General features: G+C 33.7%; 103 protein-coding genes, 7 pseudogenes, 1 riboswitch and 2 other annotated features (1 of these 113 cut by a window edge). Of the genes and pseudogenes, 34 read left to right on the top strand and 76 right to left on the bottom strand.

Going from position 1 to position 115,343, the window contains the following annotated elements:
• Positions 1-126 precede the first annotated feature (126 nt).
• Entirely contained in the window at positions 127-561 is a 435-nt protein-coding gene (locus LCF45_RS11950) for a hypothetical protein (RefSeq protein WP_002127385.1), read from the bottom strand.
• Between the two features lie 261 nt (positions 562-822).
• Positions 823-1,023, bottom strand: coding sequence for a hypothetical protein (locus LCF45_RS11945; RefSeq protein ID WP_033708115.1), 201 nt, complete (start codon positions 1,021-1,023; stop codon positions 823-825).
• Positions 1,024-1,236: 213 nt separating this feature from the next.
• Here LCF45_RS11945 and LCF45_RS11940 point away from each other — a divergent pair, with 213 nt between their 5' ends.
• A complete protein-coding gene (locus tag LCF45_RS11940; protein WP_002127384.1) occupies positions 1,237-2,637 on the top strand; it encodes a zinc dependent phospholipase C family protein in 1,401 nt (466 codons plus the stop codon).
• 151 nt (positions 2,638-2,788) lie between these two features.
• Here LCF45_RS11940 and LCF45_RS11935 read toward each other — a convergent pair.
• From LCF45_RS11935 to LCF45_RS11925, 3 genes and pseudogenes are all read right to left on the bottom strand, one after another.
• Positions 2,789-3,028, bottom strand: a pseudogene (locus LCF45_RS11935) (DDE-type integrase/transposase/recombinase); the annotation flags it as partial.
• 23 nt (positions 3,029-3,051) lie between these two features.
• Positions 3,052-3,546 carry a hypothetical protein gene (locus tag LCF45_RS11930; protein ID WP_002127382.1) on the bottom strand — a complete coding sequence of 165 codons (495 nt, stop codon included), beginning with the start codon at positions 3,544-3,546 and terminating at the stop codon, positions 3,052-3,054.
• Between the two features lie 53 nt (positions 3,547-3,599).
• Positions 3,600-4,009 (bottom strand): annotated as a pseudogene (locus LCF45_RS11925) (collagen-like protein).
• A 238-nt stretch (positions 4,010-4,247) separates the two neighbouring features.
• On the opposite strand from LCF45_RS11925, the gene LCF45_RS11920 reads away from it, so the two are divergent.
• Together LCF45_RS11920 and LCF45_RS11915 are read left to right on the top strand one after the other, a co-directional pair.
• A complete protein-coding gene (locus tag LCF45_RS11920) occupies positions 4,248-4,955 on the top strand; it encodes an IS6 family transposase (protein ID WP_078207031.1) in 708 nt (235 codons plus the stop codon).
• A 63-nt stretch (positions 4,956-5,018) separates the two neighbouring features.
• Positions 5,019-5,174, top strand: a pseudogene (locus LCF45_RS11915) (glycoside hydrolase family 10 protein); the annotation flags it as partial.
• Positions 5,175-5,242: 68 nt separating this feature from the next.
• Here the strand turns inward: LCF45_RS11915 and LCF45_RS11910 are convergent.
• The 3 genes from LCF45_RS11910 to LCF45_RS11900 form a co-directional block, all read right to left on the bottom strand.
• Positions 5,243-6,076 carry a DUF3974 domain-containing protein gene (locus LCF45_RS11910; RefSeq protein WP_002085563.1) on the bottom strand — a complete coding sequence of 278 codons (834 nt, stop codon included), beginning with the start codon at positions 6,074-6,076 and terminating at the stop codon, positions 5,243-5,245.
• Positions 6,077-6,100: 24 nt separating this feature from the next.
• Positions 6,101-7,213 (bottom strand): toxic anion resistance protein, encoded by a 1,113-nt coding sequence (locus tag LCF45_RS11905; protein ID WP_002085564.1) that lies wholly within the window; start codon positions 7,211-7,213, stop codon positions 6,101-6,103.
• Positions 7,214-7,561: 348 nt separating this feature from the next.
• Positions 7,562-8,155: an O-methyltransferase gene (locus LCF45_RS11900; protein ID WP_002085565.1), complete on the bottom strand. Its 594-nt coding sequence runs from the start codon at positions 8,153-8,155 to the stop codon at positions 7,562-7,564.
• 305 nt (positions 8,156-8,460) lie between these two features.
• Between LCF45_RS11900 and LCF45_RS11895 the strand changes: the two genes are divergently transcribed.
• Positions 8,461-8,619, top strand: a complete 159-nt coding sequence (locus LCF45_RS11895; protein WP_002085567.1) for a hypothetical protein — start codon at positions 8,461-8,463, stop codon at positions 8,617-8,619.
• Positions 8,620-8,654: 35 nt separating this feature from the next.
• Here the strand turns inward: LCF45_RS11895 and LCF45_RS11890 are convergent.
• The 3 genes and pseudogenes from LCF45_RS11890 to LCF45_RS11880 all read right to left on the bottom strand — a co-directional run bounded on the left by LCF45_RS11890 (position 8,655) and on the right by LCF45_RS11880 (position 12,475).
• A pseudogene (locus tag LCF45_RS11890) lies at positions 8,655-9,430 on the bottom strand (sigma-70 family RNA polymerase sigma factor).
• Positions 9,408-10,718, bottom strand: coding sequence for a phytoene desaturase family protein (locus tag LCF45_RS11885; protein WP_050001356.1), 1,311 nt, complete (start codon positions 10,716-10,718; stop codon positions 9,408-9,410). The pseudogene LCF45_RS11890 and the gene LCF45_RS11885 overlap by 23 nt, the downstream one beginning before the upstream one ends.
• 224 nt (positions 10,719-10,942) lie before the next feature.
• Positions 10,943-12,475, bottom strand: coding sequence for an SMI1/KNR4 family protein (locus LCF45_RS11880; RefSeq protein WP_016120195.1), 1,533 nt, complete (start codon positions 12,473-12,475; stop codon positions 10,943-10,945).
• A 246-nt stretch (positions 12,476-12,721) separates the two neighbouring features.
• Between LCF45_RS11880 and LCF45_RS11875 the strand changes: the two genes are divergently transcribed.
• Entirely contained in the window at positions 12,722-13,354 is a 633-nt protein-coding gene (locus LCF45_RS11875) for a cupin domain-containing protein (protein WP_002127373.1), read from the top strand.
• Between the two features lie 619 nt (positions 13,355-13,973).
• On the opposite strand, the gene LCF45_RS11870 is transcribed toward LCF45_RS11875, so the two are convergent.
• Entirely contained in the window at positions 13,974-15,221 is a 1,248-nt protein-coding gene (locus tag LCF45_RS11870; protein WP_002127371.1) for an exosporium glycoprotein BclB-related protein, read from the bottom strand.
• Between the two features lie 477 nt (positions 15,222-15,698).
• On the opposite strand from LCF45_RS11870, the gene LCF45_RS11865 reads away from it, so the two are divergent.
• Positions 15,699-15,989: a DUF4183 domain-containing protein gene (locus tag LCF45_RS11865; protein ID WP_002031992.1), complete on the top strand. Its 291-nt coding sequence runs from the start codon at positions 15,699-15,701 to the stop codon at positions 15,987-15,989.
• A 65-nt stretch (positions 15,990-16,054) separates the two neighbouring features.
• Here LCF45_RS11865 and LCF45_RS11860 read toward each other — a convergent pair whose 3' ends face one another.
• On the bottom strand, positions 16,055-17,218 hold the full coding sequence (locus LCF45_RS11860) for a DUF4183 domain-containing protein (RefSeq protein ID WP_263894847.1): 1,164 nt from the start codon (positions 17,216-17,218) through the stop codon (positions 16,055-16,057).
• A gap of 323 nt (positions 17,219-17,541) precedes the next feature.
• Between LCF45_RS11860 and LCF45_RS11855 the strand changes: the two are divergent.
• Positions 17,542-17,992 (top strand): annotated as a pseudogene (locus LCF45_RS11855) (BclA C-terminal domain-containing protein).
• A gap of 323 nt (positions 17,993-18,315) precedes the next feature.
• Here the strand turns inward: LCF45_RS11855 and LCF45_RS11850 are convergent.
• Complete coding sequence (locus LCF45_RS11850) at positions 18,316-18,873, bottom strand: helix-turn-helix domain-containing protein (RefSeq protein WP_016120192.1); 558 nt, start codon at positions 18,871-18,873, stop codon at positions 18,316-18,318.
• Between the two features lie 117 nt (positions 18,874-18,990).
• Here LCF45_RS11850 and LCF45_RS11845 point away from each other — a divergent pair, with 117 nt between their 5' ends.
• The 3 genes from LCF45_RS11845 to LCF45_RS11835 all read left to right on the top strand — a co-directional run bounded on the left by LCF45_RS11845 (position 18,991) and on the right by LCF45_RS11835 (position 21,879).
• Entirely contained in the window at positions 18,991-19,575 is a 585-nt protein-coding gene (locus tag LCF45_RS11845; protein WP_001128091.1) for a LysE family translocator, read from the top strand.
• Positions 19,576-19,749: 174 nt separating this feature from the next.
• A complete protein-coding gene (locus LCF45_RS11840) occupies positions 19,750-20,610 on the top strand; it encodes a hypothetical protein (protein WP_002127362.1) in 861 nt (286 codons plus the stop codon).
• 723 nt (positions 20,611-21,333) lie between these two features.
• Positions 21,334-21,879, top strand: coding sequence for a GNAT family N-acetyltransferase (locus tag LCF45_RS11835; protein ID WP_078214698.1), 546 nt, complete (start codon positions 21,334-21,336; stop codon positions 21,877-21,879).
• A gap of 110 nt (positions 21,880-21,989) precedes the next feature.
• Here the strand turns inward: LCF45_RS11835 and LCF45_RS11830 are convergent, their stop codons facing one another.
• The 5 genes from LCF45_RS11830 to LCF45_RS11810 form a co-directional block, all read right to left on the bottom strand.
• Entirely contained in the window at positions 21,990-22,385 is a 396-nt protein-coding gene (locus tag LCF45_RS11830; protein ID WP_078214697.1) for a DUF6262 family protein, read from the bottom strand.
• Complete coding sequence (locus LCF45_RS11825; protein ID WP_263894846.1) at positions 22,378-24,513, bottom strand: tyrosine-type recombinase/integrase; 2,136 nt, start codon at positions 24,511-24,513, stop codon at positions 22,378-22,380. Before LCF45_RS11825 ends, LCF45_RS11830 begins: the two co-directional genes overlap by 8 nt.
• Positions 24,514-24,543: 30 nt before the next feature.
• A complete protein-coding gene (locus LCF45_RS11820) occupies positions 24,544-25,722 on the bottom strand; it encodes a tyrosine-type recombinase/integrase (RefSeq protein ID WP_078214695.1) in 1,179 nt (392 codons plus the stop codon).
• Positions 25,723-26,701: 979 nt separating this feature from the next.
• Positions 26,702-27,232 (bottom strand): hypothetical protein, encoded by a 531-nt coding sequence (locus LCF45_RS11815; protein WP_078203269.1) that lies wholly within the window; start codon positions 27,230-27,232, stop codon positions 26,702-26,704.
• 271 nt (positions 27,233-27,503) lie between these two features.
• Positions 27,504-28,601: a YheC/YheD family endospore coat-associated protein gene (locus tag LCF45_RS11810; RefSeq protein WP_263894845.1), complete on the bottom strand. Its 1,098-nt coding sequence runs from the start codon at positions 28,599-28,601 to the stop codon at positions 27,504-27,506.
• A gap of 123 nt (positions 28,602-28,724) precedes the next feature.
• On the opposite strand from LCF45_RS11810, the gene LCF45_RS11805 reads away from it, so the two are divergent.
• Positions 28,725-29,945 (top strand): ATP-grasp domain-containing protein, encoded by a 1,221-nt coding sequence (locus LCF45_RS11805; RefSeq protein ID WP_016120191.1) that lies wholly within the window; start codon positions 28,725-28,727, stop codon positions 29,943-29,945.
• Positions 29,946-30,207: 262 nt separating this feature from the next.
• The gene (locus LCF45_RS11800; protein WP_370458391.1) at positions 30,208-30,495 is read left to right on the top strand and encodes a tyrosine-type recombinase/integrase; all 288 of its coding nucleotides are present in this window, start codon (positions 30,208-30,210) and stop codon (positions 30,493-30,495) included.
• A gap of 65 nt (positions 30,496-30,560) precedes the next feature.
• Here the strand turns inward: LCF45_RS11800 and LCF45_RS11795 are convergent, their stop codons facing one another.
• The 6 genes from LCF45_RS11795 to gabT all read right to left on the bottom strand — a co-directional run bounded on the left by LCF45_RS11795 (position 30,561) and on the right by gabT (position 38,173).
• Complete coding sequence (locus LCF45_RS11795; RefSeq protein ID WP_002165835.1) at positions 30,561-32,357, bottom strand: ABC transporter ATP-binding protein; 1,797 nt, start codon at positions 32,355-32,357, stop codon at positions 30,561-30,563.
• Complete coding sequence (locus tag LCF45_RS11790; protein ID WP_263894844.1) at positions 32,350-34,104, bottom strand: ABC transporter ATP-binding protein; 1,755 nt, start codon at positions 34,102-34,104, stop codon at positions 32,350-32,352. The genes LCF45_RS11795 and LCF45_RS11790 overlap by 8 nt, the downstream gene beginning before the upstream one ends.
• A 262-nt stretch (positions 34,105-34,366) precedes the next feature.
• Positions 34,367-34,963, bottom strand: a complete 597-nt coding sequence (locus LCF45_RS11785; protein ID WP_002127357.1) for a DUF1349 domain-containing protein — start codon at positions 34,961-34,963, stop codon at positions 34,367-34,369.
• 33 nt (positions 34,964-34,996) lie between these two features.
• Positions 34,997-35,881: a GNAT family N-acetyltransferase gene (locus LCF45_RS11780; protein WP_263894843.1), complete on the bottom strand. Its 885-nt coding sequence runs from the start codon at positions 35,879-35,881 to the stop codon at positions 34,997-34,999.
• A gap of 262 nt (positions 35,882-36,143) precedes the next feature.
• Complete coding sequence (locus LCF45_RS11775) at positions 36,144-36,833, bottom strand: MOSC domain-containing protein (protein WP_002127356.1); 690 nt, start codon at positions 36,831-36,833, stop codon at positions 36,144-36,146.
• 14 nt (positions 36,834-36,847) lie between these two features.
• The gene (gene gabT, locus LCF45_RS11770; RefSeq protein ID WP_002031963.1) at positions 36,848-38,173 is read right to left on the bottom strand and encodes a 4-aminobutyrate--2-oxoglutarate transaminase; all 1,326 of its coding nucleotides are present in this window, start codon (positions 38,171-38,173) and stop codon (positions 36,848-36,850) included.
• A gap of 129 nt (positions 38,174-38,302) precedes the next feature.
• On the opposite strand from gabT, the gene LCF45_RS11765 reads away from it, so the two are divergent.
• Positions 38,303-39,205, top strand: a complete 903-nt coding sequence (locus tag LCF45_RS11765; protein ID WP_085963395.1) for a LysR family transcriptional regulator — start codon at positions 38,303-38,305, stop codon at positions 39,203-39,205.
• A 308-nt stretch (positions 39,206-39,513) separates the two neighbouring features.
• Here LCF45_RS11765 and LCF45_RS11760 read toward each other — a convergent pair whose 3' ends face one another.
• On the bottom strand, positions 39,514-39,825 hold the full coding sequence (locus tag LCF45_RS11760) for a heterocycloanthracin/sonorensin family bacteriocin (protein ID WP_063226656.1): 312 nt from the start codon (positions 39,823-39,825) through the stop codon (positions 39,514-39,516).
• Between the two features lie 943 nt (positions 39,826-40,768).
• On the opposite strand from LCF45_RS11760, the gene LCF45_RS11755 reads away from it, so the two are divergent.
• Positions 40,769-41,062 (top strand): hypothetical protein, encoded by a 294-nt coding sequence (locus LCF45_RS11755; RefSeq protein WP_002127353.1) that lies wholly within the window; start codon positions 40,769-40,771, stop codon positions 41,060-41,062.
• A 246-nt stretch (positions 41,063-41,308) separates the two neighbouring features.
• Here the strand turns inward: LCF45_RS11755 and LCF45_RS11750 are convergent, their stop codons facing one another.
• Positions 41,309-42,352 carry an aspartate-semialdehyde dehydrogenase gene (locus LCF45_RS11750; RefSeq protein ID WP_002127352.1) on the bottom strand — a complete coding sequence of 348 codons (1,044 nt, stop codon included), beginning with the start codon at positions 42,350-42,352 and terminating at the stop codon, positions 41,309-41,311.
• A 129-nt stretch (positions 42,353-42,481) separates the two neighbouring features.
• On the opposite strand from LCF45_RS11750, the gene LCF45_RS11745 reads away from it, so the two are divergent.
• On the top strand, positions 42,482-43,354 hold the full coding sequence (locus tag LCF45_RS11745) for a LysR family transcriptional regulator (protein WP_002127351.1): 873 nt from the start codon (positions 42,482-42,484) through the stop codon (positions 43,352-43,354).
• 105 nt (positions 43,355-43,459) lie between these two features.
• On the opposite strand, the gene LCF45_RS11740 is transcribed toward LCF45_RS11745, so the two are convergent.
• From LCF45_RS11740 to LCF45_RS11730, 3 genes are all read right to left on the bottom strand, one after another.
• Positions 43,460-44,065: a PRK06770 family protein gene (locus LCF45_RS11740; RefSeq protein ID WP_002127350.1), complete on the bottom strand. Its 606-nt coding sequence runs from the start codon at positions 44,063-44,065 to the stop codon at positions 43,460-43,462.
• A gap of 256 nt (positions 44,066-44,321) precedes the next feature.
• Positions 44,322-44,981 (bottom strand): nucleoside/nucleotide kinase family protein, encoded by a 660-nt coding sequence (locus LCF45_RS11735; protein ID WP_003189178.1) that lies wholly within the window; start codon positions 44,979-44,981, stop codon positions 44,322-44,324.
• Positions 44,981-45,877 (bottom strand): CPBP family intramembrane glutamic endopeptidase, encoded by an 897-nt coding sequence (locus LCF45_RS11730; RefSeq protein ID WP_002127344.1) that lies wholly within the window; start codon positions 45,875-45,877, stop codon positions 44,981-44,983. Before LCF45_RS11730 ends, LCF45_RS11735 begins: the two co-directional genes overlap by 1 nt.
• Positions 45,878-46,259: 382 nt before the next feature.
• Between LCF45_RS11730 and cspD the strand changes: the two genes are divergently transcribed.
• Together cspD and LCF45_RS11720 are read left to right on the top strand one after the other, a co-directional pair.
• Positions 46,260-46,463 (top strand): cold-shock protein CspD, encoded by a 204-nt coding sequence (gene cspD, locus LCF45_RS11725; RefSeq protein ID WP_002012849.1) that lies wholly within the window; start codon positions 46,260-46,262, stop codon positions 46,461-46,463.
• A gap of 86 nt (positions 46,464-46,549) precedes the next feature.
• Positions 46,550-46,735: a cold-shock protein gene (locus LCF45_RS11720; RefSeq protein WP_000286202.1), complete on the top strand. Its 186-nt coding sequence runs from the start codon at positions 46,550-46,552 to the stop codon at positions 46,733-46,735.
• A 43-nt stretch (positions 46,736-46,778) separates the two neighbouring features.
• On the opposite strand, the gene LCF45_RS11715 is transcribed toward LCF45_RS11720, so the two are convergent.
• The gene (locus tag LCF45_RS11715) at positions 46,779-47,330 is read right to left on the bottom strand and encodes a GNAT family N-acetyltransferase (RefSeq protein WP_002031946.1); all 552 of its coding nucleotides are present in this window, start codon (positions 47,328-47,330) and stop codon (positions 46,779-46,781) included.
• A 230-nt stretch (positions 47,331-47,560) separates the two neighbouring features.
• Here LCF45_RS11715 and LCF45_RS11710 point away from each other — a divergent pair, with 230 nt between their 5' ends.
• A complete protein-coding gene (locus LCF45_RS11710) occupies positions 47,561-48,109 on the top strand; it encodes a hypothetical protein (RefSeq protein ID WP_078207013.1) in 549 nt (182 codons plus the stop codon).
• A 65-nt stretch (positions 48,110-48,174) separates the two neighbouring features.
• On the opposite strand, the gene LCF45_RS11705 is transcribed toward LCF45_RS11710, so the two are convergent.
• The 4 genes from LCF45_RS11705 to LCF45_RS11690 form a co-directional block, all read right to left on the bottom strand.
• Positions 48,175-49,575, bottom strand: coding sequence for a protoporphyrinogen oxidase (locus LCF45_RS11705; protein ID WP_002127342.1), 1,401 nt, complete (start codon positions 49,573-49,575; stop codon positions 48,175-48,177).
• Between the two features lie 158 nt (positions 49,576-49,733).
• Positions 49,734-49,883: an aspartyl-phosphate phosphatase Spo0E family protein gene (locus tag LCF45_RS11700; protein WP_002012842.1), complete on the bottom strand. Its 150-nt coding sequence runs from the start codon at positions 49,881-49,883 to the stop codon at positions 49,734-49,736.
• 241 nt (positions 49,884-50,124) lie between these two features.
• Positions 50,125-51,075 (bottom strand): hypothetical protein, encoded by a 951-nt coding sequence (locus tag LCF45_RS11695; RefSeq protein ID WP_016126910.1) that lies wholly within the window; start codon positions 51,073-51,075, stop codon positions 50,125-50,127.
• A gap of 486 nt (positions 51,076-51,561) precedes the next feature.
• Entirely contained in the window at positions 51,562-52,179 is a 618-nt protein-coding gene (locus tag LCF45_RS11690) for a helix-turn-helix domain-containing protein (protein WP_002031957.1), read from the bottom strand.
• Between the two features lie 114 nt (positions 52,180-52,293).
• On the opposite strand from LCF45_RS11690, the gene LCF45_RS11685 reads away from it, so the two are divergent.
• On the top strand, positions 52,294-53,184 hold the full coding sequence (locus LCF45_RS11685; protein WP_078207025.1) for a DMT family transporter: 891 nt from the start codon (positions 52,294-52,296) through the stop codon (positions 53,182-53,184).
• A 201-nt stretch (positions 53,185-53,385) separates the two neighbouring features.
• On the opposite strand, the pseudogene LCF45_RS11680 reads toward LCF45_RS11685, so the two are convergent.
• The 5 genes and pseudogenes from LCF45_RS11680 to catA form a co-directional block, all read right to left on the bottom strand.
• Positions 53,386-54,237 (bottom strand): annotated as a pseudogene (locus tag LCF45_RS11680) (DUF2935 domain-containing protein).
• Between the two features lie 360 nt (positions 54,238-54,597).
• Positions 54,598-55,110, bottom strand: coding sequence for a GNAT family N-acetyltransferase (locus LCF45_RS11675; protein ID WP_002168410.1), 513 nt, complete (start codon positions 55,108-55,110; stop codon positions 54,598-54,600).
• A 186-nt stretch (positions 55,111-55,296) separates the two neighbouring features.
• A complete protein-coding gene (locus LCF45_RS11670; RefSeq protein WP_176112605.1) occupies positions 55,297-56,241 on the bottom strand; it encodes a GNAT family N-acetyltransferase in 945 nt (314 codons plus the stop codon).
• A gap of 37 nt (positions 56,242-56,278) precedes the next feature.
• Complete coding sequence (locus LCF45_RS11665; RefSeq protein WP_002127332.1) at positions 56,279-56,803, bottom strand: GNAT family N-acetyltransferase; 525 nt, start codon at positions 56,801-56,803, stop codon at positions 56,279-56,281.
• A gap of 224 nt (positions 56,804-57,027) precedes the next feature.
• Positions 57,028-57,679, bottom strand: a pseudogene (gene catA, locus LCF45_RS11660) (type A chloramphenicol O-acetyltransferase).
• Between the two features lie 201 nt (positions 57,680-57,880).
• Here catA and LCF45_RS11655 point away from each other — a divergent pair.
• The gene (locus LCF45_RS11655; RefSeq protein ID WP_002012828.1) at positions 57,881-58,063 is read left to right on the top strand and encodes a DUF4021 domain-containing protein; all 183 of its coding nucleotides are present in this window, start codon (positions 57,881-57,883) and stop codon (positions 58,061-58,063) included.
• Between the two features lie 48 nt (positions 58,064-58,111).
• Here the strand turns inward: LCF45_RS11655 and LCF45_RS11650 are convergent, their stop codons facing one another.
• Positions 58,112-60,349, bottom strand: coding sequence for an MMPL family transporter (locus LCF45_RS11650; RefSeq protein ID WP_078207024.1), 2,238 nt, complete (start codon positions 60,347-60,349; stop codon positions 58,112-58,114).
• Positions 60,350-60,471: 122 nt separating this feature from the next.
• On the opposite strand from LCF45_RS11650, the gene LCF45_RS11645 reads away from it, so the two are divergent.
• Entirely contained in the window at positions 60,472-61,095 is a 624-nt protein-coding gene (locus LCF45_RS11645; RefSeq protein ID WP_002127328.1) for a TetR/AcrR family transcriptional regulator, read from the top strand.
• A 126-nt stretch (positions 61,096-61,221) separates the two neighbouring features.
• On the opposite strand, the gene LCF45_RS11640 is transcribed toward LCF45_RS11645, so the two are convergent.
• Positions 61,222-61,875 carry an MBL fold metallo-hydrolase gene (locus tag LCF45_RS11640; protein ID WP_002012823.1) on the bottom strand — a complete coding sequence of 218 codons (654 nt, stop codon included), beginning with the start codon at positions 61,873-61,875 and terminating at the stop codon, positions 61,222-61,224.
• 82 nt (positions 61,876-61,957) lie between these two features.
• Positions 61,958-62,365: a GNAT family N-acetyltransferase gene (locus LCF45_RS11635; protein ID WP_002127326.1), complete on the bottom strand. Its 408-nt coding sequence runs from the start codon at positions 62,363-62,365 to the stop codon at positions 61,958-61,960.
• A gap of 670 nt (positions 62,366-63,035) precedes the next feature.
• Here LCF45_RS11635 and LCF45_RS11630 point away from each other — a divergent pair.
• Entirely contained in the window at positions 63,036-63,476 is a 441-nt protein-coding gene (locus LCF45_RS11630) for a MarR family winged helix-turn-helix transcriptional regulator (RefSeq protein WP_002189564.1), read from the top strand.
• A 46-nt stretch (positions 63,477-63,522) separates the two neighbouring features.
• Positions 63,523-64,344 (top strand): class I SAM-dependent methyltransferase, encoded by an 822-nt coding sequence (locus LCF45_RS11625; protein WP_002189563.1) that lies wholly within the window; start codon positions 63,523-63,525, stop codon positions 64,342-64,344.
• A 376-nt stretch (positions 64,345-64,720) separates the two neighbouring features.
• Here LCF45_RS11625 and LCF45_RS11620 read toward each other — a convergent pair whose 3' ends face one another.
• From LCF45_RS11620 to LCF45_RS11600, 5 genes are all read right to left on the bottom strand, one after another.
• Positions 64,721-65,224: a GNAT family N-acetyltransferase gene (locus tag LCF45_RS11620; RefSeq protein ID WP_002012819.1), complete on the bottom strand. Its 504-nt coding sequence runs from the start codon at positions 65,222-65,224 to the stop codon at positions 64,721-64,723.
• Positions 65,225-65,378: 154 nt separating this feature from the next.
• A complete protein-coding gene (locus tag LCF45_RS11615) occupies positions 65,379-65,849 on the bottom strand; it encodes a DMT family transporter (protein WP_002127321.1) in 471 nt (156 codons plus the stop codon).
• 19 nt (positions 65,850-65,868) lie between these two features.
• Positions 65,869-66,561 carry a Crp/Fnr family transcriptional regulator gene (locus tag LCF45_RS11610; protein WP_002127320.1) on the bottom strand — a complete coding sequence of 231 codons (693 nt, stop codon included), beginning with the start codon at positions 66,559-66,561 and terminating at the stop codon, positions 65,869-65,871.
• An 18-nt stretch (positions 66,562-66,579) separates the two neighbouring features.
• Positions 66,580-67,005 (bottom strand): DMT family transporter, encoded by a 426-nt coding sequence (locus LCF45_RS11605; protein ID WP_078203260.1) that lies wholly within the window; start codon positions 67,003-67,005, stop codon positions 66,580-66,582.
• Between the two features lie 181 nt (positions 67,006-67,186).
• A complete protein-coding gene (locus LCF45_RS11600) occupies positions 67,187-67,672 on the bottom strand; it encodes a DUF2798 domain-containing protein (protein WP_002185892.1) in 486 nt (161 codons plus the stop codon).
• A gap of 229 nt (positions 67,673-67,901) precedes the next feature.
• Between LCF45_RS11600 and LCF45_RS11595 the strand changes: the two genes are divergently transcribed.
• The 3 genes from LCF45_RS11595 (at position 67,902) to LCF45_RS11585 (ending at position 70,266) form a co-directional block, all read left to right on the top strand.
• Positions 67,902-68,504, top strand: a complete 603-nt coding sequence (locus LCF45_RS11595) for a DUF2441 domain-containing protein (protein ID WP_078203259.1) — start codon at positions 67,902-67,904, stop codon at positions 68,502-68,504.
• Between the two features lie 33 nt (positions 68,505-68,537).
• The gene (locus tag LCF45_RS11590; protein WP_050000733.1) at positions 68,538-69,479 is read left to right on the top strand and encodes a nucleoside hydrolase; all 942 of its coding nucleotides are present in this window, start codon (positions 68,538-68,540) and stop codon (positions 69,477-69,479) included.
• Positions 69,480-69,615: 136 nt separating this feature from the next.
• Positions 69,616-70,266, top strand: coding sequence for an SMI1/KNR4 family protein (locus LCF45_RS11585; RefSeq protein WP_263894842.1), 651 nt, complete (start codon positions 69,616-69,618; stop codon positions 70,264-70,266).
• Between the two features lie 97 nt (positions 70,267-70,363).
• On the opposite strand, the gene LCF45_RS11580 is transcribed toward LCF45_RS11585, so the two are convergent.
• The 3 genes from LCF45_RS11580 to LCF45_RS11570 form a co-directional block, all read right to left on the bottom strand.
• Positions 70,364-71,230, bottom strand: a complete 867-nt coding sequence (locus LCF45_RS11580) for an MBL fold metallo-hydrolase (protein ID WP_078203257.1) — start codon at positions 71,228-71,230, stop codon at positions 70,364-70,366.
• A 660-nt stretch (positions 71,231-71,890) separates the two neighbouring features.
• Positions 71,891-73,246: an RNA-guided endonuclease TnpB family protein gene (locus LCF45_RS11575; protein ID WP_263894841.1), complete on the bottom strand. Its 1,356-nt coding sequence runs from the start codon at positions 73,244-73,246 to the stop codon at positions 71,891-71,893.
• 353 nt (positions 73,247-73,599) lie between these two features.
• Positions 73,600-74,913, bottom strand: a complete 1,314-nt coding sequence (locus tag LCF45_RS11570) for a hemolysin family protein (protein WP_002189551.1) — start codon at positions 74,911-74,913, stop codon at positions 73,600-73,602.
• A 525-nt stretch (positions 74,914-75,438) separates the two neighbouring features.
• On the opposite strand from LCF45_RS11570, the gene LCF45_RS11565 reads away from it, so the two are divergent.
• Both LCF45_RS11565 and LCF45_RS11560 read left to right on the top strand, forming a co-directional pair.
• Positions 75,439-75,786 (top strand): ArsR/SmtB family transcription factor, encoded by a 348-nt coding sequence (locus tag LCF45_RS11565; protein WP_002109853.1) that lies wholly within the window; start codon positions 75,439-75,441, stop codon positions 75,784-75,786.
• 1 nt (position 75,787) lies between these two features.
• Positions 75,788-78,289: a heavy metal translocating P-type ATPase gene (locus LCF45_RS11560; RefSeq protein WP_215560394.1), complete on the top strand. Its 2,502-nt coding sequence runs from the start codon at positions 75,788-75,790 to the stop codon at positions 78,287-78,289.
• A gap of 166 nt (positions 78,290-78,455) precedes the next feature.
• Here LCF45_RS11560 and LCF45_RS11555 read toward each other — a convergent pair whose 3' ends face one another.
• Positions 78,456-79,139, bottom strand: a complete 684-nt coding sequence (locus LCF45_RS11555) for a DUF7003 family protein (RefSeq protein ID WP_412838327.1) — start codon at positions 79,137-79,139, stop codon at positions 78,456-78,458.
• 450 nt (positions 79,140-79,589) lie between these two features.
• Positions 79,590-80,294, bottom strand: a complete 705-nt coding sequence (locus LCF45_RS11550; RefSeq protein WP_050000728.1) for a class I SAM-dependent methyltransferase — start codon at positions 80,292-80,294, stop codon at positions 79,590-79,592.
• Between the two features lie 370 nt (positions 80,295-80,664).
• On the opposite strand from LCF45_RS11550, the gene LCF45_RS11545 reads away from it, so the two are divergent.
• Positions 80,665-81,402: a ZIP family metal transporter gene (locus LCF45_RS11545; protein WP_016120176.1), complete on the top strand. Its 738-nt coding sequence runs from the start codon at positions 80,665-80,667 to the stop codon at positions 81,400-81,402.
• A gap of 82 nt (positions 81,403-81,484) precedes the next feature.
• Complete coding sequence (locus LCF45_RS11540; RefSeq protein ID WP_016120175.1) at positions 81,485-83,185, top strand: pyruvate oxidase; 1,701 nt, start codon at positions 81,485-81,487, stop codon at positions 83,183-83,185.
• Between the two features lie 45 nt (positions 83,186-83,230).
• Here the strand turns inward: LCF45_RS11540 and LCF45_RS11535 are convergent, their stop codons facing one another.
• The 5 genes from LCF45_RS11535 to LCF45_RS11515 form a co-directional block, all read right to left on the bottom strand.
• A complete protein-coding gene (locus tag LCF45_RS11535; RefSeq protein WP_002127307.1) occupies positions 83,231-84,232 on the bottom strand; it encodes an ABC transporter permease in 1,002 nt (333 codons plus the stop codon).
• A 1-nt stretch (position 84,233) separates the two neighbouring features.
• Positions 84,234-85,100, bottom strand: coding sequence for an ABC transporter permease subunit (locus LCF45_RS11530; protein WP_088265783.1), 867 nt, complete (start codon positions 85,098-85,100; stop codon positions 84,234-84,236).
• A gap of 224 nt (positions 85,101-85,324) precedes the next feature.
• Entirely contained in the window at positions 85,325-86,356 is a 1,032-nt protein-coding gene (locus tag LCF45_RS11525; protein ID WP_263894839.1) for an alpha/beta hydrolase, read from the bottom strand.
• A gap of 233 nt (positions 86,357-86,589) precedes the next feature.
• Positions 86,590-88,473 carry an ABC transporter permease gene (locus LCF45_RS11520; protein WP_002012794.1) on the bottom strand — a complete coding sequence of 628 codons (1,884 nt, stop codon included), beginning with the start codon at positions 88,471-88,473 and terminating at the stop codon, positions 86,590-86,592.
• Positions 88,474-88,486: 13 nt separating this feature from the next.
• A complete protein-coding gene (locus tag LCF45_RS11515; RefSeq protein ID WP_002127303.1) occupies positions 88,487-89,254 on the bottom strand; it encodes an ABC transporter ATP-binding protein in 768 nt (255 codons plus the stop codon).
• A gap of 389 nt (positions 89,255-89,643) precedes the next feature.
• On the opposite strand from LCF45_RS11515, the gene LCF45_RS11510 reads away from it, so the two are divergent.
• Both LCF45_RS11510 and LCF45_RS11505 read left to right on the top strand, forming a co-directional pair.
• On the top strand, positions 89,644-90,126 hold the full coding sequence (locus LCF45_RS11510) for a DUF2975 domain-containing protein (protein WP_002127302.1): 483 nt from the start codon (positions 89,644-89,646) through the stop codon (positions 90,124-90,126).
• 10 nt (positions 90,127-90,136) lie between these two features.
• Entirely contained in the window at positions 90,137-90,355 is a 219-nt protein-coding gene (locus tag LCF45_RS11505; RefSeq protein ID WP_002127301.1) for a helix-turn-helix domain-containing protein, read from the top strand.
• A gap of 165 nt (positions 90,356-90,520) precedes the next feature.
• On the opposite strand, the gene thrS is transcribed toward LCF45_RS11505, so the two are convergent.
• The 7 genes from thrS to LCF45_RS11470 form a co-directional block, all read right to left on the bottom strand.
• Positions 90,521-92,440, bottom strand: coding sequence for a threonine--tRNA ligase (thrS, locus tag LCF45_RS11500; protein WP_078203250.1), 1,920 nt, complete (start codon positions 92,438-92,440; stop codon positions 90,521-90,523).
• 44 nt (positions 92,441-92,484) lie between these two features.
• Positions 92,485-92,707 (bottom strand) — a binding site (T-box leader).
• Between the two features lie 37 nt (positions 92,708-92,744).
• Positions 92,745-92,968: a binding site (T-box leader), on the bottom strand.
• 121 nt (positions 92,969-93,089) lie between these two features.
• Entirely contained in the window at positions 93,090-93,797 is a 708-nt protein-coding gene (locus tag LCF45_RS11495) for a pseudouridine synthase (protein ID WP_263894838.1), read from the bottom strand.
• 215 nt (positions 93,798-94,012) lie between these two features.
• Positions 94,013-94,273 carry a hypothetical protein gene (locus LCF45_RS11490; protein ID WP_002127298.1) on the bottom strand — a complete coding sequence of 87 codons (261 nt, stop codon included), beginning with the start codon at positions 94,271-94,273 and terminating at the stop codon, positions 94,013-94,015.
• Complete coding sequence (locus LCF45_RS11485) at positions 94,242-94,607, bottom strand: VOC family protein (protein ID WP_002031902.1); 366 nt, start codon at positions 94,605-94,607, stop codon at positions 94,242-94,244. The genes LCF45_RS11490 and LCF45_RS11485 overlap by 32 nt, the downstream gene beginning before the upstream one ends.
• A gap of 99 nt (positions 94,608-94,706) precedes the next feature.
• Positions 94,707-95,336, bottom strand: a complete 630-nt coding sequence (locus tag LCF45_RS11480; protein ID WP_002085712.1) for a YdbC family protein — start codon at positions 95,334-95,336, stop codon at positions 94,707-94,709.
• A gap of 24 nt (positions 95,337-95,360) precedes the next feature.
• Positions 95,361-95,618, bottom strand: coding sequence for a PhzF family phenazine biosynthesis protein (locus tag LCF45_RS11475; RefSeq protein WP_078214289.1), 258 nt, complete (start codon positions 95,616-95,618; stop codon positions 95,361-95,363).
• Positions 95,619-95,774: 156 nt separating this feature from the next.
• Complete coding sequence (locus LCF45_RS11470; protein ID WP_033709062.1) at positions 95,775-96,593, bottom strand: hypothetical protein; 819 nt, start codon at positions 96,591-96,593, stop codon at positions 95,775-95,777.
• Positions 96,594-97,028: 435 nt separating this feature from the next.
• Positions 97,029-97,148: riboswitch (glycine riboswitch) on the top strand.
• A gap of 107 nt (positions 97,149-97,255) precedes the next feature.
• Here LCF45_RS11470 and LCF45_RS11465 point away from each other — a divergent pair.
• On the top strand, positions 97,256-98,623 hold the full coding sequence (locus tag LCF45_RS11465) for an alanine/glycine:cation symporter family protein (protein ID WP_002012784.1): 1,368 nt from the start codon (positions 97,256-97,258) through the stop codon (positions 98,621-98,623).
• A gap of 49 nt (positions 98,624-98,672) precedes the next feature.
• Here LCF45_RS11465 and LCF45_RS11460 read toward each other — a convergent pair whose 3' ends face one another.
• Together LCF45_RS11460 and LCF45_RS11455 are read right to left on the bottom strand one after the other, a co-directional pair.
• The gene (locus LCF45_RS11460) at positions 98,673-99,203 is read right to left on the bottom strand and encodes a DinB family protein (protein ID WP_263894837.1); all 531 of its coding nucleotides are present in this window, start codon (positions 99,201-99,203) and stop codon (positions 98,673-98,675) included.
• Between the two features lie 14 nt (positions 99,204-99,217).
• A complete protein-coding gene (locus LCF45_RS11455) occupies positions 99,218-99,985 on the bottom strand; it encodes a DUF3891 family protein (protein ID WP_002127294.1) in 768 nt (255 codons plus the stop codon).
• 204 nt (positions 99,986-100,189) lie between these two features.
• On the opposite strand from LCF45_RS11455, the gene LCF45_RS11450 reads away from it, so the two are divergent.
• A complete protein-coding gene (locus tag LCF45_RS11450; protein WP_002012780.1) occupies positions 100,190-100,462 on the top strand; it encodes an HU family DNA-binding protein in 273 nt (90 codons plus the stop codon).
• A gap of 85 nt (positions 100,463-100,547) precedes the next feature.
• Here the strand turns inward: LCF45_RS11450 and LCF45_RS11445 are convergent, their stop codons facing one another.
• From LCF45_RS11445 to dhbA, 9 genes are all read right to left on the bottom strand, one after another.
• Positions 100,548-101,090: a cold-shock protein gene (locus tag LCF45_RS11445; RefSeq protein ID WP_078203248.1), complete on the bottom strand. Its 543-nt coding sequence runs from the start codon at positions 101,088-101,090 to the stop codon at positions 100,548-100,550.
• A gap of 36 nt (positions 101,091-101,126) precedes the next feature.
• Entirely contained in the window at positions 101,127-101,876 is a 750-nt protein-coding gene (gene sfp / locus LCF45_RS11440; protein WP_263894836.1) for a 4'-phosphopantetheinyl transferase Sfp, read from the bottom strand.
• Positions 101,877-101,940: 64 nt separating this feature from the next.
• Entirely contained in the window at positions 101,941-103,383 is a 1,443-nt protein-coding gene (locus LCF45_RS11435) for an MDR family MFS transporter (RefSeq protein WP_002127292.1), read from the bottom strand.
• Positions 103,383-103,607, bottom strand: coding sequence for an MbtH family protein (locus LCF45_RS11430; RefSeq protein WP_263894835.1), 225 nt, complete (start codon positions 103,605-103,607; stop codon positions 103,383-103,385). Before LCF45_RS11430 ends, LCF45_RS11435 begins: the two co-directional genes overlap by 1 nt.
• Complete coding sequence (locus LCF45_RS11425) at positions 103,604-110,764, bottom strand: amino acid adenylation domain-containing protein (RefSeq protein WP_263894834.1); 7,161 nt, start codon at positions 110,762-110,764, stop codon at positions 103,604-103,606. The genes LCF45_RS11430 and LCF45_RS11425 overlap by 4 nt, the downstream gene beginning before the upstream one ends.
• A gap of 33 nt (positions 110,765-110,797) precedes the next feature.
• On the bottom strand, positions 110,798-111,691 hold the full coding sequence (locus LCF45_RS11420) for an isochorismatase family protein (protein WP_002012770.1): 894 nt from the start codon (positions 111,689-111,691) through the stop codon (positions 110,798-110,800).
• 24 nt (positions 111,692-111,715) lie between these two features.
• On the bottom strand, positions 111,716-113,332 hold the full coding sequence (locus tag LCF45_RS11415; RefSeq protein ID WP_002168442.1) for a (2,3-dihydroxybenzoyl)adenylate synthase: 1,617 nt from the start codon (positions 113,330-113,332) through the stop codon (positions 111,716-111,718).
• A gap of 12 nt (positions 113,333-113,344) precedes the next feature.
• The gene (gene dhbC, locus LCF45_RS11410) at positions 113,345-114,544 is read right to left on the bottom strand and encodes an isochorismate synthase DhbC (RefSeq protein ID WP_002127289.1); all 1,200 of its coding nucleotides are present in this window, start codon (positions 114,542-114,544) and stop codon (positions 113,345-113,347) included.
• 26 nt (positions 114,545-114,570) lie between these two features.
• Positions 114,571-115,343 carry the 3' portion of a 2,3-dihydro-2,3-dihydroxybenzoate dehydrogenase gene (dhbA, locus tag LCF45_RS11405; protein ID WP_002127287.1) on the bottom strand. 13 nt of this gene lie beyond the right edge of the window, so the window shows 773 of its 786 coding nt (coding positions 14-786); the start codon falls outside the window, past its right edge; its stop codon occupies positions 114,571-114,573.

The raw sequence follows: 115,343 nt of genomic DNA, 5'->3' as shown, positions 1-115,343 counted from the left end.
TATCATAATAAAATTTGTGTTGTTTCAAGCATCTGACATATGTTATTCAAAAATATTTTAATACATTAAAAATTGATAAGCATCTGTTCGTAAGAAACCTTCAATTTTATTCAAAGGTGATTCCAATTACGTCCACATTAGATCTCCTGTAGAAATCTTTTTAACAATTAAGCCCCTTCTTCCCTTATTTATAATTTTCAAATTAAACTGCCCTCTATGGTACAATAAAGATGTGTTGTTTTCTACTGGGGTATGTCGTAAAATCAAAAGGGATTTTATCTCTTTTACCTTTTTTTCAGAGTAACTTTCACCACTAGGAGACTCTATTATTCCTAATGTAATCTTTAATTCGCTTTCATCAAAAATCCAATCTTTATTAAGTTCCCTTATCTTTTGTATAAAGCTTCTTTTGGTTTTTCCTATATAGATCAATGTTTCATTCTTAGCATATACTCTAGAGATTGCAAATATTCCCTTCTTAAAAGCTTCTTCTCTATTATAAAAATCATTTAAACTATACATTCCATACCATTTAATATGTACTGTTTCTATTAACCTCACCTCATTTTTATGATAATATTATAATTTCTGAATGTTCAAATTATTATGGATACATAGCCTTGATTACTTGAATTATAAATAGTGCTTTTCAATAATACATTTTATTATTACTAATTTCAATAATGAATATGTACATATTCATTATTGAATGGCTGCAAAAAAACATGGGAATTTAATTCAAGCCCTATATCAAAATGAAAATAAAAAACACCTGTGATATACACAAAGTGATTTTCTCTTGTCAATTTATCTATTTTCTTTTTATAACTCAAACTCCTTCGAATCGTACTTTTCTAGAGTTTGCTGCAATTCATTTTTTTCATATGGAATATGTTTATCTGTCTGTACATCTTCAACATTTTCTCCACCTGCTAATAATCTCCTGTACTTAAAAGAGTGCCCTGTTAATAATAGTGTAATTATGTTTGTATGGCCCTCCTTTTGTTTGATTACTTGTATCATAAAACAAGTATCTGAAGTTGATATGTAGTCTAATTTACTGATAAAAATAACAAATAAAAAAGGAAACCTGCATGTTCGTTATAGTGATTTTCATGTTATATATATATTCATATAGATTTATTAATATGCAATATTACATATTAGGTTCCTCTATCTTCATGATATTGATGTATTTATAATACTTATATCTTCATATTTAGAAAGGAATAAAAAATGAAAAAAATCACATCAACACTATGTATAGCTGGAATGACTTTAACTATTTTAGGAGTAGCTCCTCAAAGTAGTTATGCTCATCTCGATCAAATTGATTTAACTGACAATGATCCTATTACCGCTCGATGGTCTGCAGAAGCTCCGTATCATTCTGATAAAAGTACACATTTATGGATTGCAAAACAAGCTATTGAAATTATGAAAACAGAATCTAATGTTGAAGCGAATAAGCAGGCTGTGGACTTTTTAAATTATCCGCAATATAAAGATCTGTTTTCTAAAGGATTATATGATGCAGATTATAATGCAGAGTTTAACGATGGCGGAACAGGAATAGGCGGTGTTTTTAAAGGCGGATGGAAATCTCATTTTTATGATCCTGATACTAAAGAAAATTATAGAGGAGAAACAAATCCAACGGCTCTTACACAAGGCAAGAAATACTTTTATGAATCTGGAGAACATTTACGAAATAAAGACTATGAAAAAGCTTTCTATTACTTAGGAGTAGCCACGCACTACTTTACAGATGCTACCCAACCTATGCATGCAGCAAATTTTACCGCAATTGATACGAGAGCTATAAAATATCATAGCTACTTTGAAAATTATGTTACAACCATTCAAAATCAATTTGCAGTCAATACTGGAGGGAATTATAACGACTCTCTATCCACACCTGAAGAATGGATTGATTATGCAGCCCGAGTAGCTAAACCTGAAATCCAAAATATTACTAATGATAAAACATTTAAGTATTATAATAGTGGTAAGGCGCAATTGTGGCAAGAAATGGTTACCCCAGCTGTGCAGCGAAGCTTAGGAGAAGCTCAGCGCAATACAGCAGGTTTCTTAAATCTTTGGTTTAAAACTTTTACTGAAAATGTGAAAGCTCCAAGTATAGAGACCGCATTAATCTATGATATAGAAGGAAATGTCATAGAAGCAGGGAAAAACTATTATATCGTACCAAGTGAATCTCCTTATCAAGGTCTAACATTTGAATGGTATGTAGCAAATCGTTACGATTATGTTTTACTTGCAAATAATAAGGACAATGCTTTATCTGGTACACCTATAGAATTTGAATTCTACAAAGAAAATGATGCAAAGCTACACCACGGGGAAAGTATATATCTTCGCATGAAGCACTCAAATTACGATCAATTTCAATATTTAAATTGGTCTAATTATTCTAGTTGGATTCACCTTGCTCAAAAGTCTGATAGTTTAGCTGACTTTAAAATTCAAATTAACCCGGATAAACCTACAGAATATAATATTTTTACAGATGACTATCCATTAAATTATAAGAATATAAATGCAGAGAAAAGTTGGATTGTACTAGGGGGAAAAACACAAAAACCTAGCTCATGGAAGTTTGTACCTTTCAGATAACCTAAACACACTCGTTCCTAATCAGAACGAGTGTGTTTTTTGTTTTGAGGTATTTGCTTTTCTTAAGTTCATGGATGTAGGATCACCATACATGTCCATCAACTTAGGGGAAACAATCTTGTTCAATCCGATGGTAAATAAGGATCAAGGTTTAAGAATTAGCTAATAATTGTTGAAGTCTATTGTACGTTGAAAAGGCGGAGTCTCTTTGAAGACTTCGCCGTTGTTTATATAGGGCATGAATGGTCTCGATACCTTTTATCGTACGTGAAGCATGACGAAGATTTTGAAATCCTACCGATTTAGCAAAACGTCTCTTGACATGCCTATGATCCTGGTCAATAAGATGGCTAAAATTTTTGATTCTACAATGGAGTGTAGTTTGATAAACCGAGAGACCCTTTAGAATAGAAATCACTTTTGACACAAAACAATGATTTTATATGGTGTAGTTTGAGCTGGTATACTCATTGTTGTAAAACTATAAATAGCTATTAAATTTCGATTTACAAGATTACCTGTAAAGAATTGACCATTTGTTAATAAAATTTGAGTAGAAGGAGAAATATTTAATTTTAATTTCCCATCACTACTCTCCAACTGTTCATTAAAATAGTCTACTTTTACATTTTGATGCGGTGTATATTTTGCCATAACAGTCGCTTGAAATTGTGGTGGGAAAATAAGAGGAGCAGGAGCGTTGGCATCGTAAAACCCAGTTACTTTATCTCCTACTACTACCGTTGCATAGTCGATAAAATACGTATTTGGTTTCACTACAAAATTTATTAGATTCCCATAACCATTATCTACGGACATTAATTTATTACATCCTATATCTTCGTTTGACCCTGTTACAAAATCGTTAATCATAGTTATTGTACCATCAAATGATTGAAATTTTTTCATTCAAATACCTCTTTTGTTTATATAATTAAACCTCTATCGTTACTCTATAATTTTTAAAAACATGTAAATGAAATAATCCTTCTCGTATCAATTCCAAAAATAACCCAAAACCTACCGTTCCATCTGAAACCAGCAACAGACCTTGGTCCTACAAAAATTGGGAAATACCAAAATTGTTCACCATTACTAAGCCATATATAAGTATTTCGAAATAAACATAATGAAATTGCTCCTGGATCAACAGCAAATGGTGAAGCTGTTGATTGTTGAGGAATAAATGATGGGGGGGAGATGTTGGAGCTTGTGAGCTTTGCTGTCCTGGAAAACTTGGTACACCCGGAAAGCCTGGTACACCCGGAAAACCTGGCATTCCAGGTATACCTGGAATCTGAGGACCAGAGAATTGACGATCGAAGTATTGATCATAATTTATATAAGGATAATATATTGACTCATTATACATTTAAAAACCACCTCTTTATTTTTAAACCCCTCTAAATTATTAATATGTAATGTGGTTCGTATAGGAAGCTTATTCACTTCCTATACGAACCATATTTTAAACAGGAAAGTATACCAATACCCTTTGTTTTTCGGTATGGGGTAAAGGATTCTGGTGCAAAAACTTAAGGACAATTGCAATGAATCTATAAATCTTGGACATACTGTTACTATTACTTTAGAAAGGGTGTGTGATTGGTATGGAAAAGGAAAATGTATTCAAATGGAAGCATTATCAGCCTGATATTATTTTGTTAACGGTAAGATGGTACCTACGGTACAACCTTAGTTTTCATGATTTGGTGGAAATGCTAGAAGAACGGGGTTTATCCATTTCTCATACAACGATTATGCGTTGGGTTCATCAGTATGGTCCGGAATTGGACAAACGAATCCGTCGTCACCTTAAACAAACAAATGACTCTTGGAGAGTCGATGAAACATATATCAAAGTAAAAGGTCAATGGATGTATTTGTACCGTGCTGTTGATTCGGAAGGAAACACAATTGATTTTTCCCTAAACAAAACAAGAGACCAGAAGGCTGCAAAGCGCTTTTTCAAGAAAGCTTTGCGGTCTTTTCATGTTTCAAAACCACGTGTTATAACAGTCGATAAGAACCCGGCTTATCCTATAGCAATTGAACAGTTGAAAAAAGAAAAAAGCATACCTGATGGTATGCAACTTAGACAACAAAAGTACTTGAATAACATAGTAGAACAAGATCATCGCTTTATAAAGAAGCGAGTTCGTTCTATGCTAGGGTTAAAATATTTTGAAACAGCTACATCTATTCTTTCGGGAGTAGAAGCCATGCATATGATAAAAAAAGAACAGGTTGATTTACGGGACCAGTCTATTCAAAATCAGAAAGAATTCATCCATCAATTGTTTGGACTTGCAGCATAAAATACGATTCCGTTAGGAATTTATGCACTTTATTATCTTTTATTCTATTTTTGCACCAGAACCAATTTACTTACTACTGTAAGGAAGACACAATGGGCAGAAATTTTTGTGGATAAAACAGCTTTATCTGAGGAGACTTATACGTATGTGGTGACAGCTTTAGATCGACTTCATAATGAGAGTATTTCTTCTAGTAAAGCAACTATTAAAGCAAAATAATAATAGAATCCCTTATATTAAAAAAACCGCCTTAAAGCCGAAACATTCAACTTTTAAGGCGGTTTTTTCTATTTGTTCTTAAACTTCTCTGTCGCTGCTCTCATCTTCACATTCAAATCATGATCAATGGAGTCACGAATATCACGCTCTACTACTTCCATTTCCTTTTGGAAATTTTGCAAGTATATTTTTAGTTCTTCTTCTTTTTCAGGACGTTGTGATGGTGGTAATTGTACCACTAATGATAACATCGCTGTTAAATCTTTCATTAAGAACGTTTCAAGTTTATGTTGTTGTTCAAACATGCGTTGTTCTTGATAGTACGGAAGTGCATTTAATACTGAAATTGTAATGTCATCAACCGTTCTTTGTAGTGAAGGATTAATCGAGCGTTTATATGCTTGAATTGTATTTAATGCATCTGGATATCGATCATAGAAATACAATTTATAAAACGATAAGTCTGTCGGTTTAACAGTTTGCTGTGATTCTTGTCTCAAGAAATCTTTCACTTTCATTGTTGCAATATCAATATCTTCATTCGTAAGCTTTTTCGTTGTTTTTGCCATCACATGCACTTTTTTCTGCTTTTCTTTCGGTAACATTGAGAAAACTTGCTCTCTCGTACGTTGGCCCGATGAACAGAAAAGTGTATTTAATGTATTTTGTTCTTTTTTCCCTTCTGTACGAATCCAGCGATAAAAGAGTGGGTGCTGCGTAAATTCTTGTAAAAACGGTGTTGATTTGTTCGATAATTTTTCAATAGAATCTTGCGCTCTCTTATATGGTTTCGTCCATGAAAAATAAAGTTTACGTCCGAAGTATACAACTAAAACAACGACAGTAAATGCGATTAAAAGTAATGACCCTAATAGTAATAATACTCCTTGAATGAAACTCATTTTTTCACCTCCTCAAATAATCTGTTATTTCCTTGGACGCTGAATGAGTTTCTGCTTCATCTCATCATTAAATGTGTCAAGTTCAATTACAAATTTCTTACTAGACTCAATAATACGTTCTGACGATTTCTCAGATGCTTCAATAGCGGCAAATACATTTTGGAATGATTCACGTAATTTATCCATGCTAATTGCAGGATTTTCAAGGAGTTTTGTTGTTTCTTCTGTATTTTGTTTTAATGCTTGTGAATTGCTTAATACCATTGATTCAATCGCTTCATTTGTCGCATTAACAGCATCAATTGTTTTACGTTGATTTGTTAATGCGAGCTGAATTGCAGCTGAAACCGTTATAACGTTTTGCGTCATCGTAATTGCATTACGAATTGCCTCTGATAGCTTTTCATTATTTTTCTTAATGATGTCTACAGATGCGATAGATTGTAATAATACACTTTTCGCTTGTTGCATATTACGAGTACGCACAAGTATCTTTTCTAATGCATCATTTATTAACGGAATATCCCTTTGACGTTCTGGATTTTGTTTCTCAGCTTCAAGCATACCAGCAAGTTTTCTTCCTAAGTATACTTGTTTATCAAGAGCGTGAATTTTATCGTGTGATTGCTCTTTTAACATTTCAAGACCAACCGTATCCTCTTGCAAGTTATCACGGCCAATGAGAAGTGATCTTATAATCTCCTCGATTTGCTTATCTATAGATTGATATTTATGCACGTAATTTTCAAGCGGATTTTTCTTAAACACTTTAAACATAAGTTTCTTCATACCAGTTGCTTTTAATGAGTTTGGATCAAGTTCTGATACCACTTTTCGTAATTCTAACAATGTATTTGGAATTTCTTCATTCTTTCCATTCATCATCGCTGTCACAGGACGTTTTAAAGCTGATAGCGTTTGTCCTGCCGCTTGCTGCTCTTTATCCCCTAAGTCTCCTAGCTGCGACAATACTTTTGATAAATCTGTATTTTGCTCGCTATTTAACTTTTGTACATAAAGATCTGCTTCTTTATTTAGTTCTTCAAGCTCTGCATCTTTTATTACTGTATCCACTACTACTTCTACATTATTATCTTTCACAATCGATACAGGTTCTTTTTTCTCGAGTTCAGTCAACAAAATCGCTCCTTTATTTATATGTGCGAATTTATGTGCACTATATTTCATCTAATATATCGTATTTCATATACATTTTTGCTTGCTTGAAATCGATTTTTCAAGAAATACCTGCTTATGCAGTCATTCCCTGTTTCATAGTATAAGTATACCTGTTCTCGTCATTATTTTCCTCAGACTTAAGACCTAGAGAACAACATGCTGAAGACGGATTCTTCACAGCTTACCTTACTTATCACCACTGACTATTAATTTGAAATTCCATTTAGTTACCTTCTTAAATTCATACAATGCTCTATCTTTTGACATATACTATCTTTCAATGTGATAATTATATTAGGTCCACTTCTAATTATTCTTCCGCGCAACAAATGCTCCCTTTTGAAAAGCTAATAACACGGTTTCAAACGTAACGTCTTCTTCAATCATCTTTATAAATCCAGCTAATTCCCCCGCATGAGAAGTTGCATTATCAATTACAAGAAAACCTTTTGGCTCTAAAATACGTTTTATATGTTCCCACCACCACATGTATTGCGTACGCTCTGAATCTAGGAAAATAAAATCAAATGAACGATCTACTTGCGAATCTAAAAATGCCCCAGCCTCTTGATTATGAATATCGATTCTCTGTGTAAGATTTGCCCTTTCAAAATTTCCAAGTGCCTCTCCAACCCGTTCTGAAGAAAGTTCTACAGTTATAACATTTCCATTTGTTTCTTCTACCGCATTTGCTAGCCACAATGTAGAATAGCCATTTGAAGTTCCAATTTCTAAAATTTTTTTTGCATTGCACCCCTTTACTAATACTGATAAAAACTGCCCCATTTCACGAGAAATATTTCTTAATTTTTCTTCTCTTTTTTCTTTATGTCGATCATGCTCTTCTCCATATTGTTCAAGTTGCAATAATAATGAATCTAGAGTATTCATTTTCTCCATCGCCTTTCCAAGCAATATGATGAAAAAGTACATGATGCCCGTCTACTTTTCATTATATGCGAAATGCACACCTTTTTCCTGTTATACGACAAAGAATTAAAATTTTTTATAGCATATTGTTTCGTTTTTTGGTAAAGTTAATTTCTACGTGCAATTATTTAATTCACATTATTTTACAATCAGTTTTCAATTATAAGATAATCTAAACCCCATTTAAATGAATCGGTATTTCTAATTCAACTAAGCGCCCTTTTCGGACGCATTTTCTTTTGTTTATATATTTCTGTAAGAAAGGATGCTTACACATGAACGTGATTAACTTAGATGCTGCTAGAAGACGTAAACAGCATAAAAAACTAATGATAACTATACCGATTATTAAACGCATTTATGAAGAAGACGGGGAAATTAAATTCGAGGTAGCCGGCGAAAAAGATGTACCTCTTGAAATGTTAGAAAAATAAAAAAAAGACGCACTTCTAAAGAAATGCGTCTTTTTTTATACTGTTACATTTAAGTGCATAAGTTTTTCAGGATTAACCATCATATAAATGTTTGAAATTTTCTCATCCTCAAATATGAATGAAAGTACATACGTCACTTTATTATTTATTGTAACTATAACGCCTGGTGCACCATTTACTATTTTGAAATCAACACTATACTTTTCTGGCAATCGTTTTGCAATTCCAAAGAACAAACGTATAATTTTATCTGCAGAATAAATCGGATTAATTGCAGTTGTAACTTTACCACCACCATCTGCTTTAAATATCGCATCTGTTTTTAATACCTCTAACATGCCTTGCGTATCCCCACGCTGTAATGATGATACAAACTTTTCCACATAGGCAGCCATTTTCTTCGTACTTAATGTTGATTGCTTCGGCTTATCTAAAATACTTTTTCGTGCGCGTTGAAAGATCTTCCGGCAATTCACACTACTTTTATCAACAATTGAAGCTATTTCCTCGTAGTCATAACTGAAAACCTCTCTTAATATGAAAACAACCCTTTCTACCTCAGACAATTGTTGTAAAAGTAATAAATATGCCGTAGAAATTGATTCTTTCATTACAAATGACTCTGCTGGCTCATCAGACTCTTCCACAAATATGCTTTCATATTTTCTATAGATTGAACATCCTCTATATTATTTACCGCGATAAATACGTCATGAACGATATCTTCAGCGTCCATAACACTCCCAAGGATTCTATATGCTAATGAAAATAATAATGGTTGATACGCTTCATATAATTGCTCCGTTTCCATGATGAACTGCCTCACTTTCTAATTGCTTTAAAATGTGTAACGCTGCACGTTTCCCGCTTGCTACCGCAGCATCAGCTAATATTTCATCATGCCCAGCCCAATCTCCTGCAACGTAAACACCTGGCATTTCAGGTATATTAGGGCCCGGTTTTTCAACACGGTCAATATGAGGAAAATCATGTACTACCGTTATTTTCGGTAAATATTGCTTTGCAACAACTTCTCTTTTCCAATTAGGATGTAGCAATTCCATCGTATTTTCTAACTGTTCTTGATCATCATGAAAATGATTTATCTCAAGCATAGGATTATGGTACTTAATTAAACTCACTACAAGTGCTCCATCTTCACTTAATTTAGCTGCTCTTGATTGATTCGTAAAAAATATGGGTTGGTCTAACCCCAATGCAAAATGATGCAATGGATTCGGTAATCGTTTCAAACCAATATCTAACGCTGCCACAGTCACTTGTATTGATTGTTCACTCCATTTTTGCAAACTTGTTCCTTCTGCACCTTTTATTATTTTACAAGCTTCTTTAGGTGGAATCGTTACGACGACTGCATCAACTTCAAATACTTCATCATCCGAACAACGAATTTTTTGTACACCTTCACAATTTTCTACTTCTAATACATGCTTACTAGCCTGAAATTGCACCCCAACATTATTCGCTATATCTCTTAATTTTGTTATTATCGTCTCCCAGCCACCATCTACATAAAATACTCCTTCTTTCATAGAAAGCTGAATTTGCTTTAGTACTGATGATGCTAATTGCATTGTAGGAGCATATGTGTATGTCGTTGTTCGGCATAACGCATAAAACATATTTCGTACCATAGGATCCTGTATTTCTTTTTCTGCCCATACAGAAAGACTCATTTTTGGAATCATATTTATATCCAATTTCCCTAAATGAATCATAAGGCGAGAAAATTGTATTTTAGCTGACCATGAAAGTAACGGCGTTGATAAAATGGAGCGAAAATCCGTTGGGATAGTATATACGTCATCTTTCCATATTCCGTGTGCTTTCGTGGACGGCATTCCTCCCGTAAGATTCATACCAAGCTCGTTAAATGTTAAGAACGCTTCTCCTCCGCGGTATAAAGCGTGTGCTCCAAGGTTCATATATATGCCATTTTTATTTATTGTCATCGCTCTGCCACCAAAACGGCTTGATTTTTCTAATACAACAACTTTCCTTCCTTCTTTCGCTAAATATATAGATGCTGTTAACCCTGCAAGCCCCCCGCCAACAATTGCTACATCAAACTTTTTCATAATAAAATCCCTCCTTATCGTTCTACATACAAGACGAACGAATTAGGAGGGATGTGACATTCAGTTACACATAATTTATTTCTCCTAACCACTCCATTGCAGAATCAACTGTCAAACAGTGGCTTAAAACTAATTTATATTCCAGAAAGTGTTGGTGAACATTTTCAAAATAGTAACAGTGACAACTTCTACAAACAATCTTGTTTACATAATAATATTATTTTCTAATCACTTAAATGCTGGTACCAAACTTCACTTTCTTCTTCACTCATTTCTCCTATTATTTTTGAAAAATCTATTTTTCTATCAAATGAGTCTTTTAACATATGAAATTGTTCAAACGAGCCTGTAAATGTTTCTAATGACTTAGAACAACAAACCATTTCAATATTTTCAATTGTTGCTCCATCTAATTCTAATTCCTTTAGTCCTCTCATTCTACCTAATGCCGATCCATCCTTTACCTTTGTATCTTTCAACTTTATATTTTGAATTGACGTATTATGTTGAAAGCAATTTAAATTATCAATGGTACTATTTTCAAATTCAATTGTTATTAAGTCATTTAAATTTTGTAAAACAAGTAAATCCAATCCACTAACATTCTCTAAACCTAAAATATACAAATGCTTTAAAGTATCTACTTTTGAAATTGCATAGAGCTGCTCGCGATTTGAAATATGTACAGTAAGCGATTCTAACTTTTGAAACTGCGATAGTAACGAAAAATCTTGAATATTAGTCTGTGAAAAATCTAATTTTTTTAATGATGATATTTCTACAAGTGCCGATAGATTATTTATCCTCGTATTCTTTATATTCATTTCTTGTAAGTGCTGTAAATGTATGATTGGCGTTAAATCTTGCACCGGATTATTAACTAAATATAACTTCTTTAAAGAATTCATTCGTTCTAATCCTGTTAAATCTTTAATTTCATTCCCAGATAAAATTAGTTCCCTTACTTCCGTACATATATGTAATGGACTAATATCTACTAATCCCTTTCCACCTAAATATAGTCTCTTCTCTCTAATAAATTTATCCGCACGTTCAGAAGAACCCACAATGTTTTTCCATTCTCCATCTAAACTATCGTACCAATCTTTAACATTATTTTCAGACTGAAATATAAATTGAGGATGTAAAACAGGTAATTCAATATTAAATAATGCGTCTAAAAAATGTATATTGTTGTTAGCACCATAACTCCAATATAAATAGTCTTCCTCTTGGTGAATGGTGAAATTTTTATCTTTTAGCGTTTGTAAAATAAATAGTAAAAAATCTGAAATTCTATTTGCCATTACATATTTTACTTCTTCATCTCGTCCAAAATTAATAACTTGTCCCATTTCCCCCTTTTCATCCGGATCAACATCTATTCCTATATTGTTACCGCCATAATCCTTACTAATAGGTATCCATTTGTAATTCACATATGTTTCCTTAATACATTTTGCTGGTATTGAAAATGCATCAAAATTTAAAAACTCCTCTTCTTCAATTCTTTTCCATACTCTCCACTCATTCAAAACTTCATCTAAAGAGAGAAATGGCAAACCAAAAAACAATCCTGGTCCCGATTTAACTTCACCGTTATGCGTGAGATAAAGCATACGTAATTCATCTGGAAACGAAATTCCCATTTCGCTTTCGACATATTGAATTTCTTCTATTGTTGCAGGTGCATTCAAAAATGGTTTAAAGTGATTTTTCAATTCAACTTCTAACTCTTTTATAATTAGATTATTCATTTCCCACACTCCCTTTTTATTAACTAATAAAAAAGCTCCTTTAATTACATTAATTGTAATTAAAGGAGCTTTTTCTCGCAACCAAACTTATTTTATACTATTTCATCGAAATTCAATCATACTGCATATGTACTTGCAACTTTATTATTTAACGAACTAAAACCATCCTCACTTTCACATTTCAATAACTAGACTCATACCCTAATTTCAGATTGCATTAAAACATAGGAAAGGCGGGTAATACAATTGACTTCTAATATCGACTACACTTCCCCCTCAACCAATTTCACCCATGATTTAAATAAAAGTAATTTTTTTAAGAAAGATGCCAAAAATTATATAAACGTACTTGGCATTAAACAATTAAACACATTAGAAAACACTTCTTTATTAGATATATATTTAAGTACAGGTAATGTTGTAGAACCACATATCCATCAAAATGCAGCTGAACTCGTTTACTGTATTTCAGGATCTGCTGTTGTTTCTTTACTTAATCCATTTACGAATCAAATATTAAACTTACCGATAAAGCCAGGGCAAGTTGCCAACATTCCACAAGCGTGGTGGCATTATGAAATTGCTTCAGCAGATAATACTCATTTATTAGCTATATTCGATGCCCCAACCCCAGAAGTTATTTTTGGTTCTGATATTTTAAGATTAACTCCCGCTAATATGATGGCTCATACTTATTGCCTCAATGAACAACAATGGAAACAAGCAGTATCCCCAATTCAATCAACTACGGTAATTGGTCCCCCGGCGAACTGTAATCAAAACCGCGACATGATGAATCAGTCAACTCAGCCCCCTACTCAACAACAAAATCTATATTACCAAGATTCTTATTACTTCCCTCTTTACTGGGGGTATTAATTAGTATCATTTTAATAGAACCACCATTTATCTCCTCGGAAAATATCGAGGAGATTTTTTATCGTAACAATTAATAGAGTACATACATATAATATTTATATATTTAATTGGAGGTGATAGTACTATGAGTAATTATAACTATCGAAAAAACTACTCTAATAATAAAAATAGTAGCTCTTCAGCATCCTCTCAATCTTCGAACTCTCAATCTTCCGATTCCCAGTCACAAAGAGATTTAGCCGAGCAAGGCTATGTAAAGAAAAAAGGATGTAACTGTAATAAAAATAAATAGTTTATTACTAATTTGAGCAATGACATTTCACCGCTCATGATTAACAATTTAACCCACTAGAATATAGTTTATTTAATGGATGAATTCTGTTTTTAATAGAATTCATCTTTTTTGTTTATATGTAATTTTTCAAACCATATAACTTATTCCATAAACAATAAAGTGTAAATCATAAATTTTGATTTTTCTTATATACCAACTTAACAAAGAGTAACTTTTCAATTGATTTATTTCTAATTTCCCACAAAAAATATAGCCCCACCTAATAAAATTAGGTGGGGCTATATACAAATGCCTGTTTAAATTTCAAACAAACATTGTAACATGTTAGACGATATTAATACCTGCACTTACAAACCCAGCAACTGCAGCTATTGGACTTGCTGCTGTTAATGAAACATATAATAATACTTTATCCCCAGCCGCTACTGGAATAGCTTCAGCTATGATTCCTGATGCTGTAGAACCAATCGCTATTGCGGCAAATGCTGGTGTTAATAAAAGAGGTGCGCCTTGTACTGTAAACGTATTACTTGCTGCTGGTGCAGTTAATATTTGTATCTGCACTTGAACAGGTGTTAATGGAGCTAATGCAGCTGTTGCACTAAAGAAACCTGCTAATGACGTAATAACCCCTGCGCGTGGTGCTACAAATGCATAATCACCTATCCCTAACGCTAATGTGATACTTGTTCCACCCGTTAAAGCAACTCCAGGCTGACTAAATCCAAATCCAAGAAGAGTTCCTGTATTAGCTATTATCGCGTTAACTAACGCAGATGGTGTTGTACCTGAAGCAAACGGAATAATAGCTCCGCCACCAGTTGCTCCTGTTGCTCCTGTCGCTCCTGTTGCTCCTGTTGCTCCTGTCGCTCCTGTTGCTCCTGTTGCTCCTGTTGCTCCTGTCGCTCCTGTCGCTCCTGTTGCTCCTGTCGCTCCTGTTGCTCCTGTTGCTCCTGTTGCTCCTGTCGCTCCGCCTCCTGTTGCTCCTGTCGCTCCTGTCGCTCCTGTTGCTCCTGTCGCTCCTGTTGCTCCTGTTGCTCCTGTCGCTCCGCCTCCTGTTGGACCTGTTGGACCTGTTGGACCTGTTGGACCTGTCGCCCCTGGAGTAGCATTGATTAATTGAATTAATAAATTAAAAAGAAGTTGTAAAGTTGCAGAATCAACATTTGAGTTGCAGGATATAGGGATAAGATCTAAAGCGAAGAAGAATTGTGCAAGGGCGCTATAAAATTGTTGCAATAATGTTGACAATTGTCCTAAATTAGGTGCTGGAGATTGTAATAAAACTATAATACTTTGAGTTAATTGTTTCAAAAAATTAACTTCTGGAGAAGGTAATAAGGAATTTAAGAAAATTAAAAATTGATTAAATAAATCGAGTAACGCTAATCTGTTTGCATTACTTGGATTTGCAAAAAATGCTGAAATAGCTGATACTAATGAGTTTAGTAAAGTAATTAATTGACTTAATTGTTCCCTAGTAATAGGAACTGACTGTGGATTTTTACAACAATCTGCTGAAAAAACAATTGGATTGCAGTTATTATGACCAAAACAATTATTATTTGACATTTATTTCCTCCTTACTTTTCTTATAGTTGAGTGTTTTCCTATTCTAAGAACTATAAAAGATGCGATTGTAAAAAGTAGTTGAGTTATATGTTTCTCTTAAAATAGGAAACATGAATTATAATCAAACTTGAAAACGTAATTTAATTATGCTCATGACTCACATATTAATTATATGTTTTTAATAATTGACTGCTTAGATTAAACACCTAAACTTAAGAGTTTATTTTATTTTTCCACGTTTATCTATTAGGTCCAAAAGCACATTTTCATTTAAAAATTAAAACATAAATAAATCATTAGCATATATTCTACAAGTAACAACATCATTCTTTCAACTAATTAAAAATGATACCTTTACTAATATTGTGTTCCTTCTATAATCATGAAGCCGTTTCTATTATAAAAAACTTTCATACAATATAGTGGACAAGTTATTCTATACTTCGTTCAAAAAATAATTAAAGGAGTGAAATTTAATTGCCAATTATTCAACCATTTATCGCTTCTAGAAGATTTACATCTACACTAGGAGCTGGAACAGGAACAGGTGCAGCTTTTGCAATTGCTGCAACAGCTTGTTTAAACGATGCCGGTACTACTGCAACTGCCTTTCCGACTTTTACGTATTACAACCTCTATGTAAACGGGATAATTCAACCTAGCGTGAACTCCAGTGTCACCACAGGTCCTACTGGTGCTATTACAATTCCTGGCGGAGATGTATTAGACGGTGGAATCCCAATAACAATTGAATTTATCGTCACTTAATTTTAACTAATGTAATTTAGAACAAAAAAAGACAGATTCCTTTTTCCATTAAGAATCTGTCTTTTTTAATTAATAATAATAAATTGTAGGATAATTGAAGATCCTTGTGAGGGTGGTTCATCATCTAATAAAGTTAACTGACCAGCTGTAACTTCATAAAAAGGTTGTGGTTGAAGAATTCCATTTATAAATAGATTAATATAAGAAACTTCATTTGGTGATAAGATTTGTGTTGTACCGTATTGTGCTATACCATCTGCATTAGTATATATAAGTTTTTCCCCATCTGAAAAAGTAAAATATAATAGGTTTGTTGTTGGGATTGTTCCCGGTATTCCCGTTGGGCCGGTTATTCCTGTTGCTCCTGCTACTCCCGTTATTCCTGTTGCTCCCGTTATTCCTGTTTCTCCTGCTGCCCCTGTTTCTCCGGTTGCTCCTGTTACTCCCGTTATTCCTGTTGCTCCTGCTGCCCCTGTTACTCCCGTTATTCCTGTTGCTCCGGTTGCTCCTATTGCTCCTGTTTCTCCGGTTGGGCCTGTTTCTCCTGCTGCCCCTGTTTCTCCGGTTGCTCCTGCTACTCCCGTTATTCCTGTTGCTCCTGTTATTCCTGTTATTCCTGTTTCTCCTGTTTCTCCGGTTGCCCCTGTTTCTCCGGTTGGGCCTGTTTCTCCTGCTGCCCCTGTTTCTCCGGTTGCTCCTGCTACTCCCGTTATTCCTGTTGCTCCTGTTATTCCTGTTATTCCTGTTTCTCCTGTTTCTCCGGTTGCCCCTGTTTCTCCTGTTGGGCCGGTTACTCCTGTTATTCCTGTTGCTCCGGTTGCCCCTGTTTCTCCGGTTGCCCCTGTTTCTCCGGTTGGGCCGGTTACTCCTGTTATTCCTGTTTCTCCTGCTGCCCCTGTTTCTCCGGTTGCTCCTGTTTCTCCGGTTGCTCCTGTTTCTCCGGTTGCTCCTGTTTCTCCGGTTGCTCCGGTTGCTCCTGTTTCTCCGGTTGCTCCTGTTTCTCCGGTTGCTCCTGTTTCTCCGGTTGCTCCTGTTTCTCCGGTTGCTCCTGTTTCTCCGGTTGCTCCTGTCGCTCCTGTTGCTCCTGTTTCTCCGGTTGCTCCGGTTGCTCCTGTTTCTCCTGTCGCTCCGGTTGGAAAATTAATAGACGGAAGAGGTGGAAATGTAGGACCAATATTTTTAGAATCCATAACTTCCTTAGACATTGGTAATTTGTCATATCGATTCAAATTTGCATCTCCCTTCTATAGTATTTATTAAATGTTAGATGTTCCGAAATGTTAAAAGAATTATCTAAAAAAAAACTATTAATCTCTCGATTAAAATCTTTGTACAAAATCAAATTTAATGTAACTTACTAAAAATGAATGTATTTTAAACAGCATGCCGTTACTATAAAAAATATTATTAATAGAATATATGAAAAGTATCTCCTTTATCATAAAAATGAGGTGATTTTAATTAAAAATAAAGATAGAGAAAATCCCCAAAATAATGACGTACAATTATCCTTCCTTATAGACTAACTAGTCCTACTGGTAGTACTGGACCCATGGGTAATACCGGACCCACGGGTAGTACCGGCATAAACGTTACAACAAATTCTATGTTTGCAAATAATACAGTGGATGGAACAGTTTCAGTTGTACTAGGGTGGTACTAACATACTACTTTCAAACAATCAAAGCCTTGATAGCTTTGCAGTCAATAGTGCGAATGATTTATTTACAGTCCCTGTAACGGGACGTTATTATCTTTCTTATCAAATTAATACTACAACTGTACTTCTTGCGGGTTCAAGACTAATTTTAAACGGATCTACATCACTTCTGGGCTCAATTCTATCTCCTGCCTTATCTACTTCAAGTTATAATAATAATTTAATTACAATATTAAATGCAGGTAATACTATTTCTCTTCAATTATTCGGTCTCTTATCAATTGTCAATTTAGTCGGTGGTGGATCAACTGGCGCCTCTCTAACAATTATACGAGTTGATTAATAAATGATTCATTTTTTCTTCTTAGCTTTAAATGCCATTCCCCTATATAGATAGTAGAAACTATCTATACTAAATATTCCGGATAAACATTATCAATTTACTCTATACGCTATCAATGTTAAGTTATTTATGAAGACAGTTTCTCCTTTACTAATCATCTCAATATGTATTTGAGAAACATTCTCCAATCCTATACGCGAGAGAAATACTGTGTTGACACTCAAATGAGTGTCTTTTTTTTGTATTTTTCACATAATAAAAACCACCTTGTATAGATGGTTTTATAATTACGCTTCCCTCATATTTTTTATGTACATAAAAACTTATGAAGCTGGATAATAAATTGTCATACTCAACCGAGTTAACGTACTTCCTGAATTATAATAAGCGTGAGGTCTATCCGCCTTAAACCTGATTGAGTCTCCACTATTTAATCTATATTGACAATTATTTACCTCAATTGTCAGTTCACCATCAAACACAGTTATAAATTCCTCTGTTCCTTCTTTATGCGCTTCAGCATATAACTTTCCTTCTGTTTCAATTTCAACAGTATAGATTTCAAAATGTCTATCATCTTGAAAAGGAAAAGAAGGATACACTTTATATCTCCCATTGTCTTCTGATAATACTTGAACATCGTTTCGTAAAACCACTTTCGTATCAGGCTGTGGATTATTAATTAAAGACGTAAAAGACACTTTTAAACCATTCGCTATCTTCCATATTGTTGTTAGTGTCGGGCTTGAATCTCCTCTTTCAATTTGTCCAATCATCGTTTTACTCACACCTGTTAATTGGGAAACCTTTTCTAAACTTAATTTTTCTTTCTCACGTATTGCCTTTATATTTTTCGCCAAAATAAGTTGAATTTCTTCCATAAAAAAACACTCCTACACTATGTACAATATAACGACCGTTATGTATAATAAAAAGCGCACGTTATATTGTTCTTTTCGATCATTATAACATACAAAAAATACTTAGGGGGTTTTGAAATGCCTTTATTTTCTTTTTTATTATTTGTTTTTATTAGTAGCTTCACACCCGGTCCTAACAATTTTTTAGCTATGACATACGCAAATCAACTTGGTTTGAAAAGGAGCATGCAATTTTGCTTTGGAGTAGCTTTCGGTTTTTTCCTCCTCACTTCTTTATGTAGTTTCTTTAATATAGTACTAATTAATATTTTACCTAAAATCGAATTACCTTTAAAAATTTTAGGAGTAGCATACATGTTATATTTAGCTTTTAAAATACTCACTAGTAAAGGCAGTACGGATCCCGATGAAAAAGATAATAAAAACTTATTTACAGTGGGGATTTTTCTTCAGTTTGTTAACCCTAAAGGGATATTATTCGGACTGACTGTAGTTTCTACTTTTATTCTCCCTTACTACAATTCATATTCAAGTTTTCTACTTTTTTCATTATTTCTAGGTGTAGTCGGTTTAATGAGTACATTTAGTTGGAGCCTGTTTGGTTCAATGTTCCAAAAACTATTATTAAAACATACTCAATTATTTAACATCATTATGGCTGTTTTATTGGTTTTCAGTGCTATATCAATCGTTATAAACTAGCTCTATACTCATTCTAATTCTTATATTTTGTTTAACTGAACCAAACGCTACAGTACGTATATCTTAAGCTTTTTCTCTTATTCTCCTAAATAAAACTTTTTTCTATCTTGTACAAACAGTTTTTATCCTCATTAAATACAATATATAGACAAATAAAAGATAGGAGATTAAAGAATGGCTGATTTTTTTTATAAACATGGTAAAAAGTACTATAAAAACTATTCATATTCTCACAATAAAAAAGAGAACTGTTTCACTAAAACGCATACGATTGCTGGCTCAAATATACCGTTAGATATTATTGTACCAGCTAACACTTCAAGAATAGTTTTTGAAGATGCTACTAATAATCACAATAAAACATTACTGCAGTTTCATGTTCCTGGTACTTCTGCACCAATTGTTGTAACAATTCGTACAAGAAATTCTCGTAGACCGATTACCGCTACAATAGCTTCAGGTGAAACAAGAATTCTTCAAGTAGAAAATTTTGAAAGCCTCACTCTCACAAATAATAATAATACAAGTAGCGACATTGGTGTTTATATCCAAAAAACGTTTTGCATCTGCTGCAATGAACAAAATGATTATTATAAAGAGCATTCATATTCTATTAACGAAGATAGTAACTGTTTTGTCGAAACTCACACGATTGCTGGTTCGGGAACTACCTTAGCTGGAAATGTACCTCTCGATATTATCGTACCCCCTAATACCTCAAGAACAGTATTTGAAGATTTTACTATTAATCACAACAAAACTTTACTTCAACTATCTGTTCCTAACGATTCCGGTCCCATTGAAGTAACAGTTCAAACAAGAAGTTCTAACATACCAATTAATGCAACTTTAGTTCCTAATGAAACAAGGATCTTTCAAGTAGAAGATTTACAAAGCCTTACTCTCACAAATAATTCCGATACATTTGATTTTATTGATATATTTATCAATAAAACATTTTGTATTTGCTGTGATGACCAGAACAACCCTTGCGATGAATGTAACCATGAATACGACAATGATTATGATTGTTAATTTTAATGAAAAAGAAACCTTTCTTTGTTATATTTAGGTTGAGTAAGTGAAACAGTTGATATTAAAAAGACCACACATATTAGACATATCTAATATGTGTGGTCTTTTTATTTTTTCTTTGACTAAAGAAATATTTAGTTTAACAAGAATGTATAAGGTATAAAATCAGCTTTTACCATACTGATAACCGTTTCCTTTTATCATTTTCGTCCGTAATGTATTGAAGACTAACAACCCTTTAACTTTGCTTTATTTTTATAAGTAGTTCAGTTTTTGTGAGAAACAATCAAAATAGCATACGAATTATAAGGCTAAATCACATATCGATTTAGCCTTTAATTTTTATTAATATATCAACATTTTGAGCTTACATATCTATGAAATAGCACCCGAAATTGCATACAACATAACAGAGTGACAATATCTGTTGGTAGCCTGAAAAAAAGGGGTACTAAAATAGGAGCTAATTATTATGTTAATAAGACTATCAATTAGGAGGGGCGAAACGTCTTGCAATTCATCAAACCTAAGGATAATAATGCAGATAAAGTGTTTGATTTAAAAGTTATAATATATCTAAGATAGTTCGCTTGATAACAGGCGGGCTTATTTTTTTGAAAGGAAAATATTAATTTTATGTTAAAATAAAATTAATATTGAGAATAGTTACACTTATACATCTCTTTAATAACAAATAACTTACTAAAAAGGAGAGAGAAAGATATGTTAATACATAAAATTAATGAAGAAGTTACATTGCGAATGTTTAATGAAGGTGACGCTGAAGAATTCTACAACTTAATTATTAGTTCAAAATCATATTTAAAAGAATGGCTTGGTTGGCTCGACTATATTGAAAGCGTAGAAGATGCTGCTCAAAATATTAAAGCGAGACTAAAAGAATTTACAGAAAACGGTGGATACCCAAAATCTTTCGCCATTATTTATAAAGGGAAAATTGCAGGAACAATAGGTTTTAATGACATCCATAAGACTAATAAAATTGGTATTGTCGGTTATTGGCTAGGAGAAAACTTTCAAGGTAAAGGTATTATGACAAAGGCTTTGAAGGCTTTAATTGATTATGGATTTAAGGAACTTGAACTTAATAAAATTGAGATTAGTGTTGCTGCTGAAAATAAAAAAAGTAGAGCACTTCCTGAACGATTTGGATTTGTAGAAGAAGGTAAAATAAGACAAGCAGAGTGGCTATATGACCATTATGTAGACCACGTTATTTATGGTCTTTTGGCTACGGAATGGAAATGAATATGTAAGTAACTGAGACTTGGAACACCTTATATTTAGGTTAGATAAGTGAAACAGTTGAAATTATAAGGACCACACATATTAGATATATCTAATATGTGTGGTCTATTTTATAACTTCGAAAAGTAATTGGTAAGCTTTTCATTTTCTTTATCACGTAATCGCTTATTTTCTTCTTCAAGTTCTTTATTCTTTTTTTCCAACTTTTCAATCCTTCTTTTGAGTGAAGCGATTACGGCGTTTTGATTATTTTCATCCCGTTTAATTCGAGAGTCTACAAATGCCTTTTCTTGTTGATTTCGTAAGAAATTGATACGCTCTTTGAGCTCATTATGGTTATAAAGCGTTGCTTTGCTCACCCCAGCTTCTTCTGCCACACTATTAAAGTTAATTGCTTTAGAACTCTTGGTTAGACGTTTAATAGCTTCCTCAACCTTGGCTATAGTTGTCTGTTTCCTTTTTTCGTGTAGCTGCTTTAGTTGCTCCTCACGGTTGAAATTAGCCACGCTTAACACCATCCTTTTTCTTACGTTCTAATTGTCTCTTCATCCGGTCAAATCGTCCAAAAATGACATTTCCACCCTTGATTGTTTCGTAAATGTTTTGGTATCTTTCCAAGTTCTTTTCGTTTGCTATAACCATATCTTCGCGACCGTATTCTTTTGAGGCTTCAATCCACTTTGTCGTAGTCTCTATAAGAAGTTCATACTTTTTAACGTCAAAACTCGTCATACCTACAGCTAAATCAAAACAAGGCTTTCCATCGTTTGCTGTAAGACAAGGGGGTTCTGCTGCCAATGGACAATTCCCATTGACTCTTGCGCGACAAGTCCCGTAAGGGTTGTCCAATGCGTTTAACTTCTCATCTTTCCACATCATATCCATAATGTCTTCAGGAATATCTTCTACTTCTGAAACTTGATGGATTTCTCCGTTTAGGTCAAAGGTAAATACGCCTTGTTTAACGACCTTTTCGAATGCTTTTCTCTTTGTATCATCTAATAAACGGGCGTATCGCATCGTCATTTCAGGAGAGGCATGAGCCAATAACTCCTGTACCGTTAAAATATCGGCTCCACCATTTATCATTTTTACAGCATAAGTGTGTCTAAATTGATGTGCCTTAAAGTGAAAGATATTACCCATTTCATCTGTAATATTCTTCTTAAATGCAAGCTCGTTAAGTTTAGCTTGCACCCAAGCCTGAGAAAAGGATTTTCCCTTTCGGGCACCTCTATAACGTACAAAGATATATTTATCAGGGTTGTTATCATCATTGCTGCGTTCCTTGGAATTGTGTATCAAAACGGCTATCATATTTGCTAGTTGTTCATCAATAGGGATTTTATGACCTTTTACATATGTTTTTTCAACATCTGTTTGAATAGAATATTTACCGTTCAAGCGAATTAAACAGTCCTGTGTTACTTCCAATACATCGTTTATACGCAATCCAGTTTTATAAGCAACCCACACGATAGGTTGTACATCTGGATGAAGGTCATTAATATTTTCGAATAGTTGCTCCAATACATGGTCAGGAATGTAATCAATATCGTCATCCGATGGCTTATCAAGACCTGGATAATCTTCAGAATAAATAAGTGTATAGACTGCTTTTTCTGGTGCAATGCTGTATTCAAAACGTTGAATATCCTGTAAAAAGGTAGAAACCCGTCTTAGATTAAGAATGACAAATGCTTTTGGATTAGAGTCTTTCCTAGTTAGATTATGCTTTGCATAATTATGAAGGTACTCTAAATATTTCTCGATATGCTTTCTTGTTAGGTTGTTTAGGTCATTCCAGAATGGTTCAAGTTCACTAATAAAATTTAGAAACATTGGAAGTGCACTGCAATAGTGCCTTGCTGAACTCCAAGAAAAATTTTTTCCGCCTAACAATCTTGTTTTGATATATTTCTTAAAACACTGTTCAAAAACGACATTTTCAATATTAGAGAAATCTATAAAGTAATTCGTTATTGAAGTATTGTATTTTAATCCATAATTGGCATTTAATAATCTAATATCCCATCTGTCTTTTTCCCATTCTTCACGAGTGTCCGTTAAGGTGAATAACTTTTCATAAATAGAACGGAAAAAGTTTGCTATTGCTGTTTTATTTTCAAGCTCTCCATATAAGGGATTTTTTGATTTTGCTGTTGTTGTTACACCTTTGTAGTTCAACCACCAAATCCACTGTTTCTCAGTCTTTTCAATATCTAACTCAAAGAGAGAATGGAGGTGGGAATACTTTTCGTTAAGAAATACAACTAATCTTTTTACGTATGTTTTGTAGTTATTAAAAAGGCTGCTAAGACTCAGGTCATCGTTAAACAACTTATGATAAAAAACAAATTTTAGTTCTAAGTCAATGTTATGATTTTCGATACAGAACTTTATATATCTACCTGTTCTGTTAAATTTATTGAATTGCTCTTCAAAATTTGGAATTCGACCAATATCATTAACGTCCCAAACATCGCTGACTAAAAAGTAATCATCTTTCACAAGTCTTCTTTTTACAGTCCCATCATTGGAGATATCTTTAACCTCGTAAGAGGAGAGAGTAGAAGTGATTAATTCCCAATATTCACTTTTAGGGATTGAATTATTTGCTATGATTTTATCCAATGGTTTTCCTCCTAAAATGCTAATCTAGTTCTAAAAAGGAACTGCTTCGTCAGGGATGTCTGATTGAAAGTCCTCCTCTTTTTGTTCTTTACTTTGCCCAATTTCAAAAGCGTGAGAAGCTTTCTCCCAATCCTTACGGATATCATCTTCAGAAGGATGAACGTATAGGTTTATCGTTGTCTGTATTTGTGCATGACCTAGGCGCTCTTGCACCATCTTAATGTTTTTCGTTTGAAGATAATAAATCGTTCCGTGAGTGTGTCGGAACATATGTGGAGTAATATGTATGCCTGTTTTCTTCTCAACCTCTTTGAAGGTCGCATAGACATCAGAATAGGTAAGGGGCTCCCCGGCATTCTTCCCCCAAATCTTCACAAACACAAAGTTGTGGTCTGGATTATATTCATCAATCACTTCGTATAAATAATCATCATACAAATCCATGAGTCCTTGAGAGATGTCTAATCTTCGTTCTCCAGTCTTCAATTTGCCCCCATTTGGTAATTCGCCTCTATCTGTCAGTTGGATTGTGTGCTTCCTTTGTTTGGCATCAAATTGAAGGTCCTCAAGAAACAGGGACAGGACCTCCCCTATACGCAAGCCACTTTCGAAAAGCAACCGTACCAGAAACTTATCCCTAATGTTCGTAGTAGATTGATAGATTTCATCAACTTGTTCCTTTGTAAATACCTTTACCCTTTCTTTTGGTACGTCTAATTTAAGGATATTTTTAGAAAGTGGTTTACCCTCATTTACATGATGTAAGAAACCTTTGTATCCATTTCCACCAGCCCCAACAAACATCTTCTTCATCAGCTTTTCAACAATATCTGAGTCAACTAAATCATTTCTGTATAGATAATCATAAAATGATGTAACTACCGTAAGGTAATTGTTTACTGTTCTTTCACTGCGTTTAGCTTTTGCTTTTTTATGAGGTATTACTTTATTACTTTCGTATGGATTTCTGAGCCAAGCAACGAAATTAGATAACTTGTCAAAACTTACCTGTTGATAATTAATTCCTGTTTGTTCTAAATATGTAAAGTAAAATTTTAAAGCTGTACAGTAAGTCTTTAAAGTGTTGCTGCTACTCTCTTTGTTATGGAGGTATTTCATATACTTTGCAACAGGTTCAACAGGCAACCCGTTTGTACCCAACAGAAGATAGGCTTTTCTATTGTCAACGGATATCTCTTCCACTCTCATGAGAACACTCTCCTGTTAATTATTATTTTTAATAGTACCTCTACTCATAGTGACTACCGTTATTGTTGTTTTGTTAAGGTCCTCGAACCTAACGGTTCTGCGGAGTGCTATCCTCGCACCGAGGTTCTGCCCTCCAATTGGAATTGAACTAATATTCTGTCATTTAATCACATTTTATACATTATAAACTATATTTTCAACCTTTATTTTTCAAATGAATTATGTAAATAAAAAAGGATAATCAGCCCTCATAATGGACTAACTATCCTGTGAATTATTACCTAAATTTAATTTATAAAGGTTTCTTTTTCATTAAAACAACTAACATCCGATAATATACGTACTTACTTATCTACCGTTTCTCGTTTCTTAATAAAATAGCATTTTTGTTTATAAATTTTACACATTTAAAGTAGACAAGCATATGTTATTATATGGAGATTTCCTCCACTCATAAGTTTCTTATCTTTCTAAGAGTACGTTTATAGGCGTGCTCTTTTGATTTTTTATCCAATAACGATTTTTATATCCACACGCTTCTTACTAAGCTTCATTGCTAAATAAGGTTGGATATATTTTTTCTATTTTTGAATGTATAATCCAAAACTTATTACTAGAAACTGTACAAATACTAATAGCTCTTCAAAAAAAGAAGCACATGCTTCTGTGGCAAAAGACAATTCGAGTTGACGAATTTGATTTTTCGCATCATCAAAATCAGAAGCTACAACTTTTTATTAAATACAACTTCAGCCTTATGACCTTGCAGTATATATTGACAATACTTTAGCTAGTCATAGAAAACCTTATGGATCAATCGCAGTATATAAAAATCCAAATACTTCTCAACGGATAGGATTATGGACAGTATATGATCCATCAAGATATTTAATCTATTCCTAATTTGGTTGGGTAAGTAATAGACCAATTAATCCATAATAAGAAAAAGAGGCTGCGAAATAATTACAGCCTCTTTTCTTTAATCGCATTTTTCTATTTGGTCGCCTTCTTCACCTGCATTTTCTGCCGAACTATCCGTTCCGCCTCCTACTGCATGTTGCTGTTTAGTATTAGAACTTTCGATGGCAGCGTTGGTTCCCGCTGCACTGTCTTCTCCACCACCACTTGCCACTTGAGTAGCACTAGCCTGTTCCTTACGGGTTTTATTAATTTGATTATTGATGATAAGTACAAATTCTGCCTCTTCATCCGAAGTTTCTTCTTTCATTTTATGCGGCTCAATCTGGTCCCCACTAATTCCTTTATTTATGGCTTCGCCTCCAGCGCCCACCGTTTCTTGCTGTCGGGTATTCGATGAATCGATTGCTGCATTACTTCCTGCTGCACTATTTTGTCCGGCTCCACTGGCAATTTGTGTTGTATTCGGTGCAAATGTAATCTGATTATTAATGACAATGACAATTTTTCGTTTATCAGCAAGATTTCCCAAATTAATTTCTTCTCCATCTTTTTTTACAAATCGAAACGTGATTTTTTCATTGTTTTCCATATTCTCCCCCCTTTGTAGTATTAAATGACTGGAGAATGATAATGGATTGGACAAGCGTATTTTTTTATAAATATGTGACCCCGCCCACAATGAAGGATGTATTACCAGGTTCCGGTATTTACCTCATATTAGGTACGTTGGCTTGGCGACAGTCCAGCATCCGCCGAATTTCGGAATGCATGGAGAAAAACCTTATAGGAGATATAGAAAGAGAGATTAGTAGAAACATTGGTATATAAAGGTTTCTAGGTTTCATTATATTTTCCTTTTCTTATTTATATTTATCAGCCAAATATCTAGCATAGTGAACTAAATTTCTAGCTACATCTAATTCAAGATTAAATATATTAGGTACCCCTGGTCTCCAATTCACCTCAAATAACCACAATTTTTGATCCTTATCAATCCCTACATCAATTCCTAACTCATCAAATAGTATATCCTTATATAAAGAATTAAAATGGTTAGAAAAAGTTACTGCAAATCGTTCTAAATACCTTTTAATATTATACCAATCGTTATCAAACTCCGCTTTTAAAAAAACATCTAAATACGTACTATAACCACCCTTAGCCATATTTGATACAATACTTCCTAATGGACCTATTCTCGGGAATATAGAAGTAACAACCCACCTGCCTTCCCCATTTCTTTGAACATGCAATCGAAAATCATAAACATGACCAGATTTCATTTGACATGAAATAAACTGTTGAATTATGTAACCTTGCTCTTGAATCTTATCAGATATAAAGCTCCGTAATTGTTTTTTATTAATAGATGAAATTTGTTCTGACTCATTCATACTGTAATTCATCCCATTTTTTCCAATGAAAATAATACCACTACCTTGATGTCCAGAAATTGGTTTAATAATAAGTTTTTCATAACGATTAATCATGTCAAAAAACTTATTAACATCATTTAATTCATAAAAAGGAATAAGATATTGCTTAAATTTTTTCGCTCTATTTATTCTGTTATATACACTTAATTTATTTCCAATTGAATGACTTGTAAAAGGAACTTTTTCATGTAGATAATCATAGATTTGCTGATTTTTATCACTAACATGAACACTTGCATTGTAAATAACATCTGGAAAAGAAAATTCTTGTTCAATCCACTTACCATTTTCATAAGTTTTACCTAAAATCTTCTTCGTTTCTATATTTACTTTTCCTAAAGTAAAATAAAAAAATTCCACACCTTCAGCTTTAGCTACAGCAGCATAAGTATATGCTTTCTTTACGTCATTCGGATCTTTCCGATGATGAAGCATACCAATTATAGTCATGTTAGTTCTTCTTCCCTTCTTTCTAAAGATTTTTTTCAAAACAAATATCAAATTCATTATATATATATTCATGTTCTTCCTCATTCAACCATTTTTCGAAAAATCCAGAACAAGCTTAACCTCATTTTAATATTCTACCTATAGAAATAATAAACCTGAGATTTTATAAAATGATAAAGGTTAAGGTGACATAAAATGGATACTATCGTTTTCATTGAAACAAATAAATCTGGATCAAGTAGGGAAGCAATCAAAGCAGCTGAAAAACTTAATTTCTTTACTGTTTTATTAACTAAAAAAACAAAATTTATTAATGAACGCACTATATTCCCTGATGTACATCAGATGATTTTCACTGATATAAATGATTATGATAATATAATTACAACAATTGAAAAATTAAATACATCAGGAAAAAACATAAAAGGGATCTTTAGTTTTATTGACCCTTTTGTTTATGTGGCTGCACGTTTATCAGAAAGATTTTGCTCAAATATTGTATCTACTAAAGCTATCCATCATATGGAAAACAAAATATTAACTCGTAATGTACTTAAAGAATTACCAATCTCACTCAACTATTTAATTTACAAACCAACAGAATCATTATCATCTTTTCTTGAAAAAACTAAAGAGATAAATTTCCCTCTTATTGTAAAATCCCCTAAATCAACAGGATCCAAAGATGTATTATTAGTAAAAAATAAAGATCAATTAATCTTATCTATACAAAGTCTTTTAAAAAAACTACCTAATGAAGAAATTCTACTTGAAGAATATATAGATGGACCTCAGTACTTAGTTGAAATTTTAGTTCAAGATGGAAAAGTCCATATTATAGCAGTAATTGAACAAGAAATTACACTTTTTGAACGTTTTATTGTTACTGGTTATTCTTTACTAGGACAGGTAGACAAAAGACTATATAATAGTCTTTTCAATGCAGTTAATTCTGTTATTCAGGCCTTTAATATGAAAAATGGAGCGTGTCATCTAGAACTCCGGAGAATAAAAGATGTTTGGAAATTAATTGAGATAAATCCCAGAATATCAGGTGGAGCAATGAATGACATAATTGAAATTGGACATGGAATCAACTTAGTGCAAGAGACTATTCAGTTAATGTTAGGAAATAAACCTTCACTAAATAAAAAACATTATAAATATGTGTACGCTCATTACCTAACAGTTAAATTTAAAGGAAAACTAATTCGAGTTACAGGGAAAAACCGTAGTTCTAAATATCCTGGTGTAGAGAAAGTTTATATAAAACCTAAAAAAGGAACTATCTTAAAACCACCTACATCAATGGGACATCGATGTGGATACGTTTTAGCTGCAGCCTATTTTAAAACAGAAGCTAAAAAAATAGCTTTAGAAGCAGCTAAAGAAATTTCATTTGAAATCCAAAAATAATAAATACGACATATATACACCAACTGATGAAAATATACTAAAAATCATATTTCTTATAATTTTAATTTCTTTACTAAATAGACGACTCCAAAATGTTTTAATTTATATATGATAAAATATATCCATCGCCGATATGTCCAAACATGTAATTTTCATAGCAGCAAAATTACAAATATACTTTTACAACATGATTCAAAAATCAATGAAGGAATGTTTTAAGTGAAAGGACATATTCGAAAAAGAGGAACAAAGTGGTGTATTATTGTCGATATCGGAGCTGATTCAGAGACAGGAAAAAGAAGACAAAAGTGGTTTTCGTGATACATTTAAAGCCTATTTGAAAAAATCCGAATTAAAAAACATTAGATTTCATGATTTACGCCATACTCATGCAACGCTTCTTTTAAAACAAGGAGTACATCCAAAGATTGTAAGCGAACGATTGGATCATAAGGACGCTTTCATAACCTTAAATCGCTATTCACATTTTTCACCTAGTCTGCAAAAGGACGCTGTTAAAACATTTAGTGAAAGACTATTCGGATGGTAATGTTTGCAAATATAAAAAATGAGGTTTCTCTTTTCTAGAGAAACCTCACCACATCAATGTTTTTGTTAAATTTTAAACTGACTCGTATACAAATCAAAGTAAAACCCACCATCTTCCATGAGAGTTTCATGATTTCCTCTCTCTAAAATACTTCCATCTTTTATTACAAGTATTTGATCTGCTTTTTCAATCGTTTTCAGCCGATGAGCGATTACAAAACTTGTTCGCCCTCTCATTAAATTATTTAATCCAGATTGAATTTGTAATTCTGTTCTCGTATCAATATTAGATGTCGCTTCGTCGAGAATTAATATATCTGCATCTGCTAAAATCGCTCGTGCAATCGCAAGGAGTTGTTTTTGTCCTTGACTTAAATTCGAACCTTCTGAAGCAATTTCCGTTTCATATTGATTCGGTAGATGTTTTATAAAAGAATGTGCTGATGCTGCTTTTGCTGCTGCAACTACTTCTTCATCACTTGCATCTAAACGTCCATATCGAATATTTTCCATAATCGTTCCTGCAAATAAATACGTATCCTGTAAAACAACCCCTATTTTACTCCGCAAAGAATTAATATCATAATCCTTTATATCTTTTTCATCAATGCTAATTTGCCCTTTTTGAATGTCATAAAAGCGAGTTAACAAATTAATAATTGTTGTTTTTCCTGATCCAGTTGGACCGACTAAAGCGATTGTCTCCCCAGGATTCGCCTCGAGACTCACATCTTTTAAAATCATGTTGTCCTGTGCGTATCCAAATGAAACTTTCTCAAGCCTAACATGTCCTTGTAAATTTTGTACAAGTACTGCATCTTTTTTATTTTGAATTTCTGGTACTTCATCCATAATTTCAAAGACACGTTCTCCTCCAGCAACTGCCGCTTGAATCGTATTCATTAAAGTTGCAAATTGACTAAGTGGTCTTGAAAATTGTCGAGAATAATTAATAAAAGCTGCAATGACACCTACTGTTGTCATTCCGTTTAATACCATTACCGATCCAGTTCCAATTACAAGCCCCATTCCTAAGTTATTAATAAAGTTCATACTTGGAAAAATAAATGCTGAAAACGTTTCAGCCTTCGTTGCTGAAATTCTTAGCTGTTCGTTAATTTCATTAAAGTTATGTACGGTTTCTTTTTCTTTTCCATATAACGTAGTTACGTCTGCGCCTGTAATAGCTTCCTCAATAAATCCATTTAATTCTCCTAAATCCTTTTGACGCTTCGCAAAGTTTTTCCCACTATAAGCAACTAGTTTTTTCGTAACGAAAAACATAATAGGTACTGTAATTAAAGTTACAATCGCTAAAATCCAATCTAATGAAAACATCGCAATTGTTACACCTATAAACGTTAACGCTGATGAAATGATTTGCACAACACTTTGTGTCAAAGCTTGATTTAAGTTATCAATATCATTTGTCACACGGCTCATTAAATCACCTTGAGAACGTACATCAAAGAATCGTAGAGAAAGTGTTTGGATTTTTTCAAAAATATCTTGTCGTATTTTTTGTATAGTCTTTAATGCAACATTAATCATTACAAATGTTTGTAACCATGTTAATAATACGGTTATCCCATATATTGCAATGAGTAGCATGCACATTCTGGCTGTCCCGCTTAAATCCTTCGGTACAATGTATTCATCAATGATGACCCCCATATAATATGGCCCAAGTAAACCTAGTAATGTCGTGATAAATACAAGAATAATAACGAACATAAGAGATGCTTTTTGATACCCCATATAGTTCCATACTCGCATTATAGTTCCTTTAGTATTCTTAGTTTTTCCCGTTTTCGGATTGTTACGTCCACCTTTATTTCCAAATTGTCCTTGAAAATTACGCACGCTCTTCCCCTCCTTCTTGCTGCAGGCTACCACCTTGGGAAAGATAAATTTCCTGATACACTTCACAAGTTGCCAATAAATCCTCATGCGTACCATTTCCAACTAATTCACCGTTATTCAAAACGAGGGTTTTATCAGCATCTATAATAGAAGATATTTTTAATGCAATTAAAAATGTCGTTGTGCCACTATATCTTGTCCTTAATGCTTCCTGTATTACAGCTTCTGACTTCGCATCAACTGCCGATGTAGAATCGTCTAATACAAGAATAGATGGCTTTCTCACTAGGGCTCTTGCAATAGATATACGTTGTTTTTGACCACCAGATAGATTGGTTGCACCTTGTGTTAAGTTATATTCATAAGAGTCTTCCAGCTTATTGATAAACTCAGTCGCACAAGCAGATGAAGATGCTAATTCCAATTCATCATAAGTTGCATCTTCTTTGCCATAACGTAAATTCTCTTCTATACTGCCTGAAAAAAGAAGTGCCTTTTGTGGAACGAAGCCAATGGAAGCACGAAGTTTTTGCAAATCGTATGCTTTCACATTAACATCATCTATACATATTTCACCTTGATCAACATCGTAAAGTCGTGGCAATAGTTTCGCCAATGTAGATTTACCACTTCCGGTCGATCCAATAATCCCTATTTTTTCACCTTTACGTACAGTAAAGGAAATATCTTTTAAAACATATTCATTATTTTTCGTATAACTATAGCTAACATTTTTAAACTCTACATTACCACCCACTTGCTTTGGTTCATATACGTCGCCTTCAGTTGTAATATCAACTTCAGTATGTAAGACTTGTTGTACACGATCAGCTGATGGAAAAGCACGGGCAATTTGAATAAATACCATACTAATAGACATAAGTGACATTAAAATGATATTTAAATAGTTAATAAAAGCTAAAATGGCCCCTACTTGGAGTGTACCGTTAAAAACTTTCTCGCCACCAATCCATAAAGTTGCTACAATTCCGCTATTTACAACTAGCATAATAATTGGCATCATCAATGAAATAATTTGTATTGCACGAATATTTATTTCAGTTAAACTTGTATTAACTTTCTCAAACTGTGCGATTTCATATTTTTGTCTTACATATGCTTTTATAACACGTACACCGGATAAATTTTCTTGTAGCTTTGTGTTTACTTTATCTAATGCTTCTTGTACTCGCTTAAATGAACCGCTCGATTGACCTGCAATCAATACAATTGCAACTAATAATACGGGTACCACAACAAGTAAAATTGGAAATAGGTCTCTCGCTGTTACAAAGACTATAATGATACTTCCAATAAATAATAACGGTCCACGGACAAGTACACGTAACGTCATCGTCATTGCCGATTGAATAGATGTAATATCATTTGTCACGATTGTTAATAATTTACCTGTTCCAAATGAATCACGATTTTTGCTAGAAAATGTTTCTATTTTCGCAAACACATCTTTTCGTATGTCTGTAGCGAAATTAACAGCAGCTTTTGTAGAATACATCATACAACCAAGTCCTCCAATTAAACCGATTGCTGCTGCTCCTATCATAAGAAGCCCCATTTTTATTACATAATTCAAATCCCGGTTTGCAATTCCAACATCAATAATATGTTGCATTATTGTCGGTTGAATTAAGTCCATCGCAACCTCAAGTACCATAAATAGCGGTCCAATAATAGCGAAGAACATGTATGGTTTTAAATACTGTAACAACTTGCGAAATGATTTCATACACAATCTCCTTTTTTCATGAAATTACCATCGAATAATTTATAGTCCTCCTTATTTGAGCAATATAGTCTGTAATTTCTCCATTAGTCCTATTATATTAGGCAAATTAATATTTAACATTATTAAATGATAAGTTTTAAATCATTTTTAGTCAATAAAATGGAACTTTAATCTACCAGGCATTTTCACTGCCAGTTGATGTGAATACTCTTTAACTTAATAAAAACCGCATTCTCATTTAGTAAGAATGCGGTTTTCCCATCTATATTTGTTCAATTTTAAAATCGAAAACCTCGGTCTCGAATCCATTATTTTCAGAAGGACTACACGTATAAAAACCAATTTTAACAGGCTCATTACCTATGTCCTCCATCAAATGAGCGATTCTTATTTGTTCCCATCGCTGACTCGTTTTCACATATATTGTATAATCGCCAAGTTTTCGAATAATTCGAAAACGTAATTGTTGCTTAGCAAACTCATTTGGATAGTCTTGCGTTGACCAATCAGAATAGCCATTATTCGTTACGACAGCACCTAAATGTGATGGGCCCTCAGGAATATATTCTAAAGATGTTTTTAACCAACACTTCTCAGAAATCATAACAAATAAACCCGCTTGATCGTATGTCGCATTTGGATTCATGCGCAATTGAACCTCAGCCTGAAAATCTGTCATTATCTCATCATAAAATACATGGCCATTCATTACTTCAAAACCATAATGGGTTTTCAGCCAAAAATCTGTTTCTTCTTTCGAATGGACAATGAATGTATCATTGTCTTCAAGTTTGTAAAATTTAGGTGCGTTCATTACAGTAAGTTGCTCAATATGATTTGGTATATATGATGTTTTCATAATTCCTCCATAAAAAAGCATTTAAATTAATATTTAAAACTCAGTTAATACCGGGAATTTATAACCTTTAAAATCTAATTCTTTATTACTTCGAACCATTAAATACTTACTAGTCTGTAATTCTGTATATTGTACATCATCAATTCCTAATTGATCTGGATAGAAATAAAATTCAATCTCCGTAAATTCCCCAGAGATTTCCTCACATAATTCATCTAAAATCGGAATTACCGGCGCAAATACTCCAAATAATTTTAGTTTTTGATTTTCTACTGTAAAAACAATCAGCGCATCTAATTTCTCTGAATAATAAAGGTTTTCATTCCATGTTGAATCATACATATTTAAATAAAACGAAGAGCGGTAATTTAACGTTGAAAATTTATTAGAAAGCCTTTGGCCATTTTCAATAATCTCATGTATTAATTGTCTATCCTCTTCATTATAAAAATCTAACTTTTTAAGTTGAGAATCTTTGTAGCCTTTATTTTCGTATGATACTGTCATCAAATATTCTTGCACAATTTGAAAACCAAATGGTTTATATAGTTCCGGATTTTCAGTAAACAAGACCGCACACTCGCATTGCTCATCAATTTCCTCTATCATCTTACTAAACAATTGATTCATTAATCCTCGTCTACGATAATTCGGATGTGTCATTACTGATTGAATACCCGTTGCATTTATTTTTTCACCATTAATTAAAAGCGGAAGTGAAAATGCCGCAACATTTGCAATCGCATTATCATCTTGTAAAAATGATAATGCTTTATATGTATAATCCCAATACCCTTTCTCTGAAAAATCCTGCAATGTTTGGCTCGTAATCCCAAACACTTCTTCAAATAAAGGAAATAACTGTTCTCTTCTCGGTTCTTCTAATAGAAAGTTTGCCATTTTTTCAACATTGCCCATGTTGTCCCTCCATACGTCGATTCCATTAATTTAGATATACTTATATGACCTACTCTCAAAAAATAGGCCTTTCAAATCAATATAGTATCATAAAACTTTTAAAAATGGTTTAATTTATTTTATGTTTTGATTATTAAAAAACAAGTCGAATAAACTAGTATTAAGATTTTTGAATAATATCATGTTTATTATATAACAAATGGTGCTTCCTACTTATCTTTCCGATAATAGAAATACACCATTTTATGCAAATATAATTCACCTATTCTTTGATTCCCTCAAGTCGCTCCTTCGTACTAATTTCTTCTCCCTTCACTCGCTTTTCAAACGTCTTTCTCCAACTAGTAGACAGTGCATTTACTTCTAAAATCCTTTTTAATCCTTCAGAGTTTTGTTTTTCTTTATGCATTATGCGATTCGCAAACAAAATTGACACACCTTTTGGATCAAGCTTCAACAATTTTAAAGTATCTACCGGTAATATCCACCCTTCTTTTAATACTCGAAAATAAAAACCTGTGTATCCTGTATCTTGAAAATATAATGGCAACTTTGGAATATTATATTTATTGGCTAATTTAAAACAAGGTTGTCTTGGCTGCGTTACTTGTACAATCGCTTCTCCGAGTTGAAACGTGTCACCAATACAAACATCTTCTTCACGCATTCCGCTTACTGTTATATTTTCACCGAAAGCCCCATATACAAGTTCCTGATTCAACTCTTTTTCCCAGTAAGGATAGTGGTCACCAGTATAAACACAAACCGCTTTATCTACCCCTCCATGATGAACTAAATCCGCCTGTCCATCTCCATTAAACTTTAAAAATGATAAAAAAACAGGTTCCTTTACTTGCTTTTTATTTATCCCTGTTTGAATTAACTTCCCACCATACATAACCTCTTTTGGCAATCCTAGATTTAAAGATAGGATTTCATATACTTTAGTCATTCAAATCCCTCCTCTTACTTGCGGCACAACTTTTCAAAAGACTCATTTATTATTTCAAATCCTCTATCTATTTCTTCGTTTGAGATAACTAGAGGTGGTAAAAAGCGTAGTACATTATCAAATATCCCCGCTCCAATACTTATAAGCCCATTCTTCCAAAAATCTTCAATTAGCTTTACTGTTAGTTCTTTTGCAGGTTCTTTCGTTATGCGATTCGTTACAAGTTCCATTGCAACCATCGCACCGATTCCACGAACATCACCAATCATTTCGTACTTTAATTGCATTTGATGTAGATGTGACATTATTCTATTTCCAATTTGCTGAGCCCTTTCAACTAGATTTTCTTCTTCCATTATTTCAAATACAGCAAGACCGGCTGCACATGATAACGGACTCCCGGCAAAAGTTCCACCAATTTGTCCTCTCCCAGGAATGTCCATCAACTCCGCACGACCGACAATAGCACTTAATGGTAAACCGCCAGCAATTGATTTTGACAAAGTCATTATGTCAGGTTCTATATGAAAATGTTCCGTTGCAAACCATTTCCCTGTTCGGCCAAATCCAGTTTGCACTTCATCCATTATCATTAAAATACCGTATTGATTACAAATTTCTCGTAATCGTTTTACAAATGAAATGGAAGGAACAATAAACCCACCCTCTCCTTGTACTGGTTCCATTACGATCGCTGCTACTTTTTCAGGTGATACTTCTTCTAAAAACTTTTCAAACTGATAGATGACTTGAGAATCCACTTCTTCAGGAGAAACTCCTTCTTCAGCTCTGTAATAGTACGGATACGGCAATATATGCATGTCTGAAACGAACGGACCAAATCCTGCTTTATATGGAGTTTCTTTGGTCGATAGAGACATTGTCATTAATGTTCTCCCATGAAATCCTCGTTCAAACGAAATTACTTTACTCCTCCCTGTTACTTTACGTGCGATCTTTACAGCATTTTCAATCGCTTCCGCACCACTATTGGCAAACATCGTTTTTTTCTTACTTGTACCTGGCACTTTCTCATTAATTTTCTCCGCTAAAGTAATATAATTTTCATATGGAGTTACATGAAAACAAGGATGTATAAATGATTCTGCTTGTTTTTGTACCGCTCTTACAACTTTCGGATGACAATGTCCAACATTTTGCATACCAATTCCACCAGCAAAATCAATAAACTGATTTCCATCTACATCTGTTATTATCGCTCCCCTTGCTTCTTTTACATATAAAGGCGTTAAATGATATATTCCTGTCGGTACGGCCTCCTCATACCTTTTTTGAAGTACTTGTGAATAACTGCCCGGTAATACACTAGATTTCAACAATTCTTCTTCACCTCATCTAATTTTTTAATCAATCCATTTCTGATAAAGTGATTATATATCCCACAAAACCATTGTTCAATTCAATTATTTATATAATAATGATAGGTATATCCTATGATTAAATTTGAGGTGATTTCAATCGAATTACGACAATTAGAATACTTTTTAGCTGTTTCAAAAGAATTACATTTCACAAAAGCAGCCGAGAAATTAAATATTTCACAACCTTCACTAAGCCAACAAATACGTGCATTAGAACATGAAGTAGGCATGCCACTTTTCGATCGAATTGGTAAAAAAATATCTTTAACTGAAGCAGGAAGAGTTTTATTATCGCACAGTAAAACAATCTTTCACGAAGTCGAACAAGCTCGTTCTGCCATTCAAGATTTAAATGGATTACATCATGGTTCCTTAACAATAGGATCTTTGTTAACCGTAGTAAATTATTTACTACCACCAGCTATATTAGATTTCAATAAGCAATATCCAAATATCGAACTCTCTGTGTTGGGGCTTCGTACAGGAGAAATTCGTGAAAAATTATTACAAAATGAATTAGATATTGGTATTACATTTCTCCCGGTGCAAGATAAAGAGATTGTTTCTATCCCACTATATAAAAGTGAACTTACATTAGTTGTGCCAACCAGCCATTCTTTAACTGAACGTAAGTATGTATCTATTGAAGAATTACAGGACTATCCTTTAATTCTTCTACCTAAAAATTTCTATTTAACAGAACTAATTACATCTCATTGCCAAAACTTTAACTTTAAACCAAAGCCAATTTTAGAAATTAGTACAATGGAATCTTTAATTCAAATGGTCGCACAAGGTATGGGGATTACCGTGTTACCAAAACCGTATATAGACTTTTTGCAAAATGAGCACATACAAGCTATTAAAATTGAAAACCCCACTCCAACAATAGATATAGGACTTATTTATAGAAGAGATAAATATATGTGCGCTGCTACCCGGAAATTTATTGAGCAACTCAAAATAACAGTACATTCTTTACAAAAATAAGCATAAAAAGAGATTATCCTATGCAGCCGTTACACAACGACCTATTAGAATAATCTCTTTTTATAATGATATAAAACATTACATTTTATGGTTTCTTTTCTAATAACCTATTATTCATTATAAGTGCTAAATTATTATCGTATTATTAAGCTACACATCAGCGATATTTTATGTCTATTTCGTATAGGTGTTAGCAAGTCCGTTTGCAAACTTGTTAGCACATTTTTATAAAAATTATATAATGCTTCACAAAGTAGGAATCCGTTTCGATCAATCTTTTTTCAAAATGGATTCCTTTTTGTCTCTTATCAATATTCAAATGTTACAGTAGTACCATTAAAACCATCAAAACAATTAGAGCAATTAGAGCAATTAGAGCAACCACCACAACCAAAACAACTAAAGCAACCGAAGCAACCAAAACAACGGAATCCACCACAACGACCACCGCCACAACGACCACAACCACCACAACGACCACCGCCACAGCCGCCACAGCGACGAGCATCATCTGTAATATAGTAATATGGATATTGGTTTTGCTGGTCCCAATACACAATATTTCCAGGCTGATAATCATTAAGGCTTAACGCTTGTAGTTCTTGTTGAAAATTATTCATCTTCATGACCTCCGTTTATAAACTAAAACCCCATCGATACTTTCCTATATTTCTGTTCGTTAAATCTAAGTAGAAATAGCGCTATAAAGTGAAACTTTAATCAGTAGGGGTTTTGTTCATCCCCCACTGATTGTTAGCCCGCACCAATCGGGCGTTTACGGGCAGCAGGGCTCCCACCTAACTTCTTTGCTCCAGTTGAATTTTGAGGTGGGAGTTTTACTGCCCACAAATAGCGGGATAAACTAAGTTCAATACGTACACCAACAAAATATGACCTATCACTAGATGATGCACCTTGTTCATATGCCTATTTTTAGGTTATTTTTACTATGGGCTCATTTTTATAAAGTGAAACTTTAATCAGAGGGGGTTTACGGGCAGTTAATGCGGGCTAAATGGACATTATAAAATATGAATTTAAACAATAATATTTAGATTTATGTCATCATTTTCTAGTTCTATAGTCGTATATTCCATAATTTTGTTTGGTCATCTTCGTATTTCCAATATGCACTCCCATCTTTATTTTTCTTCGCTTCAATATCTGCTATATCAGAGCTAATTTTATAAGTATTTATAATTAGTGATTTCTGCTAAGAAAAGTCTATTTTTATGAATGGCAAATCAGCGATGTTTTTTGCTATTTCCCCCATCACAACCACGGTTTTCCTTTTCAAAAGGCATTATTTACTGTCTAGTTAAAACCTTGTTAAGATTACTGTAAGAATAGACTTTTAATAGGTTGTAAAAATAAGTTCAACATTACAAAACTAGATTTAATAATATCAAATGGATAATACTCTACATCGAAACTTCTTATTTGCGATCAACTATTTATTGAAACGAGCAAACTTGTATTTATAGGATTGCAAATAGCCACATTTTACAATTAATGAATAAATTTTTTACTCATCCATTTTCATGGCAAAAGGAGTATATATTAATGTGTAATAGCAAACCAATTGATGAATTAAATATTGAGGACCTGAAACAAAACCCAATATGGGAATGGGCAATAGATGAAGCGGAAAATGAAGAGTGCGATGAAACGTGGGTAAAACCAGTGGAAACAATAAATTTTACAGAAGAATTAAACGGTTCAATAGTACTTGGCGAATTAATAATACATAATGATGAGAAATTCCCTATGATGTGTAGTATTGATATTGAAAATAATGAGGTATTAATTAGTTCCATTGTTTTTATAACGAAAAAGAAGATGAGTATATTGCTATAGAAGATGTAGTGAAAAAGGTTGAAATGCCTTTATCACTTAATATTAATCTCACAATTAACGGAGAGCCTAGATTTTTAAAATTCTCTGCAGATAAAGTTGATATTTATAAAAACACTATAAAAACTAACTTAAATTAAATTTTAATTGAAGTAAGAGGAAAATACTCATTAAGTAAAAAACAGGAAACCATTATAATTAACGGTTTCCCAAATATCCTTCTATTTTCAATATTTATATAAATCCATACTAAATAATCCCATTTCCCACCAATGTCTCTGCGATTTGAACTGAGTTCCAAGCAGCACCTTTTAATAAATTATCAGAAACGATCCAAAGATGGAATCCTTTTGATGTATCAGGATCTTTACGTATTCTACCTACAAATGTATCTCTTTTACCCTCTGCATATAATGGCGTTGGATAAATTTGTTCACTAGGATTATCTTGTAAAATAACACCTGGTGCATTCAGTAGTACTTCTTTAATTTCTGCAACGGTCGCTTCTTTTTCAAGTTCAATATAAACTGATTCAGAATGCCCCGATACAACTGGAACTCTGACGCAAGTAGCTGCCATTTTCAGATTTGGATCTTCTAAAATTTTCTTCGTCTCTTGAATCATCTTTACTTCTTCGAATGTGAAATCATTGTCTGTAAATATATCCACTTGCGGCAATACATTAAATGCAATTGGATAATGTTTTTTATCTTTTTTCACTGGTAATATAGTGCTCTTCACTTCTTCACCTGTAAGCATTGACTTAGCTTGTTCTTTTAATTCATGAATCGCATGAATTCCTGAGCCTGATACGGCTTGATACGTTGAAACAATAATTCGTTCTAAACCAAATGATTTTCGAATTGGCTGAAGAGCTGTTACCATCTGTAGTGCTGAGCAATTCGGAACTGCAATGATCCTTTTATGTTCCCTTAAAGTATGTGCATTTACTTCTGGAACGACGAGTGGTACATCGTGTGCCATTCGGTATTCACTTGTGTTGTCAATTACGATTGCACCACTAGAAACTGCATGATTTACATATTGTCTAGAAACTTCTCCCCCAGCGCTAAAAAAGGCAATGTCTACACCTTCAAAACTAGTTGATTTTGCCTCTTGTATTTTAATCTCTCGTCCTTTAAATTGTACTATCTTACCAGCAGATCGTTTTGACGAGAGTAATGTAATTTCTTCTATATTAAATTTCGTTACTCTCTCTAACAATGCAATGATTTTTTGCCCTACTGCGCCTGTAGCTCCAACTACAGCTACATGATAGCTCTTTTCACTCATTTTTTCTCCTCCAATTTCAATTGAATGAATTTCTCCACAACTTAATTTTAAAAGAAATTTAATGATTTGAAAAATTGAAATACATGATATAATCATTCACAAATCATGATAATAAAAGAGGTATCATTTATGGAAATGAGACATGTTAAAACATTTTGTGCCATTGTTAAATATGGTAGCTTTTCTAAAGCTGCTCATGCATTAGGTTATGCGCAATCTACTGTGACAGCCCATATTAAAGCATTAGAGAACGATTTAAACATTCCCCTATTCGATCGATTAGGAAAAAAAATACTTCTTACAAAAGCAGGTCATCAATTTCATCCGTATGCATTAGAATTACTTACTATTTATGATAAAGCGCAAGAAATCCCTCAAAACAGTGACCATTTAGAAGGAACATTGGCTATTACATCTAATGAATCATTGGCAGTGTATCGGTTACCACAATTATTACGTACTTACAAACAGGAAAATCCGAAAGTAAATATCGTACTTGAGACAAATACCAATGAGCAAGCATTGAAAAAATTACATGAAGGAGAAACCGATGTTATCTTCATAATTGGAGAAAGTATAGAGCATAATGATTTTATTACGTGCAATTTATGTAATGAAACATTTGGATGGATTTTCCCTGCTCATTTCCCTTCAAACACTGATCCACTCCTTTTATTACAAGATACTCAATTTATATTTACAGAACAAAGCTGTGGCTATAGACCAATGGTAGATCGTTTTTTACGTCAAAGCGGAAGAAATCCTAATAAAACATTTGAGACTTCCAATGTTGAAGTCATTAAACAATCCGTTATGTGTGAGTTAGGAATTTCTATTCTCCCTTACATCGTTGTACAAGAAAGTAATCAAAAAGAACAACTCTGTTTTCAGCCCATCGAAACTCCAGCCGTCATTCAAAGCCACGTAATCTATCATAAATCTAGATGGATATCCCCAGTTTTGCAATCGTTTCTTACATTATTAGAGAGAATAGAAAAGTAAGCGAGTAATTACAAAAATGAGTAACTGCTCTAAAAAGCAATTACTCATTTTTGTTAAAACATTTGTGTTCATAACAATACAGGTGTTTCAAAATCAATATGTATATTATTTATTAGCTTGTACCTCACCTGCAATTAATTTACTACCTGAATATGTACCTTTTTGTATAAAAACTTGATTAATTAATTCTTTTTGCTCCTTTTCTGACATTACTCCTTTCCCTTCTCCTAAATTCCCACTTTGTAATTTCCAAATCTTGTTGTGGTCCACATCAACCTTTTCATATTTTCCTTGTTTCCATCGTTCTAAAATATCCACATATGTACTTTTTTGTGCAACATCATTACTATTTATAATTTCAAGTAAACTTTCAATACGTTCTTGTGTAATAAAAATATAGCCCCATTTTTGATCAGCTTTCGCTTTTTGATGTGCCATTTCATGTAATGCTGTCTGTATGTTCTCATCTGTCCATTTGAAGTTTTTATTAAAACCACTATTCGGCAATGAATAATTTCCATTTTCTAATATCTTTGCATCTTCGGCTTTTACATTACTATCAGCTAGCACTTCTACTGCCGGAGCGGCTGGTGATGCCTTTTTCGCAGCTGGTTTACTATTATTCAGATAATACAGCATACCATACGTTACACCTACCCCGATTACCGCCATACCAGCTATAATTCCTATGATTTTAAATAATGTTTTCATCTTGCTTGTTTCCTCCCAAATATCTCTGTTCTTACTACCTCATTATTTCTTATATAAAACAGTTCCTTCATTCAAAATAGTTCATCCCATCCCCTATCATATTATTTATATATATTTCCTTATATTGTATTTCTTTTTTCGTGAAATTGAAAGATTATTCTGTTAAAAAATAAAGATATTCTACAAAATTTCCCTTTATATTTATATGGAAACAAAAAAACAACGAGCGCCTTCTAAAACACTCGTTGTTTTTACTTTATGCACGATTTTCTTTTAACCACTCCGTAATAGCATCTAACCTCGAAACATCAAAACGTCTTTCTTCACATACTTTTAAGCTGTTTAAACTTTTCACAATTTCTAATTCATTCGACTTTATACTTTTTGCTTCAATCAATTTACAGTACCCGTCTGTGACGGTATTGAGATTTTCATAATAACGCTGAAATGCTTTAGATATATGTAAATGTTTTTCAAAGTTTCTTCTTTTTTTCGTCCCATCAAACTCTTTCCGTTTTCTAAGCTCTTCATCACTTGTATATAAATAAAAATATTGATCTGGAAAACCAATTTCTCTATTTATCATCTTTTCTTTATAAAAGTTTTCTATTAAAGATAACGGCTGATTAAATATATCAAAACGAAAACACCAATTATAACTAAGTGGCTGATATATATCCCCATCGAGTATTACTAATTCATATTGCTGAGACTTCTGTATTGCTATTTTCCAGCGCTCTACTTGTTTTTCAAAATACCATGTTCTATGTTCATTTTTTGGTCTTTCAAATAATAGATTAACTTCAGGTATAATAAATGCACCGTAATTTTTTTCTAATTCACGACATGTTGTACTTTTACCAACAGCGCTCGCTCCTTCAAACGCTACAATCCCCATATTTTCTCCCTCTTTCATTAGCTAATATCTCGTTGTTTCACTTTTCGCCCCCATAACTGTTTCCATAAAACGATTGAAGCGATAGAAAGCATTATTGTTGTAATGATACTACCTTCAATACCAAATGAGCCTCCATGAAGCACTTCTGACCCATTTGTTACAGGTTTAAATAGTGGTGTTGAATATATCGTCATGCCACTAACTGCAAAACCATAGACATTATATTGTGCCCAATTCCAAATGGAATGCCATGCACAAATCCCCCAAAGACTACTGTCCTTTAATACGTAAAAAGCTGCAAATACACCAACTAATATTATATTCGATATTGAAAGAATTGTAATACCTGGATTAAGTAAATGAAGAAAACCAAATAAAAAGGACGTCACTATAATCCCAACCCATATACGACTTCTAACAGAAATAACTGGAAACAACCAGCCTCGTACAATAATTTCTTCCGTTGCACCTTGTATTAAAAAAGCAATTAAAGATCCTACAATACCAAATATGGCGGTTGCCGTAATTTGTTGCATTTGTAGTTTTACAATACCTGTTAATACAAGTACAATTACTGGTATTGAAATGAAGACAAATCCTATTAACGCACCTCTCAAATACTGTCTCATCCATTGCACTTTCCAAAAACCAATGGATGAAAATGACCTTTTCTCTACAAACCTAATCCATAAAAAAATAAAAAATATAGCCCCACCAAACGTTAATATCATCTCAATATTACTATAAATTGCCTTTACAAATGATGTATCTGCTTTCGGTAAAAAAAGCATAAACAACATGAAAAATTCACCTAAAGTTAAAAATACAATTGCAAGTATAACAGCGAAAATAGGATGAACTTTTCTTCTTCCTTCTTTTGCTGCTTCAATTATTTTAAATTGTTTATTTAGCAATATTCTATCCTCCTTATTATTGTAATCATCTGTATTCTTAAAATATATATCGTTTCCCTTAAACATATTTTTTAAAATAAATGATTTCTGTTTGGAATAAATTCAGATTAGGAATAATATATAAATAAAAGAGATGTCTTCGTGCCTTTTACCAGTATCGCCCAATTCATTCACTGGTATTACCAGCACTTGCTATTTCCCACCATTTGTTGTAAGATAGTAATTAAGGTCAATTTAGCACTATACTTTCTTTGCATATTATCAAGTATCAATCAGGAATATTTTGTACTCCTTATGGATTTTTGATAATATGTGAACTTTTATTTTCAATCGAATAAGGCCGATCATATTGTAATCTTTTTAAATTTTAGGAGGCATTACCATGACATTAACAGGTAAAGTAAAATGGTTTAACAGCGAAAAAGGTTTCGGTTTCATCGAAGTTGCAGACGGTAGCGACGTATTCGTTCACTTCTCAGCTATCACTGGCGACGGCTTCAAATCTCTTGACGAAGGTCAAGAAGTTAGCTTCGAAGTTGAAGACGGTAACCGTGGACCTCAAGCTAAAAACGTTGTAAAGCTATAATTCAATCAATAAAAAGGTTGTTACCAGCTCGGTTAACAACCTTTTTAATATATAACTAAAAATTTTTACATAAAAGGAGTGGTTACATGTATCGCAATCGAAAGAACGATGTAGCAGAAGTACCACCAGAACAAACCCCTGTTTGGGAATGTGAATCAGAGGATTGTTTAGGATGGATGAGAAAGAACTTTTCATTTGAAGAAGAGCCTAAATGCCCTTTATGTAAAAGTAGTATGAAAAGCGGAGAACGTTTATTACCTAAAATAGGTTGATTTTTACAAGCCCCTCTTATTTTAAATAAGAGGGGCTTTTTTATTAATAATGAATATCCTCTACATCTGTTCGTACAATAGAATACATTAATGCATCGTGTTGTTTATTTCCTTGATGAATGTATCCACGTAACAGCCCTTCTTGTTGAAAACCTAATTTAGATAACATATTACACGAAGTTATATTTTCAGGATATGTAATAGCTCCAATTCTAAATAAGCCTAAATCTCGAAATCCATAAGTAATAATTTCTCGAGCAGCTTCAGAAGCATAACCATTCCCCCAATAACGAGGATGCAAATCATATCCAATCTCTGAGCGTTTACTCCAAAGTTGTAAATTATTTAATCCAATTGTTCCTACTAAATTATTTGTGTCTTTTAATACAATCCCCCAACGCATTGCCTTTTTCTCAAAGTAATTTTTTGAAAAAGATTCAATCATACGTGAAGCTTGTCCAAACTCAGTAAAAGAATTCATACCGTAATAACACGTTACCTCATCTAATGAGAATATTTCATATATTTTTTGACAATAAGATTGTTCTATTTCAACTAAGCGCAAGCGTTCTGTTTCTAACATAGGAAATACCATAGGATCACTCCTTTCTCTCTACTCATTTATTATAGCAGAAAAAGTATTTATAATTAGGAAAGTCCTTAATGTCCCACAAATCAAATATTTCTAGCGATGTTTATCCTATTAATAATATATAACTTCGTTGTATTTATTAATTCCCCTCTAAAAACCACCCCTAATTTACACCCTCTCATGTTAAAATATAGAAAAACAGTAAATATTTCTTACGGAGGTGCTTAAACTTTATGTATATTTTCATTGGCTTATCCCTCTTGCTCATTTTACTCATTTTTTTATTCGCAAAAAAATTCACACCAAACTCATTTATGATGACAAGTTTTAAAGGAAATAGCTTTAAGACATTTTCAGTTGGTATATTAATCGCTGCCACACTCTCTCTTTCATACGGAATGTATCACGCAGCAACATATCAACCTAGATATTTAGATATTAAATTGCAAAATCAAAATTTCACTGTTTTTGGTAATGTTGGTGAGTTTGGTTATTTCTCAGAAGAATTACTAAAAAAAGATGCAGAAGTTGAACTGTATTTTGTCTCTTGGGAAACAATACAATTAAATAATCCAGAAATAATAGTAGACTACTCTTCAGGCAAACAGGAAACATGGAAGCCTAATATAACATTAATTCCTACAAATAAATTAAAAGAAAAACATAGTATTAAAGAACTTTATCGGCTCTCACCGTATTCCTTTGAAGAATCTGGAAAAATAACATTAACTATTAAAGAGAATAAAGCCAATCATAAAAAGATTGTAATTAATGTTAAATAATTACAAATAAAATGTCCCTCCATTATGTTGGAGGGACATTTTATTTACATATGTATTCAATATTATTATTTTGACTGTTCATTCAATGTCGTAATTATTTCATTGGCAGTATTCTTTCCGTTTCCAATACAAGCACCAATTCCTACACCGTAATATGAAGCACCAGCTAAGTATACATTAGGATAAAGCTCGGCCAATTTTTCTTGTAATGATTGAACAGCTTGATTATGTTCTAAATGATATTTCGGCATTAAATCTTTCCAATTTGTAACTTCAATTACTTCCGGTTCACCTTTAATTCCGAGGCTCTTTTCAATATCATATAAAGCAACTCGTACTAATTCTTCTTCACTATAACTTTTGATCGTTTCATATACTGGATTAGTGCTCTTATAAAACATTCTTACTAATAGCTTTTGTTTACCAGATGTATGTTTCCACTTCCTGCTTGTCCATGTGCAAGCATCACAATGTAAATCACTGTTTTCCGTTACGATAAAACCTGTGCCGTCAGCCGGTAGTTGTTCATCTAGTATGTCAAAACCTAAGTAAATACTTATAAGCGATGAATTTTTAAATTTATTAAAATGCTCATTTAACTCATTAGACTGTAATAACGTTTGTGCGATATCATGTGGAGCTGCTAAAACGACATAATCAGCTTGTATTGTCTCATGATTTGCAAAAGAAACCTCATACCGATCCCCTTTTTTACTTATCACTGTTGTTACAGCACCTTTATTAATGACAGTCTCCGTCAGCACTTCTTCTAAGCGATTAATAATCGTAGATAGTCCACTTTTAAATGATACAAACTTTTTATTTCCTGCTGACTGAAATTGTTTTTTATTCTCTTCAAAACCTTTAATAATACTTCCATATTTATTTTTATACTCAAGTAAATATGGTAACGTAGATGCCATTGTAAGCTCCTTCAATTTACCAGAATATACACCTGAAAGCACAGGTGCAATTTGTCTTTCCACTAATTCTTTCCCTAAAAAGCTTTCTAAAAATACAGCAAGTGATGTATCCTTTGTAAACTCCTTATTTTTCGTAATAAAATCTTTTAAAGCAACGATTTTCCCTTTTTTTGAGACTAGCGTACTGCTAAATAATGATTCAACACTCATAGGAATCCCAAATATAGTGTCAGCAGGAATTGGATGTAATATGTTATCAGAGTATATGTAAGAAATACCTGTTTCGTTATATACCATTTCATTTTCTAAATTTAAATCTTTTACAAGCGGCAAAACATGTTCATTACGAGCTACAATAGAATCTGCTCCAGATTCCATAATAAAATCATTTTCTTCCACACTGTGGATTTTACCACCTAAATACTCTTCTTTCTCAATAAGGATTAAATTTAAATCTATATTATAATCCTTCTTTAATTTTTCTAAATAAAACATAGTAGAAAGTCCAGTAATACCTCCACCGATGACAACGACTGTTTTCATATTTGCTGCGCCCCTAACCGATACAATTAATAATTCCTTTATTATTATAACCAAAAATTATCATAGTCGACTAGCAGCTTGCGCATTCTGTAAGAAATTAGACAATATATATGAATAAAAAAGAACTATAACATATTCAACTCACGTCATAGTTCTTTCTATTTTAAAAACATAAACCAGTTTATTAATTTGTCAATTTCTTGGCTGAGTGCTATTACTTTTTCATGTTGAAGTCCATAATTTGAGACTAGATTCAATAATTCTTCTTTTTTCAATTCAATTATTTTTTCTAACTTCACTAATTCCATATCGTCTTTATTCGCTCCAATTTCAAAATATATGTATTTTAGTATAGCCTACTTACATAATAAGTAAAAGTCTCATGCTAATGTAAAATCTTACATATTTGAAAAAACAATATACTACTAACAAAAAAAGAGACTTAAACTAAGCCTATTATTACAGGTCATTATAATTTTCTACCATTTTTTATAAATATGTTAGTTTATGAATGTGTACCATTTACTATTAATTTAAAGTTAGACACTTTTACTCATTAATAATACAACAGAATTTCTCAAATGTTTTATCTTTATATTCTGGAACCCTTGTTAAGTGATCAAAATAACTATATGAAAATTTAAATATGTGCCCAAAATCCCAATTAAATTCGCTGTAGTCTTTAAGCCAGAATGCATTATCTAGCGGAAGTGTATCAACTTGTTTTGCTTTTGTAAGAGGTAAACGATCTACAGGAGAATTCAATATTATTTGGGCATTCGGCATTAAATTGCGACTTTTTCTAAGTACATAAACTAGCTTTAATAGTGGTTTTATTCCTCGTTGAAATAATTCTATATGCCCTAAGTCATATAATATATTAATCGCATGTGAGAAGGTAAGCATATGACCAATTAAATCTTGATGTGATTCTGCCTTATATATAACATTAAATTCAGATAATTCATTTAAAATAAATTCAGATAATTGCTTTGGGTTTTTAATTTCGCTTTGAATCTCCTCATTATTTATAATTAGTTGCTTTACTTCTTTAGTTGTAAAACCAATCCAAGATCTACCGGGAATTGTTTTTTGAAACGATAATATAAGGTTTGCTATATTATTAATATCTTGCTCACTCCCCCAATGACTTAACTCCTTAATGGCTAGTAAACTTAAAGAAGCGTAAATTACATTATGACCAACCCAATGGAGTTCATCAATCGTTTGTTCCAAAGATTTAATTATCGTTTCTTCAGCACTTTGATAATCGACACCTTGTTTATTATCAATTGTTTCGCCTAACCTTTGCTTATGGAGCATCATTTTCGCTTGAGAATAAATGTTACAGATAGTTTTTTCATCAATGTTATTGTTTTTCGTAAAAAAATAACTAGCAATGGCAGCTGCTCCGAAATGTGCATGCCAAATATCATTTGTTTCTTTTTTACATTGAGATATAATTGAAAGCCCATCTTTTAATACACTTATATTTTCCATCTCTCTTATCCCCTCTAAACCCTAATAAAAATGGTTTTTTAGCATCTACAAAGTCGGCAAAAAGCCAGGTGAAAACTCTTGAAAAGTTTCCTCCTTTACAGTTATAAATTAAAATTGCCCCTGTCGCTCAACAAGAATTAAATTTGCTTCTAATAATATTTTGAGATGATACTTATTCATCCCTAATGCAGTCTCAATCTTCCACAATTGTGATTGTTTTGATTATGAAATACATAACGAACAATTTCTCGTTTTACTCCTGCCAAAGCCTTAAAAATTTCCACTCTTTGTTTATCTGAATTATTTGGTTTGATAGTCATGGAACTATCTTATTTTTTTGTCAAATTTCTCATCTTCTTAAACATACAAAGTGAAAATCAAATGTGTATGTATTTATAGATAGTTGTTTTATTATACACGCGAATCTTTATGTAATTGATACTTTCTATTATGTTACCACTTAGTATGTATCCTTAAGCTACTTCCTTAGCTTAACGAAGGTGTTAATACAAATAAGATGTGATTCATTTCATCACTCTTATTCAAAAATCTATGTTTCACGTTCGGTGGAATACGCACAACATCTCCTTCTTCTAAAAAATATTCATTCCCTTCCAATTCCACATACACTTCCCCTTTCATTACAACTGCAATTTCTTCCTTATCTTCGTGGGAATAGTGACTTTCTGTTGTATTTGCATATCCGTTTAAATCCATCATTAACATTTCAATGCGAGCTTTCATAAAATCTGGTGTTAACACATCATAAACAATATGATCATTATTTTCTCGATATACTTTTTTCCGATCTTTCTTCTTAGAAATAAGTGAGTCTGTATCGATATCATTAATAAAAAGAGTAAACAGCGGTACATTTAATGCTTTCGCTATTAATTCCAATACATTTAAAGAAGGATTGGCATGTCCTCTTTCAATTTGACTAATAAGTGAAGTACTGATTCCTGCATAATCAGCAAATTCACGAATTGTCATATTATTTTTCTTACGATAACTTAAAACAGTTTGACCTAGCCGATAATGAATCATTGTTACAACTTCCTTTCGTCCATCATAATACATCTTTTGTCCCTTTTGTGCTGACATACTAAACAGTGGCAATTAATCCTTCCTTATTTCATCTTAGGCTTATATACTAACTTTTGTACATTATATTATATACAGTTCATTATAATAAACAACCAATCGGAGGGACAAACTTTGAAATCACCTATTCTTTCATATTTCATCTTATTTTTCGGCGTGTTCGCCTTATCTACTTCAGCTATCTTCGTAAAAATAGCCGATGCCCCCGCAGCAATCACTGCTTTTTATCGATTATTGTTTGCTACGTTAATTCTTTTACCGTTTCTAATATTTAATACAAACAATCGAAGCGAACTTCGCTCATTATCAAAAAAGCAATGGGGATTTGGACTCTTATCTGGATTATTTCTAGCAGCTCATTATGTACTATGGTTTGAATCATTACAGTATACTTCCATAGCAAGTTCTACAGTTATCGTAACGTTGCAACCTTTATTTTCAATGGTCGGTGGTTATTTTTTATTTAAGGAACGGTTTACGAAAGGTGCGATTATAGGCTGCCTTATTGCAATTTCAGGAAGTATCGTGATTGGGTGGCAAGATTTTCAAATTAGTGGCGAGGCTTTATACGGCGATATTTTAGCTTTTATTGCTGCTGGCGTCATAACAGCTTACTTTTTCATTAGTCAATATGTTCGTAAAGACCTATCCCTAATACCGTACTCGGTAATTAGTTATGGCAGTAGTTCACTCTTTCTCGGTATATTTGCTTACACACAGCAGTCATCTTTCTTCAATTACACTGCACAAACATGGTGGTCCTTTATAGGTCTTGCATTCATTGCAACGATTTTAGGACAAACAATTTTTAATTGGTTATTAAAATGGATGAGCGCTACTGTTATCTCGATGAGTATTTTAGGAGAGACAATTGGAACTTGTATTTTAGCCTATTTCATTTTAGATGAAACAATTTCTTTACAGCAAGGACTAGGAATTCTACTTATTTTCATTGGATTAGCATTATTTTTATTACAACCGAAACAATCAAATCACAATTTATAAAGTGAAACTTTAATCAGTGGGGGTTTTGTTCATCCCCCGCTGATTATTAGCCTTCACCAATAGGGCGTTTACGGACAGTTTTTCTCCCTCATAACTTCTTTGATCCAGCCAAATTTTGAGATGGGAGTTTTACTGCCGACAAATAGCGGGATAAACAAGAAAAGCATGACATTAGTTTGCCATGCTTTCCTTGTTTATTTATTATTGCGGAGATTGTTCCACCTGCTTTTGCTTTAGCCTTTGCTCCAATACATGAATCATGAAGAGGATATGCTCTGCCTCTCTTGTAACATGATCAGCAAGCAATGGATTTATGACATTTCGGATTTGACATGTTTGAATTAACTCTAATCCTGCTTTTTTGAAATCCCTTAACTCAACAGTGGCATTTTCACTATCTTTATTCATTTTTCCTATAATCGGGTATGTCGGTTCTTTTTGATATAACATCGATTCAACATCTCTAGCTTGGTTAAGCAAAATTTCGAAATCATCACCGAATTTCAACGCTGTATGAAAAAGATTTCTTTCCGATTGATCCAGTAATGATCCAATAAAACGTGAGTGTTCCATCATAATTCGTAACCAGAAAACATTCTCGCTAATAATCGCATCTTGAATAGGATCCATCTTGCCTTCATTAAACTTTTGAAGTGTCCGCATAAAATATTCCGCTTCTCGTGCAACATGATCCACTAAAAGTGGAAAATTAAACCCTTTCACTTTACAATTGATGATTAAAATTAGTAAGTTTCTTTTATAATTACGAAAAGCATACACTAACTGAATACTCTCTTCATTTAATTGCCTTACCGCTTGAACAGTTTGTGGAATAGTAAATGCTTTTTGCAGCTGCCTATCAAACTGATTATAAAACTGTTCTACTTACTGAATTAAATTTTTATCGTTACGATTAAACCCCTCACCAAGAAACAAAGCATGCTCTTTCATAATACGTAACCAAAATCTATTTTCAGTTATAGATCGTTCAATAAATAATTGTTCTGTTAATGATTCAGATGGAGCTGCTTTCAATTCCGGTGGCAACAGCATAGCTCACTGTGGGTCCATAATAAAATGTCCAGGAATAGGTTGGTCTGTCGACATTACAATCACTCCTTGTTCCTGGAATGCTCAATTATACTATGTATGAAAATAAATAAAATTTAAATATACTTATGCAATCGTTTTTTCAAGGTTTTTGAAATTTCCACATATGCATTCCCCTTGCACATAGAAATAGATTCTATTAAGTCATATGCTTTCCGGATTGAGATGATTCCTAATGCTTCATCCTTTAAAACATCCTTTAAATAAAAATTGTTCTTTATTTTTAATAAACTGAAAAAAGCATGGCGTCCTTTTGCCATACTTTTTTCAAAACAAATCGATATTTCTGTTCAATTTACACCCCTATTTATTATGTACAATCAAACCATTTGGTCTAAAACGACTCATCATGATTTCGTTAACAAAATTCCCATGAGCCTTCAAATTCCCAACCTTTACACCCTCTTCGATAAATCCAAATTTTTCATATAATACTTTGGCTCTAGGATTCGTTTCTAATACACCAAGTTCCACTCGTTCTAACATTAGCCAATTATCAGCTAAATCAAGCATTTTTGTAAGAAGTGCTTTTCCAATTCCTTTATTGTGATACTCACTATCTACTCCGATGAATAAATCACCCGAGTGAGATCTTCGCCCTGGACTTTGGGTTAAACCGACAAATCCAACAACTTCTCCATCATATTCTGCTACAAATTCAAATTGATTCTGTGCTAAATTTCGAATTCTATTCTCCATTGCATCTACACGCATACTAGGTAAGAAAACCATATAAGGTAAAACATCATCTTGTATGCATATACGATGAATTGCTCTAGCATCTTGTATTTCTACTGCTCTAACGTTAATCTCCATCTTTCTCCCCTCCATTCAAATATTCATATTCTAATATCCCATATTAAAATCCTGCCAACCCTTATTTCTTTGTGTTATTTTTATATAATTATTTCGATATAATATTCGCTTTTTGAACATCATCTCTTATATTCCCTCTCGTTCAAAATGAAAAAATCACTTAGAATATGCTAAGTGATTTTTTATTTAATTTTTCACCCTATTATACAACTCAAGCAGTTCTTCTACTGAAATACCATTTATTTTCATACCGGTAATATCACAATTTTCTATTTCAATATTTTTCAGATTACTACTACGTATTGTAGTACTTTCCAAATCACATCTATCAAATGAAATAGGATCTTTATCCTCTCCAAGGCTTGTATCTCTAAATTGAACTCCACCTAAAGTCACAAAATTAAATTTACTGCCAGAAATATTTAAATCTGCATATGAGGAATTTCTAAAATTAATATTTCTAAAGGTTGATTGACTTATATTACAATTACTCATATTCATATGCATTATATTACTACCAACAAATGCACTATTTTTTAAATTTACTTGATAATATTCTGTATTAACCAAATTACAGTTTTCGTATTGACCATTTTTCATATCTTTATTTTTAATTAGGTTCTCTCCAACTGCATCTACATTTTTTCTTTTTACATAGCAATACTCATCTTCAGATTTAAAAATTATTTCATAGTCCATTTTTTTATAAAAATGATGATTATTAATTTGTCTACTAGATGTTTCAAGATCCCAAATCCTTATGTTCGGAAATTTTTCTTCTATTAACTTAATAACCCGCGATCCAATTCCTTTTCCTTGAAGAAAAGGCTCTACAAAAATACGATCGATTCTTCCGTACGATTTACCAGAGATCGTAACTATAATTCCCCCGATTACTTTTTCATCCATTATCACTTTGTAAGTATCCAATTCTTCAATTGAATATTTCATCATTTCAACTGAAGAATATCCTGGCGGTTGAATGTTATAATCAATTACATCACCTTGGCCGTATAACCATCGCTTTGCTTCTTCATCAAATGTTCTTTTCATTATTTCTGTTAACTTTTCAGCATCTAAAATTGTAGCTTTTTCTATAGATATTATTGTCATTTTTGTTTTCCCCTTCATTGTTATAAACCGATAACTTTTGTGAACGATATAGTTATTAATTTACTTTTGTCTTTAATATTTTTCCCATTATTGCATATGGGGCATCACTTTTACTTGGGTGAAATGGCTCTAATACATCCACCCAATCCAATCTTTTATATAAAGAACGCGCTTTTTCATTGTTTATTTGTGTTGTTAAAATACTCGTTCTATTTGAAATCCCTTCTAATAGTTCATTATGTAATTTCATTCCAAGACCTTCATTTCGATATTGTGGGTGAACTGCTAACTCTACAAATTCAAAACAATCTTGTAACCATTCGTCTGCTTGTTCTAGATTTAACGCTTCTCTCATTAATTGATTATAGTACTGCCCTTCTAATGAGCGATAACCATAAGTAAAACCAACTACCTCATTTTCATCATTTATTGCTACTATACCTTTAAAATCTGCATATTCTATATGTCTTTTCATTCTCTCAATCATTTCAGTAAAATTTGTTTTCTCAAATGCTTTACAATACAATTTTGCCATATTATTAATTAGGATTTCATCTTTTTCAATACGTATGAATTTCACTTTACCTTCCCCCTATTAAAACATTTGAACCCTTAAATAATTATAAAATAAAGAAATTTAAAACTAATCACTCTCTTTACTATTAAACTACAAATCAACCTATATTTTCCACTGTTACTTAATATGAATGAATAAAAAGAAGAGAACATGTAATATACATATGTTCTCTTCTTTTTATTTTAACGCTTATTCATTTTTAATTTTATATAATTAATAATTAGATATTACTTAAGCCACTCGTTACAAGTATTAGCTAGCTCCTGTAAATCCTCTATAAATCGACTCGCATGATATCCATCACAAACCGCATGATGTACTTGCAATGAAACAGGTAGCATAACCCTGCTTCCATCATTGAAATATTTCCCACAAGTAATAATTGGTAATAAAGAATGACCATCATTATTAATATTTAAATTAAATCCTGTAAAACTAGTCCAAGGTATACCAGAAATCGGAAAAATATTTGGCGGAATATTTTCTTTCGTGAAGAAACCATGAACATTAGCATAACATCTCATATCCTCTTCATAGTTTTTATAGAAAATGTGGAAATCGCTAGAATAATCCGTCCATATACTTTCATAAAGATTTATCATCTTTATGAAAGATTGTATAACTAGGTATCATTTCCTCCCAATACCCTAAAACTCCTTCATCATTAAAACATGTTCGAAATTCTGTATGTTTATTTATCACTCTAGAAATTACATAAATAGAAGTCGGATAAAATTTAATTTCCTTTTGATGTATTTCCTCTAGCATCATCGTAATATCAACATTCGCTGTCATACTAAACGAACACTTTAATTTTAAATAATGTTCAAAATACTGCTCTCTATTCCAATTTTCTCTGTCAATTACATGAAACTTCATTTTAATAGCCTCCTAAAATTTTATTTTTATTTTAGAAGGCTAACTTTCTTGTTTTCACCACACTTGTTCACTCCTTACAGTTTAAATTTAATACTAAGCTTTTTATTTAACTATATAACATCTGCAGAAATTCGTTCACATATTTCTGGAAATCCATCCACATACTATTAATAAATCAAATGACGTTTGGAGGATTCAAACATGAATGACAAAAATGTAAATAAAAAAGAAAATGTTATCGAAAACACTACATCTATTCAAAATAATAATACTGCAAATCTTAATATCGAAGAACAAGCAATGAACGGCTTATATGGAATGCCCGAAACAACCATTGAAGATGCTGATCACGTTGTAACTGATGATTTGACTTCAAAAAATTAATGAACTACATAGAAAAGAGCCAAGGAAAATATCCTTGGCTCTTCTCTATTATATATCCAATTTTTTTACTTTTTCTCTCTTTTTAGAAAGTTTCCCTGGCCAAAAAGCAAAGCGGCCTAAAACGACTGTAATCGCAGGTACAAGCAGTGGTCTTACAATAAATGTATCTAGCAATACACCGATTGCTGTCACAATACCGAATTGAACTAAAACTTGAATTGGCAATGTACCTAATACTGCAAATGTTCCTGCTAAAATTAAACCTGCGGATGTAATTACACTACCTGTTTTTATAACACCATTTTTAACTGATTCTAAATGATTTTGTTTCTTTTTATTCTTCCATATTTCTGAAACCATAAAGATATTATAATCTTCCCCTAAGGCAACTAAAAATACGAATGCATATAACGGTATCGCACCTTGTATCGCGGGAGCTCCCATACCGAAATGCAGTAAAATCCAGCCTGCTCCTAATGCAGAGAAGAAAGATAAAACGACAGTTACAATTAAATAAATCATCGCAACGATTGAACGTAAATACACGAGTAAAAGTAAAGCGATGATACTAATCATAACCGGAATAATAACCGCTTCATCCCGTTCAGTAATTTGCTTTGTATCATATAAGGAAGCTGTTTCTCCGCCAATCCATAAATGATTCTCAGCTTGACTAATTCCTTCATCTTTTAATACCTTTTCTACACTATTTTTCAATTTAGGGATTTGATCTAATGCTTCAATTGAGTATGGGTTTTCCACTAAAGAAACTTCATACATTTGCAATTGATTATTTTCTTTTCCCTTCATTGGCTCTTTCACTTTATTAACAAAAGATAATTTCTCTATTTCTTGTTTAATAGGTAAATCTTTTCCCTTTGAATCAACTACAATCTTTACTGGCGCTAATTCTCCAGCTGAAAAATGATCCGTAATTAATGTAAATCCTTCGCGTGATGGCATATCTTTCGGGAATGATTCTAATAAGTCGTACGTGTATTGAATACGCGGTACAAATGAAGCCAAGCCTCCTAATAAAAATACGGTTAGCATAATAATTGTCCACGGTTTACGTACAACAATATCCCCAAGTTTTTGACTAAAGAACCCTTTAGTATTTTTTACTTTTACTACTTTCTTTTTCTTTTTCTTTCTTGCAAACTCTTCATTCATTTCAGCTGTTCTCGGTATGAACGGGAAAAATGCAACTCTACCGAAAATTAATAATAATGCTGGAAGAATCGTTAAAGCAGCGATTCCCATAATGAAAACAGCCACACTAAATGGAACTGCGAATCGATGAAAAGCTCCATAATGAGCAAGTAATAACGTTCCTAACCCTAATACTACAGTAAGTGCACTCATTATAATTGCTCCACCTGATGCTTTTATCGCAAGTTGCAATGCTTTATACTTACTTTCTTCTTCTAGCAAGTACTCTTTATATCTTGAAATAAGAAATAAACAATAGTCCGTTCCTGCTCCAAACAGTAAGACAGTCATAATCGATATAGCCTGTGCATCTACTTTAATCCATCCATTGTCTGCTAAAAAGCCCAGTGTCGGACTGATAATTCCGTATGCAAAACCAACAACGAGTAAAGGTAAAATTGCTAAAATTGGTGAACGGTACAGTAAAATTAATAAAACCAATACTAGTAGTACAGTAGCAACTAATAATTTCACATCAGCTTGACTAAATAAACTTACCGCATCCGTTTGAATACCTACAGGTCCAGATAATCGAACATGTAAACCAGAGTCGGTAATTTTTTGTTTGAACGGATCTTCATCCACTTTACTATTCACTATTTTTCGTAACTCTTCTAAATTACCTTTTAATATATCCGTTCCAGCAGATTTATTAAAAAATATTGGTGTGACAAATGATGTACCATCTTTTGATCCACTTTTTGATAATACTTGCTCTGGAATTGTATCAAATGGTGGTAACAATGATTGTTCTTTTAAAGGGTCCGTTTTTAACTCTTTATAAACGTCCTGTATTAATTTGTAGTCTTTTGACTCTAATCCACCATCCCGATGCCATACAACTAACAACGGGTTTCCTGCATTATTAGGAAATTCTTTTTTCATAAGTGCTTCAGCTTGCTGTGACATAGCTGTTTCAGGTAAATTTTTCGGATTCGGTTCTTTCGTACTGTTTACTTGTGGTAACGTAAATGAAAGTACTAATGTAATAAGAATCCATACCGATAAAGTTATCCATTGCGTATTCTTCCCTGCTACAAGCCTCCCTAACATATGTAACGGGTGCTTTTTCATAAAACCCCACCTTCCTTTTTTCCTCCAATATTAATTATATATACTGGTCGGTTAATTAATCAAGAATGATTAAAAAATTATGTTATAATTATCTCAATAATAAATGTCAGGAGCGAATGTATTTGGATCAAAAACAACGTCCTCTCGGAAGGCCTCGTCAAAATAAAAATACAAAGTCTACAAAAGAAATCATTTTAGAAGTTGCAACTAGGTTATTTCTCACTCAAAGTTATCAAGTTGTTTCAATGGATGAGGTCGCGAAAGAATGTGGAGTTACAAAAGCAACTGTCTACTATTACTACTCAACAAAAGCTGATCTATTTACCGCTACTATGATTCAAATGATGGTGCGCATAAGAGAAAATATGGATCAAATACTCTCTACGAATAAAACTTTGGAAGAAAGATTATTGAACTTTGCTACAGTATACTTACACGCAACGATGGATATTGATATGAATAATTTTATGAAAGATGCAAAACTTTCTTTATCTGAAGAGCAATTAAAGGAATTAAAAAATGCCGAGGATAACATGTATGAAGTGTTGGAAAAAGCGCTAGATAACGCAATTCTCCTTGGAGAAATTCCTAAAGGAAATCCTAAATTTGCTGCCCATGCTTTCGTCGCTTTATTATCAATCGGGAATTTTAAAGATGAGAATCACAATCCTACTCTTGCAAATATAGATGAATTAGCAAAAGAAATCGTTTCGTTTTATTGGAATGGATTAAGTCATCAAAATTAAATTGATTATATTTAATAAAGAGCACATTTGAAATTCCTTCAAACATGCTCTTTATTAATTTAAGGGTTTTATTTATATACTAGCAATTAAATTATACTTTAGCACTGATTAACAAAAAATTCTTATCTATAGCTCTTGAATTTGTGCATTTATATTCCCCTTACTTAATCCACCATGGTAACAAACTACAGAATCAATTTCTAGATTTAAATACTTCTTCAAAGAATTTTGCGCTTCTTTTATATCCAAAGTAGTTGGGGCATGAATTCCACCTAAAATTCCGTTTACGCTATACATTGAATCCCCAGCGATAAGAGTTTTACTTTGTCTCAAATATAAACTAATATGACCAGGAGTGTGCCCTGGGGTATGAATAATAAGAATACCACCGCAATATGGAAGTTCTTGGCCGTCAACCAAAGTATCATCCACTTTTCCTTTCGGAGGATTCTGTACTTGTGCATCCTTCAACAAAGGTAACTCCCCCTCGATATACGGCTTATCTAGATCGTGAGCATAGACTTTTATATTACTTCCACAGTTTTGTAATAGTTCAGGAAGACTACCTATATGATCTATATCTTGATGCGTCAAAATCACGGCTTTTAGTTTATCAAACGATACTCCAACCTTCCCCATCTCTATTCGTATATCTTCAATTTGTCCAGGAAATCCAGTATCTATTAAAACTGCCATTTCATCATCCCATAAAAGAATTGGGTGAATAATATACTCTTGAAATTCAAGATGTAACATCTCTACCCCTTTAGCAATCTCCATAACATTATTCTCCTTTATAACGAAATTTTTGAAATCTAAAAATTGGCCTGATAAACAAGTAATTCTAAATTACAAAGCCCCGCTATCGTTTAATATGTTTCGTCATACCAATCGAAAATCCCTCAAATCCAATTGATTCATAGTAAGATTTTAAATCTTCAACACACATAAGTTGTGGAATAACTCGTTTTTGTTCACAGTGCCGGATTAATCGTTCCACTATTTCCTTTCCAACACCCATGGACTGATACTCTGGCATTACACATACACCGCAAATAATGCCCGTTATTACACCATCTGATATTACTCGTCCCATCCCAATTAATTGTTGCTCTTTAAAAGCATATATCACATACCAACTTTGTTTACACATTTGCTCTAACTCATTAACCGATAATTCAAGAGAATTCCATCCTAAAGATTCATACATAGTTAATAATTCATTGAAATCTTTAGGGGGTTCAATCGTGTAATTTAAAATAGTTTTCATGTAAATACTCCTTATCATCCTTTTTGTTTTTATTCCATAAAATTTTTGACCGTCGTTAAACTGACTAGAACAATACTTCAATAAAAAAAAATGAAACTCCTTCTCTTTAAAAACATAAGCTTAATAAGATTGGTACCATATATATTTCTCTATTTAATATTTGTTTAATATATCAACTAATGGTGAGTATAAAATATATACATTTCAACCATCACCAAATACTGAATCTAAATTACAATTATACGAAAAAGAAGGTATCTCATCTTTGTGAGATACCTTCTTTTATATCAATCCATCATTATATTATCAACCAAAAATCATACAGCTACATACGATAAGAACAAACAAAACTAATAAACTATTTGAGAAATAACCCATAGAATACTACCCCTTTATTTCATTATGTAAAAGATTTTACCATAAAATTATTAATAGTATAATGACTGAAAAAGACATTGGCTTCATTAGTTTTTTATGTATAAAGTAATATTTTATAATCTTTCTACTCACCGCTCATAAAAAACTTTAACTTTTCCTCTACTGCATCTCTCACGATTTAAATAACATTGATATTAGTAAATAAACAATTACTAATATCAATGTTATTATTTGATTTTAAGTAAAAATAGTAATAAAATAATTACTAAATTGATAAAGGACACGAAAAATAATGACTAATAAAGAATTAATAAACGAATACATGAATTTATTATTAAATATGTCAGGTACTTTCAAATTATTATCAGAGAAATCCACTGAATTTACACATTTAGAGCAACACATAATTGAGTATATTGCCCAGCAAAAAGTCGCTGTAAATTTAAAAATGATTGCTAGTTATTTAAACATACCTAAACAACAATTAAGTGTAACCGTTCGTAATTTAGAGCAAAACGGATACATTGTAAAAAAACAAGATACAGTAGATAAACGAGCTGTTTTAATTTCCTTAACAGATAAAGCTGAAAAAGTACATTATGAAAGATGGAAACAAATTTATAATAATTTCACTAATAATCTTGAAAAACTCAGTGAAGAAGATCAACGTGATTTAACTTACGGACTGTATAAAACAAATAAAATGCTATCAAAAATGCTAAATAACGACTAATCATATATATTATGATATTTTTTTATTATTAAATGGAGGACGTTTCATGGTTAAAGAAATAGATTTACAATCAGTTCAAAGTACTATGCTTATTCCACTATGGGGACGAGCATATGGTAGTGAGAAAAACAAGGATATTTTAGATGATACGGAAGCTATTCGGATTATTAAAGAATGCGACTTTGATTTCTCTAAAATAGCAGATACATTTGGCGAATATGGATGTATCACTTACATTACCCGTGCAAGAAAAATAGACGATACTATTAAACAATTTATTAGAAAACATCCGAATGCTACTATAGTAAATATCGGTTCTGGACTAGACACTACTTTTTCAAGAATTGATAACGGTACCCTACAGTGGTATAACCTTGATTTGCCTGATGCGATCGCTTTCCGCAAAACATTAATTGAAGATACACCACGAAATATAAGCATTGCCAAATCATTTTTTGACACTTCTTGGTTCAACGATATAAAATATGATCCAAAAGACAGTATTCTTTTTATATCAGCAGGTGTGTTTTATTACTTTAAAGAAGAAGAACTGAAGGAGATATTTGTCGCTATGGCAAAACGTTTTCCTGGAGGAGAGTTATATTTTGATGCCGAATCAAAGTTCGCACTGACACTTTCGAATGCTACTGTAAAAAAATCTGGTAATAACGGCGCTATGATGTATTTTTACGTAAATAATCCAAAGACAATAGAAAAGTGGTCTTCTAACATAAAAATATTAAGCTGCTCCCCTTTCTTTAAACATATACCTACAAATAAAGATTGGGATGGAAGTACACGAATTATGATGCGGATTGTAAATTTAATAAAGATGTTGAAGTTCGTTCATATACGGTTTGAAAAATGATAAATCTATAGCTTATATATTAATCATATATAAAAGAAGACCTCGATTTTATTAAATTCATATAATAATCTATAGGATAGTTAGTCCATTATGAGGGCTAACTATCCTTTTTTATTTACATAATGAATGAAATAAGTAAACAATAAATATTTAGTTTAATCAGTATAATAAAGATATATAACTTGAAACGTTCGATTGGTTTTTTGGGGAGGGCATAGCCTCGGTGCGAAGGCAACACTCCGCTTTCGAGGACATGCTTCAGTTATAGTTTGTCACTATTTGAATTATAAATCAGTTATTTTATCTTTATCTGGATTCTTGCCCAAACTAATGACCTCTTCTCCTTTTCAATAGTTTCGAGTTAGGTCCGGGATTTCTAAAGGTCGCGTACGTTCCAAACAATCTCACCGCGCTCGTCCCACGTACTGTGATGCCTCTTAAATCCTATCTTTTCTAACACCCGGAAGGACGCAACATTCCAAGCGCCTACAGTCGACCAAAGTCTGTGGCGCCCCGTAGCAATCGCAGCGTCCAGCACAACAGATGCTGCCTCAGTCGCATAGCCTTTGCCATGAGCACTGCGGAACAACTCGTATGCGATCTCCGGCTCTTCCAGTGTGGAACGACCGATAATCAAGCCACAGTATCCGATGAAATCACCTTCGTCTCGTCGGCGAATAGTGAGAAGGGAAATGCCATTTTCGCCTGCTCTCTTACGCATCTCTATAAGCATGCTACGAACGGCGTCAAGGGTTGGCATATCCACACCACGTTCGCCAATTAATTTTCTCATCCAGACTGAATCGGATTCCTCCCACATACTCAGATCAAGTCGTTCAGTTTTCAGCTGGAACTCCATAGCTTTAAATAAAGCTGTCATAGTGGAAACCTCCTAGTTATGTCACTGCACTCATAATATAATGTACACCATCTTCCAACATGTACTGAATCACTTATTTTCTCTCCTTATCGCTCATTTACTACCACCTAAATGTATATGTTCTAATTATTAACACCTTTTTCCTTTAAATTCTTTAGGCCCTATCCTCATTTATAGTAATAGCTTTCTTATTCGAAAAAAAATTTTTAAAAATTCCTACCCCTACAATTAATAGACCTATACCAATTAATTTATTTATTTGTATAGGTACTCTCTCCATTCCAAACAATCCAAATGTATCAACACATAATGCAACAACTAATTGAGTAATAAGGCTAATGAGCACCGTATAAGCTGGACCTAAACTCTTTATTGCACCCATTATACAAATAATTAATCCGATACCAAACAATCCACTTATATAAAATAAATAATTTGCAGTATAAAAGTTAACGCTTATACTTTTCTCTGTAATGATATGAAATAAAACAGAACTTATGAGACCTATTCCAAGAACACATGCAGTTGTTAACCACTGTCCTACAATTTCATTCACTTTCGTATTAAAAACAGATTGTAAGCTAATTAATATTCCAGCTAATATAGCTAAACTAAATCCAATCATAACCCTTCTCTCCCTTTCATTACTCATATATATTATCTTTAGCAACTTCCTTCATTCTAGAAAAATCTTTAATTACAATAACTCCATTATTCTTTTCAATTAATTTTTCACTATAAAATTTTTGTAAAACTCGAATTACATGCCTATAACTTACACCTATAAAATCTGTAATACTTGATACAGAAGTTGAATCTAAATCCTCTTTATACATATTCCCATTACTATCCGTTGAAATCGAAAGTAAATAACTAGCTACACGTACTTCTACCGGATAAAGTAAATTTAGAGCTGTAAAACGAGTCGATATTTTTAACGTGTTCGCAATGTTTTCAAGCAAGAACTTCATAAATATAGGATCATGTAATAACTTATTTCTAATAACTGTATTAGAAATGGAGATTGCTACAACATCTGAACAAGCTTCAACAACATTATGTGCTTTGCTATTTTGTATTAATTCAATATCACCAACAATTGCTAATGGATTGATAAAGCGAAGGATTAGTTTCTTTCCTTCTGGTGTAATCGTGTAAACTTTTACTTTTCCTTTAATAACAAAATATAAACGATGAATTTCATCATCTTTATCGCAAATAAGCTTGCCTTTTTCAAAATGATTTACTTGAAAATTGTCAGTACTTATTCCTGAAAAAATTTCAAGTATATTATAAGCTTTCAAATATTGAATAATTAAGTCTGATTTATTATCCACTTACAGTCCCTTCTTTCCTTACATATTAAACACAAAAATACCTAAAATCATTACTATTGTCCCCACAATATGGTATCTCTCCATTTGTATCTTTTTTATATGAAATAATCCTTTCATTTCAATAACAGTAGCTGTTAATAATTGAGCAACCATAAGTGTTCCAGCTGTTAATGTAACTCCCATTGAATATATCGCCATTGTTTCCGCACAAGTAATCAACCCACCAAGTGCGCCAGCTGCTAAATATACTTTTTTTACACCCTTTAAATCCGTTACTTTCTCTTCTTTCTTTAACAAAAATATAGTTGTTGCAATAAGAAACCCAATTAAATGCGTAATAATACTCGTCGACCATATACCGATATCTGAACTAAGTTTCGCATTAAACGTACCTTGAAGTGTAATGAATACTCCTCCAAAAACTGAAAGTAAAATACCTTTCAAAAAAATCATCTCCTAATCTTCTATCTATGATTTAATTAAAAGCTACAATACTACAACGACAAAAGGACAAATGTCACATCAATATGAAAATAATTAGTAATGTACACGAAAAAACACATCTCAAAATATGTGAGATGTGTTTAAAACACTTCATCCGTATATAATATTTTAGTAATTAAAACTATGCTACATTAACAGCTTTATTCTTCAAAACAAACTTTCCAAATAAGAAACGTACAAGAGGTCCCATTATTATTAATTGAAGTGGGTACGCCATAATGAAATTTTTAATGAAAATCGAGAAATAAATTGAAGCGAATGAGTCACCATGTAACCCATTATGTAAATACATCATAGCCATTCCGTAAAATGACATAAAGAATACCATTCCGATTACCATTGTTGTTGCCATCGCAATAATCATGTTTACTTTTTTTGATTTATCAAATGGTAATGCAAATACAATCTTTTTCGCACACGGTCCTACGATACATATTTCAATTAATAGCGCAATAATAAATCCAATTATTAGTTCTAATGCGATCTCCTTAATATGAATTGGCCCTCCTGCTCCATTCATTAATAAATTGTAAAACGTCATAACGATAACCATCCCGAGGCACATCATCATACCAAATTGGAGGTTTTCCTTTCTTGTTGTTGGCAATTTTCATCATCCCTTCTCTTTGAGTCTTTGTCATTATATCGATATTGGAAACTCCTTCGTAAGTGAACATTTTGTGAACATTTTTAAAGCGTTTACGTGCATTTCTTCCACTCTTCACTCCAATCCTCCCACTTTATAACTTTTTACTTACAAAGGTTTTATATATTTTGATGTTGAATTATTAAATTTAATATTGAATTATATGATAATTACTACTAGGAGGATAACCATGAATAAAGCGGAATTTTACGCATATCACATCGTTACAAGGAAAACAATGAGTATCGGAAAAATCATTCACTTTGACAAAAATCAAACTAATACTTTATTTCACTTCTTTTTTGAAAGAGAACAATTAAATTCTAATGATGAAGACTCCATTCAAATTTTAAAAAGGCATTATATCAATGAGGAATTACATATAAATAATGAAAATGCTAAAGTAGTTCTGAATTATATAGATCAAACAATTAGAGCGGTTAGAGAAACGATTGTGGAAATGGTTAGACTGCAAGAATTTCCTGAATATCCCTCAAGGTTGTCTTGCTTATATGCTTCAAAAAGCTATGAGGATGCTTTGAAATGGAAAGCTTTATTTGATTCTTATAATCGAGATGTTTTACAGATTGTTAAACTACGAGTGATCGGTAGTTCTTTTGAAGGTGACGGAAATCTTTTACCGAAAGAAGATGGTATTCCTTTCGCTCAAAAAATGGAACAAGCTAGAGAGTATTGGAAAGGAAACGTTAGAAATGAACTTCCTGAGTTACTGATTAATGGGAGAATTGAAGTGGTGGAAATTATTGATGATTTTTCATCAATTAAAATTTAATTCCTGGTTAAATATTAAAGAATGGAGATTAAAATGATGAAAAAAGTGTACTTCAATCATGATGGTGGTGTAGATGATTTAATATCACTATTTTTACTACTCCAGATGGAAAATGTAGAACTTACAGGTGTTTCAGTTATTCCTGCAGATTGTTATTTAGAACCAGCAATGTCTGCCAGTCGTAAAATTATAGATCGCTTCGGCAAAAATAATATTGAGGTAGCAGCGTCCAACTCTCGTGGAAAAAACCCATTTCCAAAAGAATGGCGGATGCATGCATTTTATGTAGATGCTTTACCAATTTTAAATGAGTTTGGGAAAGTTGTTACACCTGCATCAAAAAAACCTGCACATCATCATATAATAGAGACTCTTCTACAAACTGATGGAAAAACAACTTTATTATTTACAGGGCCCCTGACTGACCTTGCTCGTGCACTATATGAATCTCCAATAATCGAAGATAAAATTGAACGTCTCGTTTGGATGGGCGGTACATTTCGTACTGCAGGCAATGTACATGAGCCAGAACATGACGGAACAGCCGAGTGGAATTCATTTTGGGATCCCGAAGCAGTAGCTCGTGTTTGGAATGCTAATATAATCATTGATTTAGTAACTCTAGAAAGTACAAACCAGGTTCCGCTAACTATAGACATACGTGAACAGTGGGCAAAAGAGCGTAAGTATATTGGTGTTGATTTCCTTGGTCAATGCTATGCAATGGTTCCCCCTCTCGTTCACTTCTCAACGAACTCTACTTACTATTTGTGGGATGTATTAACCGCTGCCTTTGCTGGGAAAGCTGATCTTGCAAAGGTACAAGCGATTAAAAGTATTGTTCATACATACGGACCTAGTCAAGGACGTACAGTGGCAACTGATGATGGGCGACCTGTAAATGTCGTTTATGATGTAAAACGTGATGTATTCTTTGAATATATTACTGAATTAGCTAAAAAAGCTGCTACTTGAAACCTCAATTTTACGAAAAATAACTTTTAAGATTACAATACATATATTCTGAGAAATCACTCCTAAAAGTTAGAAACCCAAACGAAAAGTATATTAAGAATGATATACTTTAATTAATATAACATGGGGTGATATGATGGATTACGAGTTACTAAAAGAAAGAATAGAAATAATAACTTCTAGAATTAAAGAAATAGGCGGTGAAGTTCAAGAAGTTTGTATAGATGAACCATCTTCTCTTGAAAAGATAATCCAAGTGAAAAAAAAACTTGGTGTTAAATTACCAAATAGTTTCAAAAAAGTACTTTTAGAGTTCTCAGGAAATTTTAGCTTACGCTGGTTTTTACCTGACGATATGGAGCTACCAAATGAATTTCGTGAAATTTTTTGCGGAACACCCCACTGGAGTTTAGAAAGTCTTTCTGAGTTTGAAAAAGAACGAAAAGACTGGATTGACACGGTTTTTCCAAATCCTGAAGATGAATATGATATAGTGTGGCATAATAAATTAGCATTTTGTGAAGTGGGCAATGGGGATTATTTAGCATTTGATATGCAAGATAATATAGATGCTCCGATAATTTACCTAAGTCACGAGGATGGAGAAGGACATGGATATAAGATTGCGAATAATTTCATTGAATTCATTGATAATTGGTCAAGAATAGCTTTTGTAGGATGCGAGGATTGGCAGTGGTTACCGTTCACAACCAGTCTTGAAAGTGGTGTAAACCCAGATGATGAGCCAGCAAAAAAATTTAGAAATTGGTTGGGACTAAATATTTAATTATTAAAAAGAGTATTGAATTAACTTTCAATACTCTTTTTGTACAGTTTAATTATATTCAAATCAGAATAAGCTTCAATCTGGTTTGAGTTAGGTTTTACAGATTAACCATTTCATAACCATTTACAAAGTACGTTATTGTTTCTAGCTCATCTTCATTTAATTCTCTATCTAGTTCTTGTTTATATGCTGCCTTTATCTTCTCTTCATCGCCTTTATGAGTTTCCGTATAAGTTCCTACTGTTTTTAATAAACGAATCTCTCGCAAAAATTCATTTCGATCTATAGCTTCCCCATGTGAAAGAATATAGGTCTCGGCATCAAATTTCTCTAACTCTTGTATCAGTTTAAACGTTCGTTTCGTCGTATAGTTCCACTTAGAAGAAAAAATATCTGCATAAATACAATCTCCTAAAAATAAAATCTTTTCTTCTTTAATATAAATGACAACAGAGTCATGTGAATGGTTCCCGCCCACATGCTCTAACACACATGTCACATCACCAAGGTCTAATTCAAGTTGTTTCTGAAAGGTTAAGGACGGCGGAAGAATTTGAATATTTCTTGGTTTTTCACTGAACTCTTTTTTTATACAGTCCGCACAAAATTCAATTTCTGTACCTTCTTTCACTCGTGTGTCCAATGCCTCATCCGACCACTCATAAGAAACAAGTGTGTTCATCTCTTTTTTTGTTTCAAAATGTGCGATAGACAATGCATTTTGTAATACAGGCAATCCAAAAATATGATCCCAGTGCCAATGCGTTAATGCTACAAAATCAGGATTTGAGATATTTTGCTCTTTTAGCATTTCTAAAAACAATTGTGTATGTGCTTCTGAATTACCTGCATCTATCATCAAAGTCTTTTCTTTTCCAACTACCATTCCTAAGATAGGTCTATCAGTCTCGGAAACAGGTGTCATGTACCAAAATGCGTTTCCTATTTTTTTAATTTGCTGCATAACTATTGCCTCCATTTTATGAGTATGTAACAATTTCCAGCCGAGAAAATTCTTTATTTTGTATTTTGATTACTATTAAATAACAATGTCAGAAATAAAATCATTCTACATTTTTTATTATCTAGTGAAATACAAATACTAATTTTGACAAGGGAATCCTTTCTCAACATTTGTTACTTTTAATCTATTTTACGCTACGAATTTACATTTAAATTATATTACAATTTGTATAAATGAGATACATTTTACAATATCGAAGGAGTGTTGAACCTGGAATGCAAAGGAACCAATCATTCCCTATTTCGGTAATGTGTTAACAGGTAAAAAGTTGATCAATGAATTTAATAAGGAGGGCTACCATGTTATCAGCTGAGTCAACTATCCCCACTGAGATGAAGCGTTTCAGTGGGGGCTTGAGTTAGAACGCTAGGTCTTTTCATCTATCACTAGACAGTTGACGCTCTAGCATTCATGCCACCTCACAGTAACACCCCAATTATGTTTTTGGTTGGTACTAGAAACGAATAATCGTTTCCCCACTTGCACCACCCTTTCGAAAAAGAGCAGTTCTTCCTTATAGAAGAAGCCACCACTCAGATGAATCCGGCGTGTGCTACAGGCCCCGACAAGTCGAGTACACATGGATGGTTGACACACCCACTAAGCTATGCGCGAAGCAAAAGCCCTACGTTTTTGCACTTTTAATAGAATCGGCGTTTTCACTTTGAGATTGTCATCCAATTGTACAATTTTTGATTTTTCCAATGTATTCAATGCACCATTAATATCAGCATGGATACATGTTCCTGATTTACTTTGATACAGACCACGAGTGATTCGTTTGCCACTAAAGCGATAATGAGTCCTATCCTCCTTAGACCAAACTGGAATCTTATCTTTATCAAGAAAACTAGCTTTTGAAGTATAGCTTTCTTCTTGTTTTAAAAATCGTATACCTTCTTTTATACATTTATTCTCAATCGCTGCAATCAGTTTATGAAATGGGATTTGAACAAATTTTTGATTATTCTTTTTCCCCATATCAGATTTTTGTTTCCAACCAGTGTTATACCCTACGACAACCATATCTATGTTACATGCTTTCACTTTTTTGAACAACAAGCCGACAGTTTGTGAAATGTAACCATTTATTTGTCGTTCCCGTTTATGCCAAAGTGCAGCCATTTTGTTCGTTATAACTCGTTTAGAAAGTCCATTTTCCACATTTTTCAGTTGGAGATTACGTATCATTTTGTTGAAGTACTGGTTAATAGATTTTAGTTTTTTTCCATCAATTAAAAATGCATCACCTGTATTTGTTACGCAACTTAATAATCTATCTACACCTAAATCGCAACTCAAAGCGTTACTAGTAGTCGTGGATGGTTTCTTCATTTGAGAAACGTGCATTTCATATGTGTAATGCACCTCAAAGAACCGACCTTTTTGCTTCGGTACAATCTCAATGTAGGAGATTTTTTTATTTCTTACATTTTTAGGCATACGTATTTTAATGGAACCGAATTTTTTCCTGAATGCAACATTCATTGGAATCATCCAATACCCGTTATCATCCACTTTTGGAACTTGATAGATTTCAATAATTCGTTTGTCAGTTGAACCAGAATAATTCGGAAACTTAGGACGACCTGCGAAGGTTTCAGGTTTTTTCTTCCACTGTTCCAATCCTTTAAAAAAGCTTTTTACTTCTGTAAATAAGGATCTACGAATCGCTTGAACAGAGTTTGATTGAATGCCCCAGTAATTCATATCGGCTTGCATGGCAGTGTCCACTTCTTTTACAGTAGCCATCTTGTTATTATTCAAGTAACTTTGTTTAATTGTGTATAATCCAACATTTCGCAACGCTTTTGAACTATGTGACATGCGTTGCAGTAAGCGAAATTCTTTCGCAGTAAGGCAAGCTCGTCCGATATTCTGTTTCTGCGTGAATCGTTGTATGTTTTCTCTTTTCTTTTGTTTACGTAATACTTTCACTGCTTTCTTTCTAGCCATTGTTTTCACCACCTTTCTCAGAGGGTTTATTAAAATCATTAGTTACTTTTAACAAATCAATACTTGGAACAAAATGTGAACATGGTCTTCATCGTAATTCCTTTTAGCGCAAGTAACCGAATGATTATTATTATCCAATTTCGTTGTCTTACGATATATTCCCTCCTTATCTAAGGGCAGATTATATCGTAAGACAAAAAGAAACAAATATTCGCCCTCAAAAAATTGTTATGAACGAAACAAAAGAGTTCAGCCTACCTTCTGACGGCAATTCATCTACACCTGAATTGTTGGGTTTCACCCGTAACACAAATCAGATGGAGTCTTCTTGCCAAAAAGGATAAAAGCAGCAACTATACAGTTGCTGCTTCCAACATTTCTTTTTGTATTTCAACACGTTTGATTTGGTGAGGGTCTTTAGAAAGAATTTTAAATGCATATCCTTCGCTATTCACTGTTTGCCCTTCCTGGATATCATAATTCTGCATCAGAATCCAACCACCAATCGTGTCAACATCACTATCATTCATATGTAATCCTAGTAAATCATTTAATTCACTAATTAATACTTTACCTTCTACGACAACATGACCTTCCTTCATTTGTTGGATGGGAGGACGCTCATCTTCATCGTATTCATCACGGATTTCTCCTACAATCTCTTCCAGAATATCCTCAATGGTTACAATACCAGCCGTACCGCCGTATTCATCATATAACACAGCCAACGGAATACGTTTCTTTTGCATTTGTAGTAAAAGATTATGTATTGGTATGGTCTCAATTACTTCAATTACTGGACGCGTATACGATTGAATAGAACTGAATTCTTTTGCTTCCTTATTCATATAACGGATAAAGAAATCTTTCACATTCACCATACCAATGATTTCATCTTTATCTTCCCCAAATACTGGGTAACGTGTGTACTTTTCATCACGGATTATTTTCATATGGTCTGCTAAAGAATTATCTACATGTAGCCCTATAATTTCTGTACGAGGGACCATGATTTCTTTCGCAATACGATTATCAAATTCAAAAATATTATTTACATATTTGTATTCAGCTTGATTAATTTCTCCACGTTCATAACTTTCAGAAAGAATCAATCGTAATTCTTCTTCTGTATGTGCTACATCATGCTCTGATGCAGGTTTTAAGCCGAACATTCCTGTTATCATCCTTGCAGAGCCATTTAACAAGCGAATAAACGGATACATGATTTTGTAGAACCAGATAAGCGGAGCCGAAAGTAATAAAGTAACCTTCTCAGCCTTTTGAATCGCAAATGTTTTTGGTGCTAACTCACCAACTACAACATGTAAGTACGTCATTATAGTAAAAGCAATTCCTAAAGATAATACACCTGCAATAGAAGGATTAATGTTCCACTTATCAAATAAAGGATGTAAAAGTCTCTCAATCGTTGGTTCACCTAGTGCCCCGAGGCCCATTGCTGTAACTGTAATCCCTAATTGACAAGCTGACAAATATTCATCCAAGTTTGATGTCACTTTCTTAGCTGCCAGCGCACCCTTCTTTCCTTCTAATACAAATTGATCAATCTTTGATCCTCTTACTTTTACAATAGCAAACTCAATTGCCACGAAAAATGCAGTACATGCGATTAAAACCGCTACCATGATTAAATTAAATATGTCCAACTAATTCCCTTAGCTTCCTTGAAACTAAAGGATTCACCTCCTGATATATTTTCTCTTTCCATACCTACAATTTCATACACATTAACATGAGATTGTATACAATCTACATTCTCAAAATGATGAGGGGTACTCTGAGAAAATCGAGGTCATTTAGCCACCTATCCGAGTCAACATCTGAGTCCAATATATTTCCACCGCCTTGATTAAATTATCTATATGTTAGCATGAGAAATAAATCCCAGTCAATGTTTACATTTGAAATACCCTGAAAATTAAACAAAGAACTTCTCTCCCCTGTTTCCTAAAATTTCTTAATGCGTGCACCAAACACTATAACATACCCTTCGCTTCCACTAACTATATTATTTTTTATTCATTATTTACATTCCTTCTCACAGCAAAAAACAAAGCTCAGTAATTTTTATCAGACTTTTCGAAAACATTTTGACACACATATTAGCCAATGCTAATATGAATAAAGAATAAACATATTAGTTATTACTAATACGAATGGAGAGGATACGATTGTGTAACTCAAATGACTTAGATATAAAAGCCAAATTTATTCGAGGCTTTGCTGATAAAACTAGACTTCAGATTCTTCAATGTATGTTAGATGGTGAAAAAACGGTATCCGAAATTGTAGAAATCACTAAAGGAAATCAGTCAAATATCTCACAACACCTAAACTGTTTAAAAGGATGCGGCATCATCCTAGGTAGACAAGAAGGAAAGTATGTCTACTATTCTTTACGCAGTACACAAATTGAACAGTTACTTACAATGTTCGATGTTGTCTTTCATGAGGTGCAAAATGAAGTAGCATCATGTGATAAAAACGATGGTTGTTTATCTCAAAAAGGAGAGAACTGATATGACAGATAAAAAGGAGAGCGAAAAACAAACAAATTGCTGTGAAAATTCTTCCATAGCATCCACAAAAGAAGAATTAGCAACGGAAACTGCATCTTGTTGCTCTTCCAAAAAAGAGATTCCTATTGTGCCAATTGTTAAAAACACTTCTTGTTGTAATGGTGAAACCAAAACTGAAAAAGAAAAAACTACAAAAGAAACATCGTCATGTTGCTCTTCTAAAACAGAGATTCCAATTATCCCTATTACTAAGGAAACCTCTTGCTGTAGTAGTAACAACAATTCTATTAAAACTGAAACTTGTTGTTCAGCTGAATTAGCCCTACAAAAAGAATCAATGACATCAAAATCTTCTTGCTGTAGTGATAGCTCATGTGAAGATCCATCACCTCTTCTTAATACTCAGAAAATATCAGGAGATGGCGTACAAACTTATCTTGTAGAAGGTATGGATTGTGGTGCATGTGCTTTAACAATCGAAAAGCATCTACACAACGTTTCTGGCGTAGAGGAAGTTCGAGTAAACTTCGCTACTGGAAAAATGCATATTCGTCATGACCGAAATGTGGATGACATTATAAAAGAAGTATCTAACGCAGGCTTTGAAGCCACTTTAGCTGGAGCTCGTAGAGGATCAACACCTGTTTCAAAATCAAAAAATACAACTTTGATTCTCTCAGGATTATTTTTAGCTTTAGGATTTGGAGGAAACTTTACAAACATATCCCCTCTTCTTATTACACTTCTCTATGCGGTGAGCATTGGTATTAGTGGTTATAAACCTGCTAAAAGTGCCTTTTATGCAATTAGAAGTAAATCACTCGATATGAACGTTCTCATGATATCAGCCGCTATTGGTGCCGCATTAATTGGTCAATGGCTAGAAGGCGCAACAGTTGTTTGGCTATTTGCATTAGGGGCAACGCTACAAAATAAATCTATTGAACGCACAAGAGAATCTATTCGTGGATTAATTGATTTAGCCCCATCAGAAGCTTGGGTAAAAATTGGAACTGAACTTATAAAAAAATCTGTTGATGATATTGCAGTGAATACAACGATTGTTGTAAAGCCAGGTGAAAAAATCCCATTAGACGGTACAGTTATAGGAGGCAATTCTACTGTAAACCAAGCGCCGATAACTGGTGAATCTATCCCAATTGATAAACAAATTGGTGATTCCGTATATGCAGGAACGATTAATGATGAAGGTTCTCTTGAGATTACAGTCACTAAACTTGTTGAGGATACTACGTTATCTCGAATTATTCACCTTGTAGAGGAAGCACAGGAAAATAAAGCACCGACAGAAGCATTTGTTGATCGTTTTGCAAAAATCTATACACCTATCGTTTTTGTATTAGCAATTGGTGTCATAATTATCCCTCCCCTTCTTGGTATGGGCGAATGGATGGAATGGTTTTATAAAGGATTAGAACTTCTTGTTGTTGCGTGTCCTTGTGCTTTAGTTATCTCAACTCCTGTTGCTATTGTATCTGCAATTGGAAATGCAGCAAGAAACGGTGTACTCATTAAAGGTGGTACTGCTCTAGAAATCGCAGGTTCATTAAATGCTATTGCGTTTGATAAAACAGGAACATTGACTGAAGGAAAACCAAAAGTAATGCATGTACGCAGCGTAGATTGTACTGAAGATGCGTTATTATCCATCGCAGCAACAATTGAAGAATACTCTAATCATCCCATTGCCAAAGCAATTACAGCATATGCGAAAGAGCATCAAACTTCTATCCAAAGCGGAACAGACTTCCGCACCATTGTAGGAAAAGGTGCGCAAGTAACGATAGATGGCGAAACATACTACGCTGGAAATAAAGCATTATATGAAGGTTTTGGAGTTTCACTTCAAATGTGGAACGAACCGATTCAGGAGATGCAAAGAATTGGTCAAACCGTGATACTTGTTGGAACGAACAAAGTCATTTTAGGAATGATTTCAGTAGCAGATTCCATTCGTTCTACTACTTATGGAACAATTCAAGAATTAAAACAATCAGGTATTCGGGAAACTGTTATGTTAACAGGAGACAATGAAGGAACCGCAGAACACATTGCACAGAAAGCAAAAGTAGATCGCTATTTTGCTAACTTACTTCCAGAAGATAAGGTTCATTCTGTCAAACAACTTCAATCTGAAGGAAAAACAGTGGCTATGATTGGGGACGGCATAAATGATGCCCCTGCCCTCGCTACTGCAAACCTAGGGATTGCAATGGGCGGTGCAGGAACTGATACCGCAATGGAAACGGCAGATATTGTATTAATGGCAGATAATCTTGAAAAACTTCCTTATACAATGAAACTAAGTCGGAAAGCATTGCACATCATAAAACAAAATATTTGGTTCTCATTGATTATTAAATTTATCGCCCTTGCCTTTATCTTCCCAGGTTGGCTTACTCTTTGGATGGCTGTCCTAAGTGATACAGGCGCTGCACTTATTGTAATCCTTAACAGTATGCGTTTATTACGGAACAAATAATAAGATAAGGAGCTACTGAGTAGCTCCTTATCTTATATACAAATTGAATTAGGATGTAGAAATGTTATCATTTAGTGGACGTTTACAAAAATAAGCGTTACTGCGAGAACAGCTGATTTACTATGAACCTATACCAACACATTCTATCTTTTCCTCATCTTCTGATTTAAAGATCATCCTCTTCTTGTTTTTCAAAATCACTCCATGTCCAATTGGTCCAATCATTATTTACTTTCCCTACAGTTATCAAATTCACATTATTTAATTCAATCGCTTTAGCTAAACTTTGAAAGAATATGCTCTCACTCGGTTTTTGATCATCACTAACATCAGGATGTTCCCATTCTTCTGTTTGATAAAATAGATTTGGTTTAAATTCTGCATTGATTTCATCTAACATGTCCGAGGGCTTTATCCAGAATTTCTCCTTATATACAGAAGTTAAATAACGAATAAGTTTGGTAAGATGAAATGAATCCGTTTCAATTCCTAAACGCTTATACTCTTCTACCGTTGGTGTTAAGGTAATATGTTCTCCTTTCAACAGTAGCTCCATATGAAAAGGACCTACAAGGAAACGATCTTCATCATCGTACCAATACTCTTCATTTACCAGCGTTAAGATTTCATCAAAACATGAAAAAAACCCTTGCTGTCTCATGCTATTACTATACACATAGAAGTTATTCGATATCTCAAGGTTTGCATCAACGCCCACAACCTCAAATACAATGAACCACTTGTCTTCCTCTCGAAAAACAGATATTCTGGATTGTGCTAAGTCAAAATTATAGTTATCAAGTACTGGAAAATCAAACTCCCCCGCGTACCTATCTAGTGTTTCAAGTATTTTTCTGCTTTCATAACATTACTCTCCATAAAGTTAGTATAGTAAATTTTTATTACATTCGTTTTTCTTTATTTAACTCATAAACATTATCTAAATACCAGGACATTTTTTTATGTCCCTCTAAAATGGCAAATATCCAGTTTTGTTTATTTGTATATTATATAAAACTCTAATAGCACAGTAAACAACATTTGATTATGACGCTATCCTTCATTTTCTCTATAATTGTATTTTCACAGTCCCCACCGTAACACCCCACTGCAGCTCCTCTTATTCTTCCTTACAATAAAAACAAAGACACATAGTCTATTGTTAATGTGAAATACAGTTTGATCATTTTTTCTAATAACTTACTATATAAGAAAAGACGCGTTTCTATATAAACGCGTCCGATTGTTATATTCTTAGGAGCACTTCTTTATGTCACTTATCAACTAATACTCAGCATCCCTATCTTTTCTTCCGGCAAACTACCACCATAGAATAACAATCCTCCTGCAACTCATTCCCATCCCAATCATTGTATATATGTAACAATTCAAATCCATTCTCTACTAGCAATCTTTCTAACTCCTGCGGATACGTATAGCGAAGATCAATCGTTGTCTTCAATTCCTCTACTAGCGTATTATCCTCATAAAACCTTCTTGTTGTTATGTAGTGCTGTATTTGCTGAATTGAATCATAATTCAGCTCAGTATATAAATCACATCTTCTTCCCTTTTCATCTGTAATAGTTGTCCAATATTCTTCTGTAGATGGTTGCATTAATTCTTCTTTTGAAGGAAAACGTGTATCTAATATAAATATACCATTCTCAGCTAATGCATTATGAATAGATGTTAACAACTGATTTTGATGTATATTCGTAAGAAAATGCTGGAATCCATGGCCAACCATATATGCTAACGGAATTGTTTCTTCGACGCTCAATTGCAAGCAGTCTTGTTGTAACCACTTTATATTCTTTAAACTCGCAGATTTACTCTTCGCTTCAGCAAGCATTCCTTCATGTATATCTATACCAATCATTTGATATCCGTTTTCTATGAATGGAATTGTAACTCTCCCTGTTCCACAGGCTATATCTAGAATCCATTCATTTTGTATATTTAGTTTTTGCACCCATGATAGTAAGAACGGAAAATCTGACAAACTTTTATTTTCTACATCATACCGTTCTGGATTCTCACATTCGGATAAAGTGAAACTTTAATCAGTGGGGAGTGTCCATCCCCCACTGATTATTAGTTGAACCAATCGGGCTTTTACGGGCAGTTGACCTCCCGTCTAACTGCCTCGTATTCCCTGACTTTTGAGATGGGAGTCTTATTGCCCGTTAAAGCGGGATAAACTCCATTTTGTTTGCAATCTTATTCCCCATTTCGCATCTTCTGTTAAATTCGATATATACATTATAACGAGTTGATAGATTTTTCTCTATAATCAAACATAATTATTTGGACTAATCTCCCTCCCCCATCAGTAAGCTGAAATTAAGGGTATAGAATCGGAGTGTGATAATATGGAACGTCTATGGATTCCAATAATCGTTACGTTTTTTTCGTTCGGTGGATTACTATTAGGAGGTGCTGTTGGAGTAGTAACACGCCAACTAATTGAAGAAAAGATGCATCGTTTATACGCATTATGTGGTGGGATTTTACTTGGATTATTATCACTTGAAATTATTCCTGAAACATTTTCAAGCTATGAAATAATTGGGCCTATGCTCGGTATAGCTATCGGTATTTTAGTTATGAGCTTATTAGATAACTATTGCCATCATCCGATTATACATAAGAAAGATCAACAAGCATGGCAAACCTTCCTTTTTCTTTCTTTCGCTATATTCATTCATAATATGCCGAGTGGATTTGCGTTAGGAACAGCGTTTATAAATCATAATGACTCTGCCATTCCTTTCTTACTTGCGATTGTCATTCACCATATTCCAGAAGGGTTAGCTTTAATTATTCCATTTCTCTTTACAAAACATAAATACATTTCATTTTTATTAACAACTTTATTACTTTCTCTTATCCTAGGGACCGGTACTGTTTTTGGCATTATGATGGACGGGAAAGCTCTCCATTTACAAGGACTTATTATGGGAAGCGCAATTGGTTCTCTTGGCTATGTCACAATTCACGAAATGCTTTGGAAAGCAAAAAAACAGCTACCTTTCCTTCCGTTTCTATCGTGGTCTATTAGTGGATTTTTACTAATAACAGTCTTCACTCTTTTCACTGGACATCACTAAAACAAATAAGTTATATTACTTGTATATTTTTCCTTTTTCTCCAAAACATAATAGTATCTACCTATTATAAGGAGGAACGATTATGTTTGGTAAAACAGCCGGTGAAGCATTAGTGGATCTTTTAATTGACTGGGGTGTAGAACACATATATGGTATGCCAGGAGATTCCATCAATTCTATAATTGAAGCTTTAAGAAAAAAACAAGATAAAATTAAATTTATTCAAGTTCGCCATGAAGAAGCTGGCGCGTTAGCAGCGGCAGCCTATGCAAAATTAACAGGAAAACTTGGTGTTTGTATGGCTATTGCAGGACCTGGGGCTATTCATTTATTAAACGGTTTATACGATGCCAAACTCGATCAAGCTCCCGTACTAGCAATTTCAGGACAAGTAGAAACCGATTTACTCGGAACGGATTTTTTCCAAGAAGTAAACTTAGAAAGAATGTTTGATGATGTTGCCGTTTATAACCAACGAATAATGTCAGCTGAACAGTTACCTGCTGTAGTGAATCAAGCTATTCGAATGGCATATACAAAAAAAGGTGTATCAGTTCTTACAATTCCAGATGATGTTCCGAAATTCGAAGTGAAAAATGGTGCACGTATTACAAACTCTTCCTTTACATTACCTGAAATATTTCCGCAAGAAGAAGATTTAGCTATAGCAAAACTCGCACTTAATGAAGCTAAAAAACCTGTTATTTTAGCCGGGAAAGGAGCTAAACATGCAAGAGAGTCTTTGCTTGCATTTGCAGAACATATCGGTGCTCCAATCGTACTTACATTACCAGCTAAAGGGATTGTTCCTGATGAACACCCTCTTTGTATCGGTGGATTAGGATTAATCGGAACGAAACCTTCTTATGAAGCAATGAAACATGCAGATACTTTAATTATGGTGGGCACTTCTTATCCGTTCACTGGTTTCTTACCCGAAAAAGCAAAAACACTTCATATTGATACAGACCCCGCACAAATCGGGAAACGTTATACGACAGATATCGGCTTAGCTGGTGATGCTGATAAAACATTAAAATGGTTAATTGAAAATGTAGAAAAACACGAGGATCATTCCTTCTTAGAGCATCATCAAGAAATGATGAAAAAGTGGGAAGAAAAATTACACAATCAAGAAGAAGATTCTTCGACTCCAATTAAACCACAGCGAGTTATGCATGCACTGCAGAAAGTAGCAGAAGATGACGCAATTCTTTCAGTCGATGTCGGAAATGTAACAGTATGGACTGCAAGGCACTTCCGCATGACAAACCAGAAATTTATCATTTCTAGTTGGCTTGCAACACTTGGCTGCGGTTTACCTGGTGCACTTGCTGGAAAAATTGCTTTCCCGGATAAACAAGTGTTTGCAGTTTGTGGTGACGGCGGATTCGGAATGACAATGAATGACTTCGTAACAGCTGTTAAATATAAACTGCCAATCGTTGTCGTTGTATTAAACAATAATAAAATTGCTATGATTAAATTTGAACAAGAAGTTATGGGAAATATTGAATTTGGTACAGACTTAACGAATCCTGATTTCGCAAAATATGCTGAGGCGTGCGGTGGTATTGGATACCGTGTAGAACAGTTAGATGACTTACTTCCCGCCTTTGAAAATGCAGTAAAACAAAGTAAACCATGCATTATTGATGTAGTTGTAGATGTAAATGAAGCACCAATGCCAGCAAAAATCACATTTGGTCAAGCAGCCGGTTATACGAAACATATGATAAAAGAATTATTTGAAGAAGGTAAGATTGATTTACCACCACTTTAAATAAAAAAAGATAGCTGAAAACAATTTGTCTTCAGCTATCTTTCTTTATTTTTGTACCTCTCTATGAAATGAAAAATCATTCACGGTAGGCTGTATTTGTTTCTCTACTTTCACTTCTTCCTTCTTCCGATTCGCTCTTCTAACATTCCCTAGCTTAATCGCATCTTGCATACTATTACTAACTAGATTTCCCGCTAAAATTGTCATGCTATAAAAAGCAATTGGTATAAGTACAATCCATGTATGTGTGGTTAAATGACGGAAGTTTTGACCAATTAGGCCAGTCCATTCTTTTGTTACACTATCTGCTTCTGTACCAAAAATTATTGTTCCGCCAAAAAATAATTCTAACAAACCAAGGTGCAAGAGGATTAATAAAGTACTTACAAATTGCTGGGCTACTAATAAAAGAAATGATGGTAACATATGCGGCCATACATGGCGTTTCAACCTCTGCCACTTACTTCCGCCGAGCACAGTGGCCGCCAACATAAATTCTTCATTCTTAATACGTTTTACTTCTTGCGCCACATACAACATAACAGTCGGTACAGCAAGGCACGCAAGAACTATAATTTGAAACGCAACCCGTAAATGAAACGGAGCAGCCTCCTCTCCACTTTCGAACGTTAAAACTGAATTTAACATAAAATAGGAAATCATAATCATTGGTACAATACTAAACGGATCAAAAAAAGATGAGATAACTGGAAATGAGCGTTTACTGTACATACCAAGTAATAAACCAATAGCTCCTCCAATTACTACACGTAAAACTGCGATAACGATACTTGCACCAACTGTCCATTTCGCTCCTTCTATTATTAACTGGAACAGGTCACGGCCTTTCTCATCAGTTCCGAACCAAAATTTACTCGACGGTGAAAACGGAGCAGCCTCTAATTCTCCTTTTTCGTTATACATCATCGTTAGTTCACGAATATTCCCATCGAAAAACAGCGTATTTCCAATACTAACAATCATTAGTACACTCAAAAAAGTAACACCTAGCCAAAATCTCACATCTCTTTTTACAACTTGCCACATGTTACACACGCCCCTTTACAACATTTTGTAAAAGCGTATGTAATAAACGAAATAGTATAAAAAGCGGTACGTATAATAAAACTAAACTCACTGTAAATATTTCTAATTTTGAATTTTCTTTTACGAAAACGAACATACCGTACGTATTAAACAGCCATTCAATAATATATAAGTTTGATAACATAAATAAAATATTCGTTTTTGCATAATAGACTGTTGTTAACAAGACATTTCTTGAAATATGGTGCGTCAAAATATGTCTTAAACTTAGCCCTTTACTCTTAGCAAATATACTATAATCTTTCTCTAATTCTTCTCTGAAACGTAATAGTAGTAACTTAATAAATAATAATGTTGTAGGTAAAGTAAGACATATTATTGGTAACAGGCGAGCCCTTTCCTCTCCAAGTCCTGCAAATTTCACTGGCATAAAACCTGTCTTTTGAAAGATTATTACTACTAGAAGTTGAGATAATAAAATTAATAAAATGTCCGGAATACTTTCAAGTGCGACGAAAATCCCATTCCACATACGTTGCTTTGATTGAGAGCGCTGTAATACCCACACAACGATAAGATACGCAATGAGTAAAGATAGTATAAATGCCGAAATAAATACAAACATTGTTTCTACATAATGAATCCATATTTGTGGAAATAACTTTCTTGAATTCCGAAATCCATACGTAATTTCACCTGGTTGAAGTAACTTCTCTCCAAGAAACACAACTGTGTTCCAAAAACCGATTAGATCAATTTGTAATCCCTTAAATAAACGCGGTAGTGCCCCTAAAAATAGAATACAAATAAGTGCCGCAAATAATTGTAAACATGTAACCCCACACCACTTACCAATTCGAATAAACATAACTATTACCCCTTTTGTTTAAATGAATATTCAGAAATTAAAACTATGTATAGTACCTATACCTTTTAATAAAATAACTCCTCTCTCGACAAAACATATCGATTCTCGTCATTTCTCTGAAGTTGTATTATATCTTTCGATTATTATCCAACATTTTCCTTCTCGCTCGATTATATACTATAAAAAAGCACTTATTTTTAAAATAAGTGCTTTTTTATTTAATTTCATTTTACGAATGTATCACACAACCACTCATAAAACTTTTCCTTCTCTTCAAATTGAGGGTAATGTGCTGAGTTTTCAAAAGCTATAAATTCTTTTTGATTCGCCTCAATTCTATCAAAATACTGTTTTGCTGCATGAAATGAAGTATTATAGTCATATTTACCCATAAGAAAATAAAGCGGTAGATTCAGCTTAGTTACTTTAGTAGATAATGGATTCTTTAAATCTTTTTTTAATAAGACAGTTTGAGAATGTGATAATCCAACGTTATAACGAATTACGTCTAACAAGTTATATTCATTACTAAATAGCATCCTCATGTAATCACCATCTGGATTTTCAATGAGTCTTGATGTTCCACCATATTTCGCAACATAATTTCGCGGGGTATATGTATCACCATTTTTAATTTTTTCAGTTAACCCTTTTAAATGTGAAATCTCATCCGCATTCCCCGCATTATGTGCCTGTTCAATAACGTAGTTTAAACTATCCATCTCACTTTCTACTGTATCGCTCATCTGTCCAATGCCAATATATGCTTCATATTTTTCAGGAGCTTTGTTGGCAGCCTGTATTCCAATATATGTACCATAAGAATGGCCTATTAAAATTACTTTTTCTTTGCCTAGACGTTTTGAAACGTAATCCGTCATAGCTAATAAATCCTCCACGAGTAGATCTGATGAAAGGTTAGAATAGTCTTCAAAGAAATGATACGATTTTCCACTTGCTCTTTGATCGTAATTAACAACTGTGAATTTCTCTTCCAATAAGTCTTGATATTTTTGAGCATATGGTATTTCTGAAGAACCTGGTCCACCATGGATAAAGAGAATAACTGGATTCTTCTTATCTTTTCCGCGTATCATAATTTCATGACCACTTCCATTTATCTCTACTTGCTCTAATGTACTTATACTGTTTTTCCCTTTTATTTGTGAGGTCCATGTAGGAAATACCAACGCTATGATTAGTAATAGTATAGTAATGACTCCGATAAGTTTTATTAATTTTTTTATCTTCCTCATACAACGTTTCCTTTCCTGTAAATTTATAAAAATATCAATTCCATCTAAATTTGTTTGTACATTATTAGTCTCCCACACACTTCTTAACTTTCCACTACATAAACCCTTAACATTTCCTTAATTTTCTATATATTCATTGCAGAAAGACTTGAAAACATCTCGCATACACGTATTTATGTATCACAAGCACAGAAAAAAGCCCTTGTTTTCATAACAAGGGCTTTTTCGTTAAACTATTTCACCACTTCTTCTTTCGGCATTACCATACCTTTATAAAGTTGGACAGTAATCCAATAATAAATGAAATAAATTACTATGAAGATTCCTATTGGCATCCACACTTTTACAAATGGGTCAACTAATATGAAACTGAATAAGTTAAGCCCTACTAAAACGTGGGAGATTCCAATAATTGCTGGGAATATAAATAAATATGAGATTTCTTTATATATACTTTTTGTTAACATACTACGTCTCACACCGATTTTTCGTAGCATTTCATAACGGCGTACATCACGAGAAGCGCCTGTTAATATTTTGAACATAAGAGAACTCGCCATCATTGCTAAAAACGCAATTCCAAGGAAAAACCCCATAAACATTGTTCCGCTCATGAAACTGTTCATGAACTGATAAATTGTCATTTTCGTATATAGTTCTACTTTTGCGCCTGTTGTTTTTTCAATTAATTCTTTTTGTCTCTTATCTATATCGAGCAACAATGGTTTATATTTTTTCATATCATCTACTTTTGCTAATGTTACAGTATGTTCTGTTCCTTGAATTCCTTTATAACGCTCTTCATCTGCAATTCTTACAGGTTTTCCGTTAAATTGATTATGTGTAATTTGTATCTCTCTTACAACCGCATCTTCCCAATCTTTTGGCATACGAGGAAGCTTATTCGCTACTTCAGGAGCTTCCAAAGCAGAATAGACAGGTTCAGTTAAAGGTGTAGCCACACGTTTACGAGCAGGTTCTTTTAAAGTCTTTGTATCAAAATGATCTGAAATAAGTGGTGGTTTTTCAGTTAAGTCGTTACGTAAATAATAAACCGCTTCTCCATCTACTTTATACTTATACTTGCTTTCTTCAACAATTTCCATTTCTTTTAATGCCGCTTTATCTTGTTCATTTGGATCATGAATTACGACATCATATACACGTGAGAAGTCTGTCATAATGCCTACATTCTTTTGAAACGCCATACCTGCTGTCATTGCACCTGCACCTAATGCAATTAACATCGCTACAGTGCCTAGTACCCTCGATAAACTAGTTACTCGAAAACGTAACTGTGCATAAGTAAAACTATTTAATCCCGTTTCATTTCGTTTTTTATTCCCCTTAATTTTCATTACAAAAAGTGGGAGCAACGAGCTAAAAATGAAATACGTTCCTACTGTCGTAACAATTGTCGCTATTATAAATCCTAGTTCAGCAAACATTTTTATATTCACCATAAAATAGTATCCTGTACTTACTAGCAATACACCTAGTACTGTCATAATAACAGTGCGAGTCTTACTTTTCTTCACCTCATCTTGCGTTTCATCTTCACGTATTAACTCTAATTCTGTTTTACGTAATAATCGGAAACTATTCATTAAACCAGTAATGAAAAATAATATTAAGAAGAAAATAGATGTAACTAATATAGCTGGTGTGTACACAGATGCGTAATTACCTTTTGCTGAAATTTCCATTCCATTCATTAAAAAATTTCCTGCTACACTAGCAAGTACTATTCCTACTAAAATACCGATAATAATACTGACAATCCCCATACCAAAAGTCTCAATAAATAATAATTGCGCTACTTTTTTCTTTTTCGCTCCAAGCATCATGTACATACCGAGTTCTTTTCTTCTTAATGTAAGTAAAAAAGAATTGGCATATATGATATAAAAAACTGTAATGAAAGAAAGCAATATTGCACCAACCCAGAAGACGAGCCTAATACTACTAATAAGACTATTATCTTTTGTAAATTCACTATTCATCGCCATCGTTTGGAACATGTAAAAAATACTAATACTAATGACTAGACCAATAAGTAAAACCATATAATCCTTTAACATTTTTTTCATACTATGACGTGATAATTTGAATAACATAGTCTCGCCCCCCTTACTTCGACTCAGTTGCTGAGCCCATTTGGGCAAGCACACCTAAAATATCTTGATAGAAATTTTCTCGTGTTCCTTGACGTTTTAACTCTTTATAAAGAAGTCCATCCTGTATAAATAAAATACGTTCACAATAGCTCGCACTAAATGCATCGTGTGTTACCATCAAAATACTTACATTGTGATTTTCATGTAAATCTTGCATCGCTTCTAATAAACTTTTTGCATTTTTACTATCAAGTGCTCCTGTCGGTTCATCTGCTAATACGATTGCCGGATTATGTACTAAAGCTCGTGCTGCCGCTGTTCTTTGTTTTTGTCCACCAGAAACAGCAGTCGGATATTTTGTTAAAATTTCAGTAATCCCTAATTTCGTCGCAACCCCATTTACTTTTCCAGTAATCTCACTTGACGGTACGCCTTGCAGGGAAAGTGGTAAAGCGATATTTTCATAAATTGATAAATTTTCTAGTAGATTAAAGTCTTGAAAAATAAATCCTAGTTTTTGAGAACGAAAATCTGATAATGCATTCCCCTTCATAGAAGTAATATTTGTGCCAGCTATTGTTACACTACCACCTGTCGCTTGATCAAGTGTACTAATCACATTTAATAATGTCGTTTTACCAGATCCAGAAGGACCCATAATCCCTACAAACTCTCCTTCTTTAATACTTAATGAAACACCCCTTAATGCTTTTGACTGATTCTCATTTCTTTTCCCATACGTTTTTTCTACACTTTCTACAGTAACTACATTTGTTGACATCTCTTTCACTCCATCCCTTTTGTATAGTATAAATTCCCCATATATTTCTTATATTTTTCTCATAAAAATTCTTAAGAATTTTTAAATTTTCCAAATGCAGATTGAGATACATAAGAAATACAAACGATTTCTCTGCTTAATATTCTCACTTTTCTAAAATCCTTTCATTCGATTTCCCTTACATTTACCTTACATTTTTGTAAGGTTAAAAAAAACAAACCACTTCATAAGAGCATTTCTTTGGAATGAGAAATGCTTTTTATTGTTATCAAAATTTAAAAGATATTTCAATAAAAATAATAACACAATAAAAAACAATATATTTTTATTGCAAAACGATAAATAACATGATAAAATCATGTTGTTATTACATAAGTGAGGTGCTTTTTATGAAACAAGTTACGACACTCTTTTTAAAGCTAGCTATTATTTTTATAGGATTCCCAGTTCTTGCATTGTGCATATTTTTGGTGCCTAAGATTGGGAATTTCGCTGGAGAATTGTATCCAGATATTGCTTATATGAAATCTCTCGTTTTAATCGATATGTACGCGGCAGCGATACCTTTTTACTTTGCTCTGTATCAAGCTTTTAAACTTTTAAGCTATATTGATAAGAACCAAGCGTTCTCGGAATTATCGGTAAAGGCTTTAAAGAATATAAAATACTGTGCCATCACGATCAGTACCTTGTACTTGCTAGGTATGCCACTCTACTATCTCATGGCGAAAAAAATTGATCCTCCAAGTTTCATACCAATCGGATTGACCATCATTTTCGCCTCTATGGTGATTGCCGTTTTTGCTGCTGTTCTCCAAAGGCTTTTACAAGAAGCTATTAATATAAAATCAGAAAATGATTTAACGGTCTGAGGTGGAGAATATGACAATTATTATTAATATTGATGTGATGTTAGCAAAACGAAAAATGAGCGTAACGGAGCTTTCGGAGAGGGTTGGGATTACGATGGCGAATCTTTCCATTCTGAAAAATGGGAAAGCAAAAGCGGTTCGTTTTTCAACATTGGAAGCGATATGTAAGACTTTAGATTGTCAACCAGGTGATATTTTGGAGTACAAAAGCGACGAATACACTCAATAAAAACAAATAACAACTTTCTTCAACCAATGGGATTAGATTGTGAAATTAAGATGAAGGGATAGCAATTAAGCTATCCCTTCTCTGCGTTTATTATTGTTATTTAATATATCTTTAATTACTTTAACTTCAGTATTACATATTAATGGTGTGTTTTATTATCAATCTCTATTTCCTATTTTTAATTTCCTCTTTCATACTTTCCACAAACGCATCTAGTTCAACAACTTCTGACTTCTCTTCACCATATTTCCGTACATTTACAGCTTCGCTTTCCATTTCCTTATCCCCAATAACAAGAACATACGGAACTTTTTGCATTTGCGCTTCTCTAATTTTATATCCTAACTTTTCATCTCGTATATCTCGTTCGACACGAATTCCGGCTTGTGCTAATTTATCTGCAATCCTATTTACATATTGTTCATGCACTGCATTTGAAACTGGAATTACTTTCACTTGAACTGGTGCCACCCATGCTGGGAACGCGCCTCCAAAGTGCTCAATTAATATTGCTAAAAAACGGTCTAAAGATCCTAAAACTGCTCGGTGAATGACAACTGGTCTTCTTTTTTCATTATTTTCATCTATATAATTTAAATCAAATTTTTCTGGCATTTGGAAATCAAGTTGGACTGTTCCGCACTGATGACTTCTATTTAAAGCATCTTTAATATGGAAATCAATTTTCGGACCGTAGAATGCACCGTCACCTTCATTTAATCTATATTTATAATTTAACGACTGTAATACATTTTCTAATGCCAATTCTGCTTGCTCCCATAATTTATCATCACCCATTGAATCTTCTGGACGAGTAGAAAGCTCTACTTCATACTCGAAACCAAAAGTTTTATACACATAGTCAATTTGCGCCAACACTGATTTGATTTCATCTTCAATTTGTTCTGGTGTTACAAATAAATGAGCATCATCTTGGCAGAAAGTACGAACTCTTAATAATCCGTTTAAAGCGCCACTAAATTCATGTCGATGCACTTGACCGAACTCACACATACGAATCGGTAATTCACGATAAGAATGTAATTTATTTTTAAACATAAGCATATGGCCTGGGCAATTCATCGGTTTTAACGCAAAACTTTTATGATCTACTTCTGAGAAATACATGTTGTCTTTGTAATGTCCCCAGTGTCCTGACTTCTCCCATAATTCTTGATTCATCATAAATGGAGTACGCACTTCTTGATAATTGTACTCATTTTGAATTTCTCTTAAAAATGCTTCTAATTCATTGCGAATAATCTGTCCTTTTGGCAAGTAAAAGGGCATTCCCGGAGCCTCTTCCGAAAACATAAACAATTCAAGTTCACTACCTAATTTCCGATGATTTCTCTTTGCGGCCTCCTCAACAAAATGTAAATACTCTTCTAATTTTTGTTGAGAAGAGAAAGCAACACCATATATACGCTGAAGCACTTGATTGTTACTATCACCTCGCCAATATGCACCAGAAACATGAGTTAATTGAAATGCTTTCAAATAACCAGTAGATGGCAAATGTGGTCCTCTACATAAATCTACAAATTCACCTTGTTTATACAGTGTTACACTTTCTCCATTAGGAATTGCTTCTAAAAGCTCTAATTTCAAACTATCATTCATTTCTTGAAACAATTCTTTTGCTTCTTCTCGAGAAACCTCAACTCGCTCTATCTTTACATTTTCATTTATAATATTTTTCATTTCTTTTTCTATTTTCGGTAAATCTTCTACGTTTACACTACTTGGAAGATCCATGTCATAATAAAATCCATTTTCAATGACTGGCCCTACACCAAGGTTTACATCACCATAAATTCTTTTTACAGCTTGCGCTAATATATGTGCCGCAGAGTGTCTTGCAATTTTTACCCCTTCATCTGAATCCATAGCAATGATTTCAACTTTCGCACTTTCTTCAATGTTTCGTCGTAAATCAAAAGACTGATCATTAACTTTTCCTGCGACTGCTTTCTTTTTCAAGCTACTACTAATTGCCCCAGCAATTTCTTCTAAAGTAATGCCTTTCACAAATTCTTTAACGCTACCATCTGGAAATTTAATTTCGATCATCTGTTCTTTCATTTTTCATCTCTCCATTTCATAATAAAAAGCACACTCATCCCTAAAATAGGGACGAGTGTGCTTTTACCCGTGGTTCCACCCAGATTCCCATCGCAAATATACAATGGCTTCTTTTACGGTAACGTCGTTTACACGGCACTAGATACTTGATTTCCCCAGTGCAGCTCTAAGGTGGTAAGTTATTTTACTGCGTTAGGAAGTTCTCAGCTTTTCTTCCTTCTCTGTATAACCGTTTAAAATAACTCGTGTCCTTTTCTTCGCTTATTATGAAATAAAATATAAAAAAGCATATTCATCCCTAGTAAATAGGGACGAATATGCTTATATTCGTGGTTCCACCCAGATTCCCATCACAAAAAACATAATGGCTTCTTTTGCGATAACGTCGCTTACACGGCACTAGATACTTGATTTCCCCAGTGCAGCTCTAAGGTGGTAAGTTATTTTACTGCGTTAGGAAGTTCTCAGCTTTCCTTCCTTCTCTGTATAACCGTTTAAAATAACTCGTGTCCTTTTCTTTGCTTTTGTAACAAATACATTTATTGTTATTTAATATATCCTATTCATTTTATTTTTACAAGTGTTAAAAATATATCTTTTATTCAAAAAAAAGAAACCAAAAACATTTTTTGGTCTCCCCTTCTCTTTTTTACCAATCTTGTGGTTCGTAATTTAAGTCTGAAAATAGGCGTTTTTTCTCTTTTTTCGATAAATCTCTCCACTGTCCGACTGGTAAATTATTCAACTCAATATTCATAATTCTCGTACGTTTTAACGTGTATACTTGATAACCCAAAGCTTCACACATACGGCGAATTTGACGATTTAGCCCCTGTGTTAAAATAATTTGGAACTCATATTTTGATAACTGTGTTACTTCACAAGGAAGTGTTTTTGTATCTAAAATTTTAATACCTGCTGCCATTTTCTCTAAAAACTCCGGTGTAATCGGCTTATCTACTGAAACGATATATTCTTTCTCATGTTTGTTTTCAGCACGTAAAATCTCATTAACGATATCGCCATCATTCGTTAACAAAATTAAACCATCTGAGTCTTTATCGAGACGTCCGATGTGATTAATTCGTAAAGGATGATTCACTAAATCGATAATATTACCTTTTACGGCTTTTTCACTTGTACATGTAATACCTACTGGTTTATTTAAAGCGATATACACATGGTCTCGAGCAATACGAAGTTGCTCTCCATTTACTCGTACGTCATCACCTGGATTTACTTGGTCACCAATTTTTGCAACCTTACCGTTAATAATTACTTTTCTCTCGTTAATTAACTTATCTGCTCCACGTCGAGACGCTTTTCCAGCTTCACTAATAAATTTATTGATACGCAAGTTAGGCACATCCTTTTCATAAAAAATTTCAAGCTCACACTGCTTCTACCGTACAATACAAAAGGGTAAGCCTCCTATTATAACTTAAATATATTAACATGAAAGGGTATATGACGTCTTCACTTAATTACATGTTTACACGAAAATAATTGGTCCTCTTTTCCTTTTCACCTCAAACTGTTTAGCAGTCAATAGATTAACCCTTGAATATAACATCATTTATTTACTTTTTTCATAGATAATATACCGATATAAGTTTGATTAATCATGCCTAAATAACTCACAATATGTGAAAAATAAAAAAGAACCCTTTTGAAAATAATCAAAATGGATCCTTCTTCAACTAAACGAATACTAGTTTTTATACAAAAGTGTTCAATAATTATAATCTTTGATAGAAAACATCGTTCAACAAACAAAATAATCTCGAACTCCCCTAATTTTTTACGCTTCACTATTTTCTTCACATACTCCAAAAAGAAGCCCTTGATTATCTATACAATAAGCAAAGTAACCCATATTAGGAATAGCAGTTTTAGGTACAACTACTTGTCCACCATTTTCAATAACTTTATTTATGTACTCATCAACTGAAGGTACTTCAATCGAGTTAGTTGTCCTAGTAGCACCATCAGGTGATTTCATTAATCCACCATCGATACCAGGTCTATCACTCTCACCTGTAATTATGAACCAATAGTCATGTGGCCCAGGCATTTTTTCAAACTTCCATCCAAAACTATTTGTATAAAATTGAATAGCTTCTTCAGGGTTTGGGACTTGCAATTCAAATCTTAAAACTCTACTCATTTAAATATCTCCCCTCTTATTCTTGTACAAAGTAATTATACAAGAACTAATGTTCTGTATCGAATTTTTCGAAACTAGCTACTTTAATAAGTTCTAACTTTATTTAGAAGCGGCAACAGACCATTCTTCCTCCCGAATAACTCTCTTCCCATTTATATTTTCAACATACTCATTTACATTTGCTAACTGATATAACTCTGGGAAAATTTCTTTCATATAGAGTTCATGTGCTATTTCATCTTGCCAATACGTTAATACTATGTAACGATTTTCAGTCTTTAAAGACTTCCCAACAACTCCACCTAACATTCCTTTTGCATTTTCCATTCCTTTATTCCAAATTGTTTCTTGCGTATGTAAAAAATACTTTTCTTTTCCTTCTTTCACATCGCAAATTGCAACTCTTACAAATGATCCTTGTGCAGTTACGTCTTTCAAAGGAGTTTCTGTTATATCATACAACGTTTGAAACATTTCAATATTACAGGAAATATATGTGCCTTCTTGATTACTATTTAAAAAAATTGTATCATGAGCATCATTCATGAATGATTGATATGCATTTCTATCTTCCCATAAAGTATATACACACGCTTCCCCTTCATTCCACCCACCAAATTGTCCATAGAATCCGTCTAAATACTGTAAATCACGCCATTTTTCTTGCGCATCAGAAAACAATTCCCTTTTCTCTTCTTCCACCTTGCAAAATATTGTTTTTAATAGCATTTCTAATCCCCCTTATGATACGGTTCATTTCCCACTTGCAATACTTTCTATTTTTCCACCAACGCAAACATTAATTTTACTCTCAATCACCTCTGCTTCTATATGTATTAGAGAATGGCGATTTATCTCATCCCCTTGTCCAACATGCATATTTATCTTTTTCGTTCCAAGATAACGATATTTCATAAGATACGCCGCTAAACATCCATTTGAGCTTCCTGTTGCCACATCCTCTGTGATTCCATAATAATCTGCAAAATCACGGACATTAAGATCATTGATTTCCCAACTAGAAAATCCCTAATTTTCCATAAATAACGCAAGTTGATTACCTGAATACTTGCCTTGCGAGAATACATCCACAATGTAAAAATCCCAATATCTCTCCTCTCTTCTATTCTTCAACACAATCTGTTTACATAATGAAATTATAGTTTATTAAATTTGTATATTTTTCAAAGAATCCTCTGCTTTTTCTATCAACCAATCACCAAACGTATCTAAAAATGATAAGATTTCTTCTATATCTTTTATCGGTTCAATTACATATTGTAGTGCTTTCCTCATATTTTTTTCTTGTTCGGGAAAATGCTTACTAAATAACTCATATGCTGGATATAAGTCCCTGGAATACAGCCCTTCTCTATCAATTGTTAATGCTAGACCTGCCCTGACTACAATCTTCATGATCCAACGACAACAATCCTCTATATCATCCACGTCCTTATTATGAATTAACTCTTCGTGTGTTTGTTCAATTTGTTTCCGCAAATGAATGAGATGTTCATACGCTATCTCCTGACTTACTTTATATTTAGGTAAATATAATTTTACGTCTTCACCTAATATACATACACTATGTGTCTGAATCATAAATCCTATAAAAGAAAAATCCTCTGAGTTTATTACTTCTTTTTCACTATAAAAACTTAATTCCACTCCTGATATACAATTAAACTGCTGTGTAATTTGGACTTCTAGCTCCTTTCTCCAGCTTAAGTCAATTACTTGAGGATTCTTTCGAACTAATATAATCATATCTACATCTGCAACCCCTTCTATCCCAATCCCTCTTGGAATAGAACCCCTTATATAAACACTGTGCAAATCATCCCGCAAAAATTGACAACAAGTATCCTTTATTTCTTGTATTACCTCCAAAAACACAGGCTGAATTTTATTAAAATGTGCATCGTTTATAATAAATCCTTCATCATCCACAGGACAAAAACGCCCTATTTTTTTTATTCTTGGCAATTTATCAACTCATTTCCCTATAAAATATTGGTTTATTCCACACATACAACAATTATAATTCAAATAATTCAGAATTGAAAATTTGAAAGTAAGACATAAATAATCCTACATTGTTACGTCCTATCTCTTTTATCACCATTCATTTTTCGAATATATAATAAGTAATCTCTCCTGAGATCATAAAATAGAAGATAAATTAGGAATACCAAAAAAATAAGTTTATTTACTATTTCAAAATAAAAAATGATTGCATTTCATTAATTGTATATCTATAATGTTTTTATTGATTCTATACAGAATCAATGCGTTTAAGTTTTTAATTTTATAATTCGGATGAACCATTCAGGAGAAGGTCTATTGATCTACCGACGGGGCAAAAAGTTGCTGAACCAACTTTGAAACTCTCAGGTCTTGTTTACAAGTAGAACTGCATGGGGACGAATCTCTGGAGAGACTCCCTCTCGCTTAATATAGCGCGGAGGAAAACGAGCACCGAAGGAGCAAATCCGCTAATCTAGCGGATAATCTCTCAGGTAAAAGGACAGAGACAAGCGAAAGAAAATGCCGATTTGTATCGGTTTATTTTTCTATCCCTTGTTTCTCCAGAGACCATTTCATTTCCTTGAAGTGGTTTTTATTTTTTCTAAAAAAGGAGAATACAGATGGAGACAGTAAGTAAAGTATTAGAACAAATTAATCAGTATGTGTGGGGGTTACCAACTTTGTTGCTACTCGTTGGAACTGGTATCATTCTCACAGTGCGCTTAAAAGGTTTACAGTTTAGTAAACTAATATACGCTCACAAGCTAGCTTTTAAAAAATCAGAGGATACGTCATCTTCTGGAGATATTAGTCACTTCCAAGCACTGATGACAGCTATGGCTGCAACGATTGGTATGGGAAATATAGCAGGTGTCGCAACTGCTGTGACAATCGGTGGACCCGGCGCAATCTTTTGGATGTGGATTACTGCTTTATTTGGAATGGCAACAAAGTATGCCGAAGCAATCCTTGCGGTGAAATACCGTGTTAGTAATGAAAATGGTGAATACTCCGGTGGACCAATGTATTATTTAGAACGTGGTTTAGGGAAAAAATGGCTGGCTGTTTTATTCGCTATATTCGGCACAGCTGCTTCTTTCGGTATCGGTAATATGGTTCAATCTAATTCGGTTGCAGAGGCAATGCGAATCAATTTTTCTTTCCCTCCTGCATTAACTGGTATACTCATGTCATTCTTAATCGCTATCGTTATTTTGGGCGGTGTAAAAAAGATTGGTAGAGTTACTGGATATATCGTTCCTATTAAAGCATTCTTTTATATAATCGCTGGCCTTATTATTATTTTCTATCACTTTGATCAAATTCCAGAAGCATTTTCACTTATTTTTTCTGGTGCATTTCAAGGTACTGCAGCTGCTGGTGGTTTTATCGGAGCAACAGTTGCATCTGCAATTCAAATAGGAATGGCACGTGGTGTATTTGCTAACGAGGCTGGTTTAGGAAGTGCTCCTATTGCTGCGGCTGCTGCCAAAACAGATTCACCTGCAAAACAAGCTTTAGTTTCTATGACTGGTACTTTTCTAGATACATTTATTGTATGTACAATTACGGGGCTAGTATTAATTACTACAGGCGCATGGAAATCAGGTAAAACTGGTGTTGAAGCTACAACATTAGCATTCCAATCCGTATTCGGTACTGCTGGTAGTATGATTCTCGGTATCGCCATTATATTATTCGCCTACTCTACTATTTTAGGTTGGTCGTATTACGGAGAGAAGTGTGTAGCTTATTTATTCGGACAAGGTGCTGTACGATATTATAAAGCAATCTTTATCGTTATGATTGCAATAGGTGCTAATTTAAAGCTAGGTGTCGTATGGACATTTGCCGATATTGCAAATGGACTTATGGCGATTCCAAACTTAATTGGTCTAATCGGATTAAGTGGTATTGTTGTCGCTGAAACGAATCGCTTTTTACAAGCAGAGAAATTGAAAGAAAGTCATAAAAAACAGGCAAGTTAATCACTAAAAAAAGGAATGGCTCATTTATAATAAGCCATTCCTTTTTTCTCTATTTCAATTCCTTTCCCTCCTGAACCATATGTAAATAAAGTACAAAATCCATCATTTTAGATGAATAACCAAGTTGACGGATCATTGCTGTTATATTCCCTCTATGATATGTACCATGATTTACGACGTGTTGCACTAACTCTAAAATGGAAGTGTCTAATGCACCTGCATATGGGTTCTCAATAACAAATACAGTATTTACGTCTTGTATTCTACTTAAAAATTCTTTATATTGATTTGCCATGTTTTCAAACATTTTTTCTAATTCATGTAACGATTTAGTTTCGATTTGTTTTCGTAATTTTTCTCGGTCTTGTATTACTTCACTCATACTTTTACCATGCAATATGTGTAACCACACTTGATCTGTAATATAAATATGTACAAAAGTATCCTTAATTGATGGGAATACACTCTGTATCTGTTCATTAAAAATTGTCTCATAGTTTGGTAACTCTTTTAGTCGGTTGAATAATCGTGTATTAGCCCAAGCATGGTAATCAAACTGTTTTAACATGTAATCTTTCAATCTAAATCTCCTCCTTATTGTATGAAACGAATGTTTTGCTTCTTCATTTCCGCTTCTCTATCAGCTTTTACAATCCCTTTTTCTTTAACTTCATGTTTATTTATAGTTTTATATTTTACATATGTATAAAATTCCGTTTTAAATGGAAACGATGTAATTTGAATTGTTTCTTCATCCACCCATTCAGCTTGAATAGGCTTCTCCCCCTTACTATTAAACATTTCTGTTCCTTCAAAACCATCTTTAAATAAATCAATTTCATCTTTCTTTTTTACACCAGGTTTATTCATACATACATATAAAGAAAGTTCATCACAAAACTTTAATAATCTATAATGTTTATCAAACATCGCATATTGTTCTTTTGTTAACGTTTTCAAAATTCTTTTTTGTCGTTCCAATTCATTTTTATAAAAAGACATCATCTCTTCATCTTCCTCATTTAATGAAAATGATAAAAAGTGCTTACTACAAAGTAGCGCCCCGTATGGATTTGACTCTTCAACTGCATTCAAACCAATCGTATAAAAAACAAAGCGTAATGAACTTGGACAATCCATAAATGTATATGGAATATTTTTAGTATCATTCAAAATTGGTACTTTATCAAGCTCTATCCATCCTCTATCATGCTCATATATAGCATCAATTGTCTCTTTTAAGTATATTTTATCTTCAAAAAAATCTTCTATTATATGTCTTGCAATTTCACCAGCTAAAAAACCATGATCATGTTGACGAATTAATATACTTTCTTTCTCATTCTTTTCACGAAAAATCATCCGTATATTCCCCCTCATCCTCATATTACAGCTTGTTGTATGCATCAATTCTTAATTAATCCCTAAATATTAGCAGGGATTCAGTTTCTTTCAACGAAATTAACATAAACATACAGCATTCTTTCTAATCACAAAGTTAGCTTTATCTTTACTAACCATTATACTAAAACATTCATTCTAAAAAATTTTTTATGAGGTGAAAACATGAACAAAACAGAATTAGTTAAAAATGTAGCACAATCAGCTGATATTTCTCAAAAGGATGCTTCTGCAGCTGTACAATCCGTATTTGACACAATTGCTAATGCATTACAATCTGGCGATAAAGTGCAACTAATCGGCTTTGGAACTTTTGAAGTGCGTGAAAGATCTGCTCGTACAGGGCGTAATCCGCAAACTGGAGAAGAAATTCAGATTGCTGCTGGTAAAGTTCCAGCATTTAAAGCAGGAAAAGAATTAAAAGAAGCTGTTAAATAAACAAGAAACCAGCCATTTTATAGGCTGGTTTCTTGTTTATTATTTATTATTTATTGTTTATTGTTTATTGTTTATTGTTTATTTCTTATTTAAGCAGTTCCTTTATATTCTCTGCATGATACACTTCACAAATATAAAATACACATTTGCAGTTACTTACAATTTGATATTTTCTAGTTGGATAAACATTCGCCGCAACAGAACATCCATCAAACAATTCGATAATATTTCCAGATGGCTGATATCCTTCATATAATACGTTTCTTCTTACTTCTATCTTTTCTATAAGGTTTTCAACAGGAATATTTCCACTCTCTAATTCACTCTTTATTGTATCCGGTAAAAACGAAGTGTCTGCAAAAATTAGATTTTCAGATAACACCTTACCTTTATAACTAACATTAGATACGCGATAAAGAAATGTTCCGTTTTTATCAAAGAAATTCTTTGCTTCTTTCGGAATGTATTGTCTATCGAGCGCTTCCTGTTCAAGTACATCAAACTGAACTGTATCTTTTACAAGTTTTTCTAAAGCTAGAATAGATGACGTATTTCTAGAAAACAACATATCTTTAATTGCCTGTACATTATAAGTTAATTCAGTTTTTCTATTTTCCGCTACTAACATGAGGAACACCTCTTCTATAAGAAATTTTATTAAAAATTAACGATGATTTAATAGCAATCCCGCGTCTAACTGCGTAATTTCAGTTACTTCTTTACTAAATATTGCAATGGAAGCCATATAATCTAAACTAGGTCTTACATCTTCCATCATTGTATTTTCTGCTAACTCTTGTCTATCTTTAAAAACCAACAATTTTGGAGGGTCATTTGGAGCTGATACTGTAATTTCTACTGGTGGGATCAATAGTCCTTCACCTGTCGCTTTCAGCACTGCTTCTTTTCGAGTCCAATATGTTAAAAATCCTTCTAGTCGCTGCTCATCAGGTAACTTCATAACTTGTGCTATTTCAATGTCTGTTAATACGCCCTCTGCCATTTTCATAACATCTACATTTGGATTCATTTGCTCAACATCAACACCCACAGGTGCAGATTTAGTAAATGCAACAACAACCCACTCACCCGAATGTGAGACTGATATTTGCGGCATCCCTTCTGGTAACTGTGGTCTGCCATGTTGTAATTTACATACTGGGCACATTCGATCAATTGGCACTTGAACTGGCGACATAGAAAGTACCTTTCCAAGTACTAATCTACTAATTACACAACCTATTATAAAACGCGCACGGTCTGCCGAATGATGATATGAATTTGCTTTCTCTCGCTCTACATCATTTAGTAAATTGTAATGCCCTGATTGTAAATCTGAAATTCTTGCCCACCATATTTGACAACTATTCTCATTAAGAGTTGGTACAGAATCTACAACTTTACTCTCTATCATGTAAACTCTCTCCTTTTAAAGGCCAATATTACTTTATTTTAAAAGAGTATTAGCATGCTGCAACTCATTCATTTACAACTTCTTTCTCTTTTTGTAATACAGATAACGGCTTTTTATTCTTCTTTGACATTACCTCTTTATCAGAAATACGTAAAGAAAATAGTAATGCTATGAGTAAAAATATTGCTGATCCAATTAATGCTGCTTGATATGGTAAAAAATCTGACTGTGCATTATTCTGTACGTTATTACTTCCAAAACCAGATAGTATACTAGCTAAAACAGCAACTCCTATTGCAGATCCTAATCGGTTTTGCACATTGAATATAGTAGTTGCTCTCCCCATAGAAGGTGGTGCAATATTGTTAAAAGCAGAAAATTGAACCGCACCGACAGATTGACCTAAGAAAATACCAATGCCAAACAATAGTGCCCGAATTTGCCATGGATTCGTATCATGATTTACAAAACTTAATAAAATAAAGATAACCGCCGTACTTACTAATCCAATAGAGATTACCTTTCGAGCTCCTAATTTCTTATATGACCATGGTACAATCTGCGAAGAAATCATTAATCCAATCGCCTCTGGGAATGTAGTAAGACCCGATTCCAGCGCGGAAACTCCTATTACATTTTGATACATAAGCGGAAAAATAAATAACATTCCTAGTAAACCAGCTGATGAAAACAACGAAATAAGACTCATTTTTCTAAAGACCGGTTCTTTTAATAAGTGTAAATCTAACATCGGTTGCTTTACTTTAAGTTCTACAATAATAAACAATGTAAGTAATACAATCCCAGCTATCCCAATACTAATTATTTCTGGAGAAACCCAACCTTTTGACGGGCCTTGACTGAGTGCATAGATGAGCATCGCAAAACCTGGTGCTGAAAGAACAAAACCGAGAGAATCAAAACGACCAGCCGATTTTTCAATATGCTCTGCTAAAAATAGAAGTCCAAATAGCAACGCAATGATACCAAACGGCAGATTAATATAAAATGCCCAGCGCCAAGACATTTGATCTACAAAGAAACCACCAATAATTGGTCCGATCGCTGGTGCTACAGCAATTGGAAGTACAATAAATCGAGAAATTTTTGGTCTTTCCTCTGGTGAAAATGTTCGGAATAACATCGCCATCCCGACTGGTGTTAAAAGTCCGCCACCAGCACCTTGAATGATACGAAAAATGTTTAATGAAGTAATATCATTAGCAATTCCACATAGTGCAGATGCAATTGTAAAAACGAAAAGGGCAGTTAAAAATACTTTTTTCGTACCAAAGCGATCTCCTAACCAACCAGAAATCGGAAGGAAAATAGCTAAGCTAACTAAATACCCAACATTTACAGTCCCCATTGCAGATGGGGGCACTTGCAGTTCTTTGCTTATCGTTTGCAGTGCTACATTCACAATCGTTGCATCCATCGCAGCCATAAACATCGCTGTTATATAAACGATGCTTACAACTACTTTTGGATTTATTTTTACTTTCATTATTGTTTTCCTACTAATATTTTTTCGCTAATTTGATTTTTTTTCGGCTCTAAATCATTCCAGTTAACTTCAACGTATTCTAAGCAAACTTGTCTGCTAGCTTCTTCATGTACGACATTCCATCCAATTGGTACATCGAGAAAGGCAGGCCAGAGAGAATACTGGCCCTCCTCATTCATTAATACTTTATATGTGTAATTATAATTTTCAAATGGATTCGTCATACTTTACTTACCCCTTTCTTATTCTGCAAATATTTCGCTAGCACTTGTCCAATTTCTGTAAGTGGACCTGGCTGACATAAATCTTTATGTCTACAATCAATATCATGCTGCACGATTTCCCCGTCTAAATAATTTAGCCACGTATTTGGAGAAATAGGATCAAACCAGTCTGGTATAACAGTAGATCTAAAGAATAAAATATCCCCGTTATAAACTTTTGGCACGTATTTCCCTAACAACCCTACTGAATTTACATATGTTTCTTTCAAGTTTAAAATAGTCTCTTCCTCAAGACTTGCTAATGCACTTCCATCTTTGCGAAGTATTGCAACCGCACTTTCCATAGTAAGTGGTTTACCATCCATGTTATCTGGATCATATCCACCTAAAGCAAGTAATGCGATTAACGCTTCTTCTTCAGTAGGTGCTTCCGTATTCGGTAAGAAGTGACCAGGATACGAATCCAGCATAACGAGTAATTCTACTTCTTCCCCTTCATTTTGAAGTTGCGCCGCCATAGCATGAACAACATTTCCTCCAAGCGACCATCCGAGTAAACGATATGGTCCGTGAGGCTGTATTTCACGAACGTGTTTTAAATAATCCGCCGCCATCTCCTCTAAGCTTTTTGGAAGTTCTTCATTTTCAGCGATACCACGTGCTTGTACACCATAGATTGGATAATCTGTTCCTAAAGATTTCATAAGTCCTGCATAGCACCAACTTAATCCACCTGCTGGATGTACACAAAATAGTGGTAATTGATCTCCGCTTGCTCGTAATGGAAGCAACACATCAAGTGCACTTTGACCATTCCCCATTTCAAGTCTTTCAGCAAGCCCTGCAACAGTAGGTGCTGCAAATAAAGTTCCGATATTTAGTTCAACTCCAAGTGCCTCTTTAATGCGACTCATCAGCTGCACTGCAAGAAGTGAATGACCACCAAGATCAAAGAATCCATCATCAATTCCAATTTGAGACACACTTAAAACTTCTGTAAACAAGTCACATAACATTTCTTCTTGCGGTGTTCTCGGTCCGCGGCTAGAAGATGATGCAATAAATTCTGGAGCTGGCAATGCCTTTCTATCTAATTTACCGTTTGGAGTTAAAGGTAACTCATTTACTACTACAAAAGCGTATGGAACCATATAATCTGGCAAACTACCTCCAGCATACTGACGCATTTCATTCGTATCGATCGTTTCATTATTTGATGCGACGATATAAGAAACTAATCGTTTATCCCCTGGTTGATCTTCCCGTACAATAACAGCTACTTGTTCAACTTTAGGATGTTTCATTATTACCGCTTCTATTTCCCCTAATTCAATTCGGAATCCACGAATTTTAATTTGATGATCTGCACGTCCTATATAATCTAACGTCCCATCTTGACGCCAGCGCGCTAGGTCTCCTGTACGATACATTCTTGTACCTGGCTTACCAAATGGATCTGCGATAAAACGTTCAGCAGTTAATCCTGCTCTTCCTAAATATCCACGAGCGAGCCCTGCACCTGCAACATATATTTCTCCAACTACTCCAGGTGGCATCGGTTGTAAATAGTTATCTAATACGTATACTTTAAGATCCGGTATACTGCACCCGATTAAACTATTTGCTCGTAAAGATACAATACTTTCATCTAATTCAATATAACTAACATGTACCGTCGTCTCCGTTATTCCGTACATATTAATAAGCTTCGGTGCGTTATAAGGATGACGACTATACCAATCTTCTAATCGACTTAGTTCAAGTGCTTCTCCGCCAAAAACAACATATCGTAAAGATAATTTTTGACCAACCTCTTCATTTTCACGATCTGCTTGCATCAATTGATAGAACGCTGATGGAGTTTGGTTTAAAACAGTAACCTTTTCCTTAACAAGAAGCTGTAAAAATTCTTTCGGCGAGCGACTTACAGTATGTGGTACTACAACTAAACGCCCTCCATATAATAAAGGTCCCCAAATTTCCCAAACCGAGAAATCAAAAGCGTATGAATGGAACATCGTCCACACATCGTCTGCGTCAAATTGGAACCAATGATCAGTTGCTCCTAAAAGTCTTACTACATTTTGATGAGGTATCATAACCCCTTTCGGTCTACCTGTTGAGCCTGACGTATAAATAACGTAAGCAATATGTGAAGGAGATAACGGCTTCATGCGCTCCATTTCATCTATATTGTCTTCACTATATTTCTCAATTTCTTCTATTACGTTCACATCATCAACTAAAATCTTTAGTGCCTCATCACATTCAATTTCCACATCTGAATTTGTTAAAACACATGATGGTTTCGCATCGTGTAGCATAAACGAGATACGATCTGACGGATAATCCGGATCTAACGGAAGGTATCCCGCACCAGCTTTAAGAACAGCAAGTAAGCTTACAACCATATTTAAAGATCTCGGCATCGCTAAAGCAACAAGTTGATCAGGACCGATTCCTTTCGCTATTAACAAACGAGCTATTTTATTCGCTTTTCTATTTAACTCTTCATAAGTTAGCTTTTCATCTCCAAAAACGACAGCAATAGAATTTTGATTTACATGAGCCTGCTTTTCAAATAATTGTGGCAATGTCATTTCAGGTACAATTTGAAAACCACCATTCCACTTTTCTAAAACTGTATTTCGCTCTGCTAAAGTTAATATTTCTAATCTACCAATTGATTGATCCGGATGTTTCTCTGCATCATCTAATAATAGAATGAATCGTTCTATTAGTTTTTGAACCGTTTCACGTTTATATAAATCGGTACTAAACTCTAACAATCCGTATAAGCCGTTTGGAGTACCATCAACTCTGTTACTCTCGCTAATTTCAAATGTTAAATCAAATTTTGCAGAACCAACACTTTGAATTTCAAGGCTTGCTTCTAAATCCGGTACATTAAACGTTGCTTCTGGCGTATTTTGGAAAGCTAACATAACTTGAAACAGCGGATGACTATTTCGAGTTCGTACTGGGTTTAACACTTCAACAAGTCGTTCAAATGGAACATCTTGATTTTCATAAGCTGCAAGGTTTACCTGTTTCACTCTATTTAATAATTCTTTAAAACTTGGATCTCCTGATGTATTTGTGCGTAACACTAATGTATTTACAAATAAACCAACTATATCCGTGAGTACATCGTCGTTTCTTCCAGCAATCGGACTACCTAATGGTATATCAGTTCCAGCACCTAATCTTGTAAATAAGGCACTTAGTCCTGCTTGCAACACCATAAACAAACTAACTCCATTTTCACGAGCGAGCTCCACTAACCTACTATGCATACCTTCATCTAAATGAAAATGAATTGTTTCCCCGCGATAACTAGTTTCAATTGGGCGCTGATAATCTGTAGGTAACTCCATTTGATCTGGTAAACCTTTTAACTCTTCTTTCCAAAAATCTAATTGTGTTGAAATAATACTGTCTGGTTTTGTTTCATCACCTAATAGCTGTTGTTGCCATAGTGAATAATCTGCGTATTGAACTGGAAGGGTTTCTAGTTGAACACTATCACCTTGACATCGTGCTTTATAAGCCGCTGTAAAGTCTCTCGTTAACGCTTGTAATGACCATCCATCTCCTACAATATGATGCAAAAGAATTAGTAAAACATGTTCGTTTTCACTCACTTTAAAAAGTTGCAAACGAATTGCTGGTTCGATATCAAGATTAAAGCTATATCTTACAGCTTCAGACAGTGTACTTTCTAATTCATCCTTACATGTATTTGTTATAATCATTTTTAAATTCAATTTATCCATTTCTAGAATTCTTTGATATGAACTGCCAAGTGAATTCGGGAAAATCGTTCTAAGTGTTTCATGTTTCTCAACTACATCATAAAAGGCACCTTGCAGTGCTTCCTCATTCAATTTTCCAGACATACGAATGACTAACGGAATATTATAAGTAGGACTTGGACCTTCTAAACAATTTAAGAACCATAACCTGCGCTGTGCAAATGAAAGTGGAACTTCATTTGGCCTACTTACTTTCTTAATAGCTGGTCTTGCGCTTTTTGCACGATCCAACTGGTTCGCTAATTCAGCAACAGTTGGTGATTCAAATAGCTTTCCGATTCCTAATTCTACACTTAACGTTTCACGAATTCTTGCCATTAAACGAGATGCAAGAAGCGAATGGCCGCCCATTTCAAAGAAATTATCATCTATACTAATTCGCGAAACACCAAGTACTTCTGCAAATAAATCACATAGTATTTCTTCTTTCGGATTTCTAGCAACTCTCTCATTGTTCATTCCATTAAAATCAGGAGCAGGTAATTTCTTTCTATCAACCTTACCATTTGGTGTTAATGGTAATTCTTCTAGCACAACAAATGCTGATGGTACCATATAATTCGCTAAACTTTCTGAAACATAAGAGCGAATTTCTGAAAGATGAATCATTTCCTTCTCTTCGGCAACGATATACGCAATGATTCGTTTATCATTTGGACGATCTTCTCGTACCATTACCACTGCTTGTTGTATATTTTCATGTCGTTGTAATACCGTTTCAATTTCAGCTAATTCAATTCGGAAACCGCGAATTTTAATTTGATGATCTGCGCGACTAATGTACTCTAACACACCATCCTTACGCCATTTCACAAGATCACCTGTGCGGTACATACGTGCTCCATCTTTTCCATAAGGATTTGCAACAAACCGTTCAGCCGTTAACGCTGGTTTTCCTAAATATCCGTTCGCAAGTCCTTCTCCTGCAATATATAATTCACCGATAACTCCAGGTGGAACAGGCTGTAACCCTGCATCCAAAACGTACACTTCTGTATTCCAAATTGGTCTTCCAATAGGAGGTATACCATTTTCACTGTCATCAATATTTATGAAAGTAGACCAAATAGTCGTTTCAGTTGGTCCATATAAGTTAGTTATAGAGCAACCTAATTCTTTTAATTTATTTGCTAAATGTGCCGGAAGAGCTTCACCGCCAACGAGTACGTTTAGCCTTTGTAACCTCTCTGGATATTCAGTTATTAACGCCTGCCAGAGCGTCGGTGTAGCTTGCATAATTGTCGCTCTTTCTTCTTGTAACAATGTCGTTAACGCAGAAGGCTCTTGGATTACCTCTTTTTGTGCAATTGTTAAACTTGCACCACTAATAAGAGGTAAATAAATTTCTAGAGCAGAAATATCAAACGCAAACGTTGTAACTGCTAATAAATGATCGTTTTCATTTAATGAAAACATATCTTTCATAGCTAATAAGAAGTTACTTAAACCTTTCATAGTAACAATTACACCTTTTGGATTTCCGGTTGATCCTGAAGTGTAAATTGTATAAGCTTGGTTTAAAAGTGATTCATCATTTTTAAATGGTAGATTCATATGAGAATATGTTTTTAACGCTATTTTCGTTTCTTCGCTATCTAATATGATTTCTTTAATATCATTTTCTATAACTAAAGTAGATGAAACAGATGAATGTGTTATGATACAAACTGGATTTGCATCATTTACTATATAATGAATTCGCTCGGCTGGGTATTCTGGATCTATCGGTAAATACGCTGCACCAGCCTTTAGAACTGCTAGCATACTAACTACCATTTCTATTGATCTTGGAAATACTAAGGCTACAAACTGATTTACTTCTATTCCTTCTTCTAATAAATAGTGTGCTAGTTCATTCGCTCGTTCATTTAGCTCTTTATACGTAAGTTTTATCCCGTTACAAGTAACTGCTATTTTATTTGGATTTTTTTGTACTTGTTTTTCAAATAATATAGGTAGATTAATTAGCTCTTCAGCTTTCTTCGTTTCATTCCATTCCAATAAAACTTTATGATTTTCTTCAGGAAGAGTAATGTTTATTTTTCCAATCGGCTCGTCTTTATGATAATTATTTATCACTAATTCTAATAGACTCATAAATCTTTCTTTATGCAATGCTAGTTCCGCGCCGTTATATACTTCCGGATTCGCATCAAAATGAATCATTAACTCATTTTCATCGAAACGTTTATATACATTTATCGATAAATCATCAACAGGTCCTGCTGATAAATTATGTGTAATACCACGATTCCCAGCAAAGTTAAGCCCATAATCAAAAGGCATAACATTCACTAACGGCCCAAACAACCTTTGATTTTCACCTAGTAACTTTAAGTCTCTTCTTAATTCCTCATGACGATATTTATGATGACGACGTACGTCTCGAATTTCTTTAGAAACTTGCTGTATTAATTCTGCAAAAGTTATATTTGGAGTTAACTTTAGACGAAGTGGAACTAAATTCATTACCATGCTTGGTGTATGAATAGATACAGAACCAAGACGCCCCATCATCGGTAAACCTAAAACAATATCATTTGCACCTGTTAATTTATGCATGTAAATACTCGTTACGGCTACAACAAATTCGGGCCAACTCGTTAACGAAATATTAATATCTTCTAGTAAAGTTTTTGTACTAGCATTTGATAGATAAGCAGTTTCTCGTAAAAATCCATTTGATGTTCTCGGCGCTCGTTCTGCTAAACTTATAACTTCCGGTTCATCTGCAAACTTTTCTAGCCAAAAAGTACGATCTTCCTGAAATTGTTTAGATTCACGATACTCATTATCTTCTTGTACAATTTTTGCAAGAAAACCAAATGGCTTTTCATTCTTATTTGTTTCTTCTATAAGTGATGTATACTCATTCGCTACTTTTTGGCTAAGAAGTGAAAATCCATAGCCATCCATCACAATGTGATGGATGCGCTGATACCAAAAGAAACGATTATTTTCAACTTGAATAAGTGCTTCAGTAAATAATTTATCTTCTTTTAAATCTATCGGTACAGATAAATCATTTTTCATCCATACTTTAGCAGCTTCTTCAGGATTTTCTTCTTTACGAACGTCAATAAAATGCATATGAAACGTTGACGATTCCTCAATAACTTGCCATGGGCCAATTTCATCCTCTTCGAAACGAACATGAAGTGCTTCTGCTTCTTTTACCACTTTACGTACAGCTAACTCGAAAATTTCATGATTAATATTTCCGTTTATTTCTATATATTCCCCAGTATTATAAATCGGATTAAGCGGATCTAATTGTTGCGCAAACCACATACCAGACTGCGCAGATGATAACGAATGACGAATCTTTTGACTATTAGGCATTCTTTACTACCCCTTTATTATGTAGTCTATTTGTTACAGCACTTGTGCTGCTTGTGAAGATAGTAAACGGTACCAATCATCAACAGTTGGACGTTCTGCTAAATCTGCAAAAGTGATTTCTTTCCCTTCGCGACGCCATTTCTCTACTAAACTCATAATTCTGACCGAATCAAGTCCTCTATTTAATAAGTCTTCATCAACTTCAATACTCTCTACTGGCTCACGGAGTAGTTGTGCAACTAGTTCATGTACTTTCTGTAAAGTGATTCCTTCACTCTCATCGCTTTTTACACTTTGTAAATCTTTTAATAGTAAGTTTGTTGATGTCGTTACTGCACATCTATTTGATGCATACTGCAATGCTTGTTTATGATGCTCTAGTGAAAAATCAGCAACTGCATCTGCTACAAAAAATGGCTCTATACCATCCATAAATGCTTCACAAGCTGTTAAAAGGCAGCCAATATGCGCATAAATACCGCAAATAATAAGTTGATCTCTTCCCTGCTCATTTAAAATTTCTAATAGATTCGTCTTTTTAAATGCACTATATCTCCATTTGGTTAGGAATATATCATCCTCATCTGGAGTAAGCTCATCGACAATTTTCTTTTTATCTGGTCCAGCAGGAATACCGTCACCCCAAAAGTCTTGTAATAACCCTCGTTGTTCTAACGTTTGTCCACCAGGTTGTGCTGTATAAACAACTGGTATACCAAGTTCCTTGCATCTTTCTCTTATTACCTTAATATTTGAAATTAGTTCTACTTTTGGCGATTCTTTATCGCTATATGCATCAAGAAAATATTCTTGCATGTCATGGATTAGAAGAACCGCACGTTTCGGATCTGGCGTCCAATTCACTTTATTTTTTGGTAGTTCTGATTCAATTGGCATTTTATATACTGAAATAGATGGGATAGCCATCTAATCACTTCCTTCCGATTTTTATTATTGTTTTACTGTAATAAGTTTTTCAGCAATGACTTTACGTAATTCTTTTTTGCTTACTTTTCCAACACCTGTTTGTGGGAATGATTCAATAAATTCAATTCGATCTGGAATCTTATAAGCTGCTATACCACGTTCTCTTAAGAACATTTTTAATTCGTTTGCAGTTAGGACTTGTCCACGAGCGATAACAAAAGCGCAAGTGCGTTCTCCTAAATAATCGTCAGGCATAGATACAATTGCTACATCATGTACTGCATCATGTGCTAATAGATGATTTTCAACTTCTTCCGCAGCAACCTTCTCACCACCACGGTTAATTTGATCTTTATCTCTTCCTTCTACAATGATGTAACCTTGTTCATTTACTTTTACAAGATCACCTGTGCGATAAAAACCATCTTCTGTAAATGATCTTACATTATGCTCTTCCGCTTTATAATAGCCACGAATTGTATATGGCCCTCTTGTTAATAAACTACCTACTTCACCAGGCTTAACATCATTATCATGTTCATCAACAACTCGAACTTCATCAAATGTAGACATCGGTCTACCTTGTGTATGAATAATGATTTCTTCTGGATCATCTAGTCTTGTGTAATTTACTAACCCTTCCGCCATACCGAACACTTGCTGTAACGTACATCCGAATGTAGGGCGTATACGCTTCGCAACTTCGGCACTAAATTTCGCACCGCCTACTTGAATAACTTGCAGGCTTGATAAATCGTTATTACGGGAAGATACCGCATCAAGCCAAATCATTGCTAATGGTGGAACGAGCGCTGTAATCGTAACTTTTTCTTTTTCTATAAGAGCAAATGCCTCATCTGGACTACCTCCAGTTGCCAATACTACTTTTCCACCGGCATAGAAAGTTCCAAATGTCCCTGGAGAACTCATCGGGTAATTGTGTGCTACTGGAAGAACTGCCATATAGACACTTTCTGCATTTAAATTACAAATGTCAGCGCTAACACGTAAACTATAAATATAGTCATCATGTGTTCTAGGAATTAATTTAGAAAGTCCTGTCGTCCCTCCTGATAATTGGAGAAACGCAACATCACTTGGCTGAACTTCTGGTAACGGAATCGGATCCATATAAAGATCAGTTATGTTCACGAATTCTTCTTCTTCCCCCACTACGATTACATGTTGTAAAGCGGGAACTTTCTCTTTCACTTCTCTTGCTAGTTTTCGATAATCAAAGCCGAGAGCCTTATCTGAAATAACGTAAGCACTCGCTTCACCAAACTCGCAAAAATAACTAATTTCACTACTGCGATGAGAAGGTAGTGCAAAAACAGGGAGTGCTCCAATGCGAAATAGCGCAAAGCATATTTCGAAAAACTCTATAATATTAGGTAACTGGATTACAACTCGGTCTTCTTTCTTTATTCCTAAATTCAGTAAACCTGAAGCTAAGCGATCTACCTTTTTATCAAGTTCACTATACGTTATATGCGTATTACTACTTACAACCGCAATTTGATCCCCATATTTTTCAGCACGTTCTTTTAACATCGAACCAAATGTTTCTCCAAGCCAACACCCTTCTTCTCGATAGCGATTGGCAAATTCTTTTGGCCATTCCGTATAACCTATTAACATTCTTTCTTCCCCCTATTTTTCATTCAGCGCATTATCTCTTAACCCTAAAGCCTTCAACATTGTTTGGAACTTAGCTGATGTTTCTGCTAACTCATCTTCTGGCTTTGATTCAGCAACAACTCCAGCACCTGCATATAAGCGAAGTGTATTCTCTTGCACTTCAGCACAACGAATTGTAACAATCCATTCGCCATCTCCATTTAAATCGCTCCACCCTAACATTCCTGTAAAGAATTCACGGTCAAATGGCTCAATTTTTTGAATAGCCTCTCTCGCTTCTTCCATTGGAGTTCCACAAACTGCTGGCGTAGGATGAAGAGCAATTGCTAATTCTAAAGAAGACGTATTTGGGTCCTTTAGTTCACCTTTCACTTCCGTAGACAAATGCCACATTGCTTCACTATGAATAACTGAGGGTTTTTCTGGAACATGTAATATATGACAGTAAGGGCGAAGCGCAGCGGCAACCGCTTCAACTACTACCGCATGTTCATGTAAATCTTTTGGAGAAGAAAGTAATTCTTCTGCCCTTCTTTTATCTTCTACTGGATCCTCACTTCGTGGTCTTGAGCCAGCCAACGGATTAGAAATTACTTGCATACCATGACGTGAAACAAGTAATTCAGGACTTGCTCCAATTAACGTCTTACTGTACTCGTTTTCATCTTTCGGCAAATTAACAGCAAATGTGTAGCCGTGCTTATTATGTTCCGCTAATTCACGAAGTAGTTTTTGTTGATCAATTTTCTCGGAAGACTTAACATCCAACGATCTAGATAGAACGATTTTTCTTAAATCTCCGTCCTGAATTTTTGCTATTCCTTGCTTCACACCATCCATATAAACTTCAGGAGCTGGAACCGGTGTCATTTCAAATGTCAGTTTCTCATTTCGTTTTATCTCATTTGTTGTCTCTAACTGTAAACGCTCAGTAATTCTACTATGTTCTGGTACGATAAGTTGAACTTCTTTTCTACGATCAAAAGGCAAAGCACCAACAACGATAGGATTCGGATTTCCGGCTTGTTTTGCATTACTTAATACCGCTTGTACAAGTTCTGGAAAACTTTCAATTTCATGATGTTTTACTGTAGTAAACTCTCCTTCTGTCAATATCGTTCGAGTTGGTGAAGCGAAAAAGAACGAAGATTCAGTTTTATAATCTTCTAATAATTTTTCTGACAGTTCCTTTACGGCTATAAGTTCATTCATAGTATTAAAACCTCCTGAATTTTTTATTAAACTCCTAATGTAGCTCCGCCATCGACACATAAATTGTGCATTGTAATATGACTCGCTTTATCAGAAGCTAAAAACAATACAGCTTCAGCAATTTCTGAAGGTTGTGCAATTTTTTGTAACGGAATACCGAGTCTATATGTATTTTGAGAACCAGCAATTATATTTTCAGCTCCATTCTCATCAGCCCATAGTAATCTTTGCATTTCAGTTTCAGTAGAACCAGGAGAAACTAAGTTGCAGCGAATATTGTATGCTGCAAGCTCTAATCCTAAACACTTCATAAACATTGTCGTTGCGGCTTTTGATGCAGCGTACGCAGCCATTTCCATTCTCGGAGTATTTGCCGCATTTGAACCAACTGTAACAATTGCCCCTGACCTTCTTTGCATCATATGTTTACTTACTGCTCGAGACATATAGAAAACTCCTGTAGAATTTACAGAGAAGGTTTTATTCCAATCTTCATCACTTAAAGAGTGAATCGGTCCCATACGTAATACCCCTGCAACATTTATTAATATATCTATTGTTGCTATATCATTTTCAATACCGTTTACCATATCTTCAACAGCAGTACTATCACTCACATCTAAATGAAATGTTTTCATACGTGTTTCATTTAATTCATTTTCATTTAAGAGTACGTTTAACCCCTCTTCATTTTGATCAACCGCAATAACTGTAGCTCCTCTTTCTAAAAACATTTTGGCAACAACACTGCCTATACCTTGAGCTGCACCTGTTACTAAAACCGTTTTTCCATCAAATT

Source organism: Bacillus sp. 41-22 (assembly GCF_025809295.1).
Classification (GTDB): domain Bacteria; phylum Bacillota; class Bacilli; order Bacillales; family Bacillaceae_G; genus Bacillus_A; species Bacillus_A mycoides.
Note: the sequence above shows the minus strand (reverse complement) of the source record. Positions and strands in the feature narration are given on the sequence as shown.

Excerpts from the sequence above, each read along its gene's own strand:
- LCF45_RS11945 (WP_033708115.1), bottom strand. The coding sequence starts at position 1,023 with ATGATACAAGTAATCAAACAAAAGGAGGGCCATACAAACATAATTACA.
- LCF45_RS11940 (WP_002127384.1), top strand. The coding sequence starts at position 1,237 with ATGAAAAAAATCACATCAACACTATGTATAGCTGGAATGACTTTAACT.
- LCF45_RS11930 (WP_002127382.1), bottom strand. The coding sequence starts at position 3,546 with ATGAAAAAATTTCAATCATTTGATGGTACAATAACTATGATTAACGAT.
- LCF45_RS11920 (WP_078207031.1), top strand. The coding sequence starts at position 4,248 with ATGGAAAAGGAAAATGTATTCAAATGGAAGCATTATCAGCCTGATATT.
- LCF45_RS11910 (WP_002085563.1), bottom strand. The coding sequence starts at position 6,076 with ATGAGTTTCATTCAAGGAGTATTATTACTATTAGGGTCATTACTTTTA.
- LCF45_RS11900 (WP_002085565.1), bottom strand. The coding sequence starts at position 8,155 with ATGGAGAAAATGAATACTCTAGATTCATTATTATTGCAACTTGAACAA.
- LCF45_RS11895 (WP_002085567.1), top strand. The coding sequence starts at position 8,461 with ATGAACGTGATTAACTTAGATGCTGCTAGAAGACGTAAACAGCATAAA.
- LCF45_RS11885 (WP_050001356.1), bottom strand. The coding sequence starts at position 10,718 with ATGAAAAAGTTTGATGTAGCAATTGTTGGCGGGGGGCTTGCAGGGTTA.
- LCF45_RS11880 (WP_016120195.1), bottom strand. The coding sequence starts at position 12,475 with ATGAATAATCTAATTATAAAAGAGTTAGAAGTTGAATTGAAAAATCAC.
- LCF45_RS11870 (WP_002127371.1), bottom strand. The coding sequence starts at position 15,221 with ATGTCAAATAATAATTGTTTTGGTCATAATAACTGCAATCCAATTGTT.
- LCF45_RS11850 (WP_016120192.1), bottom strand. The coding sequence starts at position 18,873 with ATGGAAGAAATTCAACTTATTTTGGCGAAAAATATAAAGGCAATACGT.
- LCF45_RS11845 (WP_001128091.1), top strand. The coding sequence starts at position 18,991 with ATGCCTTTATTTTCTTTTTTATTATTTGTTTTTATTAGTAGCTTCACA.
- LCF45_RS11840 (WP_002127362.1), top strand. The coding sequence starts at position 19,750 with ATGGCTGATTTTTTTTATAAACATGGTAAAAAGTACTATAAAAACTAT.
- LCF45_RS11835 (WP_078214698.1), top strand. The coding sequence starts at position 21,334 with ATGTTAATACATAAAATTAATGAAGAAGTTACATTGCGAATGTTTAAT.
- LCF45_RS11820 (WP_078214695.1), bottom strand. The coding sequence starts at position 25,722 with ATGAGAGTGGAAGAGATATCCGTTGACAATAGAAAAGCCTATCTTCTG.
- LCF45_RS11815 (WP_078203269.1), bottom strand. The coding sequence starts at position 27,232 with ATGGAAAACAATGAAAAAATCACGTTTCGATTTGTAAAAAAAGATGGA.
- LCF45_RS11810 (WP_263894845.1), bottom strand. The coding sequence starts at position 28,601 with ATGAATATATATATAATGAATTTGATATTTGTTTTGAAAAAAATCTTT.
- LCF45_RS11805 (WP_016120191.1), top strand. The coding sequence starts at position 28,725 with ATGGATACTATCGTTTTCATTGAAACAAATAAATCTGGATCAAGTAGG.
- LCF45_RS11790 (WP_263894844.1), bottom strand. The coding sequence starts at position 34,104 with ATGAAATCATTTCGCAAGTTGTTACAGTATTTAAAACCATACATGTTC.
- LCF45_RS11785 (WP_002127357.1), bottom strand. The coding sequence starts at position 34,963 with ATGAAAACATCATATATACCAAATCATATTGAGCAACTTACTGTAATG.
- LCF45_RS11780 (WP_263894843.1), bottom strand. The coding sequence starts at position 35,881 with ATGGGCAATGTTGAAAAAATGGCAAACTTTCTATTAGAAGAACCGAGA.
- LCF45_RS11775 (WP_002127356.1), bottom strand. The coding sequence starts at position 36,833 with ATGACTAAAGTATATGAAATCCTATCTTTAAATCTAGGATTGCCAAAA.
- LCF45_RS11760 (WP_063226656.1), bottom strand. The coding sequence starts at position 39,825 with ATGAATAATTTTCAACAAGAACTACAAGCGTTAAGCCTTAATGATTAT.
- LCF45_RS11755 (WP_002127353.1), top strand. The coding sequence starts at position 40,769 with ATGTGTAATAGCAAACCAATTGATGAATTAAATATTGAGGACCTGAAA.
- LCF45_RS11750 (WP_002127352.1), bottom strand. The coding sequence starts at position 42,352 with ATGAGTGAAAAGAGCTATCATGTAGCTGTAGTTGGAGCTACAGGCGCA.
- LCF45_RS11745 (WP_002127351.1), top strand. The coding sequence starts at position 42,482 with ATGGAAATGAGACATGTTAAAACATTTTGTGCCATTGTTAAATATGGT.
- LCF45_RS11740 (WP_002127350.1), bottom strand. The coding sequence starts at position 44,065 with ATGAAAACATTATTTAAAATCATAGGAATTATAGCTGGTATGGCGGTA.
- LCF45_RS11735 (WP_003189178.1), bottom strand. The coding sequence starts at position 44,981 with ATGAAAGAGGGAGAAAATATGGGGATTGTAGCGTTTGAAGGAGCGAGC.
- cspD (WP_002012849.1), top strand. The coding sequence starts at position 46,260 with ATGACATTAACAGGTAAAGTAAAATGGTTTAACAGCGAAAAAGGTTTC.
- LCF45_RS11720 (WP_000286202.1), top strand. The coding sequence starts at position 46,550 with ATGTATCGCAATCGAAAGAACGATGTAGCAGAAGTACCACCAGAACAA.
- LCF45_RS11715 (WP_002031946.1), bottom strand. The coding sequence starts at position 47,330 with ATGGTATTTCCTATGTTAGAAACAGAACGCTTGCGCTTAGTTGAAATA.
- LCF45_RS11710 (WP_078207013.1), top strand. The coding sequence starts at position 47,561 with ATGTATATTTTCATTGGCTTATCCCTCTTGCTCATTTTACTCATTTTT.
- LCF45_RS11705 (WP_002127342.1), bottom strand. The coding sequence starts at position 49,575 with ATGAAAACAGTCGTTGTCATCGGTGGAGGTATTACTGGACTTTCTACT.
- LCF45_RS11700 (WP_002012842.1), bottom strand. The coding sequence starts at position 49,883 with ATGGAATTAGTGAAGTTAGAAAAAATAATTGAATTGAAAAAAGAAGAA.
- LCF45_RS11695 (WP_016126910.1), bottom strand. The coding sequence starts at position 51,075 with ATGGAAAATATAAGTGTATTAAAAGATGGGCTTTCAATTATATCTCAA.
- LCF45_RS11690 (WP_002031957.1), bottom strand. The coding sequence starts at position 52,179 with ATGTCAGCACAAAAGGGACAAAAGATGTATTATGATGGACGAAAGGAA.
- LCF45_RS11675 (WP_002168410.1), bottom strand. The coding sequence starts at position 55,110 with ATGGAGATTAACGTTAGAGCAGTAGAAATACAAGATGCTAGAGCAATT.
- LCF45_RS11670 (WP_176112605.1), bottom strand. The coding sequence starts at position 56,241 with ATGAAGGGGAAAACAAAAATGACAATAATATCTATAGAAAAAGCTACA.
- LCF45_RS11655 (WP_002012828.1), top strand. The coding sequence starts at position 57,881 with ATGAATGACAAAAATGTAAATAAAAAAGAAAATGTTATCGAAAACACT.
- LCF45_RS11650 (WP_078207024.1), bottom strand. The coding sequence starts at position 60,349 with ATGAAAAAGCACCCGTTACATATGTTAGGGAGGCTTGTAGCAGGGAAG.
- LCF45_RS11640 (WP_002012823.1), bottom strand. The coding sequence starts at position 61,875 with ATGGAGATTGCTAAAGGGGTAGAGATGTTACATCTTGAATTTCAAGAG.
- LCF45_RS11635 (WP_002127326.1), bottom strand. The coding sequence starts at position 62,365 with ATGAAAACTATTTTAAATTACACGATTGAACCCCCTAAAGATTTCAAT.
- LCF45_RS11630 (WP_002189564.1), top strand. The coding sequence starts at position 63,036 with ATGACTAATAAAGAATTAATAAACGAATACATGAATTTATTATTAAAT.
- LCF45_RS11625 (WP_002189563.1), top strand. The coding sequence starts at position 63,523 with ATGGTTAAAGAAATAGATTTACAATCAGTTCAAAGTACTATGCTTATT.
- LCF45_RS11620 (WP_002012819.1), bottom strand. The coding sequence starts at position 65,224 with ATGACAGCTTTATTTAAAGCTATGGAGTTCCAGCTGAAAACTGAACGA.
- LCF45_RS11615 (WP_002127321.1), bottom strand. The coding sequence starts at position 65,849 with ATGATTGGATTTAGTTTAGCTATATTAGCTGGAATATTAATTAGCTTA.
- LCF45_RS11595 (WP_078203259.1), top strand. The coding sequence starts at position 67,902 with ATGAATAAAGCGGAATTTTACGCATATCACATCGTTACAAGGAAAACA.
- LCF45_RS11590 (WP_050000733.1), top strand. The coding sequence starts at position 68,538 with ATGATGAAAAAAGTGTACTTCAATCATGATGGTGGTGTAGATGATTTA.
- LCF45_RS11585 (WP_263894842.1), top strand. The coding sequence starts at position 69,616 with ATGGATTACGAGTTACTAAAAGAAAGAATAGAAATAATAACTTCTAGA.
- LCF45_RS11580 (WP_078203257.1), bottom strand. The coding sequence starts at position 71,230 with ATGCAGCAAATTAAAAAAATAGGAAACGCATTTTGGTACATGACACCT.
- LCF45_RS11575 (WP_263894841.1), bottom strand. The coding sequence starts at position 73,246 with ATGGCTAGAAAGAAAGCAGTGAAAGTATTACGTAAACAAAAGAAAAGA.
- LCF45_RS11560 (WP_215560394.1), top strand. The coding sequence starts at position 75,788 with ATGACAGATAAAAAGGAGAGCGAAAAACAAACAAATTGCTGTGAAAAT.
- LCF45_RS11545 (WP_016120176.1), top strand. The coding sequence starts at position 80,665 with ATGGAACGTCTATGGATTCCAATAATCGTTACGTTTTTTTCGTTCGGT.
- LCF45_RS11540 (WP_016120175.1), top strand. The coding sequence starts at position 81,485 with ATGTTTGGTAAAACAGCCGGTGAAGCATTAGTGGATCTTTTAATTGAC.
- LCF45_RS11535 (WP_002127307.1), bottom strand. The coding sequence starts at position 84,232 with ATGTGGCAAGTTGTAAAAAGAGATGTGAGATTTTGGCTAGGTGTTACT.
- LCF45_RS11530 (WP_088265783.1), bottom strand. The coding sequence starts at position 85,100 with ATGTTTATTCGAATTGGTAAGTGGTGTGGGGTTACATGTTTACAATTA.
- LCF45_RS11525 (WP_263894839.1), bottom strand. The coding sequence starts at position 86,356 with ATGAGGAAGATAAAAAAATTAATAAAACTTATCGGAGTCATTACTATA.
- LCF45_RS11520 (WP_002012794.1), bottom strand. The coding sequence starts at position 88,473 with ATGTTATTCAAATTATCACGTCATAGTATGAAAAAAATGTTAAAGGAT.
- LCF45_RS11515 (WP_002127303.1), bottom strand. The coding sequence starts at position 89,254 with ATGTCAACAAATGTAGTTACTGTAGAAAGTGTAGAAAAAACGTATGGG.
- LCF45_RS11510 (WP_002127302.1), top strand. The coding sequence starts at position 89,644 with ATGAAACAAGTTACGACACTCTTTTTAAAGCTAGCTATTATTTTTATA.
- LCF45_RS11505 (WP_002127301.1), top strand. The coding sequence starts at position 90,137 with ATGACAATTATTATTAATATTGATGTGATGTTAGCAAAACGAAAAATG.
- thrS (WP_078203250.1), bottom strand. The coding sequence starts at position 92,440 with ATGAAAGAACAGATGATCGAAATTAAATTTCCAGATGGTAGCGTTAAA.
- LCF45_RS11485 (WP_002031902.1), bottom strand. The coding sequence starts at position 94,607 with ATGAGTAGAGTTTTAAGATTTGAATTGCAAGTCCCAAACCCTGAAGAA.
- LCF45_RS11480 (WP_002085712.1), bottom strand. The coding sequence starts at position 95,336 with ATGCTATTAAAAACAATATTTTGCAAGGTGGAAGAAGAGAAAAGGGAA.
- LCF45_RS11465 (WP_002012784.1), top strand. The coding sequence starts at position 97,256 with ATGGAGACAGTAAGTAAAGTATTAGAACAAATTAATCAGTATGTGTGG.
- LCF45_RS11455 (WP_002127294.1), bottom strand. The coding sequence starts at position 99,985 with ATGATTTTTCGTGAAAAGAATGAGAAAGAAAGTATATTAATTCGTCAA.
- LCF45_RS11450 (WP_002012780.1), top strand. The coding sequence starts at position 100,190 with ATGAACAAAACAGAATTAGTTAAAAATGTAGCACAATCAGCTGATATT.
- LCF45_RS11445 (WP_078203248.1), bottom strand. The coding sequence starts at position 101,090 with ATGTTAGTAGCGGAAAATAGAAAAACTGAATTAACTTATAATGTACAG.
- sfp (WP_263894836.1), bottom strand. The coding sequence starts at position 101,876 with ATGATAGAGAGTAAAGTTGTAGATTCTGTACCAACTCTTAATGAGAAT.
- LCF45_RS11435 (WP_002127292.1), bottom strand. The coding sequence starts at position 103,383 with ATGAAAGTAAAAATAAATCCAAAAGTAGTTGTAAGCATCGTTTATATA.
- LCF45_RS11430 (WP_263894835.1), bottom strand. The coding sequence starts at position 103,607 with ATGACGAATCCATTTGAAAATTATAATTACACATATAAAGTATTAATG.
- LCF45_RS11425 (WP_263894834.1), bottom strand. The coding sequence starts at position 110,764 with ATGCCTAATAGTCAAAAGATTCGTCATTCGTTATCATCTGCGCAGTCT.
- LCF45_RS11420 (WP_002012770.1), bottom strand. The coding sequence starts at position 111,691 with ATGGCTATCCCATCTATTTCAGTATATAAAATGCCAATTGAATCAGAA.
- LCF45_RS11415 (WP_002168442.1), bottom strand. The coding sequence starts at position 113,332 with ATGTTAATAGGTTATACGGAATGGCCAAAAGAATTTGCCAATCGCTAT.
- dhbC (WP_002127289.1), bottom strand. The coding sequence starts at position 114,544 with ATGAATGAACTTATAGCCGTAAAGGAACTGTCAGAAAAATTATTAGAA.